Origin of the sequence: Streptosporangium sp. NPDC051023, from assembly GCF_040689595.1 — a bacterium.
In the GTDB taxonomy this organism is placed as follows: Bacteria; Actinomycetota; Actinomycetes; order Streptosporangiales; family Streptosporangiaceae; genus Streptosporangium.
Genome location: NZ_JBFBCE010000014.1, coordinates 1 through 113,689, shown reverse-complemented (window position 1 = coordinate 113,689; position 113,689 = coordinate 1). Strand labels below are relative to the sequence as shown.

Annotated in this window: 102 protein-coding genes and 1 tRNA gene; 59 read left to right on the top strand and 44 right to left on the bottom strand. The window is 70.4% G+C overall.

All coding sequences use genetic code 11. From position 1 onward, the window contains the following. Window positions 1-271 precede the first annotated feature (271 nt). A complete protein-coding gene (locus AB0395_RS12160; protein WP_366279747.1) occupies window positions 272-1,189 on the top strand; it encodes an ATP-binding domain-containing protein in 918 nt (305 codons plus the stop codon). Between the two features lie 15 nt (window positions 1,190-1,204). Here the strand turns inward: AB0395_RS12160 and AB0395_RS12155 are convergent, their stop codons facing one another. Then, window positions 1,205-2,716 carry an MFS transporter gene (locus AB0395_RS12155; RefSeq protein WP_366279744.1) on the bottom strand — a complete coding sequence of 504 codons (1,512 nt, stop codon included), beginning with the start codon at window positions 2,714-2,716 and terminating at the stop codon, window positions 1,205-1,207. A 226-nt stretch (window positions 2,717-2,942) separates the two neighbouring features. On the opposite strand from AB0395_RS12155, the gene AB0395_RS12150 reads away from it, so the two are divergent. The 3 genes from AB0395_RS12150 to AB0395_RS12140 all read left to right on the top strand — a co-directional run bounded on the left by AB0395_RS12150 (window position 2,943) and on the right by AB0395_RS12140 (window position 5,287). Continuing rightward, window positions 2,943-3,830, top strand: coding sequence for an LLM class F420-dependent oxidoreductase (locus AB0395_RS12150; RefSeq protein ID WP_366279743.1), 888 nt, complete (start codon window positions 2,943-2,945; stop codon window positions 3,828-3,830). Next, the gene (locus tag AB0395_RS12145) at window positions 3,827-4,309 is read left to right on the top strand and encodes a nuclear transport factor 2 family protein (RefSeq protein WP_366279741.1); all 483 of its coding nucleotides are present in this window, start codon (window positions 3,827-3,829) and stop codon (window positions 4,307-4,309) included. Before AB0395_RS12150 ends, AB0395_RS12145 begins: the two co-directional genes overlap by 4 nt. Window positions 4,310-4,456: 147 nt before the next feature. Beyond that, window positions 4,457-5,287 carry an SDR family oxidoreductase gene (locus AB0395_RS12140; protein ID WP_366279738.1) on the top strand — a complete coding sequence of 277 codons (831 nt, stop codon included), beginning with the start codon at window positions 4,457-4,459 and terminating at the stop codon, window positions 5,285-5,287. Window positions 5,288-5,379: 92 nt separating this feature from the next. On the opposite strand, the gene AB0395_RS12135 is transcribed toward AB0395_RS12140, so the two are convergent. The 3 genes from AB0395_RS12135 to AB0395_RS12125 all read right to left on the bottom strand — a co-directional run bounded on the left by AB0395_RS12135 (window position 5,380) and on the right by AB0395_RS12125 (window position 7,648). Continuing rightward, complete coding sequence (locus AB0395_RS12135) at window positions 5,380-6,996, bottom strand: DHA2 family efflux MFS transporter permease subunit (protein WP_366279735.1); 1,617 nt, start codon at window positions 6,994-6,996, stop codon at window positions 5,380-5,382. Window positions 6,997-7,121: 125 nt separating this feature from the next. Next, a complete protein-coding gene (locus tag AB0395_RS12130) occupies window positions 7,122-7,466 on the bottom strand; it encodes a VOC family protein (protein WP_366279732.1) in 345 nt (114 codons plus the stop codon). A 2-nt stretch (window positions 7,467-7,468) separates the two neighbouring features. Continuing rightward, window positions 7,469-7,648: a CopG family transcriptional regulator gene (locus AB0395_RS12125; RefSeq protein ID WP_366279731.1), complete on the bottom strand. Its 180-nt coding sequence runs from the start codon at window positions 7,646-7,648 to the stop codon at window positions 7,469-7,471. A 109-nt stretch (window positions 7,649-7,757) separates the two neighbouring features. On the opposite strand from AB0395_RS12125, the gene AB0395_RS12120 reads away from it, so the two are divergent. After that, window positions 7,758-7,910 carry a hypothetical protein gene (locus AB0395_RS12120; protein ID WP_366279729.1) on the top strand — a complete coding sequence of 51 codons (153 nt, stop codon included), beginning with the start codon at window positions 7,758-7,760 and terminating at the stop codon, window positions 7,908-7,910. A 42-nt stretch (window positions 7,911-7,952) separates the two neighbouring features. Here AB0395_RS12120 and AB0395_RS12115 read toward each other — a convergent pair whose 3' ends face one another. Both AB0395_RS12115 and AB0395_RS12110 read right to left on the bottom strand, forming a co-directional pair. Continuing rightward, window positions 7,953-8,342, bottom strand: coding sequence for a hypothetical protein (locus AB0395_RS12115; RefSeq protein ID WP_366279726.1), 390 nt, complete (start codon window positions 8,340-8,342; stop codon window positions 7,953-7,955). 254 nt (window positions 8,343-8,596) lie between these two features. Further along, on the bottom strand, window positions 8,597-9,511 hold the full coding sequence (locus tag AB0395_RS12110) for an SDR family oxidoreductase (RefSeq protein ID WP_366279723.1): 915 nt from the start codon (window positions 9,509-9,511) through the stop codon (window positions 8,597-8,599). Window positions 9,512-9,720: 209 nt separating this feature from the next. On the opposite strand from AB0395_RS12110, the gene AB0395_RS12105 reads away from it, so the two are divergent. After that, window positions 9,721-10,566 carry an SDR family oxidoreductase gene (locus tag AB0395_RS12105; RefSeq protein WP_366279719.1) on the top strand — a complete coding sequence of 282 codons (846 nt, stop codon included), beginning with the start codon at window positions 9,721-9,723 and terminating at the stop codon, window positions 10,564-10,566. A gap of 147 nt (window positions 10,567-10,713) precedes the next feature. Here the strand turns inward: AB0395_RS12105 and AB0395_RS12100 are convergent, their stop codons facing one another. From AB0395_RS12100 to AB0395_RS12090, 3 genes are all read right to left on the bottom strand, one after another. Beyond that, window positions 10,714-12,471 carry a condensation domain-containing protein gene (locus AB0395_RS12100; RefSeq protein WP_366279716.1) on the bottom strand — a complete coding sequence of 586 codons (1,758 nt, stop codon included), beginning with the start codon at window positions 12,469-12,471 and terminating at the stop codon, window positions 10,714-10,716. Next, a complete protein-coding gene (locus tag AB0395_RS12095) occupies window positions 12,468-12,635 on the bottom strand; it encodes an MbtH family protein (RefSeq protein WP_366279713.1) in 168 nt (55 codons plus the stop codon). Before AB0395_RS12095 ends, AB0395_RS12100 begins: the two co-directional genes overlap by 4 nt. Window positions 12,636-12,775: 140 nt before the next feature. Further along, a complete protein-coding gene (locus AB0395_RS12090; protein WP_366279710.1) occupies window positions 12,776-18,910 on the bottom strand; it encodes an amino acid adenylation domain-containing protein in 6,135 nt (2,044 codons plus the stop codon). Window positions 18,911-19,347: 437 nt separating this feature from the next. On the opposite strand from AB0395_RS12090, the gene AB0395_RS12085 reads away from it, so the two are divergent. Both AB0395_RS12085 and AB0395_RS12080 read left to right on the top strand, forming a co-directional pair. Continuing rightward, window positions 19,348-19,950, top strand: a complete 603-nt coding sequence (locus AB0395_RS12085) for a hypothetical protein (protein ID WP_366279708.1) — start codon at window positions 19,348-19,350, stop codon at window positions 19,948-19,950. An 885-nt stretch (window positions 19,951-20,835) separates the two neighbouring features. After that, a complete protein-coding gene (locus AB0395_RS12080; protein WP_366279705.1) occupies window positions 20,836-21,474 on the top strand; it encodes a hypothetical protein in 639 nt (212 codons plus the stop codon). Here the strand turns inward: AB0395_RS12080 and AB0395_RS12075 are convergent. The 4 genes from AB0395_RS12075 to AB0395_RS12060 all read right to left on the bottom strand — a co-directional run bounded on the left by AB0395_RS12075 (window position 21,464) and on the right by AB0395_RS12060 (window position 24,121). Then, a complete protein-coding gene (locus AB0395_RS12075; RefSeq protein ID WP_366279702.1) occupies window positions 21,464-22,108 on the bottom strand; it encodes a dihydrofolate reductase family protein in 645 nt (214 codons plus the stop codon). The genes AB0395_RS12080 and AB0395_RS12075 overlap by 11 nt on opposite strands. After that, window positions 22,108-22,614 (bottom strand): SRPBCC family protein, encoded by a 507-nt coding sequence (locus AB0395_RS12070; protein WP_366279699.1) that lies wholly within the window; start codon window positions 22,612-22,614, stop codon window positions 22,108-22,110. The genes AB0395_RS12075 and AB0395_RS12070 overlap by 1 nt, the downstream gene beginning before the upstream one ends. A 3-nt stretch (window positions 22,615-22,617) precedes the next feature. Then, window positions 22,618-22,959: a metalloregulator ArsR/SmtB family transcription factor gene (locus tag AB0395_RS12065; RefSeq protein WP_366279696.1), complete on the bottom strand. Its 342-nt coding sequence runs from the start codon at window positions 22,957-22,959 to the stop codon at window positions 22,618-22,620. A gap of 247 nt (window positions 22,960-23,206) precedes the next feature. After that, complete coding sequence (locus AB0395_RS12060) at window positions 23,207-24,121, bottom strand: hypothetical protein (protein ID WP_366279694.1); 915 nt, start codon at window positions 24,119-24,121, stop codon at window positions 23,207-23,209. A 198-nt stretch (window positions 24,122-24,319) separates the two neighbouring features. Here AB0395_RS12060 and AB0395_RS12055 point away from each other — a divergent pair, with 198 nt between their 5' ends. After that, window positions 24,320-27,631, top strand: coding sequence for a BTAD domain-containing putative transcriptional regulator (locus tag AB0395_RS12055; protein ID WP_366279691.1), 3,312 nt, complete (start codon window positions 24,320-24,322; stop codon window positions 27,629-27,631). A gap of 50 nt (window positions 27,632-27,681) precedes the next feature. On the opposite strand, the gene AB0395_RS12050 is transcribed toward AB0395_RS12055, so the two are convergent. Together AB0395_RS12050 and AB0395_RS12045 are read right to left on the bottom strand one after the other, a co-directional pair. Next, window positions 27,682-28,839: an ATP-binding protein gene (locus tag AB0395_RS12050; protein WP_366279690.1), complete on the bottom strand. Its 1,158-nt coding sequence runs from the start codon at window positions 28,837-28,839 to the stop codon at window positions 27,682-27,684. Next, window positions 28,836-29,489, bottom strand: a complete 654-nt coding sequence (locus AB0395_RS12045; protein ID WP_366279688.1) for a response regulator transcription factor — start codon at window positions 29,487-29,489, stop codon at window positions 28,836-28,838. The genes AB0395_RS12050 and AB0395_RS12045 overlap by 4 nt, the downstream gene beginning before the upstream one ends. Window positions 29,490-29,576: 87 nt before the next feature. Between AB0395_RS12045 and AB0395_RS12040 the strand changes: the two genes are divergently transcribed. Continuing rightward, window positions 29,577-30,923 (top strand): S41 family peptidase, encoded by a 1,347-nt coding sequence (locus AB0395_RS12040; RefSeq protein WP_366279685.1) that lies wholly within the window; start codon window positions 29,577-29,579, stop codon window positions 30,921-30,923. A 177-nt stretch (window positions 30,924-31,100) separates the two neighbouring features. Beyond that, complete coding sequence (locus AB0395_RS12035; protein WP_366279682.1) at window positions 31,101-31,799, top strand: hemerythrin domain-containing protein; 699 nt, start codon at window positions 31,101-31,103, stop codon at window positions 31,797-31,799. A gap of 96 nt (window positions 31,800-31,895) precedes the next feature. On the opposite strand, the gene AB0395_RS12030 is transcribed toward AB0395_RS12035, so the two are convergent. Then, window positions 31,896-32,033, bottom strand: coding sequence for a hypothetical protein (locus AB0395_RS12030; RefSeq protein WP_366279680.1), 138 nt, complete (start codon window positions 32,031-32,033; stop codon window positions 31,896-31,898). A gap of 3 nt (window positions 32,034-32,036) precedes the next feature. Here AB0395_RS12030 and AB0395_RS12025 point away from each other — a divergent pair, with 3 nt between their 5' ends. Further along, on the top strand, window positions 32,037-32,294 hold the full coding sequence (locus AB0395_RS12025) for a hypothetical protein (RefSeq protein ID WP_366279676.1): 258 nt from the start codon (window positions 32,037-32,039) through the stop codon (window positions 32,292-32,294). A gap of 212 nt (window positions 32,295-32,506) precedes the next feature. Then, a complete protein-coding gene (locus tag AB0395_RS12020; protein ID WP_366279673.1) occupies window positions 32,507-33,373 on the top strand; it encodes a hypothetical protein in 867 nt (288 codons plus the stop codon). Between the two features lie 78 nt (window positions 33,374-33,451). Here the strand turns inward: AB0395_RS12020 and AB0395_RS12015 are convergent, their stop codons facing one another. The 3 genes from AB0395_RS12015 to AB0395_RS12005 all read right to left on the bottom strand — a co-directional run bounded on the left by AB0395_RS12015 (window position 33,452) and on the right by AB0395_RS12005 (window position 36,609). Beyond that, window positions 33,452-34,249, bottom strand: coding sequence for a neutral zinc metallopeptidase (locus AB0395_RS12015; RefSeq protein ID WP_366279670.1), 798 nt, complete (start codon window positions 34,247-34,249; stop codon window positions 33,452-33,454). Between the two features lie 192 nt (window positions 34,250-34,441). Beyond that, window positions 34,442-35,275 carry an SGNH/GDSL hydrolase family protein gene (locus AB0395_RS12010; RefSeq protein WP_366279668.1) on the bottom strand — a complete coding sequence of 278 codons (834 nt, stop codon included), beginning with the start codon at window positions 35,273-35,275 and terminating at the stop codon, window positions 34,442-34,444. A 368-nt stretch (window positions 35,276-35,643) separates the two neighbouring features. Continuing rightward, on the bottom strand, window positions 35,644-36,609 hold the full coding sequence (locus tag AB0395_RS12005; protein WP_366279665.1) for a helix-turn-helix domain-containing protein: 966 nt from the start codon (window positions 36,607-36,609) through the stop codon (window positions 35,644-35,646). Between the two features lie 100 nt (window positions 36,610-36,709). Here AB0395_RS12005 and AB0395_RS12000 point away from each other — a divergent pair, with 100 nt between their 5' ends. Both AB0395_RS12000 and AB0395_RS11995 read left to right on the top strand, forming a co-directional pair. Beyond that, window positions 36,710-38,071, top strand: coding sequence for an MFS transporter (locus AB0395_RS12000; RefSeq protein ID WP_366279663.1), 1,362 nt, complete (start codon window positions 36,710-36,712; stop codon window positions 38,069-38,071). 69 nt (window positions 38,072-38,140) lie between these two features. Next, window positions 38,141-38,938, top strand: coding sequence for an SAM-dependent methyltransferase (locus tag AB0395_RS11995; RefSeq protein ID WP_366279660.1), 798 nt, complete (start codon window positions 38,141-38,143; stop codon window positions 38,936-38,938). On the opposite strand, the gene AB0395_RS11990 is transcribed toward AB0395_RS11995, so the two are convergent. Together AB0395_RS11990 and AB0395_RS11985 are read right to left on the bottom strand one after the other, a co-directional pair. Next, complete coding sequence (locus AB0395_RS11990; protein ID WP_366279657.1) at window positions 38,930-39,838, bottom strand: helix-turn-helix transcriptional regulator; 909 nt, start codon at window positions 39,836-39,838, stop codon at window positions 38,930-38,932. The genes AB0395_RS11995 and AB0395_RS11990 overlap by 9 nt on opposite strands. A gap of 125 nt (window positions 39,839-39,963) precedes the next feature. Beyond that, entirely contained in the window at window positions 39,964-40,878 is a 915-nt protein-coding gene (locus AB0395_RS11985) for a hypothetical protein (protein WP_366279654.1), read from the bottom strand. Window positions 40,879-41,010: 132 nt separating this feature from the next. Between AB0395_RS11985 and AB0395_RS11980 the strand changes: the two genes are divergently transcribed. Together AB0395_RS11980 and AB0395_RS11975 are read left to right on the top strand one after the other, a co-directional pair. Beyond that, window positions 41,011-41,247: a hypothetical protein gene (locus AB0395_RS11980; RefSeq protein ID WP_366279651.1), complete on the top strand. Its 237-nt coding sequence runs from the start codon at window positions 41,011-41,013 to the stop codon at window positions 41,245-41,247. A gap of 89 nt (window positions 41,248-41,336) precedes the next feature. Beyond that, window positions 41,337-41,630, top strand: a complete 294-nt coding sequence (locus AB0395_RS11975) for a hypothetical protein (protein ID WP_366279648.1) — start codon at window positions 41,337-41,339, stop codon at window positions 41,628-41,630. A 63-nt stretch (window positions 41,631-41,693) separates the two neighbouring features. Here the strand turns inward: AB0395_RS11975 and AB0395_RS11970 are convergent, their stop codons facing one another. Further along, window positions 41,694-42,323 (bottom strand): uridine kinase, encoded by a 630-nt coding sequence (locus AB0395_RS11970; RefSeq protein WP_366279646.1) that lies wholly within the window; start codon window positions 42,321-42,323, stop codon window positions 41,694-41,696. 334 nt (window positions 42,324-42,657) lie between these two features. Here AB0395_RS11970 and AB0395_RS11965 point away from each other — a divergent pair, with 334 nt between their 5' ends. The 3 genes from AB0395_RS11965 to AB0395_RS11955 all read left to right on the top strand — a co-directional run bounded on the left by AB0395_RS11965 (window position 42,658) and on the right by AB0395_RS11955 (window position 44,538). Continuing rightward, on the top strand, window positions 42,658-42,960 hold the full coding sequence (locus AB0395_RS11965; RefSeq protein ID WP_366279644.1) for an isoamylase early set domain-containing protein: 303 nt from the start codon (window positions 42,658-42,660) through the stop codon (window positions 42,958-42,960). A 246-nt stretch (window positions 42,961-43,206) separates the two neighbouring features. Then, a complete protein-coding gene (locus tag AB0395_RS11960) occupies window positions 43,207-44,043 on the top strand; it encodes a hypothetical protein (protein WP_366279641.1) in 837 nt (278 codons plus the stop codon). Between the two features lie 126 nt (window positions 44,044-44,169). Beyond that, complete coding sequence (locus tag AB0395_RS11955) at window positions 44,170-44,538, top strand: STAS domain-containing protein (RefSeq protein WP_366279639.1); 369 nt, start codon at window positions 44,170-44,172, stop codon at window positions 44,536-44,538. A gap of 101 nt (window positions 44,539-44,639) precedes the next feature. Here AB0395_RS11955 and AB0395_RS11950 read toward each other — a convergent pair whose 3' ends face one another. Beyond that, window positions 44,640-45,212 carry an HAD-IA family hydrolase gene (locus AB0395_RS11950; RefSeq protein ID WP_366279636.1) on the bottom strand — a complete coding sequence of 191 codons (573 nt, stop codon included), beginning with the start codon at window positions 45,210-45,212 and terminating at the stop codon, window positions 44,640-44,642. A gap of 225 nt (window positions 45,213-45,437) precedes the next feature. Here AB0395_RS11950 and AB0395_RS11945 point away from each other — a divergent pair, with 225 nt between their 5' ends. After that, the gene (locus AB0395_RS11945; RefSeq protein ID WP_366279634.1) at window positions 45,438-45,707 is read left to right on the top strand and encodes a hypothetical protein; all 270 of its coding nucleotides are present in this window, start codon (window positions 45,438-45,440) and stop codon (window positions 45,705-45,707) included. Window positions 45,708-45,753: 46 nt separating this feature from the next. On the opposite strand, the gene AB0395_RS11940 is transcribed toward AB0395_RS11945, so the two are convergent. After that, complete coding sequence (locus AB0395_RS11940) at window positions 45,754-45,972, bottom strand: EF-hand domain-containing protein (protein ID WP_366279631.1); 219 nt, start codon at window positions 45,970-45,972, stop codon at window positions 45,754-45,756. A 130-nt stretch (window positions 45,973-46,102) separates the two neighbouring features. On the opposite strand from AB0395_RS11940, the gene AB0395_RS11935 reads away from it, so the two are divergent. Continuing rightward, window positions 46,103-46,609: a GNAT family N-acetyltransferase gene (locus AB0395_RS11935; RefSeq protein WP_366279628.1), complete on the top strand. Its 507-nt coding sequence runs from the start codon at window positions 46,103-46,105 to the stop codon at window positions 46,607-46,609. A 5-nt stretch (window positions 46,610-46,614) separates the two neighbouring features. On the opposite strand, the gene AB0395_RS11930 is transcribed toward AB0395_RS11935, so the two are convergent. Then, entirely contained in the window at window positions 46,615-47,700 is a 1,086-nt protein-coding gene (locus tag AB0395_RS11930; protein WP_366279625.1) for a family 20 glycosylhydrolase, read from the bottom strand. 194 nt (window positions 47,701-47,894) lie between these two features. On the opposite strand from AB0395_RS11930, the gene AB0395_RS11925 reads away from it, so the two are divergent. Together AB0395_RS11925 and AB0395_RS11920 are read left to right on the top strand one after the other, a co-directional pair. Beyond that, window positions 47,895-49,619, top strand: coding sequence for a sialidase family protein (locus AB0395_RS11925; RefSeq protein ID WP_366279622.1), 1,725 nt, complete (start codon window positions 47,895-47,897; stop codon window positions 49,617-49,619). A gap of 87 nt (window positions 49,620-49,706) precedes the next feature. After that, window positions 49,707-52,073 (top strand): Tex family protein, encoded by a 2,367-nt coding sequence (locus AB0395_RS11920; RefSeq protein ID WP_366279620.1) that lies wholly within the window; start codon window positions 49,707-49,709, stop codon window positions 52,071-52,073. Between the two features lie 221 nt (window positions 52,074-52,294). Here AB0395_RS11920 and AB0395_RS11915 read toward each other — a convergent pair whose 3' ends face one another. Together AB0395_RS11915 and AB0395_RS11910 are read right to left on the bottom strand one after the other, a co-directional pair. Beyond that, window positions 52,295-53,737, bottom strand: a complete 1,443-nt coding sequence (locus AB0395_RS11915; RefSeq protein ID WP_366279617.1) for a WGR domain-containing protein — start codon at window positions 53,735-53,737, stop codon at window positions 52,295-52,297. 129 nt (window positions 53,738-53,866) lie between these two features. Further along, a complete protein-coding gene (locus AB0395_RS11910) occupies window positions 53,867-54,517 on the bottom strand; it encodes a DUF998 domain-containing protein (protein WP_366279616.1) in 651 nt (216 codons plus the stop codon). Window positions 54,518-54,794: 277 nt separating this feature from the next. On the opposite strand from AB0395_RS11910, the gene AB0395_RS11905 reads away from it, so the two are divergent. The 3 genes from AB0395_RS11905 to AB0395_RS11895 all read left to right on the top strand — a co-directional run bounded on the left by AB0395_RS11905 (window position 54,795) and on the right by AB0395_RS11895 (window position 57,501). Continuing rightward, window positions 54,795-55,157, top strand: coding sequence for a MerR family transcriptional regulator (locus AB0395_RS11905; protein ID WP_366279613.1), 363 nt, complete (start codon window positions 54,795-54,797; stop codon window positions 55,155-55,157). Beyond that, window positions 55,154-56,131: an aldo/keto reductase gene (locus AB0395_RS11900; protein ID WP_366279610.1), complete on the top strand. Its 978-nt coding sequence runs from the start codon at window positions 55,154-55,156 to the stop codon at window positions 56,129-56,131. The genes AB0395_RS11905 and AB0395_RS11900 overlap by 4 nt, the downstream gene beginning before the upstream one ends. 185 nt (window positions 56,132-56,316) lie before the next feature. After that, complete coding sequence (locus AB0395_RS11895) at window positions 56,317-57,501, top strand: histidine kinase (RefSeq protein ID WP_366279607.1); 1,185 nt, start codon at window positions 56,317-56,319, stop codon at window positions 57,499-57,501. A gap of 84 nt (window positions 57,502-57,585) precedes the next feature. On the opposite strand, the gene AB0395_RS11890 is transcribed toward AB0395_RS11895, so the two are convergent. Continuing rightward, a complete protein-coding gene (locus AB0395_RS11890; protein ID WP_366279604.1) occupies window positions 57,586-58,419 on the bottom strand; it encodes an SDR family oxidoreductase in 834 nt (277 codons plus the stop codon). Window positions 58,420-59,034: 615 nt separating this feature from the next. Here AB0395_RS11890 and AB0395_RS11885 point away from each other — a divergent pair. Further along, complete coding sequence (locus AB0395_RS11885) at window positions 59,035-59,256, top strand: hypothetical protein (RefSeq protein WP_366279602.1); 222 nt, start codon at window positions 59,035-59,037, stop codon at window positions 59,254-59,256. 113 nt (window positions 59,257-59,369) lie between these two features. Here the strand turns inward: AB0395_RS11885 and AB0395_RS11880 are convergent, their stop codons facing one another. Together AB0395_RS11880 and AB0395_RS11875 are read right to left on the bottom strand one after the other, a co-directional pair. Next, a complete protein-coding gene (locus tag AB0395_RS11880; protein WP_366279600.1) occupies window positions 59,370-60,275 on the bottom strand; it encodes an aminoglycoside phosphotransferase family protein in 906 nt (301 codons plus the stop codon). Then, on the bottom strand, window positions 60,275-61,708 hold the full coding sequence (locus AB0395_RS11875; RefSeq protein WP_366279598.1) for an XRE family transcriptional regulator: 1,434 nt from the start codon (window positions 61,706-61,708) through the stop codon (window positions 60,275-60,277). Before AB0395_RS11875 ends, AB0395_RS11880 begins: the two co-directional genes overlap by 1 nt. Before the next feature lie 226 nt (window positions 61,709-61,934). Here AB0395_RS11875 and AB0395_RS11870 point away from each other — a divergent pair, with 226 nt between their 5' ends. The 4 genes from AB0395_RS11870 (at window position 61,935) to AB0395_RS11855 (ending at window position 64,050) form a co-directional block, all read left to right on the top strand. Further along, on the top strand, window positions 61,935-62,219 hold the full coding sequence (locus AB0395_RS11870) for a hypothetical protein (protein ID WP_366279595.1): 285 nt from the start codon (window positions 61,935-61,937) through the stop codon (window positions 62,217-62,219). 268 nt (window positions 62,220-62,487) lie between these two features. Further along, complete coding sequence (locus tag AB0395_RS11865) at window positions 62,488-63,219, top strand: glycosyltransferase family 2 protein (protein WP_366279592.1); 732 nt, start codon at window positions 62,488-62,490, stop codon at window positions 63,217-63,219. Window positions 63,220-63,376: 157 nt separating this feature from the next. Then, window positions 63,377-63,631: a type II toxin-antitoxin system Phd/YefM family antitoxin gene (locus tag AB0395_RS11860; protein WP_366279589.1), complete on the top strand. Its 255-nt coding sequence runs from the start codon at window positions 63,377-63,379 to the stop codon at window positions 63,629-63,631. Continuing rightward, window positions 63,628-64,050 carry a type II toxin-antitoxin system VapC family toxin gene (locus AB0395_RS11855; RefSeq protein ID WP_366279586.1) on the top strand — a complete coding sequence of 141 codons (423 nt, stop codon included), beginning with the start codon at window positions 63,628-63,630 and terminating at the stop codon, window positions 64,048-64,050. The genes AB0395_RS11860 and AB0395_RS11855 overlap by 4 nt, the downstream gene beginning before the upstream one ends. On the opposite strand, the gene AB0395_RS11850 is transcribed toward AB0395_RS11855, so the two are convergent. Continuing rightward, the gene (locus AB0395_RS11850) at window positions 64,051-64,779 is read right to left on the bottom strand and encodes a DUF427 domain-containing protein (RefSeq protein ID WP_366279583.1); all 729 of its coding nucleotides are present in this window, start codon (window positions 64,777-64,779) and stop codon (window positions 64,051-64,053) included. 54 nt (window positions 64,780-64,833) lie between these two features. Further along, entirely contained in the window at window positions 64,834-66,009 is a 1,176-nt protein-coding gene (locus AB0395_RS11845; RefSeq protein ID WP_366279582.1) for an MFS transporter, read from the bottom strand. 45 nt (window positions 66,010-66,054) lie between these two features. On the opposite strand from AB0395_RS11845, the gene AB0395_RS11840 reads away from it, so the two are divergent. After that, window positions 66,055-67,221, top strand: a complete 1,167-nt coding sequence (locus AB0395_RS11840; RefSeq protein WP_366279579.1) for an ROK family transcriptional regulator — start codon at window positions 66,055-66,057, stop codon at window positions 67,219-67,221. Between the two features lie 10 nt (window positions 67,222-67,231). Here the strand turns inward: AB0395_RS11840 and AB0395_RS11835 are convergent, their stop codons facing one another. From AB0395_RS11835 to AB0395_RS11825, 3 genes are all read right to left on the bottom strand, one after another. After that, a complete protein-coding gene (locus AB0395_RS11835; protein ID WP_366279577.1) occupies window positions 67,232-68,701 on the bottom strand; it encodes a DJ-1/PfpI family protein in 1,470 nt (489 codons plus the stop codon). Between the two features lie 348 nt (window positions 68,702-69,049). Then, a complete protein-coding gene (locus tag AB0395_RS11830; RefSeq protein WP_366279575.1) occupies window positions 69,050-70,024 on the bottom strand; it encodes a GlxA family transcriptional regulator in 975 nt (324 codons plus the stop codon). A 209-nt stretch (window positions 70,025-70,233) separates the two neighbouring features. Then, window positions 70,234-70,599 (bottom strand): STAS domain-containing protein, encoded by a 366-nt coding sequence (locus tag AB0395_RS11825; protein WP_366279572.1) that lies wholly within the window; start codon window positions 70,597-70,599, stop codon window positions 70,234-70,236. 349 nt (window positions 70,600-70,948) lie between these two features. Between AB0395_RS11825 and AB0395_RS11820 the strand changes: the two genes are divergently transcribed. Then, window positions 70,949-72,190, top strand: a complete 1,242-nt coding sequence (locus tag AB0395_RS11820; protein ID WP_366279570.1) for a hypothetical protein — start codon at window positions 70,949-70,951, stop codon at window positions 72,188-72,190. A 390-nt stretch (window positions 72,191-72,580) separates the two neighbouring features. Here the strand turns inward: AB0395_RS11820 and AB0395_RS11815 are convergent, their stop codons facing one another. Continuing rightward, complete coding sequence (locus AB0395_RS11815) at window positions 72,581-72,958, bottom strand: amino acid permease (protein WP_366279567.1); 378 nt, start codon at window positions 72,956-72,958, stop codon at window positions 72,581-72,583. Window positions 72,959-73,110: 152 nt separating this feature from the next. Here AB0395_RS11815 and AB0395_RS11810 point away from each other — a divergent pair, with 152 nt between their 5' ends. Continuing rightward, window positions 73,111-73,500 (top strand): hypothetical protein, encoded by a 390-nt coding sequence (locus AB0395_RS11810; RefSeq protein ID WP_366279565.1) that lies wholly within the window; start codon window positions 73,111-73,113, stop codon window positions 73,498-73,500. A gap of 265 nt (window positions 73,501-73,765) precedes the next feature. Here the strand turns inward: AB0395_RS11810 and AB0395_RS11805 are convergent, their stop codons facing one another. Then, window positions 73,766-74,956 carry a glycosyltransferase family 4 protein gene (locus AB0395_RS11805; RefSeq protein ID WP_366279563.1) on the bottom strand — a complete coding sequence of 397 codons (1,191 nt, stop codon included), beginning with the start codon at window positions 74,954-74,956 and terminating at the stop codon, window positions 73,766-73,768. Between the two features lie 35 nt (window positions 74,957-74,991). Here AB0395_RS11805 and AB0395_RS11800 point away from each other — a divergent pair, with 35 nt between their 5' ends. Genes AB0395_RS11800 through AB0395_RS11790 form a run of 3 tightly spaced genes read left to right on the top strand, consistent with a single transcriptional unit; the run spans window position 74,992 to window position 80,379 of the window. Continuing rightward, complete coding sequence (locus AB0395_RS11800) at window positions 74,992-75,849, top strand: PIG-L family deacetylase (protein ID WP_366279560.1); 858 nt, start codon at window positions 74,992-74,994, stop codon at window positions 75,847-75,849. 34 nt (window positions 75,850-75,883) lie between these two features. Beyond that, the gene (locus tag AB0395_RS11795; RefSeq protein ID WP_366279557.1) at window positions 75,884-76,945 is read left to right on the top strand and encodes a lysylphosphatidylglycerol synthase transmembrane domain-containing protein; all 1,062 of its coding nucleotides are present in this window, start codon (window positions 75,884-75,886) and stop codon (window positions 76,943-76,945) included. Window positions 76,946-76,998: 53 nt separating this feature from the next. Beyond that, window positions 76,999-80,379: a BTAD domain-containing putative transcriptional regulator gene (locus AB0395_RS11790; RefSeq protein ID WP_366279555.1), complete on the top strand. Its 3,381-nt coding sequence runs from the start codon at window positions 76,999-77,001 to the stop codon at window positions 80,377-80,379. A 45-nt stretch (window positions 80,380-80,424) separates the two neighbouring features. Here the strand turns inward: AB0395_RS11790 and AB0395_RS11785 are convergent, their stop codons facing one another. Beyond that, window positions 80,425-80,970, bottom strand: a complete 546-nt coding sequence (locus AB0395_RS11785) for a hypothetical protein (RefSeq protein ID WP_366279553.1) — start codon at window positions 80,968-80,970, stop codon at window positions 80,425-80,427. A gap of 172 nt (window positions 80,971-81,142) precedes the next feature. Between AB0395_RS11785 and AB0395_RS11780 the strand changes: the two genes are divergently transcribed. Together AB0395_RS11780 and AB0395_RS11775 are read left to right on the top strand one after the other, a co-directional pair. After that, window positions 81,143-81,676, top strand: a complete 534-nt coding sequence (locus AB0395_RS11780; RefSeq protein WP_366279551.1) for a VTT domain-containing protein — start codon at window positions 81,143-81,145, stop codon at window positions 81,674-81,676. A 107-nt stretch (window positions 81,677-81,783) separates the two neighbouring features. Beyond that, window positions 81,784-82,773 carry a serine hydrolase gene (locus tag AB0395_RS11775; protein WP_366279550.1) on the top strand — a complete coding sequence of 330 codons (990 nt, stop codon included), beginning with the start codon at window positions 81,784-81,786 and terminating at the stop codon, window positions 82,771-82,773. Between the two features lie 300 nt (window positions 82,774-83,073). Here AB0395_RS11775 and AB0395_RS11770 read toward each other — a convergent pair whose 3' ends face one another. The 3 genes from AB0395_RS11770 to AB0395_RS11760 all read right to left on the bottom strand — a co-directional run bounded on the left by AB0395_RS11770 (window position 83,074) and on the right by AB0395_RS11760 (window position 85,931). Next, a complete protein-coding gene (locus tag AB0395_RS11770) occupies window positions 83,074-84,165 on the bottom strand; it encodes a winged helix DNA-binding domain-containing protein (RefSeq protein ID WP_366279548.1) in 1,092 nt (363 codons plus the stop codon). A gap of 181 nt (window positions 84,166-84,346) precedes the next feature. Then, window positions 84,347-85,165, bottom strand: a complete 819-nt coding sequence (locus AB0395_RS11765; RefSeq protein ID WP_366279546.1) for an RNA methyltransferase — start codon at window positions 85,163-85,165, stop codon at window positions 84,347-84,349. Beyond that, window positions 85,158-85,931 (bottom strand): DUF4184 family protein, encoded by a 774-nt coding sequence (locus AB0395_RS11760; RefSeq protein ID WP_366279545.1) that lies wholly within the window; start codon window positions 85,929-85,931, stop codon window positions 85,158-85,160. The genes AB0395_RS11765 and AB0395_RS11760 overlap by 8 nt, the downstream gene beginning before the upstream one ends. 123 nt (window positions 85,932-86,054) lie before the next feature. Here AB0395_RS11760 and AB0395_RS11755 point away from each other — a divergent pair, with 123 nt between their 5' ends. The 10 genes from AB0395_RS11755 (at window position 86,055) to AB0395_RS11710 (ending at window position 100,555) form a co-directional block, all read left to right on the top strand. Continuing rightward, entirely contained in the window at window positions 86,055-86,714 is a 660-nt protein-coding gene (locus AB0395_RS11755; RefSeq protein WP_366279543.1) for a hypothetical protein, read from the top strand. 184 nt (window positions 86,715-86,898) lie between these two features. After that, window positions 86,899-88,671: a substrate-binding and VWA domain-containing protein gene (locus tag AB0395_RS11750; protein ID WP_366279540.1), complete on the top strand. Its 1,773-nt coding sequence runs from the start codon at window positions 86,899-86,901 to the stop codon at window positions 88,669-88,671. A 180-nt stretch (window positions 88,672-88,851) separates the two neighbouring features. Next, window positions 88,852-90,615, top strand: coding sequence for a sigma-70 family RNA polymerase sigma factor (locus AB0395_RS11745; protein ID WP_366279537.1), 1,764 nt, complete (start codon window positions 88,852-88,854; stop codon window positions 90,613-90,615). 520 nt (window positions 90,616-91,135) lie between these two features. Continuing rightward, on the top strand, window positions 91,136-92,263 hold the full coding sequence (locus AB0395_RS11740; protein WP_366279535.1) for a GNAT family N-acetyltransferase: 1,128 nt from the start codon (window positions 91,136-91,138) through the stop codon (window positions 92,261-92,263). A 153-nt stretch (window positions 92,264-92,416) separates the two neighbouring features. Beyond that, window positions 92,417-93,244, top strand: coding sequence for a glycosyltransferase family 2 protein (locus tag AB0395_RS11735; RefSeq protein WP_366279533.1), 828 nt, complete (start codon window positions 92,417-92,419; stop codon window positions 93,242-93,244). Window positions 93,245-93,246: 2 nt separating this feature from the next. Then, window positions 93,247-94,188, top strand: coding sequence for a glycosyltransferase family 2 protein (locus tag AB0395_RS11730; protein ID WP_366279530.1), 942 nt, complete (start codon window positions 93,247-93,249; stop codon window positions 94,186-94,188). Next, window positions 94,185-94,988, top strand: a complete 804-nt coding sequence (locus AB0395_RS11725; protein ID WP_366279528.1) for a polysaccharide deacetylase family protein — start codon at window positions 94,185-94,187, stop codon at window positions 94,986-94,988. Before AB0395_RS11730 ends, AB0395_RS11725 begins: the two co-directional genes overlap by 4 nt. Before the next feature lie 34 nt (window positions 94,989-95,022). After that, window positions 95,023-96,366, top strand: a complete 1,344-nt coding sequence (locus AB0395_RS11720) for a hypothetical protein (protein ID WP_366279525.1) — start codon at window positions 95,023-95,025, stop codon at window positions 96,364-96,366. Window positions 96,367-96,407: 41 nt separating this feature from the next. Continuing rightward, window positions 96,408-99,233 (top strand): hypothetical protein, encoded by a 2,826-nt coding sequence (locus AB0395_RS11715; protein ID WP_366279523.1) that lies wholly within the window; start codon window positions 96,408-96,410, stop codon window positions 99,231-99,233. 122 nt (window positions 99,234-99,355) lie between these two features. Next, window positions 99,356-100,555: a DUF418 domain-containing protein gene (locus AB0395_RS11710; RefSeq protein ID WP_366279521.1), complete on the top strand. Its 1,200-nt coding sequence runs from the start codon at window positions 99,356-99,358 to the stop codon at window positions 100,553-100,555. Here AB0395_RS11710 and AB0395_RS11705 read toward each other — a convergent pair. Next, window positions 100,552-101,922 carry a xylan 1,4-beta-xylosidase gene (locus AB0395_RS11705; RefSeq protein WP_366279520.1) on the bottom strand — a complete coding sequence of 457 codons (1,371 nt, stop codon included), beginning with the start codon at window positions 101,920-101,922 and terminating at the stop codon, window positions 100,552-100,554. The two genes, AB0395_RS11710 and AB0395_RS11705, sit on opposite strands and share 4 nt — an antisense overlap. 215 nt (window positions 101,923-102,137) lie before the next feature. Further along, window positions 102,138-103,163, bottom strand: a complete 1,026-nt coding sequence (locus AB0395_RS11700) for a phosphotransferase family protein (protein ID WP_366279518.1) — start codon at window positions 103,161-103,163, stop codon at window positions 102,138-102,140. Between the two features lie 215 nt (window positions 103,164-103,378). On the opposite strand from AB0395_RS11700, the gene AB0395_RS11695 reads away from it, so the two are divergent. Together AB0395_RS11695 and AB0395_RS11690 are read left to right on the top strand one after the other, a co-directional pair. Next, the gene (locus AB0395_RS11695) at window positions 103,379-104,464 is read left to right on the top strand and encodes a GNAT family N-acetyltransferase (protein ID WP_366279517.1); all 1,086 of its coding nucleotides are present in this window, start codon (window positions 103,379-103,381) and stop codon (window positions 104,462-104,464) included. A 5-nt stretch (window positions 104,465-104,469) separates the two neighbouring features. Next, entirely contained in the window at window positions 104,470-105,645 is a 1,176-nt protein-coding gene (locus AB0395_RS11690; RefSeq protein WP_366279819.1) for a DegT/DnrJ/EryC1/StrS family aminotransferase, read from the top strand. Here AB0395_RS11690 and AB0395_RS11685 read toward each other — a convergent pair. Then, a complete protein-coding gene (locus AB0395_RS11685) occupies window positions 105,563-107,047 on the bottom strand; it encodes a PLP-dependent aminotransferase family protein (RefSeq protein ID WP_366279514.1) in 1,485 nt (494 codons plus the stop codon). The genes AB0395_RS11690 and AB0395_RS11685 overlap by 83 nt on opposite strands. Window positions 107,048-107,114: 67 nt before the next feature. Here AB0395_RS11685 and AB0395_RS11680 point away from each other — a divergent pair, with 67 nt between their 5' ends. The 7 genes from AB0395_RS11680 (at window position 107,115) to AB0395_RS11650 (ending at window position 113,579) form a co-directional block, all read left to right on the top strand. Beyond that, window positions 107,115-107,759 (top strand): pyridoxamine 5'-phosphate oxidase family protein, encoded by a 645-nt coding sequence (locus tag AB0395_RS11680; protein WP_366279512.1) that lies wholly within the window; start codon window positions 107,115-107,117, stop codon window positions 107,757-107,759. 150 nt (window positions 107,760-107,909) lie between these two features. Further along, complete coding sequence (locus tag AB0395_RS11675; protein WP_366279510.1) at window positions 107,910-109,595, top strand: protein kinase; 1,686 nt, start codon at window positions 107,910-107,912, stop codon at window positions 109,593-109,595. 30 nt (window positions 109,596-109,625) lie between these two features. Further along, window positions 109,626-111,041 carry a hypothetical protein gene (locus tag AB0395_RS11670; RefSeq protein ID WP_366279507.1) on the top strand — a complete coding sequence of 472 codons (1,416 nt, stop codon included), beginning with the start codon at window positions 109,626-109,628 and terminating at the stop codon, window positions 111,039-111,041. Window positions 111,042-111,084: 43 nt separating this feature from the next. Beyond that, complete coding sequence (locus AB0395_RS11665; RefSeq protein ID WP_366279504.1) at window positions 111,085-112,395, top strand: DUF2510 domain-containing protein; 1,311 nt, start codon at window positions 111,085-111,087, stop codon at window positions 112,393-112,395. A 22-nt stretch (window positions 112,396-112,417) separates the two neighbouring features. Further along, a complete protein-coding gene (gene orn, locus AB0395_RS11660; protein WP_366279501.1) occupies window positions 112,418-113,020 on the top strand; it encodes an oligoribonuclease in 603 nt (200 codons plus the stop codon). Between the two features lie 77 nt (window positions 113,021-113,097). After that, window positions 113,098-113,173: transfer RNA gene (locus tag AB0395_RS11655), tRNA-His, on the top strand. A gap of 157 nt (window positions 113,174-113,330) precedes the next feature. Next, a complete protein-coding gene (locus AB0395_RS11650) occupies window positions 113,331-113,579 on the top strand; it encodes a LuxR C-terminal-related transcriptional regulator (protein ID WP_366279498.1) in 249 nt (82 codons plus the stop codon). Window positions 113,580-113,689 lie beyond the last annotated feature (110 nt).

Sequence of the window (113,689 nt, the reverse complement as noted above, 5' to 3'; positions counted from 1 at the left end):
AGGAGCTTAAGTTCCGCATTCCACAAAGGAATTCACGTGGACAGAAATGGCGCTTCCCAGCATTCCTCAAACGCCCGCACAAAAGCGCGGCACGACGGGCAAACAGGAACGGTTCGCGCACGGAGGGAACACTCTGGCACGCACGGGCTCCATGAGAGCCCACAGACGCCTCGCCAGGCGGAGGCGGGAGAGTGCACTGTATTGATAGTGCACAAAAAGTCAACAAAACTGCTCACTTTATTATCTCACGACAGGTGAAAAATTGTCAAGCATGGAGATTTCATCGGAGCAGGAGTACGTCTCGATGCTCTACGAACGGCTCGACGATCTCAGGACCCGGGCCTCCGCACGGCTGGCGCGGGTGCTGCGGGACCTGGGACGCGATTCCCGCCTGACGCACAACCAGGCCAGGCCTCTCGTCGTCCCGGTGATCGTCGAAGCCCTCGCCCTGCTGTATGCGGACCGGATCGGCGCCGATCCGTTCGGCGGCCCCAACCTGCTCAACGAGACAGTGGACGAGGCGCAGGAGCGGTCGGAGATGGCGTGGCGGCTGCTCGTACGGCGCTGCCCGACCAGATGGATGACGCTCGTCGGCGACGTCGCCCAGACCGGGGACCCGGCGGGCACGACCTCCTGGCAGCGGGTCCTCGGCCCCCATCTGGGAGATCGGTGGCGTCTTGAGCCGCTGACCCTCAACTACCGCGTCCCCGCCGAGATCATGGCCGTCGCCTCCGACGTGCTGGCCGCGATCGACCCGTCGACCGCCCCGCCGCGATCGGTGCGCGAGACCGGCCTTCTTCCCTGGCACGTGGAGGTGCCGCGTGGCGAGCTGCCGGAGCGTCTCGGGGAGTTCGCCACGCGGCAGGCCGCCGGGCTGGGCGAGCGGCGGCTGGCCGTGATTGTGCCCGAGACGCGGCTTGAGGAGCTGGGCGGGGCGGTCACCGCCGTGACGGCTCCCGCCCCGCCCGGGGAGCGGGACCGCCAGGTGACGGTTCTCACCACGAGACAGGCCAAGGGGCTGGAGTTCGACTCCGTGCTGATCGCCGAGCCCGCGCAGATCATTGCCGAGTCCCCGCGCGGGCTGAACGACCTCTACGTCGCGCTGACCCGCGCGACCCAGTGTCTTGGGGTCGTGCACACCGGCGAACTGCCCGCGGTGCTCTCCGGGCTGGTCCCGCTGGGCGGATGAACCCGCAGGGTCCCGTCAGCCGCCCGCCTTGCCGTACGCCTCCGCCAGGGGCTCGGTGGACAGATCGGCCTGAGGGGGCGTCTCGATCGGGCGCAGCAGCGCCCAGGCGACGATCGCGGCGGCCACCGAGCCGACGGCGCCGACGATCATCCCCGACGCCATGGCGTCGACGAAGGCCACCTTCGCGGTCCTGGCGAGCGCCGGGTCACCGAGGGCGAGCGCGGCGGCGATCGACTCCCTGGCCGGAGCGGGCACGCTCTCCGGCATGCCTGCGGAGTAGGCCGCAGAAAGCACGCTGCCGAGCAGGGCGACGCTCAGCGCGCCTCCGGTCTGCTGGACGGTGTCGTTGAGCGCCGAGCCGATGCCCGCCCGGTCCGGCGGCACCGCGCTCATCAGCGACGCGTACGCCGCGGGCGCCACCAGGCCCCCGCCGACCCCCATCACCATCAGGCCGGAGATGAACAGGCCGTAACCGGAGTCGGGCGTCATCCGGGTGAGCACCAGGAAACCGGCTCCGAACACCAGCATGCCGATCGTCACCATGGCGCGGTTGGACAGCTTCTTACCCAGGGTCGCGCCGAGGCCGTTGAAGACGATGGCCGCCACCATGTAGGGGATGAGCGCCAGGCTGGCCTGCAGGACCCCGTAGCCCAGGACGAACTGGAGGTACTGCGTCAGCATCAGCAGCAGACCGCCCGCGGAGAAGGACATCAGCACGATCGAGAAGCTGGCGCCGCTGAAGTTGCGCTGGCGCCAGAGCCAGAGCGGCAGCATGGCGTGCGGAGTGCGCCGCTCCCAGAGGACGAAGGCGGTCAGCATGACGACCGCGATCAGCGCGGTGGCGAGCACGGCGGGCGAGGTCCAGCCCCTCTCGGGGAGGGAGATGATCGCCCAGACCAGGGCGACCATGCCACCGGTCGACAGGACCGCCCCGACGAGGTCGATGGGGCGGGGGAGGCCACGGGACTCCGGCATGAGGAGCAGCGACGCGGCGATCGCGAGCGCGCTGATCGGGACGTTGATCAGAAAGACCGAGCCCCACCAGTAGTGGTCGAGGAGGAAACCGCCGAGCGAGGGCCCGGCGATCCCGCCGACCATGAGCACCGAGCTCCAGGCGGCTATCGCCTTGCGCTGCTCTGACTGGTCGAACACGTTCATGATGATGGACAGGGTGCTGGGCATGAGGAAGGCCCCGCCGAAGCCCATGAGCGCACGACAGGCGATCAGCTGGGCCGGCGTCTGGGCGAACGTCGCGATCAGGGAGGCGCCGCCGAACAGCGCCAGGCCGATGACCAGGAAGCGGCGTCTGCCGTAGCGGTCGGACAGGGCGCCGACCGTGAGCAGCACCCCGGCGAAGGCAAGCATGTAGGCGTTGATGATCCACTGGATGTCCGCCGGGGTCGCTCCCAGCTCCTTCATGAGGGAGGGGATGGCGAGATTGAGGACCCCGTTGTCGACGACGAGCACGAGCAGGCTCAAGCAGAGGACACCGAGGATCAACCACCGTTTCGGATGGGGGGACGACATGGCCACTCCATGACTCGTACAGTGTTCGAGACCTTTCTCGCACACTGTACTACAAGCCTCGTACGATGTGCGAGAGATTAACCGTGGCGGAGGACGGGCGGCCGTCCCGGTCATCGGGAACGCGTGCGCCCGCCGTATCCGGCACCCGTAACGTGCGGAGCGCAACAGGCGGAACGCTCGCGGACGGCGCGGGCCACGGATCAGAACCGGCAGGTGACCTCACGCGATGAAGTACGCGGTTATAGCGCCGGTCGCCGCGAACACGACCGCGGCCCCGGAGTGGATCAGCGGTTACGCGCGGCACGCGGAGGCGTGCGGATTCGAGTCCATCGTGGTCGTCGAGCACACGGTGGTCATGAGCGGATACTCCAGCGTCTACCCCTACGACAGGTCGGGGAAGATGGAGCTCAAGGACGACTGCGACATCCCCGACCCGCTGGACCTGCTGGCCTTCCTCGCCGGAAGGACGACGCGCATCGGGCTGGCCACCGGCGTCCTGGTACTGCCCAACCACCACCCCGTGGTGCTGGCCAAGCGGATCGCCACCATCGACGCGCTGTCCGGCGGGCGCCTGCGGCTTTGCGTCGGCATGGGCTGGATGAAGGAGGAGATCGAGGCCTGCGGCGCGGACTTCGAGACCCGGGGCAGGCGCGCCGACGAGCAGATCCAGGTGATGCGCAAGCTGTGGGCGGGGACCTCGCCGGAGGGGGTCGGCCATCACGGGGAGTTCTTCGAGTTCGACGGGGCGATGAGCTACCCCAAGCCCGCACGGAGCGGTGGCGTGCCGATCCACATCGGCGGGCACAGCGTCGCGGCGGCCCGCAGGGCGGGACGGCACGGCGACGGCCTGCAGCCGCTCGGCCTCGCGGGCGAGGAACTGCGGCGCCTGGTCGGGGTGATGCGGACGGAGGCGGAGCGGAACGGCCGCGACCCCGAGGCCCTTGAGCTCAGCCTCGGCCACCTCGTCTCCCGGATCACGCCGGAGAAGGCGGAGTCACTGGCCGGTCTCGGAGCCGATCGGATCGTGCTCGCGGCGACGCCGACGCCCGACCTCCGGGCGGCCGTCGACGAGTTGTCCGCCTGCGCGGAACGTCTCGGCCTGAAGGTGCCGTGACCCCCGCCGTCGCGCCTCTCGGCTCCGACGACCGCGCCGCGCTCGCCGACCTGGTCGCGCGCTACGCCCTCTTCGCCGACTGCCGGGACGTCGCCGCCCTGACCGGCCTGTTCACCGCGGACGGTGTCCTTGTCCTGCCCGACCCACCGAAGGCGCTCGGCCCGGTGCTGACCCGCACGGGACACCACGAGATCGCCAGGGCGATGTCCTCGCTCGACGCCGTCCCGGTGACCCTCCACGCGCTCGCGGGCCAGGTCTTCGATCCGGGCCCGGAGCCGGGGATCGCCACGGGAAAGGTCGCCTGCGCCGCGCACCACCTGACCGCGCGCGCGGGCGAACCCTCCGATCTCGTGTGGCACCTGCGCTACACCGACCGCTACCGCCGCGAGGGCGGAGTCTGGCGGATCGCGGAGCGGTCCATCCAGATCGACTGGATCGAGACCAGGCCGGTCCGCCACTGGCGGGGGCAGGGTGCGTAGGCGTCGCCCGCCGGGATGGGCTCGTGGGCACCGCCCGCGGGAACGGGCCGTGAGCGGCACCCGCCGGGACGAGTGTGCGGGCGCCACCTCGAGAACGGGTCGTGAACGTCGCCTGCGGACAGAGCGTGCAGGCGCGAGAGGAGAACGATGACCGACACGACACCGGCGCACAGCCGCGTCTGCGTGGTGACCGGCGGGGCACTCGGGATCGGCGGCGCGATCAGCCGCCGCCTCGCCCGCCGCGGCGACCTGGTGGTGCTCAACGACATCGACGGGGAGGCCGCGGCGGAGACGGCGCGGGAGATCGAGGCCGCCGGAGGGCGGTGTGTCCTGGTGATCGGCGACGCGAGCGAGGACGACGTCGTCCAGCGGGTCCTGGAAACCGCGCTCGGCGCGGGCGGGGGGCGCGTCGACGTGCTGGTGAACAACGTCGGCGACTTCCGCCCCGCGTCACGGACATTCCTACGCAGCAGGCCCGAGCAGTGGCAGCGCCTCTATGAGCTGAACCTGCTGCACGTGTTCAAGATGACCCACGCGATCCTTCCCGTCATGGTCGAGCGGAGGACCGGCTGCGTCGTCAACAACTCGACCGTCGAGGCGTTCCGCGGCATCCCCGGCCACGCGGTCTACTCCGCCTACAACGCGGGCGTCTCCGCCTTCACCAAGAGCCTCGCGGTCGAGGTCGGCCAGTACGGCGTGCGGGTCAACGCCATCGCCCCCGACCTGGCCGACACCCCGCAGACACCGGCGGCGGCGATGCTGCGCGGCCGCGACCCCGGCCTGCTCCCCCTGTGGCTCCCGCTGGGCCGCTTCGGGGAGCCCGACGACTATGCCGCCGTCGTGGAGTTCCTCGCCTCGGACGACTCCCGCTTCGTCACCGGCCATACCATACCGGTGGACGGCGGCACCCTGGCCGCGTCCGGATGGTACGGCCGTGCGGACGGCAAGGGCTGGACCAACATGCCGGACAGGCCGTAATTGTGGACTGGATCGAGGTCTTCCACGAGCTCAAGGGCCGCCGTCACCGCTGAACTTCATCGGCCTGGCGTACGTCGGTCGCTGACCGCGCATCAGGCGGAGGTGCCGACTTCGGCCGTGTCGGGCGCGCCGGTACGGTTATCCGCGGGGCGGCGTCGTACCAGAAGGCATGAGAGTGCGCCGACGGCGATCACGGCGATGGGCAGTGCCAGGGTCGGCCACATGGCGTGAACGAAGGCGTGCTCGAACACCGACGCCGCTACCTGCTGAAGGCGGTGAACCAGGTTCTCCGGCGTTCCTGGGGGCGGTGTGAGCGCCGCGCCGGTCTGGCCTGTGCCGACCTCCAGGCCGCCCTTGGCGGCGTTGTCGAAGCCGGCCACGAACGAGTGGCGTACGGTCGCCGGAAGGTCGTCGGCGCGCTTGACCGCTTCGTCCTGGAGTGCGGCGGCCAGGCGGTTCTGCAGCACCGCGCCGACCGCGGCGCTACCGATGACGGTGCCGATCTGCCGGATCGTGTTGAGCACGCCGGAGGCGGCCCCGGCCATCTTGGGCTCCACGTTCTCCATGGCGAGCGCGACCATCGGGCCGAACACACAGCCGATGCCCAGCCCGGCCACGATCAGGGCGGGCTGGAACTGCCACCATGCCCGGCCGACCTCGATGACCCCGGCGAGCCAGGTCAGCCCGACGGCGAACAGGGTGAGGCCGGTCATCAGGACGTACTTGCCGCTGATCCGATCCGCCATCCGGCCCGCGAGCGGCGACAGGAGCGCCGACGCCACCATCGCCGGCGCCATCACCAGACCGGCTTCGAGCGCGCTGAAGCCCAGCACCGACTGCAGATAGATCATCACCGGCAGGAACAAGCCGATCATCCCGACCTGGACGGTCGCCGAGACGACACTCATGACCGTGTAGTTGCGATCGCTGAAGAGCGCGAAGGGCAGCAGCGGTTCTCTGTCCTGCCGGGAGCGCTGGTAGATCAGGAACACCACCAGCAGCAGCACGCCCGCGCCCAGCAGTGCCCAGATGCCGATGTTCCAGTCGTGGCTTTGGCCCTCGGTGAGCGCGAAGGTCAGACACAGCAGCGTCGCTGTGGCCAGCACGACTCCCGGCGCGTCCAGCGTGCGGCGTACACCGTGCCGGATGTCGGGCACGAACGCCAGGGCCATGGAGAGCACGATTGCGCCGATCGGGACGTTCACGAAGAAGATCCAGCGCCAGTCGGCCGTGCTGACCAGGTAACCGCCGAGTGTGGGCCCGGCGACCGTAGCCACGCCGGCGACCGCTCCCCAGACGCCGAGCGCCGTGCCCCGACGCTCGGCCGGGAACGTGCCGATGATGATCGTCATGGTCTGTGGCACCATCGCCGCCGCGCCCAGGCCCTGCAGGGTGCGGGCGGCGATGAGCTGGGCCGGGTCCTGCGACAGGCCGCACAGGACGGACGCCGCCGTGAACAGCGCGACACCCCAGACGAACATGGTGCGCGGACCACGCACGTCACCCATGCGGCCGGAGGTGATCAGCAGAGCCGCGAGGACGAGAATGTAGGCATTGATCACCCACAACATCTCGTCGAGCGACGCATGCAGCTTGTCGATCATGCTGGGGATGGCGACGTTGACGACCGTGATGTCCAGCAGGGTCATGAAGAACCCCAGGCTGAGCGTCAGCAGCACCACCCAGGGGTTGCCGCGCCATCTGGTCATTCCAATTCCTCCGGGTGCTCCTCGTATCCGCCGGCGGCCCTCGGCGTGGGGCGTTGACCTCGACCGCCGGCCGAAGACTCGCCACGTCGTGGCGCCGCCGCCGCGACGCCTCAACGAGAGGCGCCTCAGTCCTTGCCGGGGGCCTGCAGGCTCCACAGCCGCCCGTCGGGATCCCGCACGATCATCTCCCGGGTCCCGTAATGGGTGTCCTCGAACGGTTTGACCACCTCGACGACTGGATCGGGGCGGAACCCGTCCGCGTCGGGCACCTTCAGTGCGACCTGTATCCGAGGCTCCCGCTCCGCCGGGACCTCGGAGACGACGAGGTAAGGTCCCTCGCCGCTGCGAAACACACCGGAGCCGTCACCGGCGGAGATCTCCAGCTCGAAGCCCAGTTCCTGGAAGAACTTCGCGGCCTTGCCCCAGTTGCGGGTCTCCAGGAAGACCGCCTCAATGCCTTCGCCTGCCATGTTCATGTCTCCTTTTCCGAAGATTGCCGTCGCTGCTCGTGAGCGTCGCCGAGGTAGGCGCGCAACGCTTCGGTGACTAATGCCGACAGCGACATGCCCTCCTCGATCGCGTGATGCTTGACCTGCCTGATCAGGCTCACCGGCAGGTACACGTTGAACTGCTTGACCGCCTCGTCACCCATGCAGCAATGCTAGCATACTAGTAATTTAGCTAGCTAGGATGATGATCGGACGGCCGCTCACACCACGCGACACCATTGCTGGCAACCTGAACCTGTTGGGAGGTCAGCTATGTCCGTTTTCGCGGCCAACCAGCACGATCCAGTGCTCGTCCGGGCCGACGAGGCCGAATACCTACCCGAGATCGGCCACTATCTCCTGGCCGATGTGGCGTTCATCGATCTGGGCAAGGGGCGGACCCGGTCGACAATCGACGGTCAATGACGGCAGAGGATCTTGTCCACATCCGGCCGTTGGCCGGACAAGTCAGGTGAGTATCAACCCAATGGCCATGAGCATGAACACCGCGACCATGAATACACCAAGGCGAGCTCGAGCCGTCGTTGACGCAGATCGGAAATCCGCCGCCAGCACCCAGCCCGCCGCCCCAGCGGCGAGAACAAGCAAGTAGCCTATGCTCAAAAGCGCCAAAATTGCCACGAAGAGTAGGCCTGCGATCGCACTCCCCGACAGAAGCAGGCGCACCTCAGAGGTTGTCGTCCACGCGGTAATGCCCAGAAGAAGGGCCGCCGCCGCAAGACATCCGGCGATAAGCACGACACGGGAAGCGTTGAAATCGGCACCCTGAGCTCGAAGGATGAGAACATAGCCGACATCGACCGGCACCACGAACGCCGCCACCAATAGCAGGAACACGGGCTTCCGTGACTCCTCACGGGTCCTTCGATCCAGCCCGCCCTTTTTTGGCGCTTCCGAATAGGACATTTGATCCCCAAAGTCGAGCTAGAAAATAACGTCGGCGAATACACACCTCACTCACAGGTGACACGTCAGCATTAGCACATTTCTAGATGAAACACGAGATGTGGCCGTTGGCCCCGGCCTCTTCCCTTTCTGCGCAGGGCCTTGGCGTTCCCCGGCCACCATGTCCGCCCCACGGCGACCGGCGATCACCCGGTGAGGGAGGTCTCCTCCCCCGCCGGAGGAAGCAGGCCGGACCTGTCAGGCAGGAGGCCGAGGTCCGCGACCAGCTTGGGCGTCCAGATCACCCTGCCGAGGAACCTGTCCGCGTCAGGTGAGGAGGCGAGCCAGACGATCGCCGCGCCCGGCGCGTCCTCGGCGGCGGGCGCGAAACCCCTGTCCGCGATGGAGCCGACGCCGCCGCGCGCCGCCCCGGCGTCGGTGATCACGAATCCGGGGTCGAGGTTGAACGCGCGGACGCCCCGGCCGAGGTACTCGGCGTTGACCGCGCCCGCCAGCCTGCCGAACGCCGCCTTCGAGGCCGCGTAGGCCACCCCCCACCCGCCCTCGCCCGGCGGCGCGGGCGGGTCGGTCGTGGCCGAACCCGAGCACATGTTGACGATCGTGCCGCCGCCCCTTTCGAGCATGCCCGGGATCACCTCCTGCAGCAGCGCGATCTGGCTGAGGTAGTTCCCCTCGACCGTCAAGGCCGCCACGTCCACGTCGAGGTCGAGGAACCTGTCGTGGTTGCCCGCGACGTGCGCCACCGCGTTGTTCACCAGCAGGTCGACATGCCCCCACTCGCGGTGCACCTCACGGGCCGCGGCTCGCACGCTCTCCCGGTCGAGGAGGTCCATCCGGATGGGAAGCGCCCGCGCTCCGAGCTCCTCGATCCGTGCCCGGGTGGTGCGCAGGCTTCCCGGCACCTCGGCGCCGCCCAGCCGCTCACCGCTGTAGCGCGGCGGGATCAGGCCCTGCCCCTCCTCGACGGTGCGCGCGGTGAACGCGACGTCGTAGCCCGCGCGGGCCAGGGTCAGCGCCGTCTGACGACCGATCCCCCGGCTCGCCCCCGTCACCAGGGCGACCCGCCTGCCCTGCTGACCGCCGCCGGTCGTCGACGCCATCGGGTCACGCACCTTTCCTCGAGGTCGGCCGGATTCCACCGGGCCCGCTCCCCGGCATCATCGCGGGCGCCTCCCACCGCGCCGGGCCGCAGTACCACTCAGCGGGAGGCCGCCTCTCCCGGTGAACGGGATCCGTGGCCGCCGTACGGCACCGGTGGACTACAAGGGGTACGGCGCGACGGGTGGTTCGACAGGTGGGAGACGCACGAATGCGAAACGGAACGGTCACCGGCACCCCCGGGTCCCCTCCCCCGCAGGAAGGGCACAGGCTGGCGGGGCGCACCGCGCTGGTCACCGGTGCGGGGGACGGCATCGGCAGGGCGGTCGCCCGGCGATTCGCCGCCGAGGGCGCCAGGGTCCTGGTCGCCGAGATCGACGCGGAGGCGGGCGCGCTGACCGCCGACCGGCTGGTCTCCGAGTTCGGCGCCGAGGCGCGGTTCGTCCAGACCGACGTCACCGACAGGGAGCAGGTCCGCGCGGCGGTGCGGACCGCGGCCGAACTCTGGGGCGGCGTGGACATCCTGGTCAACAACGCCTGGGGCGGCGGAAACTACGGCCGTGTCGAGAACAAGACGGACGAGCAGCTCGACCGCGGGTTTGCGATGGGCTACTACGGCCCCTTCTGGGCGATGCAGGCCGCCTTCCCCCATATGAGGCGGCAGGGCTGGGGCCGGATCGTCAACATGTGCTCGCTCAACGGTGTGAACGCCCATATGGGCACCCTGGAGTACAACTCCGCCAAGGAGGCCCTGCGCGCCCTCACCCGGACCGCGGCCCGCGAGTGGGCGCCGACCGGCATTGTCGTCAACGCCGTCTGCCCCGGCGCCAAGTCCGCCGCCTTCCGCAGGGTGATGGCCGAACATCCGGAGCTGGAGGCCGCGAGCGACGCGGCCAACCCGATGGGACGGATCGGCGACCCCGAGGCGGACGTCGCGCCGGTCGTCGTGTTCCTGGCGAGCGAGGAGTGCCGCTACATGACGGGCAACACCCTCTTCGTCGATGGCGGAGCGCACATCAACGGCGTCGCCTGGGCCCCCGACCTGGGCGACGGGTGACACCACCGGGTGACCGCGGCAGGCCGGGGGATCAGCGGAACACGACCTGACGTCACGGGCGCGCGGCGGTCACCGGCAGGTCCGGCCAGTTCCAGGAGAACAAGGGGCCCCGCCTGGCGGGCGGCGGTCGAAGGCCATCGCGCGGCGTCACCGGCCTGCCCCTTCAACGATCACCGGCCGGTCGGGCCAGCCCTCTGGGGAAGCGGGGGCGCCGTCGCAGATCACGTAGTGGTGGGGCGCCATCGCGGACATCCGGCCGGGCAGTCTGTCCACGCAGGCGCTGTGGACCTCCTCCGGGGTGGCGGGCGCGGCGAGGTGGCACACCAGCCGTCCGTCGACGGCCGCCACGTGGAAGGGGCGCCCGTCCACCGCGTCGCCGACGAGCCTGCGAACCTCGGCCAGCTCGACCCAGCACGAGTCGACCATCACCCAGCCGTCTCCTCTGGGCACGGGCGTGACCCCGGTGAGCTCCGGCAGCTCGGCCAGCGGCACGTCCCGGTCACCGGCCTCGACGAGCAACCGCATGATCCCCTCGCCGACCGTCTCGGCGTCCGCGCGCGGCAGGCAACGGGGGTCGACCCACAGGGTGAAGTCCACCTCCCCCTCCAGCAGGCGCACCCACATCGAAAGGCGGGTCGGCAGCGTGGCCTCGGGAAGCCAGTGGGAGCGGATGTCGGGATCCTCCTCTCCGGTACGGCTCGCACGACGGCCAGGCCCCACGATGCTCATGTCGTTGAAGACGACGTCCCTGGCGAAGTGCATCCCCCTCGACCGCTGGACGTCCTCCATGATCCGGGTGAGCGCCTCTGAGTCGAAGCGGCTGTTCTGGTAGGCGGTCAGCGCGTCGGCACGGGCGCGGCGCAGTACGCCGTCGAACGTGGGCTCGTCGAGGCCGATCGGGATCAGCGCGTCCTGGGCGAGCGGGCCGACGTACTCCCGCAGGCCGGGACGGAAGCGGTTGGCCGAGATCGCCGAGATCACGGTCGTCCGCTGGCCCGCCCGCGCCCCGGCGAGCGTGGCGTAGGCGGCCATCAGGGCCACCGAGCGGCTGGCTCCGGTACGGGCCGCGATCTGCCCGAGTGCCCGCGCCGCCGCCGCCGAGCGAACCCGCAGCCGGGGCAGCAGCCAGTCGTTGTCGCCGCCGTCGACCGGAACCGTGAAGGTCGACAGGGGGATGCGCCGTAGCTGGTCCTCCCAGTACCTGAGCGCAGACTCCGCCCGTTTGAGACTCGCCGGGCTCCGCTCGGACTCCGCCACCTCGAGCGGCTGGGGGGCGGTCACGGCGGCCGGTGTCCTGCCGAGGAGCATGACGTTCAGCTCGGTCTCCAGCACGGCAAGGCCTCCCGCGTCGACCGTGCTGTGCGTGGTCACGAAGACGAGGCGCTCGGGAACACCGTCGGAGACGACCACCGCCATCCGCACCGGGATCCCCCCTGCGAGGTCGAAGGGCACGGCCTGCAGCCGGATCGCGACCTCGTCGGCGAGATCGGCGGACCCGCCGGACTCATACACCGCGACGAGCAGCTCCCCCTCGGCCGCCACGTGCTGGAGCCCGTCGCGGAACGTGGTGCGGAGCGACTCGTGCCGGGAGATCAGCCGGCCGACGGACCGGGTCACGTCGTCGAACGTCGTCCCCGGCGGGAGGTTCAGCACGACGCGGTAGTTCATGTGCTCGGCCGGGTCGCGCAGCACGCAACGAACCATGTTGACCTGGCCGACGGTCATGGGCCCGCTGCGCGCCCGCTCGCCGCGGTAGCGGGCGGGGATGTGCCCCACCGGGCCCTCGTCCGCCGGGACGCTCACCACGTGTTCGCCCTCCCCCGCCGCGGACCGCTCCGTCCCGGCGGGAAGGCGCTCCGCGGGGTCCGGCAGGTGCTCTTCGACGACACCCTGCTCGACGCTCATCGGGCGCTCTTCGGCCGTAAGTCGGTCCACACCCGCTCGATGTGGTCGAGACACTCCTGTCTGCTTCCCGAGGTCCCGTCCGGCTCCCAGCCGTCGGGAAGCCGCCGGTCGGCGGGCCAGATCGAGTACTGCTCCTCGTGGTTGACCACCACTTGATACGTCACGGGACAGGCTCCTTGTTGTGGCGTGCGGGAATGTGTCCGTGCGGGTTCCGCGGGACGGCGGGTCCTGCCGGCCTGGGGCTTACAGGCCGGGCTCTGTTCAGGCTGGGCTCCCGGTCACCGGGGACAGGGGCCCTTGCGGATCAGTGGGCGCCCGCGGCGAGGCGGGCCGCCTCCTCTTCGGACAGTTCGGAGATCTCCGCGAGCAGCAGGTCCTCGACGAGCTCGGCGAGGCCCGCGACCGTACCGTGCTCGAACATCGCGCGGATCGGGACCTCGACGTCGGTGACGGCCCTGATCCTGGCGATGACACGGGTGGCCAGGAGCGAGTGGCCGCCGATCGCGAAGAAGTCGTCCAGTGCACCGACCTCCGAGATGCCGAGCACCTCGCAGAAGACCTCGGCGACCAGTTGTTCGGCGTCCGTCCTCGGCGGCACCGAGGGCGTCCGCCTGTCAACGGACGGCGCGGGAAGGGCCTTCCTGTCGACCTTCCCGTTCCGGGTCAGGGGCAGCTCGTCGAGTGTCACCCAGGCCGAGGGGACCAGGTAGGACGGCAGCTTCCCGGCGAGAAACCCCGGCAGTTCGTCGGCGGGGCTCCGCGCCTCCGTGACCGTCCCCGTCGCCGCCTCCACGACCACGTAGCCGACCAGGGTGTCGTCGACGGCGACGACCGCGGCCTGCCGTACGGCGGGGTGCGTGAGCAGCCGCGCCTCGATCTCGCCGGGCTCGACCCGGAAGCCGCGCACCTTGACCTGGTCGTCGATTCGGCCGAGGAACTCGAGCTGTCCGTCAGGACGCCAGCGGGCGCGGTCGCCGGTGCGGTAGAGCCGTGCGCCGGGCTCGCCGTACGGGTCGGGCACGAAGCGCTCGGCGGTGAGGCCGGGGCGGCGGAGGTAGCCCCTGGCGAGGCCCGTGCCGCCCAGGCACAGCTCGCCGGGCGCGCCCGGCGGGACGAGCGAGCCGTCCTCGGCGAGGACCGCGGCATGGACAGCGCCGATGGGCCGCCCGATGGGGGGCCGCTCCCCCGCCCGCCCGGTCCCGGCGATCTGGGTGGCGGTCGCGATGACCGTCGCCTCGGTCGGGCCGTAGGTGTTGACGAGACGAACCCGGTCGCCGAAACGCTCCCGCCATCTGGCGACCGCGCCCGCCTGGAGTTCCTCCCCGCCCAGGATGACCAGCCTCAGCGCGGGCGGCCACGCCACCTCGTCGAGCTGGCCGACCAGGTGGTGCCAGTACGCCGTGGGCAGGTCGAGCACGGTCACTCGGCGTCCCTCGGGCGTGGCGAGCAGGTCGGGCAGGGTCACCGCGCCCTCGGGGAGCAGTTCGAGGCAGGCTCCCGCGGCGAGGGCCGGATAGATCTCCTCCGCGTGGGTGTCGAAGCTCAAGGTGGCGAACTGGACGACCCGGTCACCGGGGCCGAGGCCGTAGGCCTCCCTCATCCAGGCGACGCGCGCGGCCAGGCCCTCGTGCTCGACGAGCACGCCCTTCGGCGTCCCCGAAGAGCCCGAGGTGTAGATCACGTAGGCGACTCCCTCCGCCGCCACGCCGTCGATCTCCTCCCGCATGAAGGCGCGCCGCTCCTCGGGTAGCGCCGGGTCGAGCGGCAGGTAAGCGGCGCCTGCCCGCCACGCCCCGAGCAGCGCCGCGACGCCTTCGGGGGAGCGATCGAGCGAGACGGCGGTGATCTCCCCTGCGCGGAACCGCGCGGCGGCCTTCTCGACGAGTTCGCCGAGCTCCCGGTAGGTGACGACGCGCCCGGCGCAGCTGATGGCGGGGGCGTCCGGATGCTCCCGTATGGCCCGCCCCACCAGTTCGGGCACCGGAGGGGCGGCGGGCAGCGCGGGGCCTCGCGAAACCGAGGCGAGGAACGCCTCGTCGGCCTTGGTGAACATCGGGAGCGCGGACAGGCGCCGGTCGGGGTCGGCGGTGATCGCGCGCAGCAGGGTCGCCAGACGCGACGCGAACGCCTCGGCCGTGGCCCGTTCGAACAGCGTCGTGTCGTACTCCAGCTCGACGTACAGGTCGTCGGTGTCGTGCCAGGCCTCAAGCATCAGGTCGAACTTGGCCTGCGCGCGGCCTCCCGCGAACTGGCCCGCCGCGAGTCCGGGGAAGGGTTTCGGTACACGCCCCGAGTTCTCGGTGTGCAGGACCGCCATCGTCTGGAAGACGGGGGTGCGGGTCAGGTCGCGTTCGAGCCGGAGCGAGCCGACGAGCTGCTCGAACGGCAGGCCCTGGTGGGCGAACGCGTCGAGCACGGTGTCGCGGGTCGCGGCGAGGAACGCGGTGAAGGTCGGGTCGCCGGAGAGGTCGCCGCGCAGCACGGGGACGTCGGTGATGTAGCCGATGACCGACTCGAGCTCGACGGTGTCCCTGCCCGCGTTCGAGGTGCCGACCAGGATGTCGTTCTGGCCGCTGTGCCGGGCCAGCAGCACCTGGTAGGCGGCGAGCAGGGTCATGAACAGCGTCGCGCCCCTGCGGCGGCCCATCGCGACGAGGGCGTCCGCCTCCGCGGCGGTCAGCCGGAAGTCGACGACGGCGCCGTGCCGGGTGCCGCCGACGGCGTGCGGGTGGTCGGTCGGCAGGGCGAGGGGCGTCGGGTCCGCGAGCTGGGTGCTCCAGTAGTCGAACAGCTCCCGCGAGTCCCGTCCCCGCTGCCACACCACCAGGTCGCCGAACTGCAACGGCACGGGAGGCAGGGAGCCGCCGGAGTACAGGGTGGCCAGCTCGTCCCGCAGGATGTTCAGCGACCAGCCGTCGCCGAGGATGTGGTGCGCGACCACGCACAGGACGTGGTCATCGGTGTCCTGCCTGATGAGCGTGACCCGCACGGCCGGTGCACCGGTGAGGTCGAACGGCGTGTTCACCCGCTCGGCGACGAGCGCCGTCGCGTCGCCCGTCAGGTACTCCACCGCGACGGGGCCCGGCGGGTCGATCACGACCACGGGCTGGCCGTCCACCTCGGGAAAGCGCGTGCGCAGGGTCTCGTGACGGGCGACGACCCCGGTGAACGCCCTGCCGAGCGCCTCGACGTCGAGCGGGCCCGTCAGCCGCAGGACGAGATGGATGTTGAAGGCGGCGTTGCCGTCCGGGTCGAACCGGTTCAGGAACCACAGCCGTTCCTGCCCGTGGGAGAGCGGTGGCGTGCTTCCCTCAGGGCGGGGAACCGGCACGTCGGCGAGTTCGGGCGCCCCCGCGTCCAGCAGCTCGGCCAGCGCCGCGACCGTCGGCCTGGCGAACACCTCCCGTACGGGGATCCGCACCGGCAGCCGCGCGGTCACCATGGTCGCCAGCAGCGAGTGGCCGCCGAGGGCGAAGAAGTCATCGTGCGCGCCGATCGTGTCACGTCCGAGAACCTCGGCGAACACCCCGGCGACCAGCCGCTCGTTCGCGGTGCGCGGCGGCGTCGTGTCCACGGGGACGGTGGAGCGGGCCTCGGCCAGGAGGCCGGGCAGCGCCTTGCGGTCCACCTTGCCGTTCGGGGTCGTCGGCAGCGCGTCCAGTGGGACGAACGACTGCGGAACCAGGTAGCCGGGCAGCTCGCGGACCATGTACTCGCGCAGGCCGCCGACGTCGGGCGTCCCCGAGTCCGTGGGCAGGCCGGGCGCGACGACGAAGGCGACGAGGGTCTCCTCGTGCACGGTGGCGACGGCCTGCCGCACGGCGGGGTGGGACTCCAGGACGGCCTCGACCTCGCCCAGCTCGATCCGATGGCCGCGCAGCTTGATCTGGTTGTCGGTCCTGCCGAGGAACTCGATGGTCCCGTCGGGCAGCCATCGCCCCATGTCACCGGTGCGGTAGAGCCGCGCGCCCAGCTCGCCGTACGGGTCGGGCACGAAGCGCTCCGCGGTGAGCGCGGGGCGGCCGAGATAGCCGTAGGCCACCCCGAGCCCGCCGATGAACAGCTCACCCGGCACACCGACCGGCGCGAGGCCACCCGCGGGGTCGAGGATGTGGACGGTGTTGCCGGCGACCGGCCGCCCGATCACGATCTCGTACGGCTCCGCGGGGATGTCCCACACGGTCGAGTAGATCGCCGTCTCGGTCGGGCCGTAGCCGTTGATCAGGCGGTTGGTCCTGGCGCGGAGCTCCCTGGCGAGCTGCGGGGGGATCGGCTCCCCCGCGGTGACGCCCGTCACCGGCGGCAGGTCGCCCGCCAGCAGGACACGCCACCCGGACGGCGTCGCCTGGACGTGGGTCGCCCCGGTCCGCCTGACCAGTTCCGCGACCGCGGTGCCGTCCCTGGCGTCCTCCGCCACGACGACCCTGCCGCCGGTGATCAGCGGCAGGTAGAGCTCGACGGCCGAGATGTCGAACGCCATCGAGGTGAGCGCGAGCCAGGCGTGCTCGGGGCGCGCGCCGACGAGGGAGCCGATCGCGAGCAGCGTGTTCGCGAGCGCGCCGTGCGGCACCGCGACGCCCTTCGGACGGCCGGTGGAGCCGGAGGTGTAGAGCACGTACGCGGTGTCGTCCAGGCGGGGGCGGGGCAGGCCCGCGCCGGGCGCCGCCGAGGTGACCTCCTGGAGGCCGCCGGCGATCTCGGGCGCCGCCGGGGAGAGGTCTCGAAGGCCGCCGATGGCTTCGGGCTCCGCCGGGGAGAGGTCCTTGAGGTCCTTGAGATCATTGTCGGTGAGGACGAGCGCGGCGCCCGAGTCCGCGGTCACGTAGTCCACTCGTGCCTGCGGGTAGGCGGGGTCGACGGGCAGGTATGCCGCGCCCGCCATCGTGACGCCGAGCAGCGCGACCAGCATGCCGGGGCCCCGGGTCACCCTGACCGCGACCAGGGATCCCCTGCCGACGCCGCCGTCGCGGAGCCGTACGGCGAGGGCCGTCGCCCGCCCGGCCAGCTCGGCGTAGGTGAGATCGGGGGTGTGCTCGCCGACGACGGCGACGGCGTCTGGCCGCTCGGCCACCTGGGCGAGAAACATGTCGACCAGCGTCTCGCGCGGCGGCTCGACGGGGTTGTCCCGGCCGAGCAGCCACCGACGCTCCGCGGGGGGCAGGATGTCCAGCTCGGCGACGGGCAGCTCGGGCGCGTCGAGCGCGTCGGCGAGCAGGACCTCAAGGCGTGCGGCGAGTCGTTCCGCGGTCTCTCGGTCGAACAGGTCCGTGCTGTAGACGAGGACGCCGGACAGGCCGCCTGTCTCGTTCAGCCACAGGTCGAGGGACAGGTCGGTCCTGGCGGCGACCCACCCGGCGGGGAAAGGGGACTGGCGCAGGCCGGGCAGCGGGCCCTCTCCCACGTCCGTGACCTCGGTGTGCAGGGCGAAGATCGTCTGGAACAGCGGGGTCCTGCTGGCGTCGCGCTCGACGCCGAGCGCGCCGAGCAGCCGTTCGAGGGGCATGTCCGCATCGCCCATGGCCTGGATGACGGTCCGCCGGGTGCGCTTGAGCACCTCGTCGAAGGACGGGTCTCCCGACAGGTCGGCCCGCAGCGCCAGCATGCTCGACAGGAAACCGATCATCGGCTCGAGCTCGGTGCGGTCACGGCCCGCGACGGGGGCACCGACGCAGAAGTCCGCCTGGCCGCTGTGCCTGGCCAGGAGCACCTGGTAGGCGGAGAGCAGCACCATGAACGGCGTCGCCCTGCGCGCGCGGGCGAACGCGTTGACCCGGGCGACCAGCTCCGCGGGAAGGGTGAACCGGAACTCGGCGCCGTCCCCGGTGCGTTGCGGGGGACGCTGCCTGTCCGTGGGAAGGTCGAGCGCGGGTACGTCCGCGAGCCGCGCGGTCCAGGGGCCCAGGTCGGAGCCGTCGTGTCTGGCACGTTCCGCCCGGACATGCTCGCCGTACTGCAGGGCCAGCGGCGGCAGGGGGTCGCGGCCCGCGTAGTGGTGGGCCAGTTCCTCGCGCAGGACGGTGACCGAGGCGCCGTCGGCGATGATGTGGTGCAGCGTCACCGCCAGGACGTGGTCGCCGGGGCCGAGCCGGACGAGCGCGACCCGCACCGGCGGTGCCGCGGACAGGTCGAAGGGGGCGTTGGCGCGTTCGGCGACGATCCGCCCGACCTCCTCCTCAGAGGCGGCCTCGAACCGGTCGACCACGACGGGACCCGCGGGGCAGACGATGGCCACGGGCTGCCCGTCCACCTCGTCGAAGCGGGTGCGCAGGGTCTCATGCCGCCGCGCGACCGCCGCGAAGGCGGCCTCGAGCGCCGCCACGTCGAGCTCGCCGTGCAGCCGGTAGGCGTGGCAGGTGTTGTAGGAGTGGTCTCGCGGATCGAAGCGGTGGAGAAACCACAACCGTTCCTGCCCGTAGGAGAGCGGCTGGATCTGTTCCATGGCTGACCACCCAACTATGAAGCCACTTACTGGAAAGTTTACTTACAATTGTCGAGACGGCGACAGTGAACCACGCGCTACTGGAGCGTTACAAGCCCCCGTTTTCCAGGGCTTTTCCCCCTTGCCCTGGGTGCGCCGCATTGACGGGCGAGGGCCAACTTTAAAGACACTTTTCAGTAAGGCGGTGTTTTGACATGATTGTCGGAAACCGCGAGGAATATGACCGCCGAAGGCGGCGCCCCTCGGCTCCCGCGCGCGCCGAGAGTGCCGAGAGCGCCAAGCGGGAGCCCACCGGTCCCGGACACCGTGTCCCGCACAAGGAAAACGACGGCCGGCACCGGCCAGCCACCGAACAGGGGGCGTGGTCATATTCCAACGAGACTTCTCGATAAGCGCTGAGCCGCAGGTCATCGGGGTTCGTCTCGGGTGGTCCAGCCGTGTTTGGTGATGAGCTTGGCCAGGGCGTGGCGGAGTTGGCTGATGCGGTCGGCCGCGTCGGGTCCGCGGATGCCGATGGTGATGGTGATGGTGGTGGCGCGGTAGACGGTCTGACGTCCTTCCGCAGCGGTGCGGGCGGCGGCATGGCACCGTCAGCCGCTTACGCAACAGAGGTCACTGCCTGCCGGCCCGTCTCGGACAACACGAAGATCTTTTATCCGCCAGGGCGTGGCGCGGTGAAGGTCGAGGTGAATGTGTGCGTGGTCGGGGACGTCGAGCACGGATTCCACATGGCTCGGGCGCACGTCGGCTGGTACCGCCCGAATGGTGGCCCGCTCAACGCGTTCGACAAGTTCGTGGTGCACACACGCCTGGAGCGCTACGACGTCTTCGCCAACGGGAGAGATCTCGACCTCCGGCCGGCGATCAATTTCAACGCAAGTGGTTCGCGGGACGCCGACGCCGAGTGGCGGTTCAACACGAGTACGGGGGGTTGGACTTCCGACGTGACCATCGAGTATGACCTCGACAACGACGGCAAGGGCAGGTTCGTGTGGGATCTCCACGGCTCACACGAGGTTTCCCTTGACGAAGTGGAGTGATCCCCGAGAGGAGTGTTGGTCGGGGGGCGTGAACGGAGCTTGAGGAACATCCGTGTCAGATCGCACGCTAAGCGTTCATCGTCCCTGATAGGCGGCTGACGAAGCATCAACGATGGGACCATCTCGAAGTTCTTCCACAGATAATGCTCTGTTATCTGCAGGAAGACTTCAGGCCGCGCTCGTTCATCAACCGCTCACAGGGGGCGGCGAGGGCTTAGCGCCAGTTTTCGTTCCGATGTTCCTGAAGGCCGCTGCGCTCTCCGAGTGCGCCACGACGGCGGATGGGGGTCCGCACGGCGGTGCGGAGGTGCCGGCCATGGCCGGTGGGATGAGTCGCGCCCGGCGAGCGGGCGGTGCCTCCGCTGCGCGGGGATCCGGGGCAAAGGAACGTGCGATGAGCCGCCAAACCGCGTTTGACCTGGCACTCAGCTGACCTGCGGCTCAGCGCTTATTGAGAAGTCTCGTCGGAATATGACCATGACCCCGGCACAAGCTCGGACGGCTTCCCTGACTTCTCAGCCATACTGGAACCTTCCATTTTAAGTGATATACCCTACTTTCCCCTTCCGGAGACGGAGAGTCGCTACCGTGAAAACGGCCGTGAAAGGCGGAAAGGAAGACCTTCCCGGATAGTCTCGGCTGGATGTGGAAAGACTACCTGTACCACGACAACTGCCATTGATTTCGATTGTTAGGGGGCGGTCGCTGGACCGCCCCTTTTTTCAGCGCACGGGTACGGCCTGCGGCACCGGCGCGGACGGCTCACCCAGACCTCCTCCTTTGCTGTCAGGGTGCCCGCGATCTCGATAAAGCGGGCATCTGGCGCCGGAAGGCGGCGAGCTGCCGCTATGGACATAACGCGGCGGATAATGTGATCATCCGCCTATGTCTGACACCCAGAACGCGGACGTACTGTTACGGCCCGAGCGCCCCGGATGGCTCAAGGCGATGGCCGCGTCCATCCCTCTTCTGATACTCGCCCTGATCTTCCTGCTGTTCAGGCTGGCGACCGGCAGCCGCGGCAGCGAGGGGCTCGGCCTGCTCGCCTTCCCCGCCCTGATCATCTTGCTGGCCGTGCCCGCCGTATGGGCCGCGATCTACCTGACGCGCCGAACTCGCACCATGCGCCTGACCCTGGACGCCGGCGAGCTGCGCCTGACCACCTGGAACGGCAAAGGCTGGCGCATCCCCCGCGCCGAGGTCACCCACGCGCACTACCTCGACGTCGTGGTCCCGATGAACAGCAAACCCACCTCGTGGGTGGTGCTCACCCGGACCGGCGGGGACGCGCACGTGCTGTGGCAGAGCGACTGGCCCGACACCGGCCTGGCCCGGATCTGGAAGCAGATCGGGTGCGCCACCAGCCGCGACACGGTCGCGATGCGCGAGGTGCTGGCCCGCCATCCCAGCCTGGGCCTGCCCTGGTGGCACCGCCACCCGATCCTGGGCGGGCTGGCCGGAGCGGTGCTGTTCATCGGCTACGTGCTCCTGGTGGTCATGCCCTTCGCCCTGCTCACCTCATAACCCGGGCCCGGTCGGCCGATCCCGCGAGTGCGTAGGTCAGGTGGGTCACCCGCTGCGCCGGCTCCGCGCGGACCGGCTCCAGGGCCACGCGGCCCGCGTCCACGCCCTCGAACAGGCGGATTCCGGAGCCGAACAGCACGGGTGAGAGCGCGATCGAGAACTCGTCGATCAGCCCGGCGTTCACGTACTCCAGGATCGTTGCGCCGCCGCCCGCGATGCGGACGTCGCGGTCGCCGGCGGCCTCGCGGGCCTGGTCGAGTGCGGACTCGATGCCGTCGTTGACGAAGTGGAAGGTGGTCCCACCCGGCCGCTCCCAGGAGGCACGCTTCTCGTGCGTCACGACGAAGACCGGCGTGTGGAACGGCGCCTCCTCCGGCCACATCTGCTCGCCGGCGTCGAACATGCGCTTGCCCATCACGCTCGCGCCGGTGCGCTCGAACGTCTCCCGCGCGATGTCGTTGTCGCGCCCTTCCTCGCCGCCCTCGCCGAGCTTCAGGTTCTCCCGGAAAAACCGCTGCGGGAATATCCACGCATGCAGTTCCATCCACTGCTGCCCCATCAAGTCCCCGAGGGACCCGGGCGCGATGAAACCGTCCAGCGACATCGACACGCTGAAGAACACCTTTCCGGCCATCAGTCCTCAACTCCCTTCCGAACGATCTCGGTGACGTAGGCAGCCAGGTTGCTCAGGGTCTGCCGGCCGCCCTCGATCGCGTGGTACTTCTCGACCGCCTCGTCGCGCAGCTCCTTGGTGGGGAACACCGTGCGCATCTCGATCCGGGTCGCCGCGCCGTCGGGCGCGAACGTGAGGACCGACTCGAAGGCGTTCGGGTCGCCGCGGGACTCACCGTGCAGCAGCGCGATCCGCTCCGGCGGGGCGATCTCGGTCCAGGAGATCCACTCCTGATAGTCCGTCCCGTCCGGTCCGTGCATCACGAAGTCCCACTCCCCGCCGACGCGGAACTCGAACGCCCGCGTGGTAGTGGTGAACCCCTCCGGTCCCCACCATCGCGACAGGTGCCGGACTTCGGTGAACGCCTCGAACACCAGCTCCCGTGGGGCACTGATGACCCGGGAGATCACGATCTCGCGGTCGGCCGTCGCTGACCGCGCCGGCGCGTCCCGTCCTGTTGCTGCCATCGGTCACTCCTCCTGCCTTGCCTGCTTGAGGTCCTGCACGTACGCATCCAGCCGGTCGAAGCTCTCGTTCCAGAACCGCTCGAACCCGCCGGTCCACTCGTGGACCGGTCGCAACCCGCGGGCGTCAAGGCCGTACAGGCGCTGCTTGCCTACCTTGCGGTCCCGCACCAGCCCAACCTCCCGGAGCACCCGCAGGTGTTTGGACGCCCCCGGCTGGGTCATCCCCAGCTCCTGGGCCAACTCGGTCACCGGCCGCTCACCCGCCCGCAGCAGCACCAGGATCTCCCGGCGCTGCGGCTCGGCGATCGCGTTGAAGACGTCCGACGTCGTCGCTGCTCGTGCCATGGGCGCCATCATATGCCGATATCGGCATGCGTCAAGCCGGAGGAATCGGGCGGGTCTCATCAGACGACGATCGTGACCCTTGTCAGCGGCTGCGGAAACGCGTATCCCGGAGACGGCACGCGCGACGGCGGCGGGCGTCTGCCTCAACGGCCTGGCGCACCATCCGACACCAGCTGCAACAGCAGCCGGATGTCGGTCTCCGCGCCGACCTCCTGCAATAGGTGCGCGATCTCCACGCGCAGCGATCTCACCGGCCGCCTTCCGCGGCGGCCGGAAGCGGCAGATAGGGGCCAAGCCGGTCGGAGATGTCGGCGGCGAGCTCGTCACCGAGCTTGATCGGGATCTCGGCGTCGTTGACGAGCAGCCTCAGCTCGCCCGTGGAGAGCGAGGCGCGCGCCATGTGCCCGCGCGGCAGGTAGAGGGTGTCCAGACCGTAGGCCGCCGCCGCGGAGACCACCTCGGGGTCGCGGATCACGATGAGCTCCCACGGGGTCAGCGCGAGCAGGCACTCACGGCGGCGTCCGCCGAACTCCTCAGGGGGAACGCGCCCGAAGACGGCCACGACCGGGTCGTCGGGATGCAGGAGCGCGGAAGCCAGCGCGCTGCGCCACTTGACGGGCAGTAGCGTCACATCCGTCGAGGTGCGCGGAGTCGGCCGTGGTTCACTGGCCGCCGCGCCTCTCAGCCGTTTCAACGGCTCCTGCAGCAGGGGCCGTCCAACGGCGTTGTAGTGGACCGACAGCCGCGCCGTCGCGCCGAGCAGGGACAGGCGGGCGGCGAGCAGGATGTGCTCCTCGTCGACGGCCGCCAGTCGTCCCGCGGGGATCAGCGCGCACACGCCCGGTGTGTCAGAGCGCTCGACCCACAGGGCCGCCCCGCGTTCGCAGGCGGCCAGCACCTGCGTCGGGACGTAGGCGTAGCGGCGTTCCTGGGGATCGACCAGCCTCGCCCCGGCCGGGATGACGATCAGGTCGCTTTCCCGCAACGGGCCCAGCGCCTCCTCGAGCGCCGCGAAGGCCCCCTCGGGAAGATCGGCTCGAGTGTGCACCCGCTGGGGGTGAGCGGCCCGTTTCGACGGTGTCAGGGCGAGGGCGAGATCGGCGCCGATCTCCTGCTCCCAGGCCTGCAGCGCGAGCGGTTCCAGGTCGTGTTTGCGCCCCATCGTTGCCCCCTACCTTCAGGTAGGACCATGTGCGGCATCCGCGCGGTCGACGACGGACCCCTCCGCCGTCGCCTCCAACCCTACTCTCCGGCCACCTGGCATGGAATCGGACACGACGGGCCGGTTGGCCTACGGACCCGGGCCAACCGGCCCGTCGTCCTCAATGCCGGACACCCTCGGTAATGGCATAATCCCGGCGTGGCGGTCATCTTCCGGGTCCTCGGCCCGTTCGAGGCGTACGTCGACGGAACACGGGTCGACCTGGGAGGACCGCGTCCCCGGCTGCTGCTCGCCCGGCTGATCGTCGCGCGAGGAGCCACGGTCTCCGTGGACGCGCTCCTGGACGACCTCCACGACGGCGAGCCCCCGCCCCGCGCACTCGGCACCCTGCACAGCTACATCTCCAACCTGCGCAGGACCCTGGAACCCGGCAGGGCTCCGCGCACACCGTCGGCCGTCCTGGTCAGCCGACCCTCCGGCTACGCCCTCGGACCGCACGAGGTGGACGCGGGCGAGTTCTCCCTCCTGGCCAGGGAGGGCGCGTACGGCGAGGCACTGCGGCTGTGGCGGGGCACGCCGTACGAGGAGTTCTCCGACGTCGGCTGGCTACGTCCCGAGATCGAGCGGCTGAACGAGGCGCACCTCGTGACCAGGGAGAAGCATCTGGCCCGGCTGCTCGACGACGGCGACCCCGGGGTGGCGGGCGAGCTGGAGCCGCTGGTCAGGGCGCATCCGCTGCGGGAGGGGCTGTGGGAGCTGCTCGCCCGGGCGCTCTACCGGCTCGGCCGCCAGGCGGACGCCCTTGAGGCGCTGCGCTCCGCCAGGACCTACCTGGCGGAGGAGCTGGGCCTGGACCCGGGCCCCGGGCTGCAGCGCCTTGAGGCGGCGATCCTCACCCAGGACCCCGCCCTCGACGCCCCGGCGCCCGCCCCCGCAGGCTCTCCCCCGCCCGCCGTACGGTCCGAGCCCGTTCCCGCAGGCCCGGCGCACCAGGTGGGCTCCGCGACCGACTCCCCGCATCGCCCGGTCACCGATCTCGTGGCCGGTCCTCCCGTGGTCGGCAGGGATCCGCAGCTGGAGCGGCTCGCCGAGCTGGCGCAGGACGCGGCGCGCGGCAGGCCGAGGATCGCGGTGATCTCCGGCGAGCCCGGAATCGGCAAGACCTGGCTGGCCGAGGCGTTCGCGGGCATGCGGGGCGCCGAGGGGTGGCTGGTCGCCTGGGGACGCTGCCACGAGACCTCCGGCGCCCCCGCGTTGTGGCCGTGGCAACAGGTGCTGCGGGAGCTGAGCGCCGAGGTTCCTCCGGAGAGCGGGCACGCCGCCGCCCTCAGCGTGCTGCTCAGCGACGACGTCGAGGAGGCACGGCCCGCCGAGGCAGGAGAGGCGAGGTTCAGGCTGCACCGGGCGACCTCCTCCTACCTGACCCTGGTCGCGGCCTCACGGCCGCTGCTGGTGGTCGTCGACGACCTGCAGTGGGCCGACTCCGCGTCCCTCGGCCTGCTCGCGGACCTGGCCACGCTGCTGCGCGGCAGGATCATGATCATGATCACGGTGCGGTCCGGCGAGGGATCGGCCGACGTGTACGACGCGCTGGGGATGCTCGGCCGCCATGACGCGCTGCGGCTGGCGCTCGCCGGTCTCGACACGGCCGCCGTCGCGGAGCTGGCGGGCCTGGGGGACGAGGCGACGGCCGGGGCGCTGACCGAACGCACCAGGGGCAACCCGCTGTTCATCCGCGAGACCCTGCGCCTGGCGGAGGAGGTGGGCATGGGGCGCGCGCTGACCGCGGTCCCCGAGGGGCTGGCCGACGTGCTGCGCCAGCGGCTGCTCCGGTTGCCGCGCGCCCACCGCGCCGTCATCGACGCCGCCGCCGTCCTGGGCGGCGGCACGGACACGTCCGTGCTGTCCGAGGTCACCGGCGAGCGGGTCGAGGAGGCGCTGGACGCCGCGGCGGACCTGAAGCTCCTCACCGGCGACCTGCGCTTCACCCACGACCTGGTCAGGGAGACGGTCTACGCCGACCTCCCGTCGAGCAGGCGGGCCGCCCTCCACCTCGCCGCGCTCAACGCCCTCGAGCGCAGGCCAGGGCCCGACCGAGCGGCCCTCGCCCGCCACGCCCTCGCGGCCGGGCCCGCCGCCGCGGCCAAGGCGGTTCGCTGGACGTCGGCGACCGCGGAACAGGCGTCAGGACGGCACGCGTACGAGGACGCCGCCCAGTGGTGGCGCCGCGCCGCCGAGACGCACCGCAACCTGCCGGACACCGACCCGGCGGAGCACGTCGAGCTGCTGCTCAACCTGATCCGCGCCCAGCTCGACGCCGGAGACGCGGTCGGGGCCAGGCAGACCAGGACCGAGGCGGTACTCGCCGCCGAGGGCTCGGACGACCCGGAGCTGACGGCCAGGGCGCTCACCAGCCTGGACGCGCCCGCTCTGTGGAAGTTCTTCACCTACGCGGAGATCGAGCTGCAGACCGTGCAGCGGATCGAGGACACCCTGGCCGCGCTGCCGGACGAGGACTCGGTGCTGCGCTGCAAGCTGCTCGGCTGCCTGGGCATGGAGCGCTACGACGGGTCCGCGGACCCGCGCTGCGACACGGCGACCGCGGAGGCCCTCGCGATGGCCCGCCGTCTCGTCACGCGGGGCGAGGCGGGCCCGCAGCTTCTGGCGATCACTCTCAACGCCCGCTACCTCGGCATCCACCTCCCGGAGAGGGTCCCCGAGGTCGAGGTCATCGCGCGGGAGCTGACGGGACTCGGCCTTCCCGGGTTCGAGCTGCTCGGTCACCTGATCCTGGAGCGGAGCAGGCTGGAGTTCTTCGACGTCGCGGGCGCGGACCGGGCCGCGGAGCGAACGCGCGTCCTCATCGAACGGCTCAACCTGCCGTGGCCGCGCTTCCAGCACCTCCTCTGGACGGGCGCCCGCCGCCTGATCGAGGGAGACTTCACCGGAGCGGACAGCGCGTACGCGTCGGCCGCCGAGGCGGGCGAGCGGCTGAACAACTGGCACACCTGGACCGCCCTGGCCTCGGGAATGGTGGCCAGGCACCTCATGTCCGGCGAGATCGGCGGCGTGCTGGACGAGCCGGAGGAGCTGCTCGACCGGTTCTCCCCGATCCCCGCCCACAGGCGGGTCGTCGGGGCGCTGGCCGCGCACGCCAGGGGCGAGCCCGAGCCGCTCCTGGCCGTCAGCGGGGAGGGCTGGCCCACGATGCCCAGGGACTTCACCGAGCTGTCGTCCCTGTGCATCATGGCGCTGGCCCAGATCACCGCCGGGGACCGGGAGTCCTGCGCGCGTTCCTACGAGCGGCTGCTGCCGTACGGGGACCGGCTGGCCATCGGGGCGGGAACGTTCCCGAGCGGGCCCGTGGCGTACTTCCTGGGCCGTCTGGCCGCCGACCCCGCCGTCGCCGGAGCCCACCTGGACGCGGCCGAGGAAAGCTGCGCCCGCGCGGGACTCCACTGGTGGGCCGCCCGCGTCGCCGCGGAACGCGACGCCCTCGGGCGTCTCTGACCGGCCCTCTCGCCGCGCCGGAGGTCACGGCCCCGCCCCGGGCGAGGGCCTCACCGTCCTGCCGTCCGCCCGACCGGCGCGCGGCCTCGATCGTCCTGCGCCGGTTCGGCGGCCGGGAGCGGACCGGCAGGCGGAGCCGGGAAAACCACGACGAGCTCCAGCCCGCCCCCGGGGTTGGGGCTTGCCCGTACGTCGGCTCCGTGCGCCCTCGCGATTGACGCGACGATCGACAACCCGAGCCCGGCGCCCTGCTCACGGGTCGTGTGCAGCCGCCGGAAGGGCTCGAAGAGATCGCCGAAACGCTCCTGCGGCACCTCCGGGCCGGTGTTCCTGACCGTCAGGACTCCACGGGAGAGTGTCACCTCGACGATTCCGCCCGGGTGGTTGTAGCGGACCGCGTTGTCGACGAGGTTGGTGACGAGCCGGTTCAACAGGACCGGATCTCCGTCGACGGCGAACGGTTCGATCCGCGTCGTCACGGTGACGCCGTCCGAGCTTCCCTCGGCCAGGACGAGCCGTACCACCTGGTCCAGGGCCACCGGCCTCGTGTTGTCCAGGCCATGTCCCGCCTGGGCCAGGACCAACAGGGCCTCGATGAGGTTCTCCGTGCGGTGGTTGTGGAGCAGGAGCTTGTCGCGGATCTCGCCGACGTCGTCGGGGAGACCGATCTCGATCGCCGCCCGCTGGACGGCCAGCGGGGTCCGCAGCTCATGGGACGCGTTCGCGATGAACCGCCGCTGCGCCTCGACGGAGCGTTCGAGCCGGTCGAGCATCGCGTCGAACGTGTCGGCCAGTTCCTTCAGCTCGTCCTTCGGCCCGGCGAGCGCGATCCGTTCGTGCAGATTCGACACCGAAAGCCGCCGCGCGGTGGCGGTGATCCGATGGACGGGCCGCAGGATCCGCCCGGCGACCAGCCATCCGACGACCACCGAGACCAGCACGAGGATCCCGATCGTCAGCACGGTCACCCCCCACTGGTAGTCGACCACGGCGTCCACCAGCCCGGGGAGTTGCGGCCGCTGGACGTCCAGATCCCCTGGTTGCGGTGCCACGGGGGCCACGGGGGCCACCGGCCCGCTGGAGAACCCCGCGATCCGCGTGCGCAGCGCCTGACGCAGCAGCAGGTTGACCGTGACCAGCAGCACAACGGAGGTCAGCAGGAACAACCCGGAGTAGATCAGCGTGAGCCGTACCCTGACCGTCGTCACAACAGGTATCCCGCGCCGGGAACCGTCTGGATGCACGGCGGGTCGCCCAGCTTCGCCCGCAGGCGGCTGACCACCACCCGCACCACCGTCGTGAACGGATCGGCGTTCTCATCCCACGCCTCCTCGAGCAGCCGTTCTGAGCTGACGACAGCGCCGTCCGCCCTCATCAGCGCCTCAAGGACGGCGAACTCCTTGAGCGACAGGTGCAGGTGCCGCCCGTCCCGCGACGCCTGCAGCCGGTGCGTGTCGACCACGATCCCGTGCCTCGTCATCACCGGTGGCACCCGCGAGCGGCTGCGCCGCCCGAGCGCCTGCACCCGTGCGACCAACTCGGCGTAGTCGAACGGCTTGGGCAGGTAGTCGTCGGCTCCCATCCCGAGACCCGCGACCCGTTCCGGCACCGACGACGCCGCCGTCATCATCAGGATCCGCGTACGGCTCCCGCTCGCGACCAGCTCCCGGCACACGAGGTCGCCGTGCATCTCAGGCAGGTCCCGATCCAGCACGAGGACGTCGTAGTCGTGCACCGCGAGCCGCTCCGCCGCGGCGGCCCCGTCGTACACCACGTCGACGGCCATGGCGTGGCGGCGCAACCCCATCGCCACCAGATCGGCCAGATCGCGTTCGTCCTCGGCCACCAGAATCCGCATGCCGACGTTCTACCCGAACCGGGGTTACAGCGGCGTTAGCTGTTCCGTTCACACCCGCGCAACCCGCTTCCGGCCACGCTGACGGCCATGATCAGAACTCTCCGCGCCGCCGTCCTGGTGACGGCCTGCTCGTTGTCCACGCTCGTGTCCGTCCTGACGCCCGCCTCCCAGGCGGCCACGACCCAGGACGGGGGGTGCGCCGCCGTCACGGGACCGCCGCCGACGTCCGCGCCGCCGACGTCGGTGAACACGCTCAGGCAGGCGTACTTCTGTGTGCTGGACAACTACTACAGCGGCCCGGTCATGGATCCGAAGGCACTGCTGAAGAGCGCCTTCGCCGCCTACACCCAGGACCTGATGCGGCGCGGCGCCGACCGCGCCGACCTCCGGTTGCCCGCCCTCACCGGCAATCGCGACACCGACTGGGCCGCCTTCGCGAAGGCCCTCGGCAGCGGCGACCCCGTCGCACTGCGCGCCGCGATCACCGGCATGGTCGCCGGACTGCACGACAACCACGCCCGCTGGATCAGGCCGACCCCGCCGCCGGAGGGCGGACCGACCACGACGGGCATCATGGGCGTTTCCGCCCAGCAGGGACCGCAATTCGATCCGGCGGCCCTGCCGCCGCTGTTCATCACCCGCGTCCTGCCCGGCAGCCCCGCCGCCAAGGCGGACATCAGGCCCGGCGACATCGTGGTGAAGGTCAACGGCGTGCCCCCGTTCGTCGGGGACACCGTGAACCAGAGCCTCTTCGACGCCTTCGACTCCAGCCAGATACGGCTCACGCTCAAGCGCCCCACGACGGGACGGACCCGCACCCTCGAACTCAGGGAGGGCCCTGTCACGCCGCAGCCTCCGGCGGCGACGTCGAGGACGCTTCCCGGCGACGTCACCTACGTCCAGCTGCCCGGATTCTTCGAAGGCGCCGCCGACCAGGTCATCGCCAAGCTGCGGGACAAGCCGAAAGCGGTGATCCTCGACCTGCGCGGCAACGGCGGCGGGTCGCCCCGCGAGGTGACGCGACTGCTCGGCGCGTTCGCGCACGGCAAGGTCACCAGCTACTTCTGCCCGCTCGAGGGCGAGTGCGTGGCCAACAGGACCGACGACAGCGTCCCGCTCCTCGGTCTGCGCCTGGTCGTCCTCACCGACCGCGGGTGCGCCTCGGCCTGTGAGGACTTCAGCTCGGCCGTCAAGGACAACGACCTGGGCACCCTCGTCGGCACCCGCACCGCGGGAGCCATCTCCGGCCCGGCCAGGGGGTACCTCCTCGACGACGGCAGCGCCCTGCTCCTGCCCAAGGTGCGCCACCTCGGCCCGGCCCGCGAGATCATCGACACGATCGGCGTGCCGGTCGACCACTACGTCCCGATGACCGCCCTGGATCTGGCCACCGGGCGCGACCCGGGCGTGGCCAAGGCGCTCACGCTGCTATGACCCCGGAGCGGCCGGGGCGCTCGCCTGCTCGGCGGGTGCCCCGGCCGCGGCCATGACGGCGGGACGGCGAGGACAGCGGGCTGGCGGGACGGCGGCGAGCAGGAGCTTTGAGCGGGCGTTGAGTCAGGAGGAACGCCTGCCAAGTCGCCGGCAAGAGGGCAGGCCCATCGTTGCGGCATGACAACCTCGAAGAACGCCTCCCAGAACATCGCGACGAGCGGCTCCCCGGATGCCCCGGGGAGCCCCGCCCGGCGCCGCGCCGATGACCTCTCCCCCGACCTGGTCGCCTTCCTCGTCTTCCACTCGGGCCTGCGCCGTGACTTCGGGCGCCTGGCCGACGCCCTCGACCGCTGCGCTCCCGGCGACGCCCGGCGACGCGCGCTGATCGACGAGCACACCGCGCTGCTGCTGCGTGCCCTGCACCACCACCACTCCGGCGAGGACGAGGACATCTGGCCGATGCTGCGGACGCTGGTCCCCGGGGCGGGTCCGACGCTGGACCGGCTCGAGGCCGACCATCAGGAGATGGACACCGTCATCGAACGACTGGCGGCCACCGGCACCGCCGCGCCGGAACGGGCCCGTGACCTGCGCAGCCTGCACACGCTCCTCGGCCCGCACCTGGATCTTGAGGAGGCCGAGGTCGTCCCGCTGATCCGCGAGCACGTCAGCGCCGCCTGGTGGGACGAGATCGGCAAGAAGGTCAACAAGAACCACGGCCGGGACCTGCCGATGATCGCCGCCTGGATCGTCGACGTCGCCTCCCCCGAGGAGCGCGAGCACATCTTCGCGACCGCGCCCGCGATCATGCGGGTGCTCTACCGGCTCTCCTGGCGTCGCGCCTACGAGCGCAGGATGGCGCGGATCCTCGGGTGACCGCGTTCCCGCCGGAGCGATCGGGCGGCGCGGGGCGCCCGCCCGGACGTCCCGCCGGGAAACGGAGCAGGCCAGGCGCTCCCAAGCCGGGCGCTCTCAGCCCGCCTCGGTCAGGTCGACGGTGGTCACCAGTTCGTTGACCACGTCGAACAGGTTCCGCACCACCGCTTTGTCGTGCCGCGGGTTCCACGCGACGACCGTGGCGGCCCGGTCTCCGGCAAGGGGCACGAGCACCGCATGCACCGCTCGGAGACGATCGAGGCCTACCAGGTGTCGACCGCCCAGACCAGGGCGGCGGTGGAGGGGATGGACGGCACCCAGCCCGGCGACCCGGCCAAGGCCGCCCGAGCGATCGTCGAGGTGCTCGGCAGCGACAAGCCCCCGCTGCGGCTGGCCCTGGGCAACGACGCGGTTGACGTCATCCGGGCCCATCAGGATCAGGTGCGCGGTGACCTGGAGCAGTGGGAGCATCTCAGCAGGGCGACGGACCTCTAGGCCTCGAAGCCACGGGGCACGACCGGAGCGCACGGACGCGGGGTGATCGCGGCGGTGTGGGCCCCGGCGGGCCGCCGAACCCCCTCTGCCGCCACCGGGTCGGCCCGGCGAACGGACACGTCGCCGCCGCCTTCACGCCCCGGTTTCGAGACGTGCCCGTGATCAAGGTCAGGCAGGATTTCCCTCCTGTGTCAGGCTGGAAGGAAATCACTGTGAAGCGAGTAATCGCGCGCGTCGCCATGGCCACGGTCACCGCCTCCGTGGCCGTGACCGCGTCCGTGTTCGTGGCCGCGACGCCCGTCCAGGCCGCTCCCGCGGATCCGGTCAAGGCGCTGACGGGCCAGTTCACCACGGGCAAGGGAGTGAGGTTCACCGACGTCGCCACCCTGCTGGACTTCGCGGGGAACACGTCCATCCTCAAGCGCACCGGTTCCTTCCAGTTCGGCAAGGCCGGGATCGTCGCCTCCGACATCACCGCCAAGCGCACCAGCGACGACGCCGAGGCGCTCGCCGTCCTCTCGTGGATCCTGCCCAAGCCGGAGCGGACGATCAGGATCGGCACCACCAGCTACTACTCCGGCGGCGCCTGGGCGCCGCCGAAGGGCAAGACCTGGATCAAGCACCCGCGCGGCATGAACGCCGGCCTCAGCGGCTCGTACGGCCAGATAGTGAACGTGGCCGAGCCGTCGACCCTGAAGGTCCTGGTCACCAGGGGCAAGCGGACGGGGCGCACCTACTCGGGCACGGTCAGCCTCGGCACGCTGGAGAAGGTCTCCCCCTGGCTGCGAAGCGCCGACCTGAGCGTCCTGACCGGCACGGGCGGGCTGAGCAAGAGCGAGAAGGCCACGGTGGTGCGCTTCACGCTCACCCTGGGCCCCGACCAGCTCCCCCGCAAACTGGTCACCGTCTACCCGCCGGGCACCCACGTCAGCGCGGCGGTGGGAGAGGACAGGCGGCTCAGCATCGAGACCGACTACACCGGGTGGGGAAGCCGGGTGACCGTCAAGGCGCCTCCGGCGAACAAGGTGGCGAACATGGGGAAGCGCGAGCCGACCCTCCGCGGTGGCGGCCGGGGGTAGCCCCGGGAAACGGCGGCCTCGGCCCCGAGCACGGCTGTCCACCACCCGTCCTCGGAGCCGGGATCCTCTCCGGACGGGTCAGGCCACCCGGGACGCCGGGGCCTTGAAGGTGTTGCAGGCACCGGGGGCCTGGGCGTCGAAACCGCGCTTCAGCCAATACATCCGGTTCTTCGCCGTACCGTTGCCCGGATCGTCGCCGTCGTAGGAGTGCCGGCTGACGAAGTAGTCGGCGCCGGACTCCTTGGTGTGGCCCAGGGAGTCCCAGACGCTTCCGATGAAGGCCCCGGCGAAGCAGATGTTCTGCAGCGCGACCTTGCTGCTCAGGGCGAGGGCTCCGGCCTTGGACAGCTTCCTGGCGGCCCTGGCCTCCTGGGCGAAGACGCCGATCAGCCGCTGGACGTGGTAGCCGTATCCGATGGACAGGCTTTCGAGCATCTGCGGTGAGTCGAGCTCCCCGGATATGCCGTACTCGTTGACCATCAGGTAGACGGTCGTGTTCCGCCGGCAGTACAGACCGAAGGTGTCGTCCAGGCGGTAGGTGCCGCAGGGGGTCTTGATCCGGTCCCCGTAGGCGACCGCGATCCTCGGCGCGGTGAACGGGATCCCGGCCTCCTTCAGCTGCGCCTTCCACGCCTTGCCGAGGCAGGCCGACATGGCGTCGGCGTAGAGCCGGATGGAGTCGATGTCGCCGCCCCGGAGGGCCGGCTCCTCGCAGGTCTGAGGCTTGAACCTGCCGGTCTTGTAGATCGGGTTCGCGGTCAGGGCGGCGGGGCCGGTCGGGGCGGATCCGGTCGAGTCCGCGCTCGCCGTCCCGGCCCCGATGAGGGTCGTGCCGATGAGCGCGCCAGCCGTCAGCACGGCGAAAAGGGTACGCATGCCAGCGAACCCTACTACTTCATGATCTCCATGAGAGATCATTACAAAGCCAGCCAATATCCCAGCTCAACACCGCCATCCCCAACGACGTCCCCTCCCCTCGCCCCGCAAGGCCGGGCGGCCGACCGCGATCGGCCGCCCGGGCAAGCCGGACGCGCGGGTGAGCGGAGACGGAGGCGGTCCCGCCTCAGCTCATCGGTCGTCGTTGGTCGGGTAGGTCAGATCGGCGAGCAGCTTCTGTCCCGTAGCGTTGGGGTGGAAATAGTCCCAGTGACTTACGTCGGACAGTTCGAACCGATGGGTGAAAACCGCGCCGCCGTCGTTGCGGCAGGTGGCGTACTCGGCACAGACCTTCTCCGCCACCAGGTTGAAGTCGACCACCCGGGCGAGCACCCGGTCACGCCTTTCCACATCCGCCCGGTCGGTCGAGCGGGGGTTGTCCAGCAGTGACTGGCAGATCCTCAGGGTGGCCCAGGCGGCGCGGGCGGCTTTGTGGTCCTTGCCGACCTCCCAGAGCCGTTTGATGTCGGGAATGCTCGCGATGAAGATCGTCACGTTGGGCAGACCGGTGGTGAGGGTTTGCAGCGCCGTACGGAAGGCCGCCTCATAGGCGGCCACCGACGTCATGGCGGCCTCCGAGGGAGTGCAGGCGTCGTTGGCCCCGACCATGATCGTGACGTAGTCCACCCGCTGGGAGACTGCTTTCTCGGCCTGCCCGGGGATGTCGGCGACCTTGGCTCCCGTCTTCGCGTCGTTGTAGGCGGTGAGGGAGGGGTTGGCCGCCTGAAGGCGTAGGTAGTGGCTGTTGACCGGCCCCGATCCGGTGGACCAGGAGCGGGACGGACAGTCGAGATAGAAGCCGCACGCGTTGAAACCCCGGGTGATGGAGTCTCCCAACGAAGCCATCGCCTTTATCGGCCCCGGCACGGGCGAGGTGTGGGCCTCGGCCGTTCCCGGGACGAGCACGGGTGTCAGTGCCGTGAGAAGGAGAACAAGGGCAGCGAGAAAACGACGGGGGGTGGTCATCCGGCCTCCTGAGGGACTCCGCCCCGAGCGACCGGGGTGCTCAGAATGTCAGCCCGTTTCACCGAATTGACAAGGGAGCATTACATCTTCCTCGCGAATGAGTAAGACCAACCTCCCGGTAAGTCCCGAGATTTCGCCCGATGGATCAGCCATGGATGTTCGCCGGGCCTGGCGCCCTTCACCGGCGCCGACCCGCTCCACCCCACCACTCGCCGTACCGGCGCCCGGGATGAACACACCGGGGCGGCGCAGGTCACGCCCCACCGGGACGCCACAAGCGGGCGGCTCACCAGGAGAACGCAGGCAGGCGATCCACCGCGTCAGGTGGGGATCGGGCGGGGCGGGAGTCGGAAAACGGTGAGGAGAGGTCAGGAAGATGGCGGGGAGAGGGTCAGGAAGGCTGAGCGGTACTGGCCGGGGGTTGTGCCGGTCACTCGGCGGAAATGCTCCCGCAGGGCGAGCGTGGAGGGGAATCCGGAGCGGGCGGCGACGACGTCCACGGTGGCGTCGGTGGTCTCCAGCAACCTGCGGGCGTGGTCGAGCCGCCGCTGCTGGAGCCACTGGAGCGGTGAGATGCCGGTCTCGGCCCGGAAACGGCGGGTGAACGTGCGTTCAGCCAGGTGAGCGTGGGCGGCCATGTCCGCCAGGCTGACGGGACGGTGGAGTTGCTCGGTCAGCCACACGCGGGTCACCTCCAGGCTGCCGCCGACGTTCTCGGGCACCGGCCGCTCGATGTACTGGGCCTGACCGCCGCTGCGGTGAGGCGGCACGATCGTGTATCTGGCGCTGTGGTTGGCGACCTCGACGCCGTGGTCGGCGCGGACCATGTGCAGACACAGGTCGATCCCGGCCGCGACGCCCGCCGAGGTCAGGATCTCGCCGTCGTCGACGTAGAGGACCTCCGGATCGACGCGCACCTCGGGATAGGAGGCGGCGAGCCGTGCGGCGTTCGCCCAGTGGGTGGTGGCGCGCCTGCCGTCCAGCAGTCCGGCCTGCGCCAGCACGAACGCCCCGGTACAGATCGCCGCGATGCGGGCGCCTCGCGCGTGGGCGGCGTGCAGTTCGGCGAGGATCTCGGGGGCGACGGGCTCCTCCGGGAGGGCCTTGCCGGGCACGATCACGGTGTCGGCCGCGCGCAGGGCACGGATGCCGTGCGCGACGCCGATCGGCACCCCTGCTGAGGACTCGACGAGACCGGGTTCGAGACCGCACAGGCTGACGTCGTATCGCGGCCCTCCGGCGTGGTCGCGCAGGCCACCGTCGAAGATCTGGCCGGGGATGGCCAGGTCGAAGAGGACGAAACGCGGGAGCGCGAGCACGACGATCCGATGCATGGCTGGAATCATACCTTTTCCTGCTTTTCAGCCACTCTCTCTCCCGGCCCGGCGGACCCGAGACTTACCTTCCGTACGGCAGGGCAGAGCGAGGAGCGTCGTGAGCAGCACCATCGAGCAGAACGTGTCCCGGGTCGGACGTCGACGGTTGAACCTCCTGATACTGACCGCCGCACAGGCGCTGGCGATGTGCGGCGCGGCGATCGACCTGACCGTCACCGGGCTGGCCGGGATGCGGCTCGCCCCGGACCCCGCGCTGGCCACGGCCCCGTTCGCGCTGATCACCGTGGCGACGGCGCTCGGCACCTATCCGGCGTCGGCGCTGATGGCGCGGATCGGCAGGCGGGCCGGTTTCCTCCTGGGCTCGGCCGCCGGACTGCTGTCGGGACTGGCCTCGGTCGCCGCCGTGACGATCCACTCCTTCTGGCTGTTGTGCCTGAGCACCGCCGCCATCGGCCTCTACCAGGCGTTCGGCGGCTACTACCGGTACGCCGCCGCGGACGACGCGCCGCCGTACGGACGGACCAGGGCACTGTCCACGGTGATGGCGGCGGGCGTCGTCGCGGCCGTCGTCGGACCGTTCGTCGCGACCTCCGGGCAGGACCTGCTGTCCGCGCCCTTCGCCGGGTCCTATCTGATCGTGGCGGCGCTCGCCGCCGGATCCGCCGTCACACTCCTGTTCCTGCGCCTCACACCTGAGGGCGCCGGCTCCCGCCCGGATCCGGCCGGGGACGCGGCTACGGGTGCGGGCGCCGGTACGGAGCCGGACCTGGGGGCAGGTGTGGGGCGAGCGCGGGGTACGGCGGCGCGGCCCGCGCGTGTGGTGCTCACCCGGCCGATCTTCGTCGCGGGCGTGGGCTGCGCGGCCGTCGGGCAGTTCGCGATGATGCTGCTGATGACGGCCTCCCCACTGGCTGCCGTGGCACATCACCACACCGTCGCCGACGGCGCCATGGTGGTCCAGTGGCACCTGGTCGGCATGTTCGTCACCTCACCGCTGTCGGGACGGATCGTGGAGAGGTACGGAGCCACGGCCGGGGCCGTCGCCGGCGCGCTCCTGCTCGCCACCGGTGCCGCCCTCGCCGTGACGGGCGACAGCCGCCCGCACTTCGTGGCCGCCCTGGCCCTGGTCGGCGTCGGCTGGAACTTCCTGTCCGTGACCGGCGGAAGCCTGGTCGTGCACGCCTACCTGCCGCCGGAGCGGGCGCGCACCCAGGCAGCGGCCGAACTGCTCGGCGCGGCCGGCGCGACCGCGGGATCGGTGTCCGCGGGCGCGCTGCTGGCGCTGCTCGGCTGGAACGGCCTCAACGGGGCGACGCTTCTGTTTCTCGCCGTCGCCGCCTGCCTGCTCGCCCGCCCTCTCCTGCTGGCCAGGCCGGTCACCGAGCCCCCGGTGAGCCGCCCGGGTGACGGCGCGCAGGGGCTTCCGCAGGAAGAAAGCATGCGGTCATCACATAAATAACCATAGGCAATCCCACATTGCCCGATAAGCGTCCTAGATCACTCCCTAAAGGATGACTACACTCGGGTCGTGAGTCATGACCAGTCACCCCCGGACGGCATAGACACCGGCACCCCGCACGTGGCGCGCATCTACGACTACGTTCTGGGCGGTAAGAACAACTACGCCGTCGACCGCGAGTACGCGGACAAGATCGTCGCCCAGGTGCCCGACTATCCCGGACTGGCCAGGGCGAACCGGCTCTTCCTCAGCCGGTCGGTCGAGTTCATGGCTCAGGCGGGCATCCGGCAGTTCATCGACCTGGGCGCGGGCATCCCGACCCCGCCGAACGTGCACGAGATCGCCCGCGAGACCCATCCCGAGGCACGGGTGGTCTACGTCGACAACGATCCCATCGTCTCCGTGCACAACGACGTGCTGCTGGCCACCGACAGCCGCCTGATCTCCATCCGCGCGGACCTCCGGGAGCCGCAGGACGTTCTCGCCCATCCGGATCTCCTGCGGCTCATCGACTTCGACGAGCCGGTCGGGGTGCTGTTCATCGCGGTGCTGCAGCTGTTCCCCGGCCGGGAGGAGCCCGCGAGGATCATCGCCCCGTTCCGCGAGCGCATGGTCGAGGGAAGCCACCTCGCCATCGCCCAGCCGAGCGCCGAGGGGAGCCAGGAGGCCGTCGAGCGTGCCCGCGCGGCGCTGTCGGGCGGGCCGGTCCCGGTCGACCTCCGCAAGCATGAGGAGATCCTGCCGTTCTTCGACGGGTTCGAGCTGGTCGAGCCCGGCCTGGTCGACATAACGAGGTGGCGGCCCCGTATGGAGGCGCCGTCGACGGGCATGATCGTGCTCGGTGGCGTCGGCAGGAAGTCAGTCTGACATCTGCGCGCGCAGGTCGCGGAGGAACCGATTGCTGGCGGAGACCGAGTAGGCCTGCACGCACAGGCTGTCCATGACCTGCGTGTAGTGGTCGGTCTCCTCGCGCTTCTCCACGTAGAGCGCGCTGGTCAGCTGCTCCATGTAGACCACGTCCGGCAGGTCCCGGTCGGGGAAGCGCAGGATGGAGAACGGGCCTCCGGCCGCCGCGTGGCCGCCCCGGTGGAAGGGCATGATCTGCAGCCTGACGTTGGGCAGCTCGGTGACCTGGAGCAGGTGGTCGATCTGGGCGGCCAGGACCTTCGGCCCGCCGATGGGGCGCCGCAGCACGGCCTCGTCGACGACGGCCCACAGTGTGGGCGCGTTCGGCCGGTTCAGCCGCTCCTGCCTGGCCAGCCTGAGGGCGACGCGGCGATCGATCTCCTTGGCGGAGGCGGTGCCGTGGACGAGCATGATGACCGCACGGGCGTAGTCGGCGCTCTGCAGGAGTCCCGGGACGAACTGGACCTCGTAGTTACGGACGACGGAGGCCGCCTCCTCGAGCCCGACGTACACCTGGAACCAGTTCGGGAGCAGGTCGTCGTACTTGTGCCACCAGCCGGGGGCGTTGGCCTGCCGGGCCAGTGTGAGCAGCGGCGCCCTGTCCTCCTGACTGGTCACGCCGTACAGGGTCAGCAGGTCCGCGACGTCGCGCTCCTTGAAACCGACCCGCCCGAGCTCAATGCGGCTGATCTTGGCGTGAGAGGCGCGGATGGCGTACCCCGCGTCCTCTCTGGAGATACCCTTGGTGGTGCGCAGCCTTCGCAGCTGGGTGCCCAGGAGAATCCGCAGGATGGTCGGCCCGCCGCCCGGATAGGCGAGGACAGCGCCCGTCGCACCGTCTTCGGCATGCTGAATGCCCATGATCGCTCCCTGTCACCCTTGGACGGTGCAACGGTTCCATATTCCAGACGCGGATCGTACAACTTTGGCAGCATTATCCTCGCTTTGGATATACGGATGACACTGGATCTTGCTCCAATGGAGATTTAATCCATGATTCGGCGCCGTCCGACCTCCTTCCCGGTCACCCTCCGCGGCCATCCCCTGACCACACCGGGCCTTCCCGTGCCCAGCCTCGCCAGCGTGAGCGCCCCCGCGACACCGAACGCCGCGACGCTCGCCAGCAGCACGGTTCCCGAGGTCACGGTGAGGTCGGTCGGCGCGAGCCCCTGCGCGGCCTGGAGCACGCTCACCACGACGAGCCCGCCGTACCCCGCGGTGGCCAGGGTGACGAGGCGGATCCTGACGCGCTCGCTCCAGGCGGTCAGCATGAGCAGCGCGGCGAGCACGGGCAGCACCTGCAGGGCGTGCAACGTGACCGCGTGCGGAACCTTCAGCTGCCCGGCCACACCGAAGATCGACAGATCGGTCCGCTCAGGAGGCAGCCCGATGGCTCTGCCGTTGGCGATCAACGCCCCGCCCGCGACCTGGCTGAGCAGCAGGACGACCAGACCCGCGCGTATCGCGAGACGCATGCTCGGCGGCGCGTCCAGCCCACGGAAGGCCAGCCGCGCGATGATCACGATTGGCGGGATCAGGCCCGCGAACGCGGTCCCGGCGAGGATGGCGGACACGGCCGCGTCGAATGGGGTCGCGAAGTTCAGATGGGAGGGCACGCCGCGCCAGCGCTGGAGGTCGATCAGCGCGACCTCGGTGAAGCAGGCGACGCCGAGCGCGCCGACGAGCCATCCGGCCCGCCTGGGAACCGGGGTGAGCCTGCCGACGACCCAGACCAGGCTGGCCAGCGTCACACCGAACGAGAATCCGAACAGGATCGGCTTGCGCCACGAGACAGGACCCGCCCAGCCGCCGCCATCGACGGCGTAGACGACGAGATGGAAGACGCTGCTCGCGAGCAGCAGTGTCGCGACGCCGTACCCGAATCTCTGGTGAACACGCATGGCTCAAGCTTCGGACCAGGACTTCCCGCGGTAATCCCGCGCAGGAAGGTCCTCACCGTACGCCGGGCGGAGTACGGCGGGAGTGCGGAGAGGTTGTGGAGTCGTGTCCCCTGATGCGGGTATGGACAGCGGATGAGCATCCATGAAGAACTCCGCCAAGTCGAAGAGGATCTGGCCAGGCTCCGTTCCGAAGCCTCCGACCTGCGCGAGCAGGTCGGTGAGATCGGTCCGACGGACGCCGCGGAGAGATCAGCGATGATCGCCATGGCCGATCAGCAGGAGGCCCTCGCCGACGAGTTGGAGGAGCGGCGGGAGAACCTGCGCAAACGGATCGCCGGCACCGGCCGCGTCAACGCCCAGGACTCTTGAGACGGCTCATCAAACCCTCTGATATCAGACATTCGATTACATATGGCCCAGAAGGGTACCGATAACAGCGAACTACATCAGGGGGAAAAATGATCAACATGCTTCACAAGATGGGCGTGAAATCCGGCGTGATGTACGCGGCCGGCTTCGCGTCGATCGGCCTGTCCTTCGCATCCTGGCTGACGTCTCAGTCGATCGAGCAGGCAGGGCTCGACCGGGCCGACCGGTGGGGGATCTTCGTCGGCCAGTGGGCGCCGACCTTCTTCGCGCTTGGAGTCGCGCTGCGCATCGAGGAGACCCGCGAGACCATGCGGGAAGGACGCGAAGAGCTGATCGAAACGAGCTACACCGAGGGCAGAATGCCCTCTCGCGCCGGAGTCTGACAGGCACACCGGTGATCGCGGGCGGGTCGCGTCCGGGGAGACACGGCCCGCCCGCGCCGCGCCTCACAGCCGCTCGACCACCGCGGGATGACGAGGGTCGTCGACCCGGACGACGACGTCGGCGATGTCGACCGGCCCGGCCTCCTGCTCGTATCTCGCGTAGGCGGGCAGCGTCCACCGCCGCTCCTCCTCCGTCCGTCTGGCGAGCGCGCCCGGCGAGAGCCACAGGTGCACGGTCAGGTCGAACGGGAGCCCCCTGCCCAGCAGCAGCGCCCCGTCCAACAGCAGCACCCCGCCCGGCGGCACGGTGAGGTACGGCGCGCGCGTCGCCCTGTCGATCCTGGTGTCCCACAACGTGGGCAGGATCTTCCCCGACCGGCCGGGCTCGAGCGGGCCGAGAACCTCACGGGTCAGCCCGCCGACGTCAAGCCAGTCGTCGTAGAAGGCGTCGGGGTCGGTCTTGCCGTACTCGAAGCGCAGCGACGCCGGACGCAGGAAGTCGTCAGAGGACACTCGGACGACCTCACGCCCGCGAAGGCGCAACGGGTCGATCAGCCCGTCCGCCAGCCACCCGGGGCGCGCCGCGGGGGCGCCGTCGAGAGCCACGCGCACCCAGGAGGAGCGGGGCGCCGCGTCTATCCGATCGGCGAGTTCCTCGAAGAGCAGTGATGGTGAGATAGGCCTTATGTCCACAGGACATCTTTACCGATGTCCCCGCACTCAGGGCTTCCACGACGTCAGTGAAGATCCAGGTAAGCATGGTCAGGTTCAACGTGAACCGGTCAAGCATCACGATCCAGTCAAGGTCGGACGTGATCCGGATCAAAAATCGATGACCCGTGTTGCCCAACGGTGACTGGCGGTAACCATCCATGTGGATCGTTACCGCCAGTCGTGACCCGGATGTCGGCTTCCTGATCGTGGCCCGCCGCCAAGGGCCCGCGCTCGCGGAGCCCGTGACCTCCGGCCCACCCGGGCGGGATCACGGCCGGTTACCTACGGAGACAGGGATGTCAGGAGAAACTCGATGATCAAACGTGGTAAGCCCACCAAGAACGGGAAGGTCAAGCTCACCTTCACCGTGCCGTTCGAGCGGCCTGTCGGCGGAGTCTCGCTGGTCGGCGACTTCAACGGCTGGGACCCCTACGCCCACCCGATGGAGCGCAAGGAGAACGGCACCTACCAGGTGACCCTCACCATCCCGTCGCAGCAGGCGATCCGCTTCCGCTATCTCGCGGACGGCGGACTGTGGTTCGACGACGCGGACGCCGACCACCACGACGAGCAGGGCGGCCGCCTCAACCCTGCGGAGCACCTCACGACAGCCTAGGCGCGGCAGGCCCGCGGCGAAGTGGGGCCCCAGGCAGGCCGTACGGCAGAGCACGGAAGACAGAGTTCCGCCGTCTCCACGACCACCATCCGGCGAGACGGCCTCCCCCCTCCTCCCCCTCCGTGAAACTCCCCTTCCCCTCCGTGAGGCTTCTCCCTCCGTGAAGCGCCCTTCTTCCTCGTTTCGAGCCCGCACAGCGGGTATGGCGACTGACATACCGAGCCGATGAGGAAGAGGGAATCCGATGTGGGTGATCGTCGTCGACCGCACACCGAAGCCCGCCGCCGCGCCGGTTCTCGCGCCGCCCGGTTCGTGCCCGCGATGCCGCAGACCGGGTTCGTGACCGCGATGACACCGGCGTCCTTCACCTCGCCGGGGACGGCGGATGCCGCGAGGTCCGTCGCCCGCCGGGTCGCCGCGACGCGCGGCGGCCGTGCGGTGTACACCGGCGGCGAGTACTTCCTGGCCACGCTTCACGTGCTGGACCATCCGATGCTCGGCGTACCCGCCCTCGACGGGCCCGACGACCACCCCGCACTGGTCCGGCTGTCCAAGGCGGCCCTGCCCGGGGCGCTGCCCGACGTGCTGGGGCTGGCCGTCCGCCTACCGGGCGCGGGAGGGGCGGGAGGCGATCTCGACCTGCTGCTGACCTCGACCGTCTGGCCGGGGCTGTTGCCCTTTCCCCGCCGCGGCTTCGCACCGGCGACCTACTCGACGGTGCTGCCCTACGACCACGCGGGAGAGCCACTGCGCTTCCTCGCGGTCACCGGTGACCGGGCCAGGAGGGTGCCCGCCGACCTCCGCCTCCTCGCGAGGGCCGTGACGGACAGGCCGCTGGACTTCGTCCTCGGCGTCGACGGCGCGGACAGACGCCCCCTGGCACGGCTGAGCGTCCACACCCCGCTCGACCGCGACGCCGACGAGCCCGACGGATTCGACCCGGTCCTGAACAGCCATCCCGCGTTGCGGCCCTCCGGGTGGCTGCAGGCGGTCCGGGTCGCCGCCTACGCGGGTTCCCGGCAGGGACGGAGGGCGAAGGGCGAGGTCAGCCCCGATGTGAAATCCCGCTGGCGATCCCGTTGATCACGCGCCGTTCGCTCCGGCCGTTGAACTGTCATGAACCATGGGCGTACGGTGGTTGATGTGGTTTCCGCCTTCGCACGGCTCCCATAAGGGCGCTGTCTCAGCAGACGTAGACAGCGGGGCATCATGACATGGCTTTCCGTCACGGTGAACGACCATCCGCGGTTCTCCGTGGTGTCACTCAACGGTGATCTCGACAAAATATCGGCCCCACGGCTCGAGGAAGCGCTTGCGGAACTGCTGGCACGAAGGCGGGCCCGCATCATCATCGACACGACCGATCTGGGCTTCTGCGACTCCACCGGCATCTGGATCCTGCTGGCGACGCTGCGTCGCGCCTACGAGCAGAACGGCTGGCTGCGCCTGGCGGGCGTCCACGGGGTGCTCGGCCGCCTGTTGGAGGTGACCAGGCTCGCCGACGCGTTCCCCATCGACCGGGACGTGCACGAATCCCTGCTGAGAGCCTTCGGGGGAAGCGTCTCGACCTCCCGCTGAGCCGGTCCCGACCGCCTCCCCCTGACTCTCCGAGCCTCCGCTCAGTGCTCGACTCAGTGCTCGACTCAGTGCTCGACTCAGTGCTCGACTCAGTGCTCGACTCAGTGCTCGGCGTGCCCCGGCGGGCGATACAGGACCGCGTTGATGCCGAGCCCGGCCGCCGCGTCGACGTTCACGGCCCGGTCGTCCAGGAAGGTGACGTCGGCGGGGTCGGCGCCGAGCCTTTCCAGGACGCTTTCGAAGATGGCCGGGTCCGGTTTCGCGAGGGACAGGCGGCAACTGTAGAAGCGGTGGTCGAACGCGCTCGCCCACGGGGCCGCGTCGATGGCCGCCGCGATCGGCTCGGGGGCGTTGGACAGCAGGGCGAGCCTGTGGCTGCCCGCGAGGTCGCCGAGCATGTCCATGCTGGCGGGATTGAGATGGGACCAGCTGGCGATGTCGGCGTCTTCGAGCCGGGTCACGATGGGGTCGCCCGGTTCGAGGTCCCGGTCGAGGACGCCGCTCCAGTAGAGGTGGGATGCCAGCCCACGGTCGAAGGCGTCCCTGTGGCTCCAGTAGCGGTCGTGGAAGGCGTCGCCGTCGCAGCCCGCCATGGCCGCCATGGCCGCCATGGCCCCGGCCGGTTGCGGCAGGCATATGACCTCACCGTAGTCGAACAGCATCCAGGTCGTCACAGACTCTCCCCAGGTCGGCCGATCGGAGATCGGTTACGGACGCACCCAGCCATGATGCCTCCCCCGCGCAGGACAGCGGCGAACGGCCAGGGACCCTCGGATGAAGGCTCATGAATCAAGGCTCGCTGATGAAAGGTTCATGACATCTCCGCGGGAGCCTGACCGGCGTCTCACGGCTCCTACTGTGATCCGGACAAGGTATGACGATCTCAGGGAGGGGCGAGGATGCCTCGCGTCCGTATCACGATGGACAACGCCGCCCTGCGTGACGTGGCCGCAGGTGCCGCCGCGCGGGAACCGGGATTCGACGTCCGGGCGACCCAGGTGGTGCGGCGCGTCGGTGCGTCGCACAGCGGGCGGCCCGTCGACGAGGTCTACGAGACGCTGCGCGCGAGCCTCCTGCAGATTCCGGGGGTGCAGAAGTTCGACGAGACGCAGATCCGCAGGTGCGCGACGCTGATCAGCGAGCGGCAGGACCCGCTGCCACGGAGATAGACGGGCGGCAGCGTCGAGAACCGGTCCGTGGACGTCCTGAGCGGGATCAGTCCTGGGAGACGATCCTGACGAACTCCTCGAAGGACAGCCGCCCGTCACCGTCGGCGTCCGCCTGCAGGCTCAGCGACCCGACGGCCTCGGCGGGCAGATCGGGGAAGTGCTCGCCGAACTCCCGCTCGGTGATGAAGCCGTCGCCGTCGCCGTCGATGGCGGCGAACTTCTGCCTGAGCTCCGTCAACCGCTCACCGGTTGGCTCTGCCGACATGATGGTCCGCCTTTCTCAACGGCACGCGTGTTCCTCGGCCGCGTGCGATCAGCAGACAACCTACGGGAGCCGAGCCGCTTGGCGAAACGCCCCCACCTGTTCACACCGGGGGGAAGCCTAGACTTCCAGAATGATTCGCCCCGCAACGCCGGAGGACGTCCCGGCGATCATTGACATGATCCGCGGCCTCGCCGAGTACGAGAAGGCACTGGACAAGGTCGAGACCACCGCGGAGCAACTCCACGACGCGCTCTTCGGGCCCGCTCCCGCGGTGTTCTGCCACATCGCGGCGGACACCGAGGCGGAAGAGGACGGGATCGCGGGGTTCGCGATCTGGTTCGTCACCTACTCGACCTGGCTCGGCAGGCACGGGATCTATCTGGAGGACCTCTTCGTCCATCCCGGCCACCGGGGCCGGGGGTACGGCAGGCGGCTTCTCGCCGAGCTCGCCCGCATCGGCGTCGCGCGCGGCTACGGCAGGGTCGAGTGGGCGGTGCTCGACTGGAACACCCCGGCCGCGGAGTTCTACAGGTCGCTCGGCGCGGGACCGCAGAACGAGTGGGTCCCGTACCGCCTCACGGGAGAGGCGCTGGAGAGGCTCGCCGCCTCCGCCGAGGCGTCGGCCGGGGTGGAGTAGCGGGTTCACCCGGGTGTGGCGGTCGCGTCCTGGCCGGGGGCGGGATCGTCCCACGACACCTGCGGGGAGCGGTGAAAGTCGATGCCCATGATCGTCCATCGTGAGGCCTGGGCGCCGAGACGGCGCTCGAAGGGTCCCCAGGCGTGCGCCGCCCACGGCGACCAGCCAAGCTCCGCGATGGCGGGCAGCCGGGGGAACGCCATGTACTCGATCTCCTCCTCGGTCGAGACCGCCTCCGTCCACAGCGGTGCCTCGACCCCGAGCACGGCCGAGGCGGGCACGCCGCTCAGGTAGGTGCCCGGGTCCCAGTCGTAGGCCTTGCGCACCTCGATGTAGCCCGCCCACCTCTGCCCCGGCCCGGTCTCCGAGGTGTACTTCATGTCCAGATAGGTCTTGTCCGCGGGTGACATGACCACCCGGGCGCCCCGTGACACGGCGTCGGTCACCAGCGGGTCCGAGTCGGTCCTTCCCCAATACTGCAGGACGCGCCCCGCCTCGTGCCGCACCCCGGGCTCGCCGATCTGGTGCCATCCCATGACCGTCTTGCCCGTCGCGGCCACCGTCGGCTGAACCCGGTTCATGAACGCGGCGTACTGGTCGGACGGGGTCGATCTCGCCTCGTCACCTCCTATGTGCAGGTAGGGGCCCGGCGTCAGCGCGGCGACCTCGCCGAGGACGTCCTTGACGAAGGCGTAGGTGCTCTCCTTGGTCGTGCACAGCGAGCTGAAGGGGAACCTCGGGTAGTCCACGATCCGGCCGCCGCGCACCGTCCACGGCCCGGGAAGGGCGGTGGCGCTCTCGATCCGCGGCGGGAGGAGCTGGCGGAGCGTCTGCACGCCGTTGAAGAGCCCGGTGGCCGTCCGCGCGCGAATCACCACCGCGTTCCCGGTCACGTCGAGCTGGTAGCCCTGGGAGCCGACGACGGGGTCGGCCCCGGTGAGCAACAGCGAGACGCCACCGTCGCCCCCGCTCCCGGCTCCCGCGTCCGCGACCGGCAGCGCGTACCCGGTCGAGGGGCGCAGGATCCCGGCCAGGCGGGCGAGCCTGGAGCGCCACAGGCGGGCCAGGACCGGCGGAACGGCGGGCTCCATGCGTCCTCCGCGTCCTCGGGCGAGCAGCCGGCCGACCGGCTGGGCGAACAATTAGTTAGTAACCCTTACTGACGAATGAACCGGCGTCAAGCGGGACACGGCACCCCCCGAACCCCCGCCAGGCATCCTGAAGGCCTCCGGGACGTAACCTCACGGCAACCTCACGGCCACCCCCTGCCTGTTCGCTGTGATCCATGTCCTGGCCGGAAACCGACGTCGTCGGATCGGATGTCTCACCCCCCGTCACCGTGTACGGCATCGCCGAGCGGAGCCCCGACGGCGAGCTGGCGCACGAGGGCAACCGGGTCCCCGACATCGCCGCCCTCGACGCCAGGCGCCTGGTGGTCGCCTGGCGGGCCGGGTTGCGGGACGACCGGGACCCGACGGCGACGGACCAGGGCTCCATCATGTACGCCAGGTCGGGGGACGGCGGGGCGACCTGGACGGTCGGCACGCTGGCCGCGGCGACCGCCGTCCACCGCTACCACTACGTGATGTTCCTCAAGGACGGGAGCACGCTCTACGCGCTGCTCGGGCGCATCACGATCGACAAGGACCGCGACGTGGAGGGCGACGTCGACGGCTTCCCCGTCACCATGGTGGCCAGGAGAAGCACGGACGGCGGCCGCACCTGGACCGACTTCCCCATCACCGTCGACGTCCCCGACAACGCCAGGGGCGTGGTCATCGCGGGCAAGCCGCTCAGGCACGGCGGGCTGTGGCTCGTGCCGTACTGGCGGCGCGCGGGAAGCACCACCAGGGCGGGCGTGCTGCGCTCCGCCGACCTGGTCACCTGGACCTCGGGCGGGCTCGCGGAGAATCCGCCCGGCGTCTCGGCTGAGGAGCCGCAGATCGCGCCCTCCCACGACGTCCCCGGAACGATCGTGATGGTGACCCGGGCCCTCAACCTGACCGGCGGGACCTCGCCCGCGGCACGCGACGCCTACTACCGCGCGAACGCCGCCCACTGCGTCACGGCGACCAGCTCGGACGGGGGGCTGACGTGGTCGCCGATGACGCTGGACGCGAACCTGCCCAACTACTACGTCAAGACGCTCTTCTGCGGGGACTCCGGCGGCCGGTACCTCGCGATCTACAACACGTTCGCCGGGCCGCTCACCGGGACCTCGGTGAGCAGGCCCGACCAGTACCGCGAGATCCTGTACTACAAGGTCAAGCGCCCCGGCGAGCCGTGGGAGCCGGGAAGGCTCTTCGCCGACGGCCCCAGACTGACCAAGGGCGCGGCCAGGGGGTGGGACGTCTATCCCAGCGCCGACGAGTACGAACCGGGACGGTTCTACGTCGTCTGGGAGCACAACCAGACCAACATCAAGGTGGCCAGGCTGGACATCTCCCGTCCCCTCGGAGGCGGCGACCTGCTCACCGGTGACTGGGCGCTGAGCGGCGGCGCGCGGATCAGCGCGGGCCGGATCCGTCTCAGGAGCGCCGACGCCAAGCCGTCCCAGGCCTCCCTCGCCCTCGACGTCTCCAGGGGGTGCGACTTCACCCTGGAGTTCAGGGGGCGGGTCGACGACGACAGCGCGCTCGACCCTCGCACCGGCAACGGCGTCTGCCTCGGCGTGAAGGTGGCGAACGGCGCCAGGCGGCTGATGCTGACGGTCCAGCGGAGCGGGGTCTGGACGATGCGGAAGGGCTCCTCCGTCTGGGAGAAGGTCCACTCGCTGAACACCGCGGGGCAGCTCGCGACGTGGAGGGTGAGCGTGGACAGTGCCGGAGTGGCCCGCCTGTTCCGCGACGGCGCCGACACGGGGGCGACCTGGGTCGTCCAGGACAGCAGGGAGAGACCCCAGGTCACCCACTGGGTGACCGGGACCCCCGGCGGCAACGCCGCGGAGGCGACCGTCGAGTGGACGCGCCTGACCCCCACCCGCCAGGATCCCGCCCGCTCCCTCCTCTGATCCCGCCCGCCGATCTGTCCCCGGGAGCCGTCCCGCCCGCGTCGCACGCGGTAGCTTGGTGGCTGCCATCACAAGGGAAGAGAGATCGTGACGACGTCTATTCATCAGCGGATCGCCGGCGAGCTCGGTGTGCGCGAGCGGCAGGTGCAGGCGGCGGTCGAGCTGCTCGACGGCGGGGCCACCGTGCCGTTCATCGCCCGCTACCGCAAGGAAGCCACCGAGATGCTCGACGACGCGCAGCTGCGCACGCTCGAGGAGCGGCTGCGCTACCTGCGCGAGCTGGAGGAGCGGCGCGCGGCGATCCTGGAGTCGATCCGCTCCCAGGGCAAGCTCGACGACGCCCTGGCGGCGCAGATCGCGGAGGCCGACTCGAAGGCCCGCCTCGAGGACATCTACCTGCCCTACAAGCCGAAGCGGCGGACCAAGGCGCAGATCGCCAGGGAGGCCGGGCTCGAACCGCTCGCGGACGGCCTGCTCGCCGACCCGTCCGTCGACCCGCAGGCCGCCGCGGCCGCGTTCGTCGGCGAGGGGGTCGCGGACACCGCCGCCGCGCTCGAGGGGGCGCGGGCGATCCTGGTCGAGCGGTTCGGCGAGGACGCCGACCTGGTCGGCGAGCTGCGTGAGCGGATGTGGGGCAAGGGACGCCTGGTCGCCGCGGTCCGTGAGGGCAAACAGGAAGAGGGGGCCAAGTTCTCCGACTACTTCGACTTCGCGGAGCCGTTCGCCAAGCTGCCCTCCCACCGGATCCTGGCGATGTTCAGGGGGGAGAAGGAGGAGGTCCTCACCCTCACCCTCGAACCGGAGCCCGAGCCGACCGGCACCTACGAGGGGCGCGTCGCGCACCGCTTCGGCATCTCCGACCAGGGAAGGCCGGCCGACAAGTGGCTGGCCGACACCGTCCGCTGGGCCTGGCGCACCCGCATCCTCGTCCACCTCGGCATCGACCTGCGGATGCGCATGTGGCAGGCGGCCGAGGACGAGGCGGTGCGCGTGTTCGCCGCCAACCTGCGTGACCTGCTGCTCGCCGCCCCCGCGGGAAGCCGTGCGACCATGGGTCTCGACCCCGGGCTGCGCACCGGCGTGAAGGTCGCGGTGGTCGACGCGACCGGCAAGGTGCTGGCCACCGACACGATCTACCCCCACGAGCCGCGCAGGCGCTGGGACGAGTCGCTCGCCACACTCGCCACGCTCGCCAAGAAGCACAACGTGGAGCTGGTCTCCATCGGCAACGGCACCGCGTCGCGGGAGACCGACAAGCTCGCGGGCGAGCTGGTGAAACTGGTCCCCGGACTGACCAAGATCGTGGTTTCCGAGGCGGGAGCGTCGGTCTACTCCGCCTCCGCCTTCGCCTCCCAGGAGCTTCCGGAGATGGACGTGTCGCTGCGCGGCGCCGTCTCGATCGCGCGCCGGCTGCAGGACCCGCTGGCCGAGCTGGTCAAGATCGACCCCAAGTCGATCGGTGTCGGCCAGTACCAGCACGACCTCGCGGAGACCAAGCTCTCCCGCTCGCTCGACGCGGTGGTCGAGGACTGTGTGAACGCGGTCGGCGTGGACGTCAACACCGCCTCCGCCCCGCTGCTGACCCGGGTCTCCGGCATCGGTTCGACCCTGGCGGACAACATCGTCCAGCACCGCGACACCAACGGCCCGTTCCGCTCCCGCAAGGCGCTCAAGGACGTCGCCAGGCTCGGCCCGAAGGCCTTCGAGCAGTGCGCGGGCTTCCTGCGCATCCCGGGCGGCGACGACCCGCTCGACGCCTCAAGCGTGCACCCGGAGGCCTACCCCGTGGTGCGGCGGATCCTCTCCGCGTCCGGCGGCGACATCGCCACGCTGATCGGCAACGGCACGGTGCTGCGGTCCCTGAAGCCACAGGACTTCGTGGACGAGACCTTCGGTCTGCCGACCGTCACCGACATCCTGACCGAGCTGGAGAAGCCCGGCCGTGACCCGCGTCCCGCCTTCAAGACCGCGACGTTCAAGGAGGGCGTGGAGAAGCTGTCGGACCTCAAGCCCGGCATGCTGCTCGAGGGCGTCGTCACCAATGTCGCGGCCTTCGGCGCGTTCGTCGACGTCGGCGTGCACCAGGACGGCCTGGTGCACGTCTCGGCGCTGTCGCACACCTTCGTCAAGGACCCACGCGAGGTGGTCAAGCCCGGTGACATCGTCCGGGTGAAGGTGCTCGACGTCGACATCCCGCGCAAGCGCATCTCGCTCACCCTCCGTCTCGAGGACGAACCCGCGAAGGGCTCAGGCCAGCGCGACCAGGCGGGCGGCGGGCGCCGGGACGGCGGCAGGCGGGAGGGCCAACAGGGCCGGGGTGGTCAGCAGGGGCGGGGAGGCCAGCAGCGGCAGGACCGCGGCGGCCAGCGCAACGCGCCGAGCGGCGCGATGGCCGACGCCCTGCGCCGCGCCGGCCTCGACGGCTCCGGCTCCGGCTCCGGCTCCGGCCGCTAGAAAGTCCGGTTCGCAAGGGAAGTACGGCTGCCGCCCCCACACGGGACGGCAGCCGTTTCCTGTGACCGGCCGGGAGCCCACACCGACCGGTCATGACAAATCCACGACGAGCGGCTCACGTACGACAGGAGTCTTCCTGGCGACCCGGTGGCGACCCGGTCAGGCCGGGAACCTGGCTCCGACGGGGGCGCTCCCCCGCATCCCGCCGTCAGAACAGACCGTCAGAGCAGACGCCTGATGTCGCCGTAGGCGCGGTAGAAGCCGCCCCGCGCGGAGCTGCGGACCCCCTCGACGATGTAGCGGGCCCCGGCCTCGCGCACGCCCTTGGGGAACTGCACGTTCCAGAGCGAATCGTAACCCTCGCTGACCACCCTGACCCGCAGCCGCTCCCCCTCGCTGAAGCACTCGACGACCACCCCGCCGTCGGCGTCGGCGATGGTGTCCAGCACCACGGTCTCCAGCGCCACGGCCGGCTCGACCACGGCCAGGCTCGCCGCCGCCTTGACGTCGACCACCTCGGGGACGGTGCCCGCCTGGGCCGCCCTGATCGCCTCCTCGGTCGCGTCGATGCAGGCCAGGGTGCCGTCCGTGGTCACGATGTAGAGGCGGTCGTCGAGATACTGCATGGAGAAGGCCGAGCCGCAGCCCGTGGCCAGCTTCCACAGGCGCTCGCCGCTCTGGTCGAAACAGTAGACCGAGGAGTGGTTGTCTCCGGCGAAGACGTAACGGCCTCCGGGGGCGGTCGCGCAGGAGAAGACGGTCGCGTCGCAGCGGTAGACCGCTTCCGTCGCTCCGTCGGACTTACGCAGCCTGTGCACGGCGCCGCGCGCCGTACCGGCATAGACCGAGTCCGCCTCCTGCCAGCCGAACAGCACCGCGCCCGCGACGCCCGTCTCCCAGACCGGCTTTCCGTCCTCGGCGTCGTAGCGGGCGACGCCGGTCGAGTGGCCGTGGTAGACGGCCTCGTCGTCGCAGCGGACCATCCAGGCCGAGTCACCCCGCCCCTTGCGCGCCCACTGGAACTCGTCCTCGTGGTCGATGGTGGTGATCCGGCCCGCCCTGTCGGAGACGCCGAGCACTCCGTCGTGGATGTCCAGCCAGTAGATGTCGACGTCCTCGGCGATCTCGTAGGCGACCCTGGGCACCTTCCCGCTGAGGTCGTAGACCTTGCCGTCGTCGGCCCCCGCGTAGATCCAGAAGTCGTCGGCGACGATGCACTTCACGCCATCCGGCAGCCGGAAGCGGCCGACGACGTCACCCTGGTGGGTCACGGTGTAGACATCGCCGTTCTGGTTGCCGACCCAGCAGCGCTCGGTGTCGACGAAGATGCCGAACGCCGCCGCGCCGCTGGCGAAACGCCACAGCACCGGCGCCTGGGTCGCGGTTGAACGGACGCTCTCCACGCTGCGCCGGGTGACCGTGCGGCGCTGGCGCACCCCGCGCACGGCCGGGGCGTAACCCTTCTTGACCTTCTCCCCGATCTTCTTCGCCGCCGCCGCGGCGGCCTTCTCCTCGGTGGCGAAGGCCGAGATCTTGGACTGACCCGGCTCACCGATCCGGCCGTAGCTGATCGTCACCTGCAGCCCGTCGTGCACGACCTCGTAGAACTTGTGGGAGCTTCCGCCGTCCTCCGACAGCTCCAGGTACGTGCTCCGCGCCGCCATGCCACACCTCTCCATTGATCGATTTTCCGGGAGCGTACGGCAGGCGGACGACAAAACACACATCCTTCTCAGAACCACCGGCTCTCGCCGCCGGACCCGCCAGAGCGGGCCAGGCCCGGCGGGCCCGGGTCAGCGGACCACCGAGCCCGCGACGGAAACACGGGCGGCCGCGGAGATCGGGGCACGGGCGTACCCGCCGCGGGCCCGCGCCACCAGGCCGAGCATCGTGAGCACCGCCACCTCGAAGACCACGACCAGCCGCTGGGTCACCCCCGCGGGGATGTCGTCGTTGGTCAGGTCGATCCCGAACATCCGCACGACGTAGGGGATGACCACCAGGACCAGCACGCCCAGCGAGGCCAGGCTCAGCAACCGCACCGAGCGGGCGTACCGGCTCTCGACGTGCCGCCTGGCCATGATCAGGCCCGCGATCGGCATGGTCAGGAAGGCCACGAACGCCGCGTACCGGTGGATGCCACCGGACATCGACAGCGGAACACCGGGCTGGTCGGTGGGGAAGGCTCCGATCAGGAGCATGCACAGGCCCCAGACGCCGACCAGCGCCGCGGCCCCGCGGTCCTCGCCCCGCCGGGCCAGGACCACGCCGAACACGGTCGCGGCGGTGGCGAAGAGTCCGAGGGAGACGGGCAGCAGCCAGCCGTCGGGGTGGAACGCGTACTCACTGATCACGGTGTGCACCGGGTCGAGCCCGGTGACCAGGTGCAACCCCGTCATCGCCACGGTTCCGGCGGCGATCGCCGCGTAACCACCGAGGATCATTCTCGATCCGGTAAAAGCCTGACTTGCCATGGGTCAACCATGGCGAGAGGCCTCAATACGGAACACCCGAAATGATCCCTAATCGCCCCTGACCAAACCCCGAGGAGCCCAGGGTCACGGTGGTGCCCGCTTCAGGGGGATCTCCATCGGCACAGGCCCATGAGCTGGGAGAAAACCCGCGATGGTAGGGCAGGCCTCCTCAGGGTCGTTCCCCCAGGGGTACCGCCCGCACGTCCCCGCTTGACTTAGAGCGCACTCTAAGGAGCAAGGTGGTCTCATGGGGATCACCATCCAGGAGGCCTCGCGCAAATCGGGGCTGAGCGCGCACACCCTGCGTTACTACGAGCGCATCGGGCTCATACACATGGTGAGACGGGACCCGGCCGGACACCGTCAGTACACCTCACCCGATCTGGACTGGCTCGACTTCCTCACCAGACTGCGTGCGACCGGCATGCCGATCGCCGAGATGTGCCGCTATGCCGAACTGCGCAGACAGGGGCCCGCGACCTCGGCGGAACGGCGGCGGATGCTGGAGGCCCACCGGGATCGGGTCAGGACGCAGATCGCGCAGCTCACCGAGGACCTGGAGGTCCTCGATTACAAGATCGACTTCTATAAAGCACGGGAGAGTCAATGAACAGGCGTCGTCTTGGTCAGGAAGGCCCCGAGGTCTCGGCCATCGGACTCGGCTGTATGGGGATGTCGGAGTTCTACGGCCAGATCGACGAGGCCGAGTCGATCGCGGTCATCCACCGCGCCCTCGACCTGGGGGTCGACTTCATCGACACCGCCGACATGTACGGCAGGGGCCACAACGAGGAGCTGGTCGGCCGGGCGATCAAGGACCGCAGGGACGAGGTGGTGCTGGCCACCAAGTTCGGCGTCGTCAGGGGCGAGGGCGCCGAGCGCGGCGTCGACGGCAGCCCCGCCTACGTCAAGCAGGCGGCCGACGCCTCGCTCGGACGGCTGGGCGTCGACCACATCGACCTGTACTACCTGCACCGCCGCGACCCGGAGGTGCCGATCGAGGAGACCGTCGGCGCGATGGCCGAGTTGGTCGAGGCAGGCAAGGTCGGCCGGATCGGCCTGTCGGAGGTGAACGCGGACACGCTGAGGAAGGCGCACGCCACGCACCCGATCTCCGCGTTGCAGAGCGAGTACTCCCTGTTCACCCGGGGGATCGAGGCGGAGATCCTGCCGACGGCCAGGGAACTCGGCATCGCGCTGGTCGCCTACTCGCCGATCAGCCGGGGACTGCTCGGCGGTGTGCTCGGCCCGGCCGACCAGCTGCCCGACGACGACTTCCGCAGGTACCTGCCCCGGTTCGCCGGGGAGAACGGGACGCGCAACGAGGAACTCGTCGCCGGGATCCGCAAGATCGCCGAGGAGGCGGGCTGCACTCCGGCCCAGCTCTCCCTGGCCTGGCTGCTGAGCAGGGGGGAGGACATCATCCCGATCCCCGGCACCAAGCGGCTGCGCTACCTGGAGGAGAACACGGCCGCGGCCGGCATCACGCTGACCCCTGACGCGCTCGCCGCCCTGGAAGCGGCCCTGCCGCCGGACGGCGCGATCGGCGACCGTTACCCGGACATGTCCCTGATCGAGCTCTGACCCCGCCGGGTACCCGTCCCCCGCCGGGACGGGTACCCGACCACTCCTGGCCCCTTATCCCCTCAAGGCGCCGTTTCTGGCCCCGTACCCCTTCAAAGCGCCCTCCCGTTCAAAGCGCCCTCCCGGGCCTCTTATCCCTCTCAAGGCGGATTTCACCGACCGGTTGTCCGCTTTACCCTCGTCTCATGGACCGCTGCCGCCCCCCGAACGCGATCGACTGGCTGCTCGCGGCGGTCACCGCGGCACTCTCCGTGGTCGAGGAGCTCGACATGCCCACCCGCGTGCCGGGCCATTCCCACCCCGGCTGGTGGATCACGGCCGCGATCGCCGCCTCAGTGCTGGTCCTGCTGCGCAGGCGCGCGCCGTTCGCCGTGATATGCCTGTACTCCCCGGCGATCGCCGCGGCGCTCGTGTGGTCCGGTGAGCCCGTGACCGCCTGGCAGTTCTTCGTCCAGCTCCTACTGCTGTTCACCCTGCTCGGCAAGGTGCCAACGCGCGACCGGCGGACCGTCGCCGGGGTGATCATGACGGCGGTGTTCGTCGGCGCCATGCTGGCCACGTCCCCTCAGCCCCCTGGGGCGGGAGACGTGGCGATCGCGCTCGGGATGACCTTCATGGCGGCCGGGGCGGGCGTCGCCGTACGGCGCCACCGGGAGATCGCGGTCCAGGCCCGGGAGCGCGGGGAACTGCTGGCCCGCGAGGCCGTGGCCGAGGAGCGCACCCGGATCGCCCGCGAACTCAACGATGTCGTCGCGCACAGCGTCAGCGTCATGGTGATGCAGGCGGGCGCAGCGCGGCTGATGCTCAGGCCCGAGCAGCTCACCGAGCGCGAGGCGCTGCACGTGGTCGAGGAAACGGGTCGCGACGCGGTCGAGGAGCTGCGCCGCATCCTCGGGCTGCTCCGCACCGGCGCGGAGGCCGACGGGCTGGCGCCGCAGCCGTGCCTCGCCAGGCTGGACGACCTGGTCGAGCAGATGCGGGGCGCCGGGCTCGACGTACGGCTGAGCGTCGAGGGCGACCGGGTCCCGCTTCCGCCCGGCCTGGACCTGTCGGCGTACCGCATCGTCCAGGAGGCGCTCGCCAACACCCTGCGGCACGCGGGCCGGACCTCGGCCGGGGTGACGGTCTCCTACCGGCTCGGAGCGCTCGAACTGGAGATCCTCGACGAGGGGCCGCGCGACGGCCGTACCGGGAACGCGGGCGAGCAGGAGCGGGGGCAACGGCACGGGCACGGGCTGATCGGCATGCGCGAGCGGGTCGCGCTCTTCGACGGCAGGCTGTTCACGGGCCCGCTGCACGACGGCGGGTACGGCGTGCGGGTCACGTTCCCGCTGGCCTCGCGGGCCGTACCGGACAGGGTCGCGGGCTGAGCCGCCCGCCGCGCGGCGACCGTGAAGAGGCGAGAAACCCGACGGTCCTGGCCCTTCACGGCGGCGGCACGGCGAGCGACGGGCTTAGGAGGCGAACAGGTCGGCCAGCGACGTCGCGGGATGTCCCGTCAGGCGCGGTACGGCGTCGCTGACACCGTCCAGCTCGCCCTTTGCGATGGCCGTGTAGGTCGAAACCCACGCGTCGACCTCCCAGTCAGGGGCGCCGTAGTGGGCCCTTGACCGGTAGGCCTCCTCGATCGTCTCCTGGTGGTAGGTGACAGCGCGCCCCGTGACCGCGGTGATGGTCGCGGCGATCTCGCCGAGGGTGAGCGCCTCGGGACCGGTCAGGTCGTACTTCGCACCCGCGTGCTCGCCGGGCGAGCCCAGCACGGCGACGGCGGCGTCGGCGATGTCGTCGAGGGCGACCACCGAGGCCCGCCCCTGATCGGCGGGGCCGCGCAGGACTCCGTCCTCTCCGGCCATCAGGGGCAGGAGATCGGCGTACATGTTGTCCCGCAGGAACGTGAAGGGCACCCCCTGCGCCCGGATGTGCTCCTCGGTCGCCCAGTGGTCGCGGGCGAGGGTGAACGTGGCGTCGGGGGCGGCTCCGTAGAAGGAGACGTACACCAGGTGCCCGACGCCCGCGGCGACCGCGGCGTCCACGAAGGTGCGGTGCTGGGCGACACGGTCGGGAGCCTCAGAGGCGGAGACCATGAGCACGGTCCCGGCCCCCTCAAGAGCCCGGCGCACCGCCTCCGCATCCGCGAAGTCGGCCCGCGCGACCTCCGCCCCGGCCAGTTGTGGCGCGCGGGCGGGGTCACGGACGACAAGTCTCTGATCGGTCCCGGCGGCGGCGAGCCTGGCGGCGACGCGCCCGCCGAGCCTGCCGGTGGCTCCTGTGACAGCGATGGTGGTCATGGTGGAAAGCTACCGGGATGATTCCCCGCGTTCGCCGGGGAGGGCGACCGGCGACGTCGCGGCCCGCGCGGAGATGTCACACCGTGCGGGAGGGGACCGTTCTCCCGCACACGGACGTGTCCATCCCCATGCCCGGGAAAACCAAATAATCCAACATTGCCCCCCCACAATCCCCAAAGCATTAAGGCATACGGCCGAAGCCCGAGACGGACGTCCGAATATCCTCCACACCCGACTTTACGGACGAGATGTCGGCCGGAGTTCGGGATGCCGAATGCGGGCACGGGATGGCTCATCGGAGAGGCGCGCCGTTCCCGGCCGCCGGGAAGCGGGCGCCGCCGGGCCACTGGTTTCCGAGGGCCGGCCTCACCGTACCCACGAGCATGGCGAACGCCGCCTTTACGCGGACGGCGCCGCGACGCCCAACAAGACATGAAAGGCGCCGATCAACACGAAATGGACGCATATTTTATTTCATTTCCGACACTTTACTCGAACATTGATACAGACTGTTCCCTGTTTACTCGGAAAACCAGCAGGGGAGTAATGAACTCGTGTCCGGCACGCCATCCGTGACACTTTCCAAACATCTCTTTCACCCTTGACGGAGTGACGATGAAATCCTCGAAGAGCCTCGCCTTCGCCCTGCTCGCCGTGGCCTTCGGGACCGGGCCAACGCTACTTCTGTCCACCCCCGCGTCCGCCGCCTCCTCGCTGGAGTCACACGCGGGGAAAGTGGCCGGACCTCGCCCCGGCAGGGTCGAGCACGGCATCTCCTGGACGACCCACCTGACGATGGCCGACATGCGCGGGCGCAAGGCGGGCGGCACGCGCTGACCACGGGCGAGCGGCCGGCTCAGGTGCGCCTGGAGCACGGCCGGAGTGTTACGAATGTGAAAGGTACGGTGAAGCAGCCTTCGGCATGGTTCCGTCCCCCCGCATGATGATCTTTAAGGGGAGACAGTAGCCGGTTCCGACATGTACCACCGGACGTGCTGCTCCCCTTTCGTCAGGGAGTCGAGCCTGCGGGGAAGCTCGCTACGGGAGAAGGGGTCGGCCCCGGCGTTGCGGATGTGGATGCCGATCGCGTACATGTCCCGGATCTCCATGAGCGTGGAGTATCCCGGCCACGAGCGCAGGTCGCTGCCGTAGGCGTCGGCGAAGGCGTCCACGTCCGCCGTGGTCAGGCCGAAGCGGCGCTGACCGTGGTAGGTGTGGACCAGGTCCCACTCGCGGGGACCGACCGCGACACCGTCCCAGTCGCAGAGCACCACGTGGCCGTCGGTGCAGCGCAGCAGGTTGTCGATCCAGGCGTCTCCGTGCAACAGCACCGGGGAGCCGTTCATGTCGAGTCCCGACCAGCGCTCGGACAGCTCGGCGATGCGATCGAGCAGCCAGGCCCGCTGGCAGGGGGTGAGCACCGCGGAGCCGTCGACCGTTCCCCGCAGCTCGGCCAGCGGGTCGGCGAACGGCTTCAGCGCCACCGGAGGCACCGGCAGCAGGTGCAGGCTGCGGAGGATCTCGCCAAGCTCGGTGGTCGTGGGACGGCCGCTGGCCGGGACGTAGTGCCAGAAGGTCACGACCCTGCCCTCGTGGACCACCGGCTGGTCGGAGATCTCGTCGGCGGGGCGCACCGCGGGAAACCCCTGCTGGGCCAGCCAGCGGGCGACCGCGAGGACCAGCGGAAGCCTGGTCAGCGCGTTCGGCGCGGTGGCGATCCTGACCACGATCCTGCTGCGCAGCTTGAAGACGGCGTTGCTGCGCACACGCAGGAGCTCGGCGTCCCGGTGGTCGATCCCCAGATCCTCACAGACCTCACGCAGAACCGTGAACGCCGCTTCCGCGAGCGGGCCCATCAGCTGACCGGTGTGGCGTCGGCGAGCAGGTCGGTGAGACGACGCACCGCCGTGACCCTGTGCCGTCTCTCCGGCACCTCCGACAGCACCGCCCTGGCACGGCTGAGCACGATGGAGGTACGGTGCTCCGGCGGCACCTGGAGCAGTGCCTTCTCCGCCAGGTGGCAGGCATCGTCGATCTTGCCGTTACGGACCAGGTGCGCGGCCTGGTCGAGCAGGATGAGCACCGGGTCGATGGCGTAGGTCCCCGAGGGGCCGGGGGTCCAGTCGACCTCCTCCCCCAGCTCGATCAGGGTGCCGATCCGGTAGAACTGCAGGCGCCGCTCGGAGAAGCGGAAGGCCAGGTGGTCGTGGCCCTCCGGGGGCATCCTGGCGAAGATCCGCTCGGCCTCGGCCAGCGCGATCCTGGCGGCCTTGTGCTCACCGAGCCTGGCCAGTGCCCGCGCCTCGGCCGCCGCGCCCAGTGCCGCGGGGGAGCTGGGGGCGCTTCCGGCGAGCATCCTGGCCTCTCTGGCAAGCCGTACGGTCTCGGCGAGGTCGCCGTAGTAGTAGGGGAGCATCGCCTGCTGAGCCCTGACCAGGGCGCGCAGCCGCAGATCGCCCATGTCGTCGGAGGCGGTGCGCGCGGTGCCGTACCAGGCGTGGGCCTGGCGGGTGTCGCCGAGTTTCATCAGCGCGTCCGCCGACAGCAGCGCGAGCATCACGGTGGCGCTGAGCAGGCGGCGCTGGGCTATCGCGGGCTGTCTGGCGGCGGCGAGCGTCCGCACGTCGCACAGTTCGAGCATCAGCCGGTAAAGCATCGGCAACGGGGCGCTGGTGATGTACTCGCGGCGGTAGCGGAGCACCTGCTCGTCGAGCCAGTCGAGCTGCTCCTCCGACACGGTGGTGAAGGCGAGGGTGCGGTCGACCTCCTGGCGGGTCCGCTCGACCTCGGCGAGCAGCCGCCCGTTCATCACAAACCGGGAGCCGAGCAGCGCGTGGTGGAACAGCGCGCGCCGCTCCATGTCGTCGGCGATCCGGTCCTCGGCGCGGTACGGCGCGCGGCCCTCACCACCGGAGAGCACGACGACCCTGGTCCCGCCGTCGTCGTCGCAGTAGTCTCCGGCCAGGCCGAGCCGTACCGCGTTCGCCCGGTAGAGTCGGGCCAGCAGGTCGATGGTCTGCGGGCGCGGGCGCGCGCGCCTGTTCTCCCAGGCGTTGAGGAGGTCGATGCTGGCTCGGGCCTCCCCCAGGTCCTGGCGCTCGCACATCTCCTCGAGCTCCTGGATGACCTGCCTGGCCGACCATCCCCTGGCCAGCCGGTGCGCCTTGAGGAGGCTGACACCGCAGCAGCCGTGGATGGCCTGCGCGGTCTGCCACGGCGTCCACTGCTCTGAGTGGGCCTGATCACGCCAGCGGCGCGCGCATGCGGGAGCGTGTTCACCTCGGGCCACGGCGCCTCCCCGTCGCTGTTTACACAAGATTAACGAGAGCGAAGCACAGCGTAAGCATGCTCGTGCATTGCATTCCCTTTATTCGCGGTTTACGCACGGAACAGCGACAACTTTCTGGTGTATTCCACTGGTCCTGCGCCGATCCAGCGAGGGGCCGATTGCCTCACATCCCGCCAAACCGCACTCTGCACATTAAAGCCAACACCGTCCGCCAGGAGTGATCCACATGACGGCAGAGCGTGGCGAGGCCGTCGACCATCTGCGGCGACTCGCCTCCCAACTGGAGGCGCACTCCTTCCAGGTGCGCCTGAAGGCGTCCCCGGGACCGTATCCCCACCTCCACGTGATCAACCCGATGGTTCCGACCATGACCGAGGATGTCCTCGCCGCCCACGAGGAGGACGGCGAATGGTGGTTCTGGCTCTCATGGGCCGGCCGCATAGGACAGGCCGAAGATGTCGCCACGGCGGCGGAACGTGTGGCTAGTGTGCTTCATGTGATACGCAGATAGGTGATTCTTGGGCTTCACGTGGGTAACACCCGGTGATCAAGCCCAGAAAGGAGCGGGATCGTGAAAAGGATCCACGTCATCCAACGTCCGCGTCCCCCACGTGAGCCGGTGCCGCTCGACCTCCGCACCCCGTCAGGCAAGGCGCTCCCCTTCTAGCGGCCTTCCAGCGGCTCGGGACCTTCGCCATAACGGCAGGTCACGGCCGCGGAGGGCGTCATTTCAAGAGAGCTTCAAGTGGGCTGCAGGGATGCCGGGCGATCCTGTGACCATGAACAGCGCTCCCTTCGCCGCCAGTGTCAGCGTGGTTGTTCCCGCCATGAACGAGGCCGCCAACCTACCCCACGTCTTCGCGACCCTGCCCGGTTGGATCGACGAGGTCATCCTGGTCGACGGCAACTCGACGGACGACACGGTGGCCGTCGCCAGGGCGCTCCGTCCGGGGTTGCGTGTCGTCACGCAGACCCGCAGGGGCAAGGGCAACGCCCTCACCGAGGGGTTCGCCGCCGCCACGGGCGACATCATCGTCATGATCGACGCCGACGGGTCGACCGACGGCCGGGAGATCGCCGCCTTCGTGACCACGCTGGTCGAGGGCGCCGACTTCGCCAAGGGCTCCCGCTACGCCCCCGGAGGCGGTTCGGACGACATCAGCCCGACCCGTTCGCTCGGCAACCGGATGCTCACGCTGATCACCAACCGCCTCTACGGCACCCGCTACACCGACCTCTGCTACGGCTACAACGCCTTCTGGGCCCGCCACCTCGACGCCCTCGCCCTCGACTGCGACGGCTTCGAGATCGAGACGCTGATGAACGTGCGCGCCGCGCAGGCCGGGCTCGTGATCCGGGAGGTTCCCAGCCACGAGCGCAGCCGCATCCACGGCACCAGCAACCTGCACGCCGTACGGGACGGCCTGCGGGTGCTCAGGACCATCCTGCGCGAGCGCACCCGCCGTACGGACCTGCCCGTCCCCGCCCGCCAGGAGACCGCCGCCGCCTGAGCGGCGAAACGCGGCGGTCTCGGGGATGCGACACATCGTGCTCGGGGCGGCCGTGTCCGGCTGGCCTCGGGCTGGGAGAACGCAGGCTTCGACCGCCCTCCGCAAGGCGTCGCCCCAAGCTATCCTGGGTCTGGACAGACTAGACAGGAGGGCGCCCATGAGTGGATGGCAGGTCCAGGAGGCGAAACAACGTTTTAGCGAGGTCGTACGGCGCGCGGTGAGCGAGGGCCCCCAGGTGGTCACCCGGCACGGAGAGGAGGTGGCCGTCGTCATCGACATCGCTGAATACCGCCGTCTCAAAGGCGACGCCCCCGACTTCAGGCAGTTCCTCCTCGCCGATCCCGACTGGGATGACGACATCGAGTTCCCACGAAACCGGGACCTTCCCCGAAAGATCGAATTCGACCGATGAGCACCGGCTACCTCCTCGACACGAACGTGATCTCCGAGGCACGCAAGCGGAACGGGAACCTCCAGGTCAAGGACTGGATCGCCGCAGCTCACGGTCCCACTCTCCATCTCAGCAGCCTGACGGTCGGCGAGATCCGCTGCGGAGTCGAGCTCCGCAGACGCAAGGACCCCGCACAGGCGGCCGCTCTGGAACGATGGCTCCACGGCCTCCACCGGCAGTTCGGTGATCGCATCGTTCCCGTCACCTCAGAAGTCGCCGAGGAGTGGGGACGGCTGAACGCCATTCGCTCGCTGCCGACGGCAGACGGCCTGATCGCCGCGACGGCCAGGGTGAACGGCTGGACCCTGGTCAGCCGGAACGTCAGGGACTTCGACGGCACGGGGGTGTCCGTCGTCAACCCGTTCGACGTGCTGGTCTGATCAGGAGAACTTCGACTTCGGGCGCTCCTGCGGGACGCCGTCCACGTAGATGTCGACCTTCTCGTTGTAGAACGAGATCAGCCCGGCGATGCGCTGGCTCTCCTCGAGCGGGGTCCGGTAGGACCAGGCCAGGTCCGCGTGGCCGTTCACGCTCCAGTACTCCGCCTGTCCCTTGTACGGGCAGCGGGTCGCGGTCTCGGTCGGGACGAGCAGGTCGAGGCGGACGTCGGTCTTCGGCAGGTAGTAGCGCGGCGGCAGTCCCGTCTCGAACAGGATCCTGGGACGGTGGGAGTCGGCGACGGTCACTCCGTCGACCTCGACGCGCACGTGCCGCGAGGAGGGCAGGACGTCCACCCGGGTGTAGGGATCGCGGGCGTGGACGTAGACCTCCTCGTCCTCCTCGAACCAGGCGTCGGCCGCCGCCCACTCGAACCGCACGTGGTCGCGCAGCTCCTCGATCGGCGAGTCGGGATAGGCGAGAGCGGCGTCGGCCACTCCCGCGACGTCGTACAGCACCGAGTCGCCCCGGCTCGGCGAGTGCGTGCTCCTGCCGTTGGGCTTCAGCTCGACGGCGACGTCCTCGCGAGGGAAGTAGTAGGTCGGGTAGTAGGGCACCTCCCAGACCAGCAGTGCCCCGGTGGTGTCGGCGGCCACCCTGCCCCCGAGGAAAACCCGCACCCTCTTCGCGGTCCGCTCGACGCGGACCCGCCCATGCGTGATCGGTTCCATAACCGCGCCAACCCCGCCCGCCACGGGACTATTCCTGGCGGGCCCGGTCCGCCATCAGGCGTCTGCCTCGGCCGGGGACGGCACCTCCCCGCGCGCCGCGGGGCGCAGAACGCCCGCGGTGAGGACCGTCATCAGGACGATGGCCGAGAGCACGGCGAAAGTGACGGGCAGGGACGTCAGGTGGGCCACCCAGCCGGTCACCGCCGGGGCCATCAGTCCCGACAGGTAGGTGATCGTCGCGACTCCTGCAACGCCCTGGCTCGGCACCGGGGTCGCCTTTCCCCCGGCGGCGAAGGTCAGCGGCACGATCACGGCCACCCCAAGGCCGAACAGGGCGAATCCCACGATCGCCGGCACCGGGACACGAGCCGTGGCGATCACCACCCCGCCGAGTGTGGCGAGCAGGCCGCCTGCGCGGACGGTCGCGACCGGCCCGAGCCTGCGGACGATCAGGTCCCCCGCCAGCCGGGTGACGGCCATGGCGAGGGTGAAGGTCGTGTAGGTCGCGGCGGCGAGACCGGGCCCGGCGCCGGTGACGTCCTTGGCGTACACCGCGGCCCAGTTCATGCTCGCGCCCTCGGCGAAGGTGGCGCAGAATCCGACGATGCCAATGGCGAGGATCGCCCGCGAGGGTACGGCGAAGCGGGGCGGCGCCTGCTGTCCGGGTTCGGCGCGGGTGTCGAGCAGGCCACGGCTCGTCACGAGGCCGGTGAGCAGGAGCACGAGCGCCACCACCGCGTGATGGAGGCGCGCGTCGACCCCGGCCTGTGCCGCGATCACCCCGACTGCCGCGCCGACCAGGCTGCCCACGCTCCACATGCCGTGAAGCCCGGACATGACGGAGCGTTCCAGACGTCGCTCGACGATCACTCCCTGGGCGTTCATGGTGACGTCGCACATGCCCGCGGCGGCGCCGTACCCGAGGAGGATCAGGCACAGCCAGACGAAGCCGGGAGCCTGGGAGGGAAGCGCGAGCACCACGCACCACAGGGCGAGCAGGACCCTCGTGGCCGCGCGGCCACCGTAGCGGTGAACGAGGCGGCCGGACATCGGCATGGCGACGAAGGCCCCGAGCGCGGGGCAGAACAGGGCGATCCCCAGTGCGGCGGGATCGAGATGCAGATGGTCTTGCAGCCATGGGACGCGGGTCGCCATGCTTCCCGCGACCGCGCCGTGGACGGCGAACACCGCCGCGACCGCGACACGGGCACGTTGATTGTCATTGCGCATGGTGTGAGAAACTAACAGGCAGCCTTCCTGATTAAAAGGGGATAAATGAGGACCGCGACTCCGCAGATGGCCCGGGCGATCAACGACCGCCTCGCCCTGGACCTGCTGCTCGAACACGGGACGCTGACCGCGCCGCAGCTCAGGGCACTCACGGGCCTGTCCCGCCCGACCGTGTCCGACCTCATCGAACGCCTGCAGACGAACGGGCTCATCGAGGTCGTCGGCAAGAGCGGCGACGAGCGGCGGGGGCCGAACGCCCGGCTCTACGGCATCGTGGCGGAGCGCGCACATGTGGCCGGGGTCGACGTACGGCGCGACACGGTCACCGTGACCGTCGCCGACATCACCGGCAGGCCGGTCGGCTCGGTGAGGCGCGAGATCGGGACGGGCGGCGCCTCAGGATCCGGGAACGCCTCAGGGCCGGGGAGCGCGTCGAGAGGGGCGGACGCCCCGGCGGCGGGGGGCCTGACCGCCTACGGGCAGCCCGCGAGACCGGGCGCTCCCCTGGCCGGGACCATCGCGGAGACCATCGCGGCGGCGGCCGGTCCCCGGAGTCTGCACGCGGTCGTCCTGGGCGCCCCCGGGATGGTGAACCCGCACAACGGCGAACTCGCGACGGACAACGGCGTGCCCGGCTGGCAGCCGCACCTGCTCCAGACGCTGTGCCACCGGATCGACGCGCCGGTCACCCTGGAGAACGACGTCAACCTCGCCGCCGTCGCCGAGCACCGTGCCGGTTCCGCGCAGGGACGCAAGGACTTCGTGCTGCTCTGGCTCGACGACGCCGTCGGCGCCGCGGTCACCCTCGGCGGAAGGCTGCGCAGGGGCGCGTCGGGAGGCGCGGGCGAGATCACTCCGCTCGGCCTGCCCGAGGGGTCCTTCTGCGACCTGCTGGACGCGGAGGCCATCAGAGGGCTCGACCAGGACATCCTGGCCGCCAGGATCGCGCGGATGGCCTTCACCACGGTCGCGGTCCTGGACCCCGGGCTCGTGGTCCTCGGCGGGGAGACGGGCCGTTCCGGCGGAGAGGCCCTGGCCGCGCGGGTCACCGAGCACCTCGACGCCCTCTCCCCCGTCCCCACCCAGGTGCGCGCGGGCACGGTCAAGGGCAACGCGATCCTGCACGGCGCCCTGTTCACGGCCCTGTCCGTCGCCCACCGGGACATCTTCGGCGACGCCCCGCACGGTGACGTCCCCACGGTGACGGCCTAACAGTGACGGCCTAACGAGGCATCAGCCGGACGGCCGTGTAGGAGAGGAGTCCCGCACCGAGGGCGGTCAGGAGGAACAGCAGGGTAGGCCGCCATGACCAGGCGGGGCCGGTCAGGGTGAGGTGCTCGATGGGGTACTCGTTGTACTTGGCGGTGGCGCGGGCCGTGGCGAGGTCGGTGTGGGCGGCGAGGTCGCGCAGCACGGGATCGAAGCCGGACTCGCCCGCGGCGCGCCCGGCGTGCGGCAGTTCAACGGCCACCCCGCGCCCGGCCGCCCATCGGACGAGCGCGGGATCGACCTCGCGGGCCGTGCCGACCCCGGGGGCGACCAGCCGGGTCACGGCCGGTGCCGTGCCGTCGGCCGGTTCGGCCACGAGGGTCATGCCGTGCCGGGTGGTGACCACGGTGGTGCCCGCGAGCGCGACCGCGCGTGCCGCGAACGAGCCACCCGCGTAGATCTCGAACGCCGCGGCGACGTCGATCTCGCTCACGCCCTGGTTCAGCCCGACGCCGACCACCGGCTCGAACCAGGGGAAGGCGGCGTTGAGCGCGTAGGGCAGGTCCTCCAGTGCGGGTTCGCCCGCGGGGATGGCGGTCGAGGCGTCGGGCGACCAGCCGGGGTAGCCGACCTCCCCGCCGACGCGCCGGGCCTCCGCTATCCCCGCCAGCCGTTCGACCAGCCGCAGCGCGCCGACCGTGCCGGAGGTCACGCCCGCGGTCGTGGTGACCGGACCGTCCTCGACGTAACGTCTGCCCCGCACCCAGCGCGTGTCCGGGTAGTCCTGCTGGAGGGGCCCGATGACTCCCCAGTGCGAGGTCGCGGAGCGTCCCCTGAGCAGACCGCTGGCCGCGACCAGCCGGGACCCCGCGCAGACGCCCAGGATCCTGGCTCCTCTGGCGGCCTGACGGCCGATCCAGGAGCGCAGCGGCGCCTCCGCCTCCCCTTCGGGATCGACGACGGCCGGGACCACGACCACGTCGGGCGCCGTCTCTCCGGCGGCGGTCTCGGCCAGTGTGCGCTCGGGCAGCACGCGCAGGCCGCCGGACAGCGGGACCGGCTCCCTGCGCGCGGACACCGTGTAGACGAAGAACCGGCTGGAACGGGCGAAGACCTCGTACGGCCCGAGCACATCGGTGGTGACGGATCCGCTCGCGCCGACCACGACCGCGACCTTGATCTGTCCCGGCGGCGCACTTCGCACGGAGACGCGCCTCACACCGGTCCGCACCGGCGCGGTCGCGCTCGGCGTCTCCCGGACGGACGGCTGTTCCTGTTCCCGCGACGCCTCCTGAGCGATCGGCCGCTCCCGGGGAACCTCACGGGCGGGCGGCCATCCCCCCGCGGGTACGGCCCGCACGGGGCCCGGGTAGCTGTCCCGCATCGAGACGGCCACCCCGGCCACGCAGGTTCCCGCCATGACGGCGGCCCAGAGCGTGACGGCGAGGGCGATCCGGAGAAGGCGTCTGATTCTGGGCGGCATGCGGCGACTCCTGAACTGTGACGGTGAAACGGTGAAGGGGAAACCGGCCTGCGAACCGCGCCGGGGAACCGCTCGGCGAGCGGCGAACGTCGAACGGGCCGACCGGCCATGGGCGGGGAAGGCGAGGAGTGAAGCGCGCGGAGGAACCAGCCAGCGGGATGTGCGGGGAAGCAGTGGGATGTGAAGGGGTAACCGGTGGGGTGTGAAGGGGTAACCGGTGGGGTGTGAAAGGGCGACCGGTGGGGTGTGAAGGGGTAACCGGTGGGGTGTGAAAGGGCGACCGGTGGGGTGTGAAGGACCGGTGGGGTGTGAAGGAGAGAACGCCGACGAGGGGCGCGGGGAGACCGGTCAGCCGTTGTCGTGCCGGAACACCGAGGGCGGCATGCCGTACCTGGCCTTGAACAGGCGGCGGAAGTGCCGCCCCTCGCGGAAACCGCACCGGGCGGCCACCGCGTCGATCGGCAGGCCGGTCTCCCGCAACAGGGACACCGCGTGCTCAAGGCGCAGCCGCTGCTGGTACTCCAGCGGCGTGATCCCGACGGCGGCGGTGAAGGCCCGGCTGAGCCCTCTGGGTGACAGGTTCGCCACCTCGGCCAGCTCGGCCAGGGTGTGCGCGGCGTCGATGTTCCCCACGAGGTGGTCCTGCACCCGGTGGACGGCCGAGTCCAGGTGCGACCTGTGCTTCAGGAACTGGCTGATCTGCTCGCCCTCCCCGTCCCTGCGCAGGTAGACCACCAGTTCGCGGGCGACGGCCGCGGTCAGCACGGGACCGTGGTCCCGCTCGACCAGCGACAGCGCCAGGTCGATGCCCGCGGAAATGCCCGCGCTGGTGCTGATCGGCCCGTCGTGGACGTAGAGCACCGCGTCCTGCACCCTGGCCGCCGGATATCTGCCGCGCATCGCCTCGGTCAGCGCCCAGTGCGTGGTGCAGCGACGGCCGTCCAGCAGGCCCGCCTCCCCGAGTGCTACCGCGCCGGTGCAGACCGACGCGAGGCGCGCCCCCGCGCGAAGTGCCTCGCGTAACCAGCCGACCACGGTGTCCGACACGTACGGCGGCCCCGGTCGCCGAACCCCCAGCCGCGGGCCGGGCACCAGCACCAGATCCCCTGCCGCGACCTCCGGCAGGGGGCCGAGCCCCGCAAGACTCACCCCGTGGGCGGTGGCCACCTGCTCGTCGTCGGCGACGTGCTCGACCCGGTATCCGGCCCCGAGGTGCGTCGCGGCCTCGAACACGTGCACCGGTCCCGCCAGGTCGAGCAGGTTCACATCGGGCAGGACCAGCACCACGACCCTGCCGGTGCTCCCGGCCTTCTCATCAGCCACGACGCTCACGCTACAGCCCGCCGATCCGCTCCAGCAGGGCCGTACACGCACGGCACCGGACGGATCAGGTCATCCCCGTAGGGGTGGGGACCACATCCGGAAACCCCTTCTCCCGGCTGTCTCACCGGAACGGCCGGGCATGACCGGGGACGTTCACCGGGCCGCGCACCACTCACCGCAGTGGTGTCCGCGTGCGGGCGGCCGGGGTGTCAGGCGGCTTCGAGGGCCTCGGCGACGGAGGGGAACACCTCGAACACCTGGGTCAGGCCCGCGAGGTTGAGCCTGCGCGCCAGGTTTCCCTGGACCCCGGTGAGGATGAGCCGGACGCCCGCGAGCTGGCCCTGGTGGCGTGCCTGGAGCAGCTCGCCGATGCCGGAGGAGTCGCAGAAGGTGAGGGCCGACAGGTCGAGGATGAGGGTCGGCGACTGCAGGAGCTCCCAGGCTTTCCCGATCTCCGCCCGTAGCACCGGCGTGTGGTAGTGATCCAGTTCCCCACTCGCCCGTACCACGAGTGTCGTGCCGTGCAGTCCGGAGGTGGCGGTGAAACTCGACTCCGGCTCATTTCCCACGAACATGATCAACCTTCTATACCAAACCTCTCCCAGCCGTGTAACTGTCTCATACGGGACAGGTCATTCTGTTGACCCGGGAACCCGAACGGGTCGGTTGGGTACCGCCGCCCCCCATGTGACGTACCCCGTTCCTGGGGTCGGACAGCGGAAACGCGCCGATCGCCTTCCCGGCCCTGTCAGATATGTGACGCTCTCCCCGTTCCAGACGACACGGCCGTCGCCCTGACGGCCGGGACACCTGCGCCGATCAAAGACCCGGTGTCCAGTGGCCCTCGTCCTCTCAGGTGCCCAGGCGCGGCGGGACTATTCCGGATGAACGCCGTCTGGCGGGTCGTCTGGTAGGGATGTTGATATGGGAAGTCTGCGGCCTGCCGCGCTCGTGCTCGTCGGGATGTCTCTGGTGGCCGCGTGCGGCGGCGGCCGTACGGCGACGCCCTCGCCCGAGGGCTCCCCCGTGTCCCCGAGCTCGGCGCCGGGCCGTACGGCGCGGGAGAGCCCGTCGCCGAGCGGTGCGCCCACCGGGGAGGTCACCGCCTCGGCCGCGTGGAAGACCGCCGAGCCCGCCGCTCTGTCGGGAAGCTCCGCGCTGCTCGACGTGACGACGGCCGGTCCCCGTGAAGCCTGGGCCGTCGGGTACCAGCTGAGCGCGGAGGACCGGGAGGGCGCGCCCGCCGTCGTCAGGTGGGACGGCACCGGGTGGCACGCGGTGCCCGGGCTGACCGACCGCGATGTCTACCACCTCACGGGCGTCAGCGCGAGCGGTCCCGGCGACGTCTGGGTCGCGGGCAATGGCGCGAGCGCGTTCGCCGCGCGCTGGGACGGGCGGCGCTGGACGGCCCTGCGGCCCTTCGGTGTCGCCGAGGACTACCGGCTGACGGACGTCGCCGCGGCCGACGGAACCGACACAACCGGCAAAGAGGCGTGGTTCACCGGAAACGGCCCGGCGGGCGGTGTGTTGCTGGAGTGGGTCGGCGGGGAGTTCGGCAACGTGCTGAACGAGGACGGCGGCACCTTCGAGGCGATCACCGCGAGGGAGGGGAATGTCTGGGCGGTCGGATCGGACAAGGAACACACTCCGCTGGTCTGGCACGGCGACTCCGGCAACTGGGAGAAGATGGAGACCCCCGCGGTCCGCGGCGGCACGCTGCGACAGGTCTGGCAGGTCTCGCCGTCCGACGTGTGGGCGGTCGGCGAAGTCGCGGCGGAGTCCGGAGGAACGGGCCAGGGAGCGGCGGAGAGGCGGCGGGCACAGCCGCTGGTCCTGCACTGGGACGGCACCCGGTGGACCAGGGTCGAGGTCCCGGTCGCCCGCGGAACCCTGCACGGCGTCACCGCCTCCGGCCCCGGCGACCTCTGGATCAGCGGGATCGACGCCGACCACCCGGGCCAGGTGCTCTTCCTCCACTTCGACGGCACGAGGTGGTCGCGTGAGTACGGCCCGCTGTTCCGGACTCACAGGCAGGACCAGCAGTACGAGGAGAGCGACGACGTCAACCGTGTGGGCATCACCTGGGTGCCCAGCGCCACCACGCTGTGGGCGGTCGGCTCGGTCGGTGTCGGAGACGACGAGGACGACTTCGTGCTCAGACGCTGAGCGCGACGGCCCGACCGCACGGCGACCGTCCCCTCCCTCCGGTGCTCGCGTGTCATCGGGCGCCACGCGGACCGCTCGGCGGCTCGATGATTCTGTTCGTTTTCAAGTTTTACCCGAGGCGTTCCGCTCCTCCCCCGCGTCCGCCCTCTCCGCGCGCATCCCCTGTCCCATCGGCGTTCGCGACCCGTTGACGATCCGGAGAAGAACTCCGTTTCCGCTGGATGGCCCGCCAGAAACACTGCGGCCGCCATAGAACGCCCCAAAATGTCAGTGAAATGTCGTAGTCTCTCCCAAACTCCAATAAAGGGGGAGTGTGACATGAAACGTGTCCAAATTACCCATAAGCCTCGTCCGCCTCGTCAGCCCGTCTCGCTCGACCTGCGCACGCCCTCAGGACGGGCGCTTCCGTTCTGACAGGAACAGCCTGTTGACGAACCAGAGCACCACCCCGACGGCGAGCAGGACGCCCGCGCGGACGTAGACGTCGGCGCCGCGACCCGTGACGGGCAGCGCCAGGACGAGACAGACCACCGCGCCGAGTGCGGGCATCCAGCCGGGCGCCCGGTAGTGGTCGTGGTCGACGGGGTCCTTGCGCGGGACGAGGACGGCCACGTTGACGAGCGCGAAGACCAGCAGCAGCAGAAGCACCGTCGTGTCGGCCAGAGCGCCGACGTCGCCGGTCGCGACCAGCACCGCCGCGATCGCGGTGGTGAACAGGATGGCCACCCACGGGGTCGCCCTGGTCGAGTGGACCGAGGCGAAGACCATCGATCATCACCTCAGCCATGCCGCGCTCCTACCCACAGCGGGACGGGAATCACGCTGCGTCACTCAAGCCCCACCTGTAAGCATCATGAAAGTGAGCCGCAAGTAAGATCCTCTAGAGTTCTGCCTGTCACGAAATGCAATGAAAGGCAGAAATGTTCTCCGTCCTCTCCTCCCGTCGTATCGCCGCCACCGTCGCGGGAGCCGCCCTTCTCTCCCTCACCGCCGCCTGTGGCGGATCCGGCAACGCCGCGCTCTGCACCGAGGCCCAGAAGCTCTTCACGGACTACGCCTCGACCGCGTCCGCCTCGGCCGGCGACCTGAACAAGTTCAACGAGGCGAACCAGAAGTTCTCCGCGGACCTGAAGGCTCTGGCGGGCAAGGCCGACGGCGACCTCGCCTCCGCCCTCAACGACTTCTCCACCACGTGGGGCAAGCTCAAGATCGACCCGAAGGACCCGGCCGGCGCCGCCACGGTCGCCCAGGACATGGCCAAGAGCAGCCAGGAGGCCACCGCCAAGCTCGGCAAGGCCTGCTCAAGCTGACGGGACCCGTGCCCCCTTCGGGGAGAGGGGGGCACATCCGGCACGGCCGTCGCTCCGCCTGCGGGGGGCAGTGCGGCGCGGCGGCCGTGCCGATCGACCTCGAAAGCCTCTGCCGTCCGCCCGGCAGGGGCTTTCAGCGTTCCCATACCGGCGACCGACGCGCCGGGCCCCTGAATCACGCCCCGAATCGCGCGCCGATTCCCAGCTTCGCGTGCCGTCTCCCACGCCCCGCGAGCCCCGGCCTTTACTCTCTGTCAGCCCGCTGTCAGCCCCTGACCTCTCTGGCCTCCTCGTAACATTGCTCGAAACCCGCGAGCACCACGGGCCACGAGCTCCGCACCGGCTCGGTCTCCCGGTTGTGCGCCGCGATCGACTCGCGCAGCTCACGGTCGCGGACCAGCCTGGCGACTGACGCCACCAGGCCCTCGAAGCTCTCGCCGAGCAGACCCTCCTTGCCGGGACGGACGAAGTCAGCCACCCCGCTCTGCACGCGCGCGACCACCGGCACCCCGGCCGATCTGGCCTCGAGCGCCGCCAGCCCGAAGGACTCCCTGGGCGCGGGGGCGACGAACACGTCGGCGGAGGCGAGCAACTCGCGGATCCGGTCGCGGCTGTAGCGGCCCGGCAGCGAGACCCAGCCGGTCATCCCGTTGGCCCGCAGGTAGCGTTCCATCTGGGAGCGCGCGGGGCCGTCTCCGACGATGGTCGCCCGTATCCGTGTCTCTCTCGGCACCTGGGCGCGGGCTTCCTTGAGGAGCCTGAGCAGCCTGACCGGCTGCTTGCGGGGGGCGAGCCGCCCGACCGCCACGACGTGCACCGGCTCGCCGGGCTCGGGCCGTACCGGGTCGAGGGCCGGGTCGGAGTCCAGATCGGCGGCGGGCCCGGAGACCGAGCGGGAGGCCGGATCGGAGGCGGCGCCCGTGGCCCGGGCGGGGGAGCGCCATCCCGAGACGTCCAGGCCGTTGGAGACCACGTGCACCGGCACCCCCCGGCCCGCGACCGCGCGGATCGGCACGGCCGCGGCCTCGCTCACCGCGGTGCCGACCAGCCCCCAGCGGTGCCACTCGAACAGCAGCCGCAGCCCCCGGTAGACCCCTCGGGTGACCGGGTCCCACATGCTGTGCACCGTCACCACGACGGGCAGGCCCGCCCGTACGGCCGCGCGAACGCCCATCCAGGCGAACGGTGAGACCGCACCCGTGTGGACGTGCACCACGTCGGGCCGCCTGGCCTTCACCAGGCGCAGCAGATGGCCGACGCCGAACGGGTGAACGGGCAGGTCGAAGGGGAGCTTCGCGACGATCCGGTGCACGCCCCGCAGGGGCTCCCCCGGTGTCGCGGTCGCGACCTCGACCTCGTGGCCCGCCTCCCGCTGCATCCGGACCAGGTCGGCCACCTGCACCTCGATCCCGCCGAGGCGCGGCAGGTAACAGTCACTGACGTGGAGGATCCTCACCGTGCCAGCGTAGCCCCGCGTGAGATCATGCCTGCGTGCCCGCCGGGGGCGGGCCGGAGCGCGCGAACGGAGTGAGGGCGATCAAGACCGTCAGAACAGCCGTGTTCTTCCATGCCCATCCCGATGACGAGGCCCTGCTGACCGCGGGCACCATGGCGATGCTCGCCGCCGAGGGGCACCGGGTCGTCCTGGTCGTCGCGACCTCGGGAGAGCGTGGCCAGGCCGACCTCCAACCCGGTGAGGCGCTGGGCGCCGCCCGGATGGCGGAGCTGTACAAGTCGGCCGCCGCGCTCGGCTGCGCCAGGGTGGTGAACCTCGGTTACGGCGACTCCGGGCTCGCCCCCGGGGGAGGCGTGGCCGACGACCGCCCGGACAACGCGTTCATCGACGCGGACGCCGAGGAGGCAGCCAGGAGGCTGGCCGGGATCCTCACCGAGGAGGGCGCCGACCTGCTGACGACCTACGATCCCGCGGGGGGCTACGGGCACCCCGACCACGTCCAGGTGCACCGGGTCGGCGCCAGGGCGGCCGAGATCGCGGGCACCCCGATCGTGCTGGAGGCGACGGTCAACCGCGACCCGCTGCTCAAAGGACTGCGCCTGATCCACAGGTTCTACCCGCAGCTGGACGTTCGCGCCTTCGAACGGGCCTACTCCCCGGGCAGGGCGATCACCCACCGGGTCGGCGTACGGCGCTTCGCCCGGCAGAAGCGGGCGAGCATGGCCGCCCACGCCTCCCAGGCGACCGGGGCGGACACCCGAACGCTCGGGGTGATGCTCAAGGTCCCGCTGCCGCTCTATCGTCTCATTTTCGGCACAGAATGGTACGTCCGGCGCGGGCTGCCACCAGGTACCAGGCTGAAGCACCCGTTCGAAGTTCCTCCCAAAGGATGAGCCCCGGACCGGCAGACTAGGTCAAGGGGGTTAGATGAAGAACAAGTGGGTCCAAATCGGGCTGTCGGTCGTGTCGCTCGCACTGGCCGCCACGCTCGTGCGCTTCCTTCCGCAGATCGTGGAGGCGCTGACGGGCAAGCACGTCTCGTGGACGCAGATCGGCGCCCAGTTCGCCAAGCTGAGCTGGCAGACGGTCGCGCTGATGGCCGTCGTCTGGCTGGCCAGCCTGCTGGCCTACACGTTCGTGCTGACCGCCTCCCTGCCCGGTCTGACACACTTGCAGGCCCTCACGCTGAACGCCGCGGGCAGCGCGGTGAGCAACCTGCTGCCGTTCGGCGGCGCGGCCGGGGTCGCGATGACGATCGGGATGACGAAGGGCTGGGGCTTCAACCTGCGGCCCGTCGTGGTCTCGACGCTGGTCAGCGGCATCTGGAACACCCTTTTCCGCTTCATCCTGCCCGCCGTCGGCATCCTGGCCCTGCTCCTCAGCGGGCAGCGGCTCAGCCCCGCCGTGACCAGCGCGGGCTGGGTCGGCGCGCTGTCCATCCTCGCCCTGGTCGCCCTGGTCGCCACCGCGCTCTACTGGGACAGGGCCGCCGCCCTGCTCGGCCGCGCCCTCGACGCCGCCGCCCGGCTGCTCCCCCATCGGATCCGTCCCGGCGAGCACGGCCTCTCCGAGTCCCTGCGCAAGCTGCGCGCGGACACCTCCGAGGTCGTACGGCACCGCTGGCCCGGGCTGACCCTGGGCATGATCTTCTTCCTCGGCCTGCAGTGGCTCATCATGGTCTGCTGCCTGCAGGCGACCGGCTCCTACCCGGGGCTGGCGCAATCGATCGCGGTCTTCGCCCTGTCCAGGGTGCTGACCACCGCCGTGGTCACCCCGAGCGGGACCGGCATCATGGAGGCGGGAACCGTCGGCGCGCTGGTCTTCTTCGGGGCTCCGCTCGACTCGGCGACGGCCGCTGCGTTGCTTTTCGGCTTCTGGACCTACACTGTCGAAATCCCCTTCGGCGGACTGGCACTCGGCGCGTGGACGCTTCTGCGCCGGCGCGAGAGCGTGGTCCAGGCCCCCGAGAAAGAGCCGATCAGCCGCTAGATTGGGAAAGACCTTGTGCGCGATTCGAAAGCCCGCATAGCGTGGCGGCTGATATGGCGGCTGACATCGTGGCGTTCCGGGTCCTCGGTCCGGTCGAGGCGCACTCCGGTGACGACGAGATCGACCTGGGCGGGTTACGGCAGCGTGCCGTCCTCGCCCGGTTGCTGGTGGCGCGCGGGCAGGTCGTGCCCGTCGACTCACTCCTGTACGACCTCTGGGACGACGACACGGCCAAGGGCGCGCAGTCTGGCCTGCAGGTCTACATCTCCCGTCTGCGCCGGGTCCTCGAGCCAGGCCGCCCGCGCGGAGGCCCGAACAGACTGCTGGTGACCGTCGCCTCCGGTTACGCGCTGCGTGTCGCTCCCGACCAGGTGGACGCGCTCCGCTTCGAGGCCCTGGTCCGCACGGCGGGAGAGCATCTCGAGGGCGACGACCCGGCCTCGGCGCGAGCCCGCCTCGAGAAGGCCCTCGGGCTGTGGCGCGGCACCCCGTACTCCGACTTCGCCGACCAGCCGTGGGCGGAGGCCGAGGTGAACCGGCTGGCCGAGCTGCGGCTCGTGGCCCGCGAGCGGCACGCCGACAGCAGCCTGCGCCTGGGCATGCCCACGGAGGCCGTGCCCGACCTGGAGGCCCTGACCGCCGAGCACCCGCTGCGCGAGGAGGGCTGGCGGCTGCTGGCTCTCGGCCTGTACCGGTGCGGGCGGCAGGGCGACGCGCTGGCCGCGCTGCGCAGGGCCCGCACGATCCTCGCCGACGAGTTGGGCATCGACCCCGGGCCAGCGCTGCGCAAGCTGGAGTCGGACATCCTGTCGCAGGACCCTGGGCTACAGCTCGCCGTACCGCTCGCGAGGCAGCGTCCGGTGATGCCCGCCGACACCTGGCCGCCCCGGCCCGCGGTCGCCCCGGCCGAACTGCCGCCCCTGGAGCCTGAGCCGTTCGTCGGCCGGGAGGCCGAGCTGAGCAGGCTGGTGACGGCGGCGGCCAGGACGGGCCGCTTCACCGTCGCGGTGATCAGCGGTGACGCGGGCGCGGGCAAGACCACCCTGGTCCGCCAGCTCACGAAGCGGCTCTCCGACGACGGCTGGGGCACCTCCTCCGGGGCGTGTCCCGACAGCAGCGCGACCCCTCCCGGCTGGGCGTGGGTTGAGATCCTGCGCACCTTGGTGAGCGCCGCGGGGCCCGGCGAGTACGCCCAGCTGCTGGCCCCGCTCCTGGACGACGCCGCCCCTGAGCCCGACGACGACCAGGCCTCAGGCGGCTTCCGGCTGCACAGGGCGGTCGGCGGCTACCTCGCCGCCGTCGCCAGGGAGACGCCGATCCTGCTGACGCTCGAAGATCTGCACTGGGCCGACGACCAGACCCTCGCGCTGCTGCGCGCGCTGCCGAGCCTGCTGGCGACCAGCCGGGTGCTGCTGGTTGTGACCTGCAGGGACAGCGAGCTGAGCGACCAGCAGGCGGACGTGCTCGCCGCCCTGGCCCGGCTCGGTCCCGTCCGGGTCGGCCTGACCGGGCTGGACACCGAGGCGGTCGCCGCGCTGGTCAGGGCGACCTGTGTGCGCGAGGTCGACGAGGACGCGGTCAACAGCATCGTCGAGCGGACCGGCGGCAACCCCTTCTTCGTGCGCGAGACCGTGCGCCTGCTCGACGCCGAGGCGGTGAGCGACCGCGCGACGGCGGCGGAGGTGATCTCCGGGGTGCCCTCCGGGGTCCGCGACGTGCTGCGGCGGCGGATCTCCCGGCTGCCCGCCGCGGCCCAGCAGATCCTGCTGCAGGCCGCCGTGATCGGCCGTGACGTCGATGTGGACGTGCTGGTCGACGTCACAGGCGACGAGGACGCGGTGGTCGACGCGGTCGAGGCCGCGCTGCTCGCCGGGCTGGTCACCGAGCCGGGTCCCGGCATGCTCCGCTTCGACCACGACCTGGTCCGCGACACCCTGTACTCAGACGCCTCCAGGCTGCGCCGTTCCCGCCTGCACGCCTCCGTCGCCGTGGCGATCGAGCGCAGGCACCCGGGCGACGTGGCCGCGCTCGCCCACCACTACGACGCGGCGGGCACCACGGAGACGGCGGGCAAGGCGGTGCATTACGCGGGCCTCGCCGCGGAGCAGGCCGAGCGGCGCTTCGCCCACCGCGAGGCCGCCTCGCTGTGGGAGCAGGCCATCGCCGCCTTCGACAGGTCCGGGGTCACCCACACCCCAGAGACCACCCGCGAGCGCCTGCTGCTGACCCTGAACCTCATCAAGGCACTGGCGCTGTGCGGGGACATGGCCGCGGCCCGCAGGCGGCGGCGCGAGGCGATGGACGCGGCCCTGCCACTGGGCAACCTCGAACTCACCGCCAGGGTCGCCGCCTCCCTCGCCGTGCCGCACAAGGGCATGGCCCGCGACTTCACCCGCACCGCGTGGGAGATCGTGGACGTCGCCGAGCAGGCGCTGGTCGAGCTGCCCGCGGGCGAGCAGTCACTGCGGGCGAGCCTGCTGGCCACCCTGGCGCTGGAGCTCGAGGGGTCGGCGACCCCCAGGGGTGAGCAGGCCTCGCTGGAGGCCGAGGAGCTGGCCAGGCGCAGCGGCGACCCGGCGCTGCTCGCGACCGCGCTGAGCGGGCGACTGCGCCAGTCGTACGGCATCACCCCGGTCGGGGAGCGCGAGGTCATCGGCAGGGAGCTGCTCGAGGTCGGCAAGGCGACCGGCCAGGTTTCCGTCCAGGCGCTGGCGCACCTGGTGCTGATGGAGTGTGCCGCCGCCTCCGGCGCGTTCGCCGACGCCGACGCGCACGTGGCCTCCGCCGAGCGGCTCGCCAGGCAGTACGGCCTGCCCGCGCCCGCCGCCGTCGGCGCGTGGTACGCCGGGCAGCGGCTGATGATCGCCGGTGACTTCGCGGGCGCGGAGCGCGCCTACCGCGACGCCGCCAGGCTGACCGCGAGGGCGGGCATGCTCGAGGGCCGCCAGGACCTGCCGCTGATCACCACGTTCTGTCTGCACCTGGTCAACGGCAGGGCCGCCGACATGGTCGAGCCGCTGGCCGAGGCTCACCAGCGTGGGGCCAAGTGGACCCTCGACGCGTACGCCGTCGCCCTGGCCTCCGCAGGGCACGCGCGTGACGCGCGGGCCGTCATCGCGATCAAGACCCCGGTCCGCCCCGACTTCCTGTACGAGCTGGCGATGATCTGGCGCGCCCTGGCCGGGATGCTGCTGGACGACCGGGAGCGAATGACCGAGGCCTACGACACGTTGAAGCCGTTCGCCGAGCGGATCGCGGGCGCGGGCACCGGGGTGGTCGCGCTGTGGCCGGTCTCACTGACCCTGGGCGACCTGGCGCTCAGGCTGGGCTTCTCCGACGCGGTGAGACCCCACTACGAGAACGCCCTGTCGGTCGCCCGCCGGGTCGGCGTGACCCGCTGGGTCGAGGCGGCGCAGCGCTCACTCGGCACCTGACGGCGCTCGCCCTGTGGCCCTCACCCCACGGCCGGCGGTTTCGGCTCAGCAGCTGACGCGGAACTTCGCGCTGCGCAGGGACGTGCCGTCCGAGACCGACAGCGTGGCCCGGTACCAGCCGGGGTTGTCGACCACGTGCGGCTGCCACTCGACGGTCTGGCTCTTGCCGGTGAAGCCGGAGTTCCCGTTCAGGTAGGTGCGCCAGCTCCGGCTGCCCTCGCTCCAGCGCTGCAGGCGCCAGCCGTACGAGACGGTCCGGTCAGGGTGGGGGTTGTCGATCACGCTCTGAATCCGGTACGGCCTGTCACACGACCCGGCTCCGGTGACGGGACTGACCGTGACCGTCCCCGCGGCCGGAGCCTGCGCCGTGGCGTCCTGCATCGACTTCGACGACAGCACCACGGTCTCCACCTGGGCCTTCTCGGCCCCCGTCGTCCCCGCGGCCATGCTCGCCCGCGCCGGGACCGAGGTGGTACGGGACGCCTCGACCCCCACGTAGGCTCCGGTGAAGGCGAGTGTGGCGACCAGCAGTTTCACAACGCTCGCGGTCCCGCTCGCCACCACCGGCGTGAGACTGCCTCGCGGACTCATGACGGATCCCTTCCTCTCGTTACCCATACATGTAACTCGGGATGGTTGATCTCCGCTTGACGTCCGGTTGCAGTGCTCTGGTGCCCATCGCGGGACTCCGGTATACAAGGCTAGGTAAGCCTGCCCTAATATCAATTGGGACAGACAGGCCAGTTAGGTGGTGATGTGACAGATGCGACTGTTCGCAGCAGGCATCCCCGACCCCACCTCTGCTTCTGTCCTGGGCATGCCGCTGTGGCTCTGGGTCCTCATCGGTGGCGTCGCCCTTTTCGGTGCATTCCAGGCCTACTACTGGATCGGCCGTAAACTCGGCCCCCGGCTCTACTCCTCCCGGGTGGGCCGGAAGATCAGCCCGGAGGGCATCCGCAGGGTCGAGAAAGCCGTCAGCAAGTGGGGGGCGCTAGCCGTCTACGGCTGTTTCTGGGTGCCCGGACTGCGGCACACACTGCCCTGGGTCGCGGGAGTGCTGCGGATCTCCTACCCCTGGTACGCCGTGGCGAGCGCGCTCGGCTGCCTGACCTGGGTTCCCGTGACGTCCTTCGGCCTCTATTCGGTGATCTGGGGCTGGCTCAAGCTGGCCGCCGAATCACCTCTGCTGGCGGGCGCGGGCCTCGCGGCGGTGATCCTGGTGATCGCCTGCCTCGTGGGCGTGCGCCGCCGCAGGACCGCACGGCGGCACACGGAGAACGAGCTCACCACCACTTGATCCCGCGCACTGCTCTCCGCTCTCCGGCATGACATGAGGGGCGGGGTTTCCCCGGGCGAGTCATCAAGGCCCGCATAATGTCGGCCACTTCTGTCACCATGACTCCCATGCAAACCGGGGGAATCCGCCTCATCATCTGTACCACGCTGGCCGCCGTGACCACCGGGTCCGTCACACCCGCCCACGCCTACGCCCAGCGGCCCGTCACCGTACAGACGCTGGGCGCCGCGCACGACACCGCGCACGGTGCGACCGACAGCGCCCCTCGGAAGGGCGGGAAGGCCGCTCCCACGGTGGCCGCGCGAGCCGCCTACCTCTTCGACGCCACCACGGGGGCCTCCCTTCTCGGCAAGCAGGCGACCAAGCGGATGCCGGTGGCCAGCCTGACCAAGGTCATGACGGCGTACGTCGTGCTGCGCGAGGCCAAACTGGACGACGTCGTGCAGATCAACGCCGCCGACGTACGGCACGCGGCGACGAACGACGCGACCGGCGCCTCGCTCCGCGCCGGGGAGCGCCTGACCGTCAGGGACCTGCTCCACGGGGTGATGCTCCCCTCTGGAGCGGACGCCTCACACGCGCTGGCCCGCGTGTACGGCCCCGGCGACGCCAAGTTCGTGGCCAAGATGAACACCGCGGCCCGCTCGCTCGGCCTGGCCGGAACCCGCTACGCCAATCCCGACGGACTTCCCAAGCCGAGCGGCGGTTACTCGACCGCCCAGGACCAGGCCAAGCTCGCCCAGACCGCGCTCGGCGACCCGGTGCTGCTGGGCATCGCCTCGACCAGGCGCTACGTCGTGCCCGCATCCAAGACCCACCGGGCTCACACCTGGACCAACACCAACAAACTGCTCGGCAAGGCCCCCGGCGCCCTGGGGGTGAAGACCGGTTACACACGCGCCGCGGGCTACTGTCTGTCGTTCGCCGCCGATCGCGACGGCCACCGGCTCATCGGTGTGATCCTCGGCGACTCCAAGCCGGACCGCCGCTTCCAGACCGCGACCCGGCTCCTGGACTGGGGCAGCGAGCAGGAATCCGGCGGTGACCAGTCGTCCGGCGACGGAAACGACACAGGGAACTTCAGCGACGATTCGTGATCATTACGACGCCTGCCCTGCCTATTGCGACGCCTCCGGCATCGCGGGCTGTGCTTATGGCGCCACCTTCGGCGTCGCGGGCTTGGGCGCCCTTGTGTCGGTGTCTTCCCTCGTCGTTCGGCCGCCGCGCTCCCTCTCTCCTCAGGCGCGCCCACGCCAAGAACAGTCCCCGGGTAACCGGGATGGGGCGGGTCCCAGGCCGGACACCGGTGGGCCAAGCCGAGAACAGTCCCCAGCATGGTGCGGTGCGCCCAAGCCGACTACCGGTCCCGGGTGGTGGGGTGCCCGGGCGGGCGGGAGTCAGAGGTCCTCGATGTGGACGTTCAGGTCGGTGGCGTCCGGTTCGAGGAAGCGCAGGAGGGCCTCGCCCTCCTCGGTCAGGTCGGCGACCGCCCGCCGGGACAGGGTCTCGAAGGGGGTCATCCGCAGGGTGGCGACCTTGCGCGCGCGCCGTACCCGCCAGGTGCCGCGGGCGAGGCCGTCCCACAGGAAGGTGGCGTGGACGCGGAGGTTCCTGGTGACGATCCGGCCCCGATGGTCGTCGGCGATCACCCGGCTCCGGTCGGCGTGCGCCAGCATCAGGGCGTCGAAGTCCGGCAGGAACCGGGCGGGGGCGGGGACGTCCCCGGACGGGCGCGGGGCGTCCGGCAGGTCGAACAGCTCGCGCCCCCGCTCGTCGCGGAAGACGCGCAGCTTCGGGCGCAGGCCATCGAGTACGGCCCGCAGCCCCTTGAACCCGGACCATGTCTGCGCGTCGGCGGCGGTCGCCGGGCCGAAGGCGGCCAGGTAACGCAGGACCAGGTCCTCGACCGGCGTCTCCGACAGCTCCGCGCCCAGCCAGGCTTCCGCGGACGCGAACTCCGCCGACTGAGGGAACGCCCACCGGTGCTCGGTGGGAACCATGACCAGCGGCAGCTGGGTCCGCACCGCGTAGCCGAGCCCCCGCTCGTCGGCCTCGGGGAACTCCTCCTTCAGCAGGCCCCGCAGCGTGGCGAAGTCGGCGGGCCGCTCCCGCAGCAGTGCGCGGGCCACGGGGAGCAGCCTGTCAAGGTCCAGTCCGGCGAACAGGTCGGCGCGTCCGGTCACGGCGGAGGCGAGGACGGGCCACAGCGTCAGCCGGAACGCCGCGTAGTCACGGGCGCTCATCAGGTGGAGCGTGGCGCGCATCATGGTGGCTCGCACGACGAGGCGATCGTGCAGCGCCCGGTGCAGGTCCTCACGGCGGAACCCCTCGACCCGCGTCCACAGTCCCGTGTAAGGAGGGCTCGCCTCCTGCGCCTGCATGCCGCCGATCCGCTCGACCGCCGTGACGACGTCGGCCTTCTCCCGCCCGAGCAGCATCTGACGGGCCAGCGTCGCACGGTTGATCTCCCGTGCCGTCAGGGTGTCCATGTGCGCCCATGCTGGCAGCAATACCTGACAAACAACGACAGGTACAGGGGCGGCATCCGGCCGTCCTCGGCGACGCACGGAACGCCGGGGACCGCGAGGAGCGCAAGCCCCCGCCCGGGGACGCCCTCCGAGTGTGGGCGCGCGGAGCGTGGTGATGGCGGGGCCGTGATCCGGCCGGGGACTACGGGGTGGTGCGCATCAGGCCGTGGCAGGCGATGGCGGCGGCGGCGACCACGTTGAGGGAGTCGACGCCGAGGTTCATCGCGGCCGGGCTCATCGGGATGCACACCGGCTCGTCGGCCTCGTGCAGCCATCGGGAGGACAGGCCGTCGCCCTCCGAGCCGAGCAGGAGGGCAACCCGGTCGGCCAGCCTGACCGTGTCGATCGGGGTCGCCGTCTGGTCGGGGGTGAGGGCCAGGGTCTGGAAGCCCGCGCCGCGAAGCTCCGCCAGGCCGTCGTACCAGTTGGTCATCCGCGCGTACGGGATCGCGAAGACCGCGCCCATCGACACCTTCACCGACCTGCGGTACAGCGGGTCGGCGCAGCGAGGCGACAGGATCACGGCCTCGACGCCCAGCGCGGCGGCGCACCGGAAGATCGCGCCGACGTTGCCATGGTCGACGAGGTCCTCCAGGACGAGGATGCGGCGAGGCCCGTCGGGGGCGGCCCCGCGCAGCGCCTCGGTGACCGTGGGCAGCGGCTTGCGGTCCATGGCGGCCAGGGCGCCCCGATGGACCGGGAATCCGGCGATCGCCTCCATGGCCTGGTCCTCGACCACGTGGACCCGGCCCCCGAGGCCGTCGAGCAGGTCGGCCAGGGAATCGGCCCAGCGGCGGGTCAGCAGCACCGAGCGCACCGGGTAACCGGCCGCGACGGCCCTGCGGATCACCTTCTCCCCCTCGGCGATGAACAGGCCGTGTTCGGCCTCCAGGCTCTTGCGCAGCTCGACGTCGCGCAGGCCCGCGTAGTCGGCCAGGTGGGGATCTGAGGCGTTAGGCACCTTGGAATACTGCCATGACCCGTCTGAGCTGCCACATCACGGCGTAAGCGATCAACAGTGCGCAGAAGCCGACGACCATCCCCGCGCCCAGCCTGGTGATCAGCTCGGCCCTGCTCGACGGCGGGTAGATCCTGGGCCACGCCGCCGCGCCCATCAGGGTCGCGATCATCGTCGCCAGGATCACGCCGCGCCGTACCAGGACGGGCAGCGCGAGCCGTTCCGGCAGCGCGACCGGTTCCATCCGCGACAGGCCGCGCCGGCTCCACCAGAGCACGGCGGCGAGGCCGACCACGGTCGAGACGTACTGCAGCACGCGGAAGACGGGCAGCGGGCCGACGACGGGGGCCGCCAGCCAGGCCCAGCCCCACACCTCCAGGCTGTAGGAGTGGGTGAAGGAATCCCACAGCAGGTGGGTGAGGGAACCGAGGACGCCTCCCGCGACCACGGCGGGCAGCCGCCTGAGGCCGTACCCCTCCGGGGCCAGCGAGGCGGCCTTGCCAGCGAGGCTCGCGGGCAGCAGCGCGGTCAGCGGGTCGCGGAGCAGGCCGTGGAAAACGGCGAGCAGCACGACGACGGCGAACAGGTCAAGCGTGACGACACCGCGCAGTGAGTGCCAGATCCCATAGTCCGGCAGGAAGGAGAAGAAGATCGGCAGATCCGGCACCATCGTGCCCAGCGCGAGGGCCCAGGGATCGAGGAACCGGCGGATCCTGGCCGAGGAGATCAGCGGCAGCACGGCGGCCACGTGGCTGGGCGTGAACGGCACGGACTTCTCCCCCGGGGATCTACTGGCGTCCTCTTCCCCGGGAGACTACGCCGTCGTGGTCGGCGCCGAGCGCTTCACGGATTCACGCCATCACCACGTCGAGTGATGTGTATGGTACTGAGCGTGACATTTGGGGATCTCGAGGTCACGGTGACCGACCAAGCAGCACCGGCCCGGCCCGTGAGCGAGGAGTGGCTGCGCGACGCCCGTACGGCGCGCGCCCTCTCGCTGGCCACGCTGGTCTGGCTGGGCGTGGAGAGCGGCCTTGGCATCACCGCCGGGTTCGGCGCGCACTCGGTCGCACTGATCGGCTGGGGTACATCCTCGCTGGTCGAGGCGCTGGCCAGCCTCATTGTGATCTGGCGGTTCACCGGGTCGCGGACCTGCTCGGCGCACGCGGAGGCCAGGGCGGGCAGGGCGTTGGCGATCAGCTTCTGGCTGCTCGCCCCCTACCTGGCGCTCCACGTGGCATACGACCTGTGGATGGGGCACAGGGCCGCGCCCAGCGCGCTCGGCGCGGCGGTCACGGCGGTCAGCCTGGTCAGCATGCCGCTCCTGGGCATGGCCAAGCGACGACTGGGTGCCCGGCTGCACTCCGCGGCGACCTCGGGCGAGGGCACCCAGAACCTGCTGTGCGCACTCCAGGCCGCGGGGGTACTGGCGGGAATTGCCCTGAACGACATCGGGTGCTGGTGGGCCGATCCGGCCGTGGCGGTGCTGCTGGCTGCGGCGGCCGTACACGAGGGACGCAAAGCGTGGCACGGGCACGCCTGCCGCCACTGAGCTGGCCTTTCTCATACGACTCTCATACGACGCAGAGATCGTTTTCTATCACGTACGGTGATTTCCGCAGCAAAAAGAGTGCTTTGCCACTTTAGGTGTTCCCAGTACAGTTCCGTGAACATTGCGGAGAACCTCCGGATAAGGTGACCCGCTAGTTTCAGGACACCGACACCGAAGAGGCATCGTGAGCGGACGTCACAGGACGGATGAGCTCGACGACGGCTACACCTACAATCCGTCGCCCCGGCGTCGCAGGAGCGGGCGCGGCGCGGTACTGGCCCCGCTGGCCGGATCCGTGGCCCTCGCGGTGCTGCTCGGCGTCGCCGCCTTCGTGATCATCAACCGGGACCGCGGATGCCCCGGGGGCAAGGTCACGCTACGGGTCACCGCCTCGCCCGATATCCACCCCGCCGTGTCCAGGATCGCGGAGCGCTTCACGAAAGCCTCCCACGAGGTCGGCGGCAGGTGCGCGGCCATCTCGGTGACCAAGGGCGCCTCCGCGACCGTGGCCTCCGGTCTGGGTGGCAGCGGCGGCAAGGTCGACGCGATGGACGTGTGGATCCCGGACTCCTCCCTGTGGGTGACCGGCCTGCGGGCGAAAAACCCGCGGATTCCCGCCCCTGGCCCCTCCGTCGCCCGCTCCCCCATCGTGCTGGCGGCCTCGGGAGCCGTGGCCCAGGATCTGCGGAAAAGCTTCGGCGAGGCGAGCTGGAACGGCATGATCGGCGCCGCGAACGTAACGAACCCCAACGGCCCAGGGCGCAAGGTGCGCGTGCTCGCGCTCGACCCCTCACTGAACGCCGCGGGGCTCGGTGCGCTGCTGGCCGCCTCGGGGACGGCGACGGCCTCGGGCGTCGGCCAGGAGGAACTCGTCGGCGCGCTCAAGACACTGGCGGGCTCGACCGTCCGCGACCAGGACGCGCTGCTGGCCAGCCTCGGCGTCAAGGGCAGCAGGATCCCGGTCGGCGTCGCCTCGGAGCAGAGCATCTGGGCGTTCGACAACGTCAAGAAGCCGCAGGTCCCCGCCGTCCCCCTGTATCCGGCCGAGGGCACGATCAACCTCGACTACCCGCTGGTGGTCACCACGCAGGACGCGACCGCCCGCGAGGTCGCCGAGGCGTTCCAGCGAGACCTCGCCACCGACGCCGCCAGGAAGGACCTCCAGGACCAGGGCTTCCGCACCCCGGACGGCGAGGGCGGCACGGCGCTCTCCGCGACCGGTGGGTTCCAGGCCAGGGCGCCCAAGACGCTGCAGACGCCGGACGCCGGAACCGTCGCCAGACTGTCGCAGTCGTGGTCACGCCTGAACCTCGGCACCAGGCTGCTCACCTTGCTCGACGTCTCCGGCACGATGGCGCTCCCGGTCCCCGGAACCGGCCTGACCCGGATGCAGGCGATCACGAAGATCGCCACAGAGGGCATCAAGCTGTTCCCGGTGAAGAGTGAGATCGGGATCTGGGAGTTCTCCACGAACCTTGAAGGCCGGGGCGTCGACTACCGCGAGACGGTCCCGGTCGGCCCGCTCACCGAGAACCTGGACGGCGTCCTGCGCAGGGACCTGATCAACCGGAAGCTGGCCACGACCAAGGCCAAGGAGACCGGCGACACCGGGCTCAACGACACCCTCGCCGCCGCGTACAAGCGGATGAACGCGGAGTACCAGGGCGACAAGATCAACACAGTGGTGATCCTCACGGACGGCGCGGGGAACGACGACCCGGAGGGCGGGATCAGCGACCGGCAGATCCTCAGGACGCTGAAGCAGGAGTACAACCCGGAGAGGCCGGTCAGCGTCCTGATCATCGCCTTCGGCCCCGATGCCCCGAAGGGCAAGCGCCAGATGGACGCACTGGCCAGGGCAACCGGCGGCGACGCCTACATCGCCAAGGACATCGGCCAGGTCCGCACGTTCTTCCTCGAAGGCATGAAGCGCCGCCTCTGCGCGCCCCACTGCTGACCTTCCTCCCCTCGTACGGCACCCGCCCCACGAACCCCACCTGTCGCAATTTTACCATTTCATGCCGTGTAGGCATGGTATCGACCGATTAGGACAACCCATTACGGCCAGGTGGCGTCCTACGCGTGTGGGGTCTCGGGCATGGCCCGTGAACGAATCCGTCTACGGGGAGGAACGTCCGTGCCCGCATGGCCGACCGTCGGCCGGACCGACGACCAGCGACTCGCCGAGGCGCTCCGGCGCGCCGATGCCGAAGCGCCCTCCGATCTCTACGACTCCTACGCCGAACGCCTCAACGACTACGCCCGCTCACTGCTGGGCGACCGGGACGCCGCGGCGGAGGCCGTACACGACGCCCTGGTCACCGCGATCAAGTGCGCCGACCGGCTGCGCGAGCAGGGCCGCCTGCGCCCGTGGCTGTACGCGCTGACACGCGCCCGGTGCGAGACCGGGCCGGGAGGGGGGCGGGCGGCGCGGGACAGGGCGCAGGCGCCCTGCGAGCACGACGACCCGCAGGAGCGGGAACTGGCCACGCTGGTGCACGAGGCGCTGGCCGAGCTGGGCGGACAGGAACGTCAGGCGCTCGAGCTTTCGCTACGGCACGGCCTGAGCGAGGCGGAGACGGGCCTGGTGCTCGGGCTGACCTCGCGGCAGGCGAGGAGCGCCGTGAACCGGGCCCGCGACCACCTGGAGAACGCGGCGGCGGCCGTGGTGCTGGCCAAGGTGGGGCGGGCACACTGCCCCGACCTGTCGGCGATGGTCGACTCGTGGGAGGGGCCGCTGACCACGATGTTGCGCAGACGACTGTCCAGCCACATCGGCCGCTGCGAGGTCTGCACGGAACGGCGGGACCGGCACGTCTCAGCGGTGACGCTGCTCGACATGGTGCCCGTGGCCCTCCCGCCGCTCTCCCTGCGCCGCCGGGTCGTCGAGACCTGCGCGAACCCCGAGTTCGCCGGGACGCGTGCCTCGATCTCATCGGCGGGCGACCGTTTCGACAGGACCGGCTTCCCCGTCGCCGGGGGGCGCGCGAAGACGCGTCGCGGGGCGGCCGACGGCGCGAGGACGCGCGCGGTACCGAAAGAGGCGAGACGGGCCAGGGGCACACGAGGCGGAGCGAGGCGGGCACGCGAGGAAGATCACGGGGGCACGACCGCCGGAGCACGGCGCGCGGCGCCCGCACGGCGGCGCGGCGCTTCCCGGCGGGCGACGCCGGTGATCGTGGCCGCCCTCTGCGTACTGGCGGCGACCTGCGCCGTGGTCGTCATCACCGGCCGCGACGTCGCGGGCGGGCACGTCGAGGCGGCGCCCGGCAGGCGGCCCGCGCTCATCCCCCCGGCGCCGGGACCACGGTCGGGATCGGATCCCGAGGTCGAGGCGGAGGCCGCGCCCGGCCCATCGGAACCCCCCGCCGACCCGCCTCCGACTCCGACCCTGGGTCCCGGCCCCTCTCCGTCTCCATCTCCCGGCAGAAGCACGAGAGCCGGGACGGCCGCTCCCACCCCCAGCCGGGCCAGGCCGCCCGCGACCCGCCGTCCCACGACCGAGCACCCCCGCGTCACCCGCACGCCCGCCGCACCCGCCGCAGCCGCCCGGCTGGCCGTCTCGTGCCCGACCAGGATCGAGGAGGGCAGCGGGCAGATCCGTCTCACCGCGCGCAACGGGGTCGTCTCGTGGTCGGCGACCACCTCGGGCGGCCTCGACGTCCACCCCCGGCGGGGGCGGCTGAGGGCCGGTGCGGGAGGCGTGATTTGGGTCACCGCCGCCGATCCCGGGGAAAGCGGCTCAGGACGCGTCTCGTTCACCTCGGCCGGCGGCGGCTCCAGCTGCGCGATCTCGTGGGAAAGCCCTGAACCTCAGGCTTCGGAACCGGCGGGCGACCCGCCTCCCGAACCGACGCAGGCGCCGACGGAGACGCCGGAGTCCGGGACGGAGACCACCTGATCGTTTGACTCCGCGTTGGATAACGCCCGCACATCTCTTTGCGATCCGGTAAACCATGGACTGAGGCCAAACGTCGGCATTGACGTCCGTGCGAAGTGATTGATCCCATGAATGAGCGATCGATCACGACACTACAACCCGGGAGCCAGGAGATGTCGACCAACCGCAAGGTGCTCAGATGGGCCCTCACCCTTGCGTGCGTGGCGGGGGCCGTGATCGCGCTGGCCGGGATCGACACTCCTCTTCGTATCGTCCTGACCCCTCTGTTTCTTTTGGTGGTACCAGGCGCCGCAGTGGTAGGACTGTTGCGTGATCGTGACCCACTTGCGGCACTATCAGTGGGGGCGGCGGCAAGCCTGGTTGTAAACGTTCTCCTTGCCGTTGCCATGCTGTCTTTTGACGCATGGTCGCCTCGCGCCGGAGTGGCGACGATCGCGGTGCTCGGCGGGTTCATATACGTACTACGCGTGTTGTACCGGGGGAGCGGAAGCTTGCAGACCGAACAGGGGGCCAGGTCAAGGTGAACATCGTCGTCGTTCGCCCCGGTGACCTCGGGGAGTCCGAGATATCCCGGTGGCGGGAGCTGCAGGGGGCGGACCCGTCCCTCGACAATCCCTTTCTCTCCGTGGAGTTCGCCCTGGCCATGGGCCGTCTCCGCGACTACGTCCGGGTGGCCGTCATCCAGGACGGCGGCAAGATCGTCGGATTCTTTCCCTACGAGCGCCACAACTTCGGAATCGGCAAGCCCCTCGGCGGCTTCCTCACCACCTGCCACGGCCTGATCTCGATCCCCGAGCTGAAACTGGACGCCCGGGCGCTACTGCGTGCCTGCAAGCTCTCGGTCTTCGACTTCGACCACCTGGTCGCGGGCCAGCCGACGTTCGCCGCCCACCAGTCGGACGTACGACCCGCACCGATCATGGATCTGAGCTCGGGCTTCGAGCCCTACATCGACCGGGTCAAAACGAACTCCCCGAAGAACTACAAGACCGTCCGCTACAAGGAGCGCAAGCTCGGCCGCGAGCAGGGCGAGATCCGCTTCGAGTGGGACTCCGCCGACGCCGAAACCCTGCGCACGCTCCTGAACTGGAAGTCGGACCAGTACCGGCGCACGGGGCGGGTCGACCGCTTCGCCCAGCCGTGGATCGTCCGACTGCTCGACGAGATGCACGCGGCACGCTCCGAGACCTTCGCGGGCGTGCTGACCATGGTCTACGCCGGGGACACCCCCGTCGCAGGCCACTTCGGCCTGCGCACGGCGCACACACTGGTCGGTTGGTTCCCCGCGTACGACACCGAGTTCGCCCGCTACTCACCGGGCATCATGCACCATCTCCACATGGCCGAGCACGCCGCGAACGCGGGGGTGCGCCAGGTGGACATGGGCAAGGGCGGGCGCGAGTACAAGGCCTGGCTGAAGACCGACGACCTGTTCGTCGCCGAGGGCCGTGTCTCCCGCCCCTCACCTGCGGCGGCGGTTCACTGGATGGGCCGCACACCGGTCAACAAAGCCCGCACCATCGTTCTTGATCGTCCCCATCTGTACCGCCTTGCCGACCGGGTGCTGAAAGGTTTTGGCCGTATGCGCACCTCAGCGCAGAACCAATCAGCCTCCGCGGCCGTCAAGGAACCATGGGGAGTGGGCTAGCCCGCACCCCGGCCACACCGCACACCGCCCGCCAGGACCCTCCCATGCATCCCTCATCGCATTTGCCATTCCCGCCGATCAGTCGGCTGTGTCTGGCGCCGGGTCCTCCCGTACGTCGTCTTCGACGACCGCCCATCCGGAAGGACAACTGTCATGAGTCCCGACATCGTCAAGCACAATGCCAAGCCGCCATTGCGAGCGATGCCACCGATTGAGCGGTTCACTCCCATAACCCCGCACATGGCCATCGCCCCCACGGTCAGCGTGGTGGTCCCCGCCATGAACGAGGCGGAGAATCTCCCACACGTCTTCGCGACGCTGCCCCAGTGGATCGACGAGATCGTGCTGGTCGACGGCAACTCGGTTGACGACACCGTGGCCGTCGCCAGGAGGTTGCGCCCCAACGTCCGGGTGGTCACCCAGACCGGCAAGGGCAAGGGGGACGCGCTCGCCGCGGGCTTCGCCGCCTGCACCAGCGACATCATCGTGATGATCGACGCCGACGGGTCGACAGACGGCCGGGAGATCATCCAGTTCGTGGGCGCGTTGGTCACCGGGGCCGACTTCGTCAAGGGCTCGCGCTACGCGGCGGGCGGGGGCAGCGACGACCTGACCTTCAACCGCAAGTTCGGCAACAAGGTGCTGACCAGCCTGGTGAACCGGATCTACGGCACCAGCTACAGCGACCTCTGCTACGGCTACAACGCCTTCTGGGCACGCCATCTGGACACGCTCAACCTGGACTGCGACGGCTTCGAGGTCGAGACCCTGATGAACATCAGGGCCGCCAAGGCCGGTCTCAAGGTCCACGAGGTGCCGAGCCACGAGCGCTGCCGGATCCACGGCGAGAGCAACCTGCACGCGATCCGCGACGGCATCCGGGTGCTGAAGACCATCATCAGGGAACGGCGCAACAGCCCGGCCGCCGTCGTCCCCGAACCGACGACCGCCACCCCCGCGGCGGACCAGGGCGCCGCGTAGCCATGAAGACCAGTGTCGTCATCTGTGTCTACACCGAGGAACGCTGGGAGGACATCCGGGCGGCCGTCAGGTCGGTCGAGAACCAGCGGCGCGAGGCGTACGAGATCATCCTGGTGGTCGACTACAACACGGACCTGCACCTGAGGCTCAAGCGCGAGTATCCCGGCGTGATCGTGGTGGAGAACACACAGGAGAAGGGGCTGTCCGGCGGCAAGAACACCGGTGCGGCGACCGCCTCCGGCGACATCGTGGCCTACCTGGACGACGACGCGATAGCGGAACCTGGCTGGCTGGAAGCACTGGAGGAGGGCTTCCAGAACCCGACCGTCGTGGGGGTCGGCGGGTTGACCAGGCCGCTGTGGGCGACAGGACACCGTCCTGGCTGGTTTCCCTACGAGTTCGACTGGACCGTGGGCTGCACCTATCGGGGCATGCCCACGGAACGGGCACCGATCCGCAATGTGATGGGGGGAAACGCGGCGTTCCGCAGGGAGCTCATCGGTCAGATCGGCGGATTCCACACCGGCATCGGCCGCAGCGTGCAGGGGCGCAAGCCGAGGCCCCTCGGCTGTGAGGAGACCGAGTTCTGCATCCGGCTGTCCCAGCGGATCCCCGGTGCGGTGATGCTGTTCGAGCCGGGCGCGGTGATCGGCCACAAGGTGCCCGCCGTACGCTCCAAGTTCGCCTATTTCCGCTCCAGGTGTTACGCGGAAGGCCTGTCGAAGGCACTGGTCACACAGAGCGTCGGCGCCGGCGACGGGCTGGCGAGCGAGCGGGCGCACGCGCTGAAGGCGCTGCCGCTCGGCGCCCTGCGCGGTGTCGGGGAGGCCCTGCGCGGCGACCTGTCAGGGCTCGGCAGGGCCGGTGCGATCGTGGTCGGGCTCGCCTGGACCACCTGGGGTTACGTCGTCGGCTCCCTCAGACTGAAGGTGGCGAAGTCGTGATCCGCGTGCCGATCCTGATGTACCACTCGATATCCGACCGGCCGAACCCCGAAACCAAGCCGCTGGCCGTACGACCTTCGGCGTTCGCCGAGCAACTCGCGTACCTGAAGGAGCGCGACTTCACCCCGCTGACCGTGGCCGACCTGGTCGCCTCGCTGCACAGGAACAACGGTCGGTCCCTTCCCGAACGGCCGGTCGTGGTGACGTTCGACGACGGTTACGCCGACTTCCACAGCGAGGCGCTGCCGGTGCTCGAACGCTACGACTTCCCCGCAACGGTCTTCCTGACCAGCGGGTGGGTCAGGGACGCGGGCAAGGACGCGGCGGGCAGGCCGCTCGACACGATGCTGACCTGGAGCCAGGCCCGCGAGGCTGCCTCCTGCGGCGTCGAGATCGGCGGCCACAGCCACAGCCATCCCCAGCTGGACCAGTTGCCCGACGACCAGCTCCGCCAGGAGCTGCGCCGGAACAAGGCCCTGTTGGAAGACAAGATCGGGGCGCCGGTCGCGACCATGGCCTATCCATACGGCTACTCAAGCGTGCGCGTCAGGCGCGAGGTCAGGCGGGCCGGATACTGGGCCGCCTGCGCGGTGAGCAACGCCATCGCCGCCGACAGGCACGACGTGCTCGCGCTACCGCGCCTGACCGTGGCGGAGGGCACCTCGATGAGGATGTTCAGCCGGGCGGTCGAGGGCAGCCAAGTCCCGCTGATCTACATGAAGGAACGCGTGCTGACGAAGGGCTACGCCGTCGTCAGGCGCACCCGGTACGGCCTTCGCCGGGTGCGTGGCCTCGCGTGAGACACACGTCATCGGACGTGGGGGGAGGTAGGACATGAGCGCGACCGTGGGCGAACGGTCCGATGGGCGGTTCGCCGGGTTGCGGCGGCGGTTACTGCGCGACCTGCGCAATCCGCTGTTCCGCAACGGCTACGCGCTCATGGCCAACACCGCGATCACCGCCGTGCTCGGCATGGGTTACTGGTGGCTGGCCGCCCAGCTGTACGCCCCCGCCGACTTCGGCAGGGGCCAGGCGGTGATCACCGCCATGCGGCTGTTCGCGTCGCTGACCGCCCTCGGGTTCGTCGGGGCGCTGGCCAAGTTCATCCCCGTCGCGGGACGGCGCACGCCCGCGCTCATCGTCAGGGCGTACGCGATCGCCGGAGCGACCGGCGTCGCCGCCGCGCTCGGGTTCCTGGTCACGCTGCCGTGGTGGGGGCCGACCTACGCCACGCTCGGCGGCCTGGGGCCCGGGCTGTTCTTCCTGGCCTCGGCGCTGGTCTGGTCGGTGTTCACCCTTGAGGACGTGACGCTGGCCGGGCTGCGCAAGGCCACCTGGGTGCCGGTGAGCAGTCTCTGCTACGGCCTGGTGAAGATGGCCATGCTGGTGGGGCTGTCGTTCGCGCTGCCCCACGACGGCATCTTCGTCTCGTGGATCATCCCGGCCGCGATGGTCCTGATCCCGATCAACCTCCTGCTGTTCAGGAAGGTCGTCCCCCGGCACATCAGACAGACCGAGAGCACCGCCAGGCCGCTTGCCTTCCGCGAGGTCGGCCGCTTCCTTTCCGGAGACTACCCGGGCACGCTGTCGATTCTGGCGAGCATCTATCTGATCCCGGTCCTGATCGCCGCCAGGGTCGACGAGGTCACCTTCGGCTACTTCTCCATGGCCCACACGCTGGGCTCGCTGATCGAGCTGCTGGCGATGAACATGGCCACCTCGCTCACCGTCGAGGGCTCCTTCGACCGGGACCGCCTCGCCTCGAACTCCCGCAGGGCGCTCCGCCGGGCCTTCATGATCATCGTTCCGATCGTGATTGTGACGATTCTCGCGGCACCGCTGATCCTGCGCGTCTTCGGCTCCGGCTTCGCCGACCGGGGCACGCTGCTGCTCCAGCTGATGTCCGTCGCGGTGCTCCCCCGGGTGCTGATCGAGATCTACCTGAGCGGCCTGCGCGCCATGGGGCAGGCCCGCAAGCTGGCGCTCGTCCAGGTGTCATTGGCTGTTCTCGTGCTCACCAGCACCCTGCTGCTGTTCCCCCAGGCGGGGGTGAACTCCGTGGGCTACGCGCTGCTGCTGAGCGAGCTGCTGATCGCCGCGCTGATCTTCCCCGGGCTCCGCAGAATGCTCGACAGCGGCGAAGCCACGCGATCACCCGTCACAGCCGGGTCCTCGTAACCCCCATGATGTTAGACGTGAGGCAACGGTCAGGTAATGACGTGACAACGGAGGCTGTGGAGGCTGCAGAGGTGGAGAGGAACGGCTCCGCCAACCCCTCGCCCCCGGAGGAGACGCACGCCGAATCCGAGGACAGATCCGCCGACGCGACATCCCGGCAGACGCCCTCCGGGGCCTCTGACGAGGCGTCGGCAGCCCCGTCCTCCGAGACGCTCGGCGGCGACGATCCGGCGGCGACCGCCGTCTTCCGCATCCCCGCCCGCACGACGGCGCCGCCTCCCCCCGTCGAGGATCCCGACGTTCTCGGGGACTCCGAGGACTCCGAGGACTCCGAGGACTCCGACGTCTCCGGGGACGACACCTCGATCGTGGACTACTCGATCATCGGTTCCTCGGTCGTGGACACCTCGGTCGCCGATGTCTCCGAGATCCGGGACGTCGAGGAGATCAAGCCCGCCGAGACGTCACGGGACGAGGAGGGGGAGGAGGACGCGCACACGTCGTCCTCCGCCGACACCACCGGCCCCGAAGAACCTGAGACGGCCGGAGAGGCGGTCTCGGACAGCACGGAGAGCACAGCGGAGCTGCGTCTCCCCTCCGTCCCCCTGCCCGCTCCCGCCTCGGCTCCCCCCGCGCCGACCTCCGCGCCCCGGCCCTCGGGCCCTCCGGCGGCCCCCTCGGCCGTTCCTGCTCAGGGGAAAGCCCCGCAGGAGGCCGGGCTCTCCTGGACCGCGAAGCTGGCGCGGACGGCGGGGACGTGGCTTCCGCCGCTGCTCACCGTCGAGGGCCTGGTCATGTACGTGCTGGCCCTGCGCGTCGCGCCAGGGCCGCTGCGGGGCGTCGACCTGACGAGCATCGACGGCCTCGGGCTGATCTCCGCGCTGCCCGTCACCGCGTTCGCCGCGATCATGCTGATGATCACGGCGTTCTTCGTCACGATCGCGCAGAACACCGACCGCAAGTTCCTGCTGCTCTTCCAGCTCGCGGTGATCACCTTCGCCCTGCACGGCGCGGCCGCCCTGATCGAGGACACGCCCCGCTTCCACACGGCCTACGTCCACGCGGGCTTCGTGGAGTTCATCAACCGTACGGGCTCCTCCTCCCCCATCCTGGACGCCCGCTTCGCGTGGCCGGGGTTCTTCGCGCTGGTCGCGTTCGTCACGAAGGCCGCCGGGGTCACCGACCTGACGCTGATCCTGCGCTGGACGCCGCTGCTGTCCAACCTGCTCTACCTGCTGCCGTTCGTGCTGATCCTGCGCCAGGTGGTCGCGACCACCCGCGCCCGCTGGTTCGCCGCGCTGCTGTTCATCCTCGTCCAGTGGATCGGCCAGGACTACTTCTCCCCGCAGGGCTTCACCTACGCGATCTACCTGGCATTCGTGGCGATCGTGCTGCGCTGGTTCGGCAAGGTGGAGATCCGTGAGAGGACGGCACAGGTCAAGGGCCGGATCCGGCGGCTGCTGGCCAGGCTGGACGGGCTGACCCCCGGCGAGCTGACCCACTCGACCGGCGTCTACGACCGGTCGATCATGCTCATCGTGCTGATCGCCCTGTTCGGGACCGCCACGGCGTCGCACCAGATCACGCCGTTCATGATGCTGGGCGTGCTGACCGGCCTGATCCTGCTGCGGCGCTCCTCGCTCAGCTGGGGCCTGCCCTTCTTCCTCGGGCTGATCGTGCTGGCCTGGATCAGCTACCAGACGGTCACCTTCTGGAGCGGGCACATCAACGAGCTCTTCGGCGGTCTCGGCCGAATCCTGGAGAACCTCCAGCGCAACACCGGTGACCGGATCGAGGGCAGCGACGGCAGGCACGCGCTCGTGCTGATGGCCCGTCTGGGCATCTGCGCGGTCATCCTGGTGCTGGCCGCGACCGGCCTGTTGCGCCGTCTGCGCCGGGGCGTCGGCGACCGGGCTGCCCTGCTCCTGCTGTGCGTCCCGGTGCTCGCCCTCGGGCTGCAGAGCTACGGCGGCGAGATCGGCCTGCGGATCTACCTGTTCGCACTGCCCGGAGCCTGCATCCTGGCCTCCTACGCGTTCTTCCCGAACCTTCCCGCCGGTACGGCGGAGGCCCCCGAGGAGACCGTGCCGATCCGCAAGCGCAACATCAGGTTCAACCCGCAGCTGACCCGCAAGATCTCCTTGCTGCTCGCCGCGGCATGCGCGCTGGTGCTGTCGATGTCCTTCCTGGTCGCCCGCTACGGCAACGAGCAGTTCGAGCGGGTCTCCAGCGGCGAGGTCCAGGCGATGCACTACGTCTACCGGCACGACGAGCCGAGCGGCCGGGTGCTGTTCCTGGTCCCGATCATCGGCCCCGAAGTCACCCCGACCATCCCGTGGGGCGAGCGGGACTTCGACAAGGTCGAGTACCAGCAGGTGCTCGTGGACAAGAACCCGGATCAGCTCTCCTCGGTGATCGACAAGTTCCGTGTCTCCCCGCCGAACACCTATCTCGTCGCCAGCCGGGGCCAGGCCGCCTATCTGCAGCTCAACCACGGCTTCCCCGCCGACTGGGAGAAACGCTTCCGCGCGGCCCTCGACTCCTCACGGGAGCTCAAACGGGTCTTCACCAGCCAGGACGCCGCCGTCTACACGCTGAGGACATATCCGAAGGACGCCGAGATCCCGCAGCCGCGGCCCCTGACCGGGTTCGGCGACCGCGGATCGCCCATGACCCCGATCGGCCTTGGCGCCCTCGGCGTCACCTGGATCGCGCTGTTCGCCTACGAGATGCACCGGCTGCGCGGCCCGGACCGCGCGTCGAAGACGAGGCGGCGCATCCTGTTCGTCGCGGTTCCGGCGTTCCTGCTGGCCGTCGCGGTGGTCGTCGAACGCTTCATCGTCATCGGCTTCAACCAACTCCAATAGGGCGAAAGCCCCCGGGGGCCTTCATCCTCCCGGCATACTGATCACTATTTGCCGGGGGGCGTGCGATGACGCACGGCATGTTGAAGGACGGTTCGATGGTCAAAGGAGAACATCGCGGCCTGGTGAGACCGACTACACCTTCAGCCGTTCAGACCACCCGGCGGATCGCCGCCGTCGACGCCTTACGCGGCTTCGCGCTGTTCGGCATCGTGGTGGTCAACATCGCCTACCTGGCGTCGGGATACCGCATGGCGGGCCTGGCCGAGCCCGCCTTCTCCGCGCCGCTCGACTGGGAGGTGCGCTGGGTCGTCACGGTGTTCTTCGAAAACAAGTTCTATCTACTCTTCTCCTTCCTCTTCGGCTACAGCTTCACCCTCCAGATCGACTCGGCCGCCAACGCGGGGACGGCCTTCGTGCCGCGCTTCCTGCGCCGCCTGACCGGGCTGCTCCTGCTCGGCCTCGCCCATGCCGTGCTGCTGTTCCCCGGGGACATCCTGGCCACCTACGCCGTGGTCGGGCTGGTGCTGCTGGCCGTACGGAAGATCAGGCCGCGAACCGCCGTCGTCGCCGCGATCGGGCTGACCATGATGCTCGCGATGGGATTCGTCCTGCTGGCCGGCCTGGCACTGCTCGGCGCCGACCCCTCGGGGACCGTGGCGGGCGGCGCCGTCGAGGCCGCCAAGTCGGACGCGGCCCTGCAGAGCTCGGCCACCATGATCATCTCTGAGCACCTGCACAAGCTCGGCAAGATCGTGGTGCTCCGGGTGCTCTTCCAGGGGCCCGCGGTGCTCGCCGCCTGCCTGATCGGGCTGGCCGTCGGCAAGAAACGACTGCTCGCCGATCTGTCCGGGCACACCGCGGCGCTGCGCGGGATCCAGTGGGCGGGGTTCTCGATCGGCACCATCGGAGCGCTCGTCTACGCACACTCGACCTGGTCCGGCGGCGGCAGCGCCTACCATCTGCTCGGCCAGGCCGTCGACCTGCTCACCGCGCCACTGCTGGCGGCGGCGTACGCGGCGACCCTGCTGCGACTGCTTCCGCACACCCCGCGCCTGACCGCGGTTCTGGTGCCGCCGGGACGGATAGCGCTGACCAACTACCTGGCGCAGTCCCTGATCTGCTCGCTGATCTTCACCGGTTACGGGCTCGGCCTGGTCGACCGGCTCAGCCCGCTCGTCGTCGCCTCGATCGCCATCGTGATCTTCGTGGTCCAGGCGACCTACAGCAGGCTGTGGCTGAACGGTCACCGTTACGGCCCCGCCGAGTGGTTCCTGCGCTGGTTCACCAACTGGCGCAAACCCTCCCATACCACTCCGATCTAGGCTCCGCCCCGCTCGCTCCACTTGATCTCGTACGGCTTCAGGGTGACCTCCTTGCCGTCGACCGTCGCGGTCGCGTCGGCGTCGGTGGTGTTGACCATCACGAGCTGGCGTTCCTGGGCCAGCACCCGCACTCTGGGGTTGGACGAGGTGACCGTCACCAGCGGGACACCCGCGGGAAACCACTTGGTGAAGCCGCTCAGGACGCCCGCCATCGGCAGTTCGTCACCCTCTCCCGGGCGCCACAGGCAGCCGGAGCAGTCCTGCCCCTCCTTCCGCTGGGGATTCCAGTAGAGGGCGGTGGTCGCGCCGCCGGTGGCGAACTCCATCATGGCGACCGTCTGTACGGCGGTGCGGCGCTCCTCGGTCCAGTCGGTGTTGTCCGGCGCGACGTACCACTCGGCCCACCAGACCGGCAGCCCGCCGCTCTTCTGCCTGAGCCAGGTGGTGACGGCGGAGAACTTGCCGAGCGCGGTGAACTCATCGGGGTAGACCCCGGCGTCCTTGGTCATCGAGGCGCCGTCGACCACGATGAAGTCGGCGCCTTTCTTGTGTGCGATCCAGTATTCGACGGCGTCCAGGTCACGCTGGTCGACGACGCCCCAGGCGCCCTGGAGCTCGGACCCGCCGCCGCTCTTGTTGCTCACGATCGGGATGTAGGGGCCGCCGACCTTGATGTTCTTGTTCACGCCCTTCAAGGCGGTGTAGACCTTGTTGTACAGCTCGGTGTACGCCTCGGCGTCCCAGCGGTTGGCCGACGGATTCCAGAAGCCCTTGAACTCGTTCCAGACCATGAAGTGCTCGACGGTCGGATAGCGCCTGGCCACCGTCGCGGCCAGCTTGGCGAAGTCGTCGAAGTTCTCACGCTCCGGCGCGGCCTCCAGGGCGTTCCAGTCGGTGCGCCCCTCCGTGCCGCCCTTCATCCAGTCGGGAGCGCAGCACAGCGTGATGACGGGCAACGCCTGCGAACCGGCCATGAACTCTATCCGGCGGTCGAGGTTGCGGAAGTCGTATCCGCCGGGGACCGGCTCCGGGTTGTCGGCGCCCCAGCCCATGATGTGCTGGTTCTGGACCAGCGGGACCCGGCTGAGGATGTGCGAGGCGGCGTCGGCGACGTCGTCCCGCTCCGCGTCACCGCTGAACTCGGTGTGGGTGACGCCCCAGCGCGGCCAGTCCTCGGTGGCGGGAGGCTTCGCGACGACGGGGGCGGGCTGCGCGGGAGGGATCGCGACGACCTGTCCCCGGGGCCTGCCCGGCTTGACCGACATGACGATGATCCCGACGAGAAGCGCCAGCGCGACGACTCCCGCTCCCAGCGCGACCGGCCAGCTCGAGCGCCGTCGCTGGTGCCGTCCGTTAGTCGGTATCACCGCTCGTCCTCGATCCTGGCCACTGGTCCATTGAAGCGTTCCACAGCGATGACGGACGCGACCGCGCGAAACCACGGTTCACAGGCAAGCGTTATCGACTGCGCCGTCAGGCTATCCGCGCTTACTTGCAGAACACTTGAAACTTCTACCGCAGATCACCGCCCCGCAGGTAACTCACGGTGATCGATTATGGCGCGTCCTCTCCTGGTTCGGGCTCAGTCCTCCAGCACGCGGAAGGCCCGCTCGACGAGGGTCGGGACGGCCTCCCCGATCCGGTCGAAGCCCTCCCCGACCGTCTTGCCCTGGATGAACCTCGCGTGGATGCCCTCAACGATGACCGCGAGCTTGTAGTTGCCGAACGCCACGTAGAAGTCCAGGTCGGAGAGGTCGGCGCCGGAGACCTTCGCGTAGTGGGCGGCGAACTCGCGGGCGGTGAGGAACCCGGGGGCGACGGTCACCCCCGCCGCGACCGGGATGGAGGCGCGCTCCTCGTCGCCCGGGTCCTGCCAGTAGGTCAGCGTCAGGCCGAGGTCGGCGAGCGGGTCACCGAGGGTGGACATCTCCCAGTCGACGACGGCGAGGACGCCGGGCTCCGGCGACAGCCGTACCAGGGTGTTGTCCAGCCGGTAGTCGCCGTGGACCAGCGTCCCCGCGGCGCGCTCGGGCAGGCGCTCGCGCAGGCGGGCCAGCAGGCGATCGCACTCGGGTAGCTCCCGTGTCCTGGACCGCTCCCACTGCTGGCCCCAGCGCGTCAGCTGGCGGGCCATGTAGCCCGCGGGGCGGCCGAAGTCGCCCAGGCCCGCCTCCTCGTAATCCACCGCGTGGACGGCCGCGAGCACCTCGGCCAGTCTCTCGCAAAGACGCCGGTTCAGCTCGGGGGCGACCCCGCTGACCTGCTCCGAGCTCCGTACGGCCTCGCCGTCCACGTGTCCCATGAGGTAGAACGGCGCCCCGATCACGTCCTCGTCGCCGCAGAAGGCGACGGGCTCGGGCACGGGGACGGGAGTCGGGGCGAGGGCCGAGATCACCCGCCACTCGCGTTTCATGTCGTGCGCGGTGGGGAGCACATGTCCCAACGGCGGACGGCGCAGCACGAGGCGGCGTTCCCCTGTCTCGACGAGATAGGTCAGGTTGGACCTGCCTCCTGAGATCAGGGAGACCCCGGTCGGCTCCCCCGCGTCGGGGACGTTCGCGGCCATCCACCCGACGAGGCGGGTCCAGTTGATACCGGGGGTGCTCATGGCCACCAATTAGAACGTCACTCCGCCGGGTGACGCCACCGGGATCAGATGTCTCGGAATCAGACTCCGAAACGTTGTGACCCTGTAAGGTCACCGGCACGCCTGGTCCTTTACCGTTACATTACGCGCCGTCCCGCATGCTGTGGGCACACGCACGTCCCGCACGGATTCATGCTGGAAGGCGTCGGGGAAACCGCACACCCCTGTAGGAGCTCATGCGCGTCTCTATCGTTCACCCCCGCGACCTGGCGGAGTCCGACATCGAGCGATGGCGAGCGTTGCAGGAAGCGGACGCCGCCTTCGACAGCCCGTTCCTCTCACCGGAGTTCACGATCACCGTCGGCGAGCTGCAGGAGCAGGTCCGGGTGGCGATCCTGCACGACGGCCGGGAAACGGTGGGCTTCTTTCCCTTCGAACGGCACGCGATGGGCATCGGCAAGCCGGTGGCCGCCGGGCTGACCGACGCCCAGGGGCTGGTGCACGTCAAGGACCTCGAGCTCGATCCACGACAGCTGATCAAGTCCTGCGGCCTGGGGGTCTTCGAGTTCGACCACCTGGTGGCCGGGCAGCCGCTGCTTTCGGCGCGGCACACCCGCCATCCGTCCCCGATCATCGACCTGCGGGACGGTTACGAAACCTACATCGAGACGATCAAGCTGAGCTCCGGGAAGACCTACCGTTCGACGGCCTACAAGACGCGCAAACTCCAGCGTGACGTGGGGCCGATCCACCACGACTACGCCACGACCGACCCGGCGGCGCTGCAGACACTGCTCGGCTGGAAGACCGACCAGTACCGGCGCACGGGTCGGGCGGACCGGTTCTCCCACCCGTGGATCGTCGAGCTGGTCGAGCGGCTGCTCGCCACGAACACCGAGCACTTCGGCGGGGTCCTCGACATGCTCTACGTGGACGGGCGCCCGGTGGCAGGCCACTTCGGCCTGCGCACCGCGACCACCCTCGCCGGCTGGTTCCCCGCCTACGACACCTCCTTCGCCAAGTACTCCCCCGGCTTGATCCACCACCTCGCCATGGCGGAGAAGGCGGCGGCCTCGGGAATCGAGATCATCGACATGGGCCGCGGCGAGAAGGAGTACAAGGAGAAGCTCAAAAACGGCGAGTACGAGGTGGCGGAGGGCCGGATCGCCAGACCGAGCGCGGGCGCGGGACTGCACTGGATGCTCAGGGTGCCGGTCCGCAAGGCCCGTGGAACGGTCCTCGCCAACCCGGTCCTGCGGACCACGGCCGACCGGGCGCTGAAGACCTTCGGCCGCCTGCGCACCTCCCTGCAGTCGTCGTGAGCCCGATGGGCCCCGAGGGCCTGATGGCCGCCAGGACCGGGCGTCACTGTCTGTCCGTGCCCTCCAACCGGCTCGGCCTCTACCTCGCGCTGCGGCACTGGTGCCTTCCCGGGCAGCGGCTGCTGATGTCGCCGATCTCCGCCGACGAGATCCTCTTCCTGGTGCTGGCCGCCGGGCTGCGTCCCGTCATCGCGCCGCTCTCGCCGCAGGACGGCAACATCGACGTCGACACCGTCGATCTCGGCCTGGTCGACGCCGTGCTGACCACCAACCTGTACGGCCTGCCCGACCGGGTGGCCGCGTTCGCGGGCAAGACCCTGATCGAGGACGTCGCGCACGCCATGGAGACGACGGTCGGGGGCAGGCCCCTCGGCACGTTCGGGGCCGCGGGGGTCTTCAGCCTGTCCAAGCACGCGGGGGCGGGCTCCGGCGGGGTGGTCGCGGTCGAGCACGAGGCGGACCTGCGGGCCCTTGAGTCCGAGCGCGACCGGCTGCTCCAGCCCCGGGCGACGGCCGCCGAGATCCGCTCCGTGCTGACCTCGGCCGCCCGGCACACGGCGGTCCGTCTCAACCTGGTCAGGCCCGCGCTGCGAGCGATGCGCGCGCTCGGCATGGAGGAGGAGCGCGAGGGCCACCGGATCGCGGCACGCCCCGACGAGCTGGCCACGGCGCTGAAGCGGGTGCCCGACCTGCCGCCGTTCGACTCCTGGGTCCGTGCCGACCTGCACGACTACCGGGTCAGGCGGGGCGGGATCTCCCTCAGGTACCAGTCGAGGCGACTGCGGGCGCTGCCGGACCAGCGGGCGCGGCGGATCGCCGGTGTGCGGGCGCTCGCCGAGCTGCCCACGGCGGCCGGGGCCGTACGCGATCACCTGGACCAGCCGCTGTTCCGGGTGCCGCTGCTGGTCGCCGACCGGGAGGCGGCGATCGCGGCGCTGGAACGGCACGGAGTCGCCACCGGATACCTCTACGACCCTCCCTACGACGACTACCTGCCCGGTTTCGTCGAGCCCTCCGCGGAGCCGGAGGTCGCGCGGTGGTGGGGACGGCACGCGCTGCCCATCGACCCGTTCTACGCCGACCGCGCCATGCCCGTGGTCAGGGACCTGCCTCCCGCTCCGCCCCCGCCCGCACCCCGAGGCGGTCGATCAGCTCCGCGACCACCGAGACCCCTCGCCTGACCTCCTGCAGCGAGGCGGAACCGTAGCCGATCACGAGGCCGTGCCTGGCGACGGTGCCGTGGTGGTGGCGGCTCATCACGTCGAGGAGCACTCCGCGTTCCGCCGCCGCGGCGACCAGGGGGCCGACCGTGTCCTCCGGCAGCTCGACCATGACGTGCAGCCCGGCGGTGTCGCCCGTCACCAGCGAGCCGAGGACGTCGACGACCGCGGCGCGGCGGCGCGCGTACTCAAGCCGCATCCGACGCAGGTGCCGGTCCAGGTCCCCACGTTCGAGCAGCACGGCCACCGCCTGCTGGACGGGGCCGCTGGTACGGTCCCCCAGGTCGTCGCGGACCCCGGCGACGGCGGCGAGGAGGCCGGGCTCGGCGACCAGCCAGCCGACGCCGACGTCGGGGGCGAGGGACTTGGACAGCGTGCCGAGCAGGACCACCCGCTCCGGGGCGAGGCCGTGCAGGGCGGGCAGTGGGGCGACGTCGTAGCGGAACTCGGCGTCGTAGTCGTCCTCCACGACGATCGCGCCGGTACGGCGGGCCCACGCGAGCAGGCGTTCCCTGCGGGGGACGGGCAGGCGCCCGCCGAGGGGGAACTGGTGCGCCGGGGTCGTGTACAGCACCCGCAGGTCGCCGGGGAGCGCGTCGACGACGACGCCGTCCTCGTCGACCGGGCACGGCGTGACCCTCGCGCCCCGCGCGGCGAAGACGTTCCTGGCGCCCCGGTAGCCGGGATCCTCGACGCCCGCCCTGTCTCCGGGGCGTAGGAGGGTGGCCGCGACGAGGTCGAGGCCGTTACCCGTGCCCCGGGTGACCATGATGTTCTCCGGGCCGACGGCGATCGCCCTGGTCCTGCGCAGGTGCTCGGCCAGCGCCTGGCGGAGCCTGGGCAGGCCGTACGGGTCGGGGTCGTCCCCCGGCGGCAGGTCGGCGGCGGCGCGCCACGCCCTGCGCCAGGCCGCCCTGTCGTAGTCGTGGACCCAGGGCTTTCCTGGGCGCAGGTCGATCACGGGCCCGGCCCCCGCGGGGGCACCGCCGTCCCCGGAGACGGTTCCCCGGCGGGGGCCGGGGGTGCGGACGGGCACAGACGGCGCAAGCGCGGCGGGGAGGCTTTCCATCTCCTGTCCCGGCGGCGGGGCGGAAACCTGGACGGCCAGGTCCGCCACGTAGGTGCCGGAACCGTGGCGGCCCTCAAGCCACCCCTCCGCGTAGAGCTGCTGGTAGGCCTCGGTGACGACGGTGCGGCTGACCGCGAGCTGACGGGCGAGGGCGCGGGTCGAGGGCAGTCGCTCACCGGACTTGAGCGTGCCGTCGCGCATCGCGGCGCGCAGCCGGTCGCCGAGCTGGGTCATGAGCGCCGCGGGAGCCTGACGGTCCACCGAAAGAGGCAGGTCGACGGTGATGCGCGGCAAAGTGGTCTCCCAGAGGTGGCATGAAGTGGACGTGGTTTCCATATCCACTTGTTCCTAGATTAGAGGCATGCTCTCCACGACTCCCCGCACCACTTTGGGCCGCTCGAAGGACAGGGGCCGGACGGCCCGCGAAGATCTGTACGCCGTGCTGGACGCCGGGCTCGTCTGCCACCTGGGCGTCGTGATCGACGGGTCCCCCCGGGTCGTGCCCACAGGCTACGGCCGGATCGGCGACACCCTGTACCTCCACGGCTCGACCGGCTCCGCCTCCCTGCGGGGCACCGGCGAGATCTGCGTCACGGTGACGCACCTGGACGGCGTGGTGCTGGCCCGCTCGGTCTTCCACCACTCGATGAACTACCGCTCCGCCATGATCTACGGCCGCCCCCGCCTCGTGCTGGACGAGGAGGAGCGCCTGGCGGGCCTGCGCGCGATCACCGAGCAGCTCGCCCCCGGTCAGTGGGACGCCACGCGCCCGCCGACCAGGAAGGAGCTCGCCGCGACCGCCGTGGTCGCCCTCTCCCTCGCGGAGGCGTCCGTCAAGGTACGGCAGGGGCCTCCGAGCGACGACCCGGAGGACTACGCGCTGCCGGTCTGGGCCGGGGTGCTGCCGCTGCGCCAGTCGTGGGGCCCTCCGGAGACCGATCCCGCCATGACCGCTGACCTGGACGTTCCCGCGCACGTCGCCTCAAGGCCCGCGCCGGGCCGGTAGCTCCGGCACCGGGGCGTCGCCCGCCGTACCGCCATCGGTCACCCAGGTTTCTGAGACTGATTTGTGATTGATGAGCGGAATTTTGCGATCTATGGCTAAGCTACGGTTCGCCTGTTGTGGGTGGGGGCCCAAGCAACTGAGGAGACCGCTATGTACGGCACACCATCAGACTGGCGAGTCCCCGGATACACCGAGATACGCGAGCTGGGGGCGGGCGCCGGCGGACGCGTGGTGATGGCGCGGCACGAGGTCGACGGCGTGCTGGTGGCGATCAAGTACCTGTCCGACGAGCTCAGGAGCGACGTCGGGTTCGTCGCCCGCTTCCGGCACGAGGCCAGGGTGCTCAACACCCTGGACAGCCCGCACGCCGTGCGGCTCTACGACTACGTGGAGACCGGCGAGGGCGCCGCCATCGTCATGGAGCTGATCAACGGCGTCGCGCTGCGCGCGATCCTGCGCTCCGAGGGGCCGACGGGCCCCGAGGCGGCGCTGGTCGTGCTCAAGGGCGCCCTTCTCGGACTTTCGACCGCGCACACGGCAGGCGTCGTCCACCGCGACTTCAAGCCGGAAAACGTGATGGTCGAGGCGGACGGGACGAGCAAGCTCGTCGACTTCGGCATCGCGGTCCGCTCGGGTGACGGGGACACCCCGGCGGGCACGCCGCCCTACATGGCCCCCGAGCAGTGGACGGGCGCGCCCGCCGGTCCCTCGACCGACGTCTACGCCGCCACGGTCGTGTTCTTCGAGTGCCTGACAGGCACCCGGCCCTTCCGCGCGACGAACCTCGCGGCGCTGGCCAGGCAGCACCAGATCACGCCGCCGCCCGTCGAGGAGGTGCCGCCCGCGCTGCAGGGCCTGGTCGAGCGCGGGCTCGCCAAGCATCCGGCGGACCGGCCGCCGACCGCGACCGCCTTCCTCACCGAGCTTGAGGCCGTCGCCGCCGACGCCTACGGACCGGACTGGCACGACCGGGGGCGCCGCCGCCTCGCGGGCCTCGTCGCGCTTCTGCCCGCCCTGTTCCCGGTCGAGGTCCCCACGCCCGGCGCGGAGACCTCCGTGGCCGAGACGAACCTCCGCGGGCGCCGCAGGGCGTCCACGCTCAGCAAGACGAGCTTCAAGGTCCTGGTCGGCATCGGGTGCGTCGCGGTGATCAGCGGCGTGACCGCGGTGCTGGTCAGCTCGGCGGGCAGCACCGAGATCAAGCCGCAGAGCCTGGTCACCTCGGAGAGCCCGACCCCGCCGGAGGCGGTTGAGTCGATCATCCCGGGGGACGAGACCGAGGAGCCGACCCAGGAGCCTTCGGACAAGCCGTCGAAGGGCACCCAGGAGCCGACCCCGACGGCGACGCCGACCCCGAGCAGCGCGGCCAGTCCCCCGCCGGTCTCCCCGACCAAGACCGCGAGCCAGACCCCGACGCCGAAGCCGTCGGCGACCCGCACCAGGAAGCCGACCAAGAGTCCGGCGCCACACCCCTCCCCGACCCCCTCGGAGGAGGAAAGCTCGACCCTCGACAGCCCGAACCCCTCCTCCCCGTCCAAGACCCCGACCCCGACCCCGACCAGAACGACCCCCAGGCCGACCGTGCCGCCGACCCCGACGCCGACGCCGACGGCGACCCAGAGCTCCCCGACGAGCCCTCCGACCAGTCCTGAGCCGACGGACACCTCGACCGACGGAGGTGGGAGCCCGAGCCTCACCGCGACGCCGACGCCTCCCGGTGAGACGGCCCCCTCGATACTGCTGGCGTTCGGACTGGTGACGGGCGGCGCCGTTCCCTTCACACTGGCGGTGAAGCGGGGGATGGCAGGCAGGCACCGGAGGCGGCGGAGCCGGTAGGCGGACGACGGGACGGGGACGGGGACGACAATGAACATCGAACGGGGGAATGTCGCCGGGTTCCTGCTGACCGGCGAAAGCTGGGCAGGAGAGCTGGGCACCTGGTCGTCCGCTGTCGCACCCGATGGGCGCCCGGTGAGCGCGCTCAGGTTCGACCCTCGCTTGACTTCGGATCCGGCGGCACGCGACCGGCTGGTCGCGGCCATGTCCGCCGAACGCGCGCTGCTCCAGGCGGGCCTGACCGGCCTGGTCCCGGTCGCCGACCTGGTTTCGGCCCGGGACGAGATCTGGCTGCTCACCGCGGGGCCGGTGAGCCCGGCCCTGACCGACCTGCTCGCCGCGCCCGCCGGTGCTCCGCGCCCCGACGCGGGCGGCGTGGCCGTAGTGCTGCTTGAGACCTCGCGGACGCTGCTCGCCCTGCACGCCGAGGGGCTCGCCCACGGGGCGGTGCGCCCCGGCACCGTGGTGATCGCCGCCGACGGGTCGGTGTTGCTCGCCGAGCGAGGACTGGCCGACGCGCTGCACGGGCGTCCCCCCCTTCCCGATCGTGACGTCACGGCCTGGGCCTCGCTCGCCCGCGGCCTGACCGCGAGCTGGGCCGCCGCCGATCCCGGGGTGATCGGGCTGTTCGAGCGAGCGGCCGCGACGGCCCTGGCGAGCGGGCTCGCCCAGGCCCGCGACGTCCTGCTCACCGGACGGGACCTGCTGCCGTCGGGGTCCCTCACCCGGGACGGTCTGGCGGCGGCCGCACGGTGGCGCCCCGCGACCGAGGCCGCGCCGCAGCCGCGTTCCCGGCCCCCGGCACCGGTGCCGCCCGTCCCCGACGAGGGGGAGATCGTCACGCTGCTACGGGTCCGAGGGGACGAGGGGCCCACCGGGGAGGGGGTGAACCCGGGGGGCGACGTGGTGATGCGTTTCGGCCCCGGGGTGCCCGCGGAGACCACGGCGGCGCAGATCTGGCGCGCGGGCCGCGACCATCAGCAGACCGAACCGCCCTCCGACAAACTGCGCGCCCTCGGGGCACCCGCCAGGCGACGCCGCCGCCGTACCGCTCTCGCCGCCGCGATCATCGCGCTGATGATCGTGGGTGTCCTGGCGGTCTGGCTGTTCCGCGGCTCCGCGACTCCGTTGGCCATCACCGCCGTTGACGTGACCGCGCCGAAGAAGACACAGAAGTGCGACGCGACGGTCATGATCACGGGCTCGTTCACCACGAACGGCTCCGCAGGAGAGATCCGCTACCAATGGAAGCGCAGCGACCGCAAGACCCCGATCGAGCAGACCGACACCCTCCGTTCCGGGGAGACCTCACACGAGGTGAGCCTGGAGTGGACGGTCAAGGGCGAGGGCGACTTCAAGGGAACGGCCACGCTGCGGCTGCTCTCTCCCCTGCCGACAGGCCAGAAACTCCAGGACAAGGCGAGTTTCACCTACAAGTGTCCGTAAGTCCGCAATGCACAGCAAACCGGTTCTTACTACTCTGACGGCCATGACCACGCAGACCCCCTCCGGCTGGTACCCCGACCCCTACGGTTCACCGCAGTTGCGATGGTGGGACGGCAACCAGTGGACCGACGCCACACACCCGGGGGACACCCCGGGCGGGCAGACCGCCGCCCAAGGCCAGACCGGCCCCTTCGCCCAGCCCACGGGACCCGGGACCGGCCCTCTCGCCCAGCCCACGGGACCGGGGACCGGCCCTCTCGCTCACCCGGCGGGACCGCAGCTCGCGCCCGCCCCGCAGCAGACCGGCCCCCTCCCGCAGCAGACCGGACCGCAGAGCGGACCGCAGAGCGGCCCGTTCGCGCAGCCGACCGGCCAGACCGGCCCCTTCGGGGCGCCCGGCGGGCCACAGCCGGGGCCCGCGGGGCAGACGGCTCCGTGGAGCGGCCCTCAGGGCCAGCCGTGGAACGGCCCCCAAGGCCAGGGGGCGCCGCAGGCGGAGCAGGCCTGGGGCGGCGGGTCCCCCGGCGGCAACACGATGCAGCTGCCCGCCGGGCCGTACGGCCTTCCCACCGGCGCCCCGCCGCGCAAGAGCAACCCGTGGCCGTGGGTCCTGGGTGGCGGCGGGGTCGTGATCCTGATCGTCGGCATCGTGGTCGCGGCCATGTTCCTGATGAACCCGAGGCGCGGGACCGTCGCGGACGACCCGACCCCGGCGCCCACCGTGACGGCGCAGGAGCCCTCCCCCTCTCCGACGGAGCCCGAGCCGACCCAGCCGCAGGAGACCCCGCTGCCGCGCTCGACCGTCGAGCTGCCCCAGCCGCAGGACGGGCGCATCCAGGATCCCGCGACCGGCTTGTCCTACCGTTTCCCCGGTGCCCCGTGGGGGGTGCCGAAGAGCACGGGTGAGGATCCGCTCGGATTCGTGTGGACCAGCGCGACGGTGGCGACGGCCCAGGAGAACTACGACGGCCTGGGGCACGGGTGGGTCGGCAACGTCATGACCGGCGAGCTGCCCGAAAAGTACGGCTATGACGGGGTCGGCAGCATGCGCGGGATCGCCGCGACGCTGCTGCACGCGACCGAGTCGACCTACTACAGTCCTCCCCACAAGCGGAAGGTCGTCAAGGACGAGGCGATCAAGGTGAGCGGCAGGGACGGCTGGCTGTTCATGTTCGATCTGGACTTCTCCGAGCAGTCCCAGGCCAACGGCTGGGAGTGGAAGAAGGAGCGGGCCGCCTTCGTGATCGTGGACCGGGGCGAGGGCAAGCCCCCCGCGCTGATGTACCTGTCCGTACCCGACAATCTCGACACCTCGGTCGCCGACCGGGTGGTCGACTCGCTCAAGATCTCCTGAAGGGAGTACTACCCTGAAGGCTATGAGTGACCTGCTGGTCTGGATCGACTGTGAGATGACCGGGCTCGACCTCGGCCGAGACGCGCTGGTTGAGGTTGCCTGCGTAGTCACGGACGGTGAGCTGAACCAGCTTGACGAGGGTGTGAACGTGGTCATCAAGCCCCCGCCCGAGTCACTGGAGCAGATGTCGCGGGTCGTACGGGAGATGCACACCGCCTCCGGGCTGCTCGAGGTGCTGGGCGGCGGCGTGACGCTGGCCGAGGCGGAGGCGCTGGTCCTTGAGTACATCAAGAGACACATTCCCGAGTCGAAGAAGGCTCCGCTGTGCGGCAACTCCATCGCCACCGACCGCTCGTTCATCGCGCGCGACATGCCGGCCGTGGACACGTTCCTGCACTACCGGATGATCGACGTCTCCTCGGTGAAGGAGCTGGCCCGGCGGTGGTACCCCCGCGTCTACTTCGCCTCACCCGAGAAGCAGGGCGGTCACCGCGCGCTGGCCGACATCACCGAGAGCATCCGCGAGTTGCGCTACTACCGCGCGGCGGTCTTCGTTCCCCAGCCAGGGCCCGACTCCGCGAAGGCCCGCGAGCTGGCTGAGATCGTCTCGGCCCCGGCCACCTGAGCGGACACCGCGAAAACCGGGTGCGAAACGACTCCCAAAGACCGCTACACTTTTCATGTGCCACTGCGGCGCACATGGTGGGCGTAGCTCAGTTGGCAGAGCGCCAGGTTGTGGTCCTGGATGCCGGGGGTTCAAGTCCCCTCGCTCACCCCAGGTGAACGGCCGATCCTCAGGGATCGGCCGTTCGCGTTTTTCCTGGCTCTCGACTTATCCACCAAAGATGGATATCGCGGGTTATGCTCGCTGCTATCGCTACGCCGTAAGACCGGGGGTTTCGGCGACCTGAACGTGTTGCTGCCACGGAGGCCGGATGAGAGTCGACGACGCACCGTTCGACGCCGAACCCACAGCGGTGACGGGCTTGAGCAGGCGCGAGACCGAGGTCATGGAGCTGATCGCCACAGGCTGCTCCAACGGGCAGATCGCCCAGCACCTGTTCCTCAGCGAGAAGACCGTGAAGAACCACGTCAACCGGATCTACGCCAAACTCGGCGCGGACTCGCGAATGACCGCGATCGACCTCTGGCGAAACCGCGCCGCCCACGAGGACACCGTCTGATCCGGGGATCGTCCGCTAGTGTCCTGCGCCTGAGATTCGTTGGCAGAAGCGGGCGAGGGAGTCGAGAATCTCTTCGGCTGTCTTGGTCCAGATGAACGGCTTGGGGTCGG

Bases quoted from the DNA above. Each gene is read 5' to 3' on its own strand.
- AB0395_RS11670 (WP_366279507.1), top strand. From the start codon at position 109,626: ATGAACATCGAACGGGGGAATGTCGCCGGGTTCCTGCTGACCGGCGAA.
- AB0395_RS11665 (WP_366279504.1), top strand. From the start codon at position 111,085: ATGACCACGCAGACCCCCTCCGGCTGGTACCCCGACCCCTACGGTTCA.
- AB0395_RS11730 (WP_366279530.1), top strand. From the start codon at position 93,247: ATGAAGACCAGTGTCGTCATCTGTGTCTACACCGAGGAACGCTGGGAG.
- AB0395_RS11690 (WP_366279819.1), top strand. From the start codon at position 104,470: ATGGGCCCCGAGGGCCTGATGGCCGCCAGGACCGGGCGTCACTGTCTG.
- AB0395_RS11955 (WP_366279639.1), top strand. From the start codon at position 44,170: ATGACATGGCTTTCCGTCACGGTGAACGACCATCCGCGGTTCTCCGTG.
- AB0395_RS12150 (WP_366279743.1), top strand. From the start codon at position 2,943: ATGAAGTACGCGGTTATAGCGCCGGTCGCCGCGAACACGACCGCGGCC.
- AB0395_RS11770 (WP_366279548.1), bottom strand. From the start codon at position 84,165: ATGGACACCCTGACGGCACGGGAGATCAACCGTGCGACGCTGGCCCGT.
- AB0395_RS11985 (WP_366279654.1), bottom strand. From the start codon at position 40,878: ATGCGTGTTCACCAGAGATTCGGGTACGGCGTCGCGACACTGCTGCTC.
- AB0395_RS11820 (WP_366279570.1), top strand. From the start codon at position 70,949: ATGGGAAGTCTGCGGCCTGCCGCGCTCGTGCTCGTCGGGATGTCTCTG.
- AB0395_RS11675 (WP_366279510.1), top strand. From the start codon at position 107,910: ATGTACGGCACACCATCAGACTGGCGAGTCCCCGGATACACCGAGATA.
- AB0395_RS11855 (WP_366279586.1), top strand. From the start codon at position 63,628: ATGAGCACCGGCTACCTCCTCGACACGAACGTGATCTCCGAGGCACGC.
- AB0395_RS12010 (WP_366279668.1), bottom strand. From the start codon at position 35,275: ATGACCACCCCCCGTCGTTTTCTCGCTGCCCTTGTTCTCCTTCTCACG.
- AB0395_RS11965 (WP_366279644.1), top strand. From the start codon at position 42,658: ATGATCAAACGTGGTAAGCCCACCAAGAACGGGAAGGTCAAGCTCACC.
- AB0395_RS11915 (WP_366279617.1), bottom strand. From the start codon at position 53,737: ATGGCGGCGCGGAGCACGTACCTGGAGCTGTCGGAGGACGGCGGAAGC.
- AB0395_RS12060 (WP_366279694.1), bottom strand. From the start codon at position 24,121: ATGGGGCGCAAACACGACCTGGAACCGCTCGCGCTGCAGGCCTGGGAG.
- AB0395_RS12025 (WP_366279676.1), top strand. From the start codon at position 32,037: ATGCACCGCTCGGAGACGATCGAGGCCTACCAGGTGTCGACCGCCCAG.
- AB0395_RS11780 (WP_366279551.1), top strand. From the start codon at position 81,143: ATGCGACTGTTCGCAGCAGGCATCCCCGACCCCACCTCTGCTTCTGTC.
- AB0395_RS11775 (WP_366279550.1), top strand. From the start codon at position 81,784: ATGCAAACCGGGGGAATCCGCCTCATCATCTGTACCACGCTGGCCGCC.
- AB0395_RS11990 (WP_366279657.1), bottom strand. From the start codon at position 39,838: ATGGGCATTCAGCATGCCGAAGACGGTGCGACGGGCGCTGTCCTCGCC.
- AB0395_RS11785 (WP_366279553.1), bottom strand. From the start codon at position 80,970: ATGAGTCCGCGAGGCAGTCTCACGCCGGTGGTGGCGAGCGGGACCGCG.
- AB0395_RS12035 (WP_366279682.1), top strand. From the start codon at position 31,101: ATGACAACCTCGAAGAACGCCTCCCAGAACATCGCGACGAGCGGCTCC.
- AB0395_RS11930 (WP_366279625.1), bottom strand. From the start codon at position 47,700: ATGGAGCCCGCCGTTCCGCCGGTCCTGGCCCGCCTGTGGCGCTCCAGG.
- AB0395_RS11885 (WP_366279602.1), top strand. From the start codon at position 59,035: ATGAAATCCTCGAAGAGCCTCGCCTTCGCCCTGCTCGCCGTGGCCTTC.
- AB0395_RS11795 (WP_366279557.1), top strand. From the start codon at position 75,884: ATGAAGAACAAGTGGGTCCAAATCGGGCTGTCGGTCGTGTCGCTCGCA.
- AB0395_RS12070 (WP_366279699.1), bottom strand. From the start codon at position 22,614: ATGGCAGCAACAGGACGGGACGCGCCGGCGCGGTCAGCGACGGCCGAC.
- AB0395_RS12160 (WP_366279747.1), top strand. From the start codon at position 272: ATGGAGATTTCATCGGAGCAGGAGTACGTCTCGATGCTCTACGAACGG.
- AB0395_RS12090 (WP_366279710.1), bottom strand. From the start codon at position 18,910: ATGGAACAGATCCAGCCGCTCTCCTACGGGCAGGAACGGTTGTGGTTT.
- AB0395_RS11980 (WP_366279651.1), top strand. From the start codon at position 41,011: ATGAGCATCCATGAAGAACTCCGCCAAGTCGAAGAGGATCTGGCCAGG.
- AB0395_RS12100 (WP_366279716.1), bottom strand. From the start codon at position 12,471: ATGAGCGTCGAGCAGGGTGTCGTCGAAGAGCACCTGCCGGACCCCGCG.
- AB0395_RS11935 (WP_366279628.1), top strand. From the start codon at position 46,103: ATGATTCGCCCCGCAACGCCGGAGGACGTCCCGGCGATCATTGACATG.
- AB0395_RS12120 (WP_366279729.1), top strand. From the start codon at position 7,758: ATGTCCGTTTTCGCGGCCAACCAGCACGATCCAGTGCTCGTCCGGGCC.
- AB0395_RS11905 (WP_366279613.1), top strand. From the start codon at position 54,795: ATGGGGATCACCATCCAGGAGGCCTCGCGCAAATCGGGGCTGAGCGCG.
- AB0395_RS11975 (WP_366279648.1), top strand. From the start codon at position 41,337: ATGATCAACATGCTTCACAAGATGGGCGTGAAATCCGGCGTGATGTAC.
- AB0395_RS11700 (WP_366279518.1), bottom strand. From the start codon at position 103,163: ATGAGCACCCCCGGTATCAACTGGACCCGCCTCGTCGGGTGGATGGCC.
- AB0395_RS12155 (WP_366279744.1), bottom strand. From the start codon at position 2,716: ATGTCGTCCCCCCATCCGAAACGGTGGTTGATCCTCGGTGTCCTCTGC.
- AB0395_RS11850 (WP_366279583.1), bottom strand. From the start codon at position 64,779: ATGGAACCGATCACGCATGGGCGGGTCCGCGTCGAGCGGACCGCGAAG.
- AB0395_RS12125 (WP_366279731.1), bottom strand. From the start codon at position 7,648: ATGGGTGACGAGGCGGTCAAGCAGTTCAACGTGTACCTGCCGGTGAGC.
- AB0395_RS12015 (WP_366279670.1), bottom strand. From the start codon at position 34,249: ATGCGTACCCTTTTCGCCGTGCTGACGGCTGGCGCGCTCATCGGCACG.
- AB0395_RS12045 (WP_366279688.1), bottom strand. From the start codon at position 29,489: ATGCGGATTCTGGTGGCCGAGGACGAACGCGATCTGGCCGATCTGGTG.
- AB0395_RS12005 (WP_366279665.1), bottom strand. From the start codon at position 36,609: ATGCATCGGATCGTCGTGCTCGCGCTCCCGCGTTTCGTCCTCTTCGAC.
- AB0395_RS11840 (WP_366279579.1), top strand. From the start codon at position 66,055: ATGAGGACCGCGACTCCGCAGATGGCCCGGGCGATCAACGACCGCCTC.
- AB0395_RS11910 (WP_366279616.1), bottom strand. From the start codon at position 54,517: ATGATCCTCGGTGGTTACGCGGCGATCGCCGCCGGAACCGTGGCGATG.
- AB0395_RS11945 (WP_366279634.1), top strand. From the start codon at position 45,438: ATGCCTCGCGTCCGTATCACGATGGACAACGCCGCCCTGCGTGACGTG.
- AB0395_RS11810 (WP_366279565.1), top strand. From the start codon at position 73,111: ATGTTCTCCGTCCTCTCCTCCCGTCGTATCGCCGCCACCGTCGCGGGA.
- AB0395_RS12075 (WP_366279702.1), bottom strand. From the start codon at position 22,108: ATGGCCGGAAAGGTGTTCTTCAGCGTGTCGATGTCGCTGGACGGTTTC.
- AB0395_RS11680 (WP_366279512.1), top strand. From the start codon at position 107,115: ATGCTCTCCACGACTCCCCGCACCACTTTGGGCCGCTCGAAGGACAGG.
- AB0395_RS12110 (WP_366279723.1), bottom strand. From the start codon at position 9,511: ATGGCGTCGACGACCGGCGGCGGTCAGCAGGGCAGGCGGGTCGCCCTG.
- AB0395_RS12040 (WP_366279685.1), top strand. From the start codon at position 29,577: ATGATCAGAACTCTCCGCGCCGCCGTCCTGGTGACGGCCTGCTCGTTG.
- AB0395_RS11880 (WP_366279600.1), bottom strand. From the start codon at position 60,275: ATGGGCCCGCTCGCGGAAGCGGCGTTCACGGTTCTGCGTGAGGTCTGT.
- orn (WP_366279501.1), top strand. From the start codon at position 112,418: ATGAGTGACCTGCTGGTCTGGATCGACTGTGAGATGACCGGGCTCGAC.
- AB0395_RS11890 (WP_366279604.1), bottom strand. From the start codon at position 58,419: ATGACCACCATCGCTGTCACAGGAGCCACCGGCAGGCTCGGCGGGCGC.
- AB0395_RS11835 (WP_366279577.1), bottom strand. From the start codon at position 68,701: ATGCCGCCCAGAATCAGACGCCTTCTCCGGATCGCCCTCGCCGTCACG.
- AB0395_RS11825 (WP_366279572.1), bottom strand. From the start codon at position 70,599: ATGTTCGTGGGAAATGAGCCGGAGTCGAGTTTCACCGCCACCTCCGGA.
- AB0395_RS11845 (WP_366279582.1), bottom strand. From the start codon at position 66,009: ATGCGCAATGACAATCAACGTGCCCGTGTCGCGGTCGCGGCGGTGTTC.
- AB0395_RS12130 (WP_366279732.1), bottom strand. From the start codon at position 7,466: ATGGCAGGCGAAGGCATTGAGGCGGTCTTCCTGGAGACCCGCAACTGG.
- AB0395_RS11650 (WP_366279498.1), top strand. From the start codon at position 113,331: ATGAGAGTCGACGACGCACCGTTCGACGCCGAACCCACAGCGGTGACG.
- AB0395_RS11735 (WP_366279533.1), top strand. From the start codon at position 92,417: ATGAGTCCCGACATCGTCAAGCACAATGCCAAGCCGCCATTGCGAGCG.
- AB0395_RS12080 (WP_366279705.1), top strand. From the start codon at position 20,836: ATGTCTGACACCCAGAACGCGGACGTACTGTTACGGCCCGAGCGCCCC.
- AB0395_RS11900 (WP_366279610.1), top strand. From the start codon at position 55,154: ATGAACAGGCGTCGTCTTGGTCAGGAAGGCCCCGAGGTCTCGGCCATC.
- AB0395_RS12105 (WP_366279719.1), top strand. From the start codon at position 9,721: ATGCGAAACGGAACGGTCACCGGCACCCCCGGGTCCCCTCCCCCGCAG.
- AB0395_RS11870 (WP_366279595.1), top strand. From the start codon at position 61,935: ATGACGGCAGAGCGTGGCGAGGCCGTCGACCATCTGCGGCGACTCGCC.
- AB0395_RS11815 (WP_366279567.1), bottom strand. From the start codon at position 72,958: ATGGTCTTCGCCTCGGTCCACTCGACCAGGGCGACCCCGTGGGTGGCC.
- AB0395_RS11895 (WP_366279607.1), top strand. From the start codon at position 56,317: ATGGACCGCTGCCGCCCCCCGAACGCGATCGACTGGCTGCTCGCGGCG.
- AB0395_RS12065 (WP_366279696.1), bottom strand. From the start codon at position 22,959: ATGGCACGAGCAGCGACGACGTCGGACGTCTTCAACGCGATCGCCGAG.
- AB0395_RS11860 (WP_366279589.1), top strand. From the start codon at position 63,377: ATGAGTGGATGGCAGGTCCAGGAGGCGAAACAACGTTTTAGCGAGGTC.
- AB0395_RS11925 (WP_366279622.1), top strand. From the start codon at position 47,895: ATGTCCTGGCCGGAAACCGACGTCGTCGGATCGGATGTCTCACCCCCC.
- AB0395_RS11790 (WP_366279555.1), top strand. From the start codon at position 76,999: ATGGCGGCTGACATCGTGGCGTTCCGGGTCCTCGGTCCGGTCGAGGCG.
- AB0395_RS11865 (WP_366279592.1), top strand. From the start codon at position 62,488: ATGAACAGCGCTCCCTTCGCCGCCAGTGTCAGCGTGGTTGTTCCCGCC.
- AB0395_RS11720 (WP_366279525.1), top strand. From the start codon at position 95,023: ATGAGCGCGACCGTGGGCGAACGGTCCGATGGGCGGTTCGCCGGGTTG.
- AB0395_RS11695 (WP_366279517.1), top strand. From the start codon at position 103,379: ATGCGCGTCTCTATCGTTCACCCCCGCGACCTGGCGGAGTCCGACATC.
- AB0395_RS11940 (WP_366279631.1), bottom strand. From the start codon at position 45,972: ATGTCGGCAGAGCCAACCGGTGAGCGGTTGACGGAGCTCAGGCAGAAG.
- AB0395_RS12135 (WP_366279735.1), bottom strand. From the start codon at position 6,996: ATGACCAGATGGCGCGGCAACCCCTGGGTGGTGCTGCTGACGCTCAGC.
- AB0395_RS12140 (WP_366279738.1), top strand. From the start codon at position 4,457: ATGACCGACACGACACCGGCGCACAGCCGCGTCTGCGTGGTGACCGGC.